Annotated in this window: 112 protein-coding genes, 2 tRNA genes, 3 rRNA genes, 2 pseudogenes and 1 riboswitch (2 of these 120 only partly in view); of the genes and pseudogenes, 32 read left to right on the plus strand and 87 right to left on the minus strand. The window is 36.3% G+C overall.

All coding sequences use genetic code 11. The features are described 5' to 3' along the window. The 7 genes from FGL66_RS06755 to gatC form a co-directional block, all read right to left on the minus strand. On the minus strand, nucleotides 1-363 hold the start of the coding sequence (locus tag FGL66_RS06755) for a zeta toxin family protein (RefSeq protein ID WP_180809086.1). Its footprint begins 396 nt before the window's first position; 363 of the gene's 759 nt are visible here — the first part of the coding sequence; the start codon lies at nucleotides 361-363; its stop codon lies beyond the left edge, outside the window. Beyond that, nucleotides 363-839 carry a type II toxin-antitoxin system antitoxin PezA gene (pezA, locus tag FGL66_RS06760; RefSeq protein ID WP_180809087.1) on the minus strand — a complete coding sequence of 159 codons (477 nt, stop codon included), beginning with the start codon at nucleotides 837-839 and terminating at the stop codon, nucleotides 363-365. Before pezA ends, FGL66_RS06755 begins: the two co-directional genes overlap by 1 nt. Nucleotides 840-1,061: 222 nt before the next feature. After that, on the minus strand, nucleotides 1,062-2,426 hold the full coding sequence (rlmD, locus tag FGL66_RS06765; RefSeq protein ID WP_180810492.1) for a 23S rRNA (uracil(1939)-C(5))-methyltransferase RlmD: 1,365 nt from the start codon (nucleotides 2,424-2,426) through the stop codon (nucleotides 1,062-1,064). A 99-nt stretch (nucleotides 2,427-2,525) separates the two neighbouring features. Then, entirely contained in the window at nucleotides 2,526-3,461 is a 936-nt protein-coding gene (locus tag FGL66_RS06770) for a diacylglycerol kinase (protein ID WP_180809088.1), read from the minus strand. A 195-nt stretch (nucleotides 3,462-3,656) separates the two neighbouring features. Beyond that, nucleotides 3,657-5,084, minus strand: coding sequence for an Asp-tRNA(Asn)/Glu-tRNA(Gln) amidotransferase subunit GatB (gene gatB / locus FGL66_RS06775; RefSeq protein ID WP_180809089.1), 1,428 nt, complete (start codon nucleotides 5,082-5,084; stop codon nucleotides 3,657-3,659). 12 nt (nucleotides 5,085-5,096) lie between these two features. After that, entirely contained in the window at nucleotides 5,097-6,557 is a 1,461-nt protein-coding gene (gatA, locus tag FGL66_RS06780; protein WP_180809090.1) for an Asp-tRNA(Asn)/Glu-tRNA(Gln) amidotransferase subunit GatA, read from the minus strand. A gap of 2 nt (nucleotides 6,558-6,559) precedes the next feature. Beyond that, nucleotides 6,560-6,862 (minus strand): Asp-tRNA(Asn)/Glu-tRNA(Gln) amidotransferase subunit GatC, encoded by a 303-nt coding sequence (gene gatC, locus FGL66_RS06785; RefSeq protein ID WP_180809091.1) that lies wholly within the window; start codon nucleotides 6,860-6,862, stop codon nucleotides 6,560-6,562. A 370-nt stretch (nucleotides 6,863-7,232) separates the two neighbouring features. Here gatC and putP point away from each other — a divergent pair, with 370 nt between their 5' ends. Next, nucleotides 7,233-8,780 (plus strand): sodium/proline symporter PutP, encoded by a 1,548-nt coding sequence (putP, locus tag FGL66_RS06790; protein ID WP_180809092.1) that lies wholly within the window; start codon nucleotides 7,233-7,235, stop codon nucleotides 8,778-8,780. Between the two features lie 63 nt (nucleotides 8,781-8,843). Here the strand turns inward: putP and FGL66_RS06795 are convergent, their stop codons facing one another. The 15 genes from FGL66_RS06795 to FGL66_RS06865 form a co-directional block, all read right to left on the minus strand. Further along, nucleotides 8,844-9,446: a response regulator transcription factor gene (locus FGL66_RS06795; protein WP_180809093.1), complete on the minus strand. Its 603-nt coding sequence runs from the start codon at nucleotides 9,444-9,446 to the stop codon at nucleotides 8,844-8,846. Next, the gene (locus FGL66_RS06800) at nucleotides 9,446-10,315 is read right to left on the minus strand and encodes a sensor histidine kinase (protein ID WP_258007261.1); all 870 of its coding nucleotides are present in this window, start codon (nucleotides 10,313-10,315) and stop codon (nucleotides 9,446-9,448) included. Before FGL66_RS06800 ends, FGL66_RS06795 begins: the two co-directional genes overlap by 1 nt. Nucleotides 10,316-10,554: 239 nt before the next feature. Further along, the gene (locus FGL66_RS06805; protein ID WP_180809095.1) at nucleotides 10,555-11,286 is read right to left on the minus strand and encodes an ABC transporter permease; all 732 of its coding nucleotides are present in this window, start codon (nucleotides 11,284-11,286) and stop codon (nucleotides 10,555-10,557) included. Further along, nucleotides 11,286-12,149, minus strand: coding sequence for an ABC transporter ATP-binding protein (locus FGL66_RS06810; RefSeq protein ID WP_180809096.1), 864 nt, complete (start codon nucleotides 12,147-12,149; stop codon nucleotides 11,286-11,288). Before FGL66_RS06810 ends, FGL66_RS06805 begins: the two co-directional genes overlap by 1 nt. A 393-nt stretch (nucleotides 12,150-12,542) precedes the next feature. After that, the gene (locus tag FGL66_RS06815; protein ID WP_180809097.1) at nucleotides 12,543-13,223 is read right to left on the minus strand and encodes a flavin reductase family protein; all 681 of its coding nucleotides are present in this window, start codon (nucleotides 13,221-13,223) and stop codon (nucleotides 12,543-12,545) included. A gap of 328 nt (nucleotides 13,224-13,551) precedes the next feature. After that, nucleotides 13,552-14,754 carry a CamS family sex pheromone protein gene (locus FGL66_RS06820; protein WP_374757683.1) on the minus strand — a complete coding sequence of 401 codons (1,203 nt, stop codon included), beginning with the start codon at nucleotides 14,752-14,754 and terminating at the stop codon, nucleotides 13,552-13,554. An 11-nt stretch (nucleotides 14,755-14,765) separates the two neighbouring features. After that, the gene (gene ligA / locus FGL66_RS06825) at nucleotides 14,766-16,772 is read right to left on the minus strand and encodes an NAD-dependent DNA ligase LigA (RefSeq protein WP_180809099.1); all 2,007 of its coding nucleotides are present in this window, start codon (nucleotides 16,770-16,772) and stop codon (nucleotides 14,766-14,768) included. Between the two features lie 4 nt (nucleotides 16,773-16,776). Further along, a complete protein-coding gene (gene pcrA, locus FGL66_RS06830) occupies nucleotides 16,777-18,975 on the minus strand; it encodes a DNA helicase PcrA (RefSeq protein WP_180809100.1) in 2,199 nt (732 codons plus the stop codon). After that, nucleotides 18,972-19,664: a heptaprenylglyceryl phosphate synthase gene (gene pcrB / locus FGL66_RS06835; protein WP_180810493.1), complete on the minus strand. Its 693-nt coding sequence runs from the start codon at nucleotides 19,662-19,664 to the stop codon at nucleotides 18,972-18,974. Before pcrB ends, pcrA begins: the two co-directional genes overlap by 4 nt. 167 nt (nucleotides 19,665-19,831) lie before the next feature. Further along, nucleotides 19,832-20,134: a YerC/YecD family TrpR-related protein gene (locus FGL66_RS06840; protein WP_180809101.1), complete on the minus strand. Its 303-nt coding sequence runs from the start codon at nucleotides 20,132-20,134 to the stop codon at nucleotides 19,832-19,834. Between the two features lie 68 nt (nucleotides 20,135-20,202). Continuing rightward, on the minus strand, nucleotides 20,203-21,498 hold the full coding sequence (gene purB, locus FGL66_RS06845) for an adenylosuccinate lyase (protein ID WP_180809102.1): 1,296 nt from the start codon (nucleotides 21,496-21,498) through the stop codon (nucleotides 20,203-20,205). 251 nt (nucleotides 21,499-21,749) lie between these two features. Beyond that, entirely contained in the window at nucleotides 21,750-21,926 is a 177-nt protein-coding gene (locus FGL66_RS06850) for an NETI motif-containing protein (protein ID WP_180809103.1), read from the minus strand. After that, complete coding sequence (locus tag FGL66_RS06855) at nucleotides 21,916-22,485, minus strand: DUF2179 domain-containing protein (protein WP_180809104.1); 570 nt, start codon at nucleotides 22,483-22,485, stop codon at nucleotides 21,916-21,918. Before FGL66_RS06855 ends, FGL66_RS06850 begins: the two co-directional genes overlap by 11 nt. A 59-nt stretch (nucleotides 22,486-22,544) precedes the next feature. Beyond that, nucleotides 22,545-23,375, minus strand: coding sequence for an NAD(+) synthase (gene nadE, locus FGL66_RS06860; protein ID WP_180809105.1), 831 nt, complete (start codon nucleotides 23,373-23,375; stop codon nucleotides 22,545-22,547). Next, nucleotides 23,368-24,837: a nicotinate phosphoribosyltransferase gene (locus FGL66_RS06865; RefSeq protein WP_180809106.1), complete on the minus strand. Its 1,470-nt coding sequence runs from the start codon at nucleotides 24,835-24,837 to the stop codon at nucleotides 23,368-23,370. The genes nadE and FGL66_RS06865 overlap by 8 nt, the downstream gene beginning before the upstream one ends. Nucleotides 24,838-25,108: 271 nt before the next feature. Between FGL66_RS06865 and FGL66_RS06870 the strand changes: the two genes are divergently transcribed. The 3 genes and pseudogenes from FGL66_RS06870 to FGL66_RS06880 form a co-directional block, all read left to right on the plus strand. After that, the gene (locus FGL66_RS06870; protein ID WP_180809107.1) at nucleotides 25,109-26,179 is read left to right on the plus strand and encodes a nitric oxide synthase oxygenase; all 1,071 of its coding nucleotides are present in this window, start codon (nucleotides 25,109-25,111) and stop codon (nucleotides 26,177-26,179) included. Between the two features lie 43 nt (nucleotides 26,180-26,222). Further along, nucleotides 26,223-27,044: a prephenate dehydratase gene (locus FGL66_RS06875; protein WP_180809108.1), complete on the plus strand. Its 822-nt coding sequence runs from the start codon at nucleotides 26,223-26,225 to the stop codon at nucleotides 27,042-27,044. A 223-nt stretch (nucleotides 27,045-27,267) separates the two neighbouring features. After that, nucleotides 27,268-27,375: pseudogene (locus tag FGL66_RS06880) on the plus strand (IS6 family transposase); the annotation flags it as partial. Nucleotides 27,376-27,452: 77 nt separating this feature from the next. On the opposite strand, the gene FGL66_RS06885 reads toward FGL66_RS06880, so the two are convergent. Then, nucleotides 27,453-28,535 (minus strand): glycosyl hydrolase family 28-related protein, encoded by a 1,083-nt coding sequence (locus tag FGL66_RS06885; protein ID WP_180809109.1) that lies wholly within the window; start codon nucleotides 28,533-28,535, stop codon nucleotides 27,453-27,455. 83 nt (nucleotides 28,536-28,618) lie between these two features. On the opposite strand from FGL66_RS06885, the gene FGL66_RS06890 reads away from it, so the two are divergent. The 4 genes from FGL66_RS06890 (at nucleotide 28,619) to FGL66_RS06905 (ending at nucleotide 31,919) form a co-directional block, all read left to right on the plus strand. After that, on the plus strand, nucleotides 28,619-29,170 hold the full coding sequence (locus tag FGL66_RS06890) for a cysteine hydrolase family protein (protein ID WP_180809110.1): 552 nt from the start codon (nucleotides 28,619-28,621) through the stop codon (nucleotides 29,168-29,170). A 58-nt stretch (nucleotides 29,171-29,228) separates the two neighbouring features. Then, nucleotides 29,229-30,155, plus strand: a complete 927-nt coding sequence (locus tag FGL66_RS06895; RefSeq protein ID WP_180809111.1) for a manganese-dependent inorganic pyrophosphatase — start codon at nucleotides 29,229-29,231, stop codon at nucleotides 30,153-30,155. 26 nt (nucleotides 30,156-30,181) lie between these two features. After that, nucleotides 30,182-30,460: a GNAT family N-acetyltransferase gene (locus FGL66_RS06900; protein WP_180809112.1), complete on the plus strand. Its 279-nt coding sequence runs from the start codon at nucleotides 30,182-30,184 to the stop codon at nucleotides 30,458-30,460. Between the two features lie 76 nt (nucleotides 30,461-30,536). Then, nucleotides 30,537-31,919, plus strand: a complete 1,383-nt coding sequence (locus FGL66_RS06905; protein ID WP_180809113.1) for an aldehyde dehydrogenase — start codon at nucleotides 30,537-30,539, stop codon at nucleotides 31,917-31,919. A gap of 132 nt (nucleotides 31,920-32,051) precedes the next feature. Here FGL66_RS06905 and pglS read toward each other — a convergent pair whose 3' ends face one another. Beyond that, nucleotides 32,052-33,092: a 6-phosphogluconolactonase gene (pglS, locus tag FGL66_RS06910; protein WP_180809114.1), complete on the minus strand. Its 1,041-nt coding sequence runs from the start codon at nucleotides 33,090-33,092 to the stop codon at nucleotides 32,052-32,054. Nucleotides 33,093-33,228: 136 nt separating this feature from the next. After that, nucleotides 33,229-33,402, minus strand: a complete 174-nt coding sequence (locus FGL66_RS06915; RefSeq protein WP_180809115.1) for a hypothetical protein — start codon at nucleotides 33,400-33,402, stop codon at nucleotides 33,229-33,231. 166 nt (nucleotides 33,403-33,568) lie between these two features. Here FGL66_RS06915 and FGL66_RS06920 point away from each other — a divergent pair, with 166 nt between their 5' ends. Both FGL66_RS06920 and FGL66_RS06925 read left to right on the plus strand, forming a co-directional pair. Continuing rightward, on the plus strand, nucleotides 33,569-33,958 hold the full coding sequence (locus tag FGL66_RS06920) for a hypothetical protein (RefSeq protein WP_180809116.1): 390 nt from the start codon (nucleotides 33,569-33,571) through the stop codon (nucleotides 33,956-33,958). 374 nt (nucleotides 33,959-34,332) lie between these two features. After that, nucleotides 34,333-35,376 carry a C45 family autoproteolytic acyltransferase/hydrolase gene (locus tag FGL66_RS06925; protein WP_180809117.1) on the plus strand — a complete coding sequence of 348 codons (1,044 nt, stop codon included), beginning with the start codon at nucleotides 34,333-34,335 and terminating at the stop codon, nucleotides 35,374-35,376. A gap of 81 nt (nucleotides 35,377-35,457) precedes the next feature. Here the strand turns inward: FGL66_RS06925 and FGL66_RS06930 are convergent, their stop codons facing one another. The 13 genes from FGL66_RS06930 to FGL66_RS06990 all read right to left on the minus strand — a co-directional run bounded on the left by FGL66_RS06930 (nucleotide 35,458) and on the right by FGL66_RS06990 (nucleotide 46,119). Further along, a complete protein-coding gene (locus FGL66_RS06930; RefSeq protein WP_180809118.1) occupies nucleotides 35,458-36,204 on the minus strand; it encodes a DUF4097 family beta strand repeat-containing protein in 747 nt (248 codons plus the stop codon). A 99-nt stretch (nucleotides 36,205-36,303) separates the two neighbouring features. Then, nucleotides 36,304-36,861 (minus strand): DUF1700 domain-containing protein, encoded by a 558-nt coding sequence (locus FGL66_RS06935; RefSeq protein ID WP_180809119.1) that lies wholly within the window; start codon nucleotides 36,859-36,861, stop codon nucleotides 36,304-36,306. A gap of 245 nt (nucleotides 36,862-37,106) precedes the next feature. Continuing rightward, nucleotides 37,107-38,468 (minus strand): gluconate:H+ symporter, encoded by a 1,362-nt coding sequence (locus FGL66_RS06940; RefSeq protein ID WP_180809120.1) that lies wholly within the window; start codon nucleotides 38,466-38,468, stop codon nucleotides 37,107-37,109. Between the two features lie 10 nt (nucleotides 38,469-38,478). Next, on the minus strand, nucleotides 38,479-40,029 hold the full coding sequence (gene gntK / locus FGL66_RS06945) for a gluconokinase (protein WP_180809121.1): 1,551 nt from the start codon (nucleotides 40,027-40,029) through the stop codon (nucleotides 38,479-38,481). 12 nt (nucleotides 40,030-40,041) lie between these two features. Then, on the minus strand, nucleotides 40,042-40,725 hold the full coding sequence (locus tag FGL66_RS06950) for a GntR family transcriptional regulator (protein ID WP_180809122.1): 684 nt from the start codon (nucleotides 40,723-40,725) through the stop codon (nucleotides 40,042-40,044). A 168-nt stretch (nucleotides 40,726-40,893) separates the two neighbouring features. After that, entirely contained in the window at nucleotides 40,894-41,622 is a 729-nt protein-coding gene (pmtD, locus tag FGL66_RS06955; RefSeq protein WP_180809123.1) for a phenol-soluble modulin export ABC transporter permease subunit PmtD, read from the minus strand. Next, entirely contained in the window at nucleotides 41,615-42,493 is an 879-nt protein-coding gene (gene pmtC, locus FGL66_RS06960) for a phenol-soluble modulin export ABC transporter ATP-binding protein PmtC (RefSeq protein WP_180809124.1), read from the minus strand. Before pmtC ends, pmtD begins: the two co-directional genes overlap by 8 nt. A gap of 12 nt (nucleotides 42,494-42,505) precedes the next feature. Continuing rightward, nucleotides 42,506-43,180 carry a phenol-soluble modulin export ABC transporter permease subunit PmtB gene (gene pmtB / locus FGL66_RS06965; protein ID WP_180809125.1) on the minus strand — a complete coding sequence of 225 codons (675 nt, stop codon included), beginning with the start codon at nucleotides 43,178-43,180 and terminating at the stop codon, nucleotides 42,506-42,508. Next, the gene (locus tag FGL66_RS06970; protein WP_180809126.1) at nucleotides 43,170-43,820 is read right to left on the minus strand and encodes a hypothetical protein; all 651 of its coding nucleotides are present in this window, start codon (nucleotides 43,818-43,820) and stop codon (nucleotides 43,170-43,172) included. The genes pmtB and FGL66_RS06970 overlap by 11 nt, the downstream gene beginning before the upstream one ends. A gap of 18 nt (nucleotides 43,821-43,838) precedes the next feature. After that, on the minus strand, nucleotides 43,839-44,453 hold the full coding sequence (locus tag FGL66_RS06975) for a hypothetical protein (protein WP_180809127.1): 615 nt from the start codon (nucleotides 44,451-44,453) through the stop codon (nucleotides 43,839-43,841). Beyond that, the gene (pmtA, locus tag FGL66_RS06980) at nucleotides 44,416-45,324 is read right to left on the minus strand and encodes a phenol-soluble modulin export ABC transporter ATP-binding protein PmtA (protein ID WP_180809128.1); all 909 of its coding nucleotides are present in this window, start codon (nucleotides 45,322-45,324) and stop codon (nucleotides 44,416-44,418) included. The genes FGL66_RS06975 and pmtA overlap by 38 nt, the downstream gene beginning before the upstream one ends. Next, nucleotides 45,324-45,701 carry a PSM export ABC transporter transcriptional regulator PmtR gene (gene pmtR / locus FGL66_RS06985; protein WP_180809129.1) on the minus strand — a complete coding sequence of 126 codons (378 nt, stop codon included), beginning with the start codon at nucleotides 45,699-45,701 and terminating at the stop codon, nucleotides 45,324-45,326. Before pmtR ends, pmtA begins: the two co-directional genes overlap by 1 nt. 250 nt (nucleotides 45,702-45,951) lie before the next feature. Further along, nucleotides 45,952-46,119 (minus strand): SE1626 family protein, encoded by a 168-nt coding sequence (locus tag FGL66_RS06990; RefSeq protein WP_180809130.1) that lies wholly within the window; start codon nucleotides 46,117-46,119, stop codon nucleotides 45,952-45,954. A 241-nt stretch (nucleotides 46,120-46,360) separates the two neighbouring features. On the opposite strand from FGL66_RS06990, the gene FGL66_RS06995 reads away from it, so the two are divergent. Both FGL66_RS06995 and FGL66_RS07000 read left to right on the plus strand, forming a co-directional pair. Next, nucleotides 46,361-47,650, plus strand: coding sequence for an aminotransferase class I/II-fold pyridoxal phosphate-dependent enzyme (locus FGL66_RS06995; RefSeq protein ID WP_180809131.1), 1,290 nt, complete (start codon nucleotides 46,361-46,363; stop codon nucleotides 47,648-47,650). A gap of 149 nt (nucleotides 47,651-47,799) precedes the next feature. Beyond that, nucleotides 47,800-48,312: a methylated-DNA--[protein]-cysteine S-methyltransferase gene (locus FGL66_RS07000; RefSeq protein WP_180809132.1), complete on the plus strand. Its 513-nt coding sequence runs from the start codon at nucleotides 47,800-47,802 to the stop codon at nucleotides 48,310-48,312. Nucleotides 48,313-48,397: 85 nt separating this feature from the next. Here FGL66_RS07000 and FGL66_RS07005 read toward each other — a convergent pair whose 3' ends face one another. The 3 genes from FGL66_RS07005 to groES all read right to left on the minus strand — a co-directional run bounded on the left by FGL66_RS07005 (nucleotide 48,398) and on the right by groES (nucleotide 51,071). After that, entirely contained in the window at nucleotides 48,398-48,820 is a 423-nt protein-coding gene (locus tag FGL66_RS07005) for a hypothetical protein (protein ID WP_180809133.1), read from the minus strand. A 303-nt stretch (nucleotides 48,821-49,123) separates the two neighbouring features. Next, entirely contained in the window at nucleotides 49,124-50,743 is a 1,620-nt protein-coding gene (gene groL / locus FGL66_RS07010; protein ID WP_180809134.1) for a chaperonin GroEL, read from the minus strand. A 40-nt stretch (nucleotides 50,744-50,783) separates the two neighbouring features. Beyond that, nucleotides 50,784-51,071, minus strand: coding sequence for a co-chaperone GroES (groES, locus tag FGL66_RS07015; RefSeq protein ID WP_180809135.1), 288 nt, complete (start codon nucleotides 51,069-51,071; stop codon nucleotides 50,784-50,786). A 168-nt stretch (nucleotides 51,072-51,239) separates the two neighbouring features. On the opposite strand from groES, the gene mroQ reads away from it, so the two are divergent. Further along, on the plus strand, nucleotides 51,240-51,992 hold the full coding sequence (gene mroQ, locus FGL66_RS07020) for an intramembrane glutamic endopeptidase MroQ (protein ID WP_180809136.1): 753 nt from the start codon (nucleotides 51,240-51,242) through the stop codon (nucleotides 51,990-51,992). A 125-nt stretch (nucleotides 51,993-52,117) separates the two neighbouring features. On the opposite strand, the gene FGL66_RS07025 is transcribed toward mroQ, so the two are convergent. Continuing rightward, complete coding sequence (locus tag FGL66_RS07025) at nucleotides 52,118-53,092, minus strand: SdrH family protein (RefSeq protein ID WP_180809137.1); 975 nt, start codon at nucleotides 53,090-53,092, stop codon at nucleotides 52,118-52,120. A 167-nt stretch (nucleotides 53,093-53,259) separates the two neighbouring features. Here FGL66_RS07025 and FGL66_RS07030 point away from each other — a divergent pair, with 167 nt between their 5' ends. After that, complete coding sequence (locus FGL66_RS07030; protein ID WP_180809138.1) at nucleotides 53,260-54,063, plus strand: carbon-nitrogen family hydrolase; 804 nt, start codon at nucleotides 53,260-53,262, stop codon at nucleotides 54,061-54,063. Nucleotides 54,064-54,366: 303 nt separating this feature from the next. On the opposite strand, the gene FGL66_RS09965 is transcribed toward FGL66_RS07030, so the two are convergent. Continuing rightward, nucleotides 54,367-54,444, minus strand: a complete 78-nt coding sequence (locus FGL66_RS09965) for a delta-lysin family phenol-soluble modulin (RefSeq protein ID WP_142381183.1) — start codon at nucleotides 54,442-54,444, stop codon at nucleotides 54,367-54,369. Between the two features lie 386 nt (nucleotides 54,445-54,830). Between FGL66_RS09965 and FGL66_RS07040 the strand changes: the two genes are divergently transcribed. From FGL66_RS07040 to agrA, 4 genes are read left to right on the plus strand one after another with little or no spacing between them, the layout of a single operon-like run. Beyond that, nucleotides 54,831-55,403, plus strand: a complete 573-nt coding sequence (locus tag FGL66_RS07040; protein ID WP_180809139.1) for an accessory gene regulator AgrB — start codon at nucleotides 54,831-54,833, stop codon at nucleotides 55,401-55,403. Beyond that, nucleotides 55,400-55,537, plus strand: a complete 138-nt coding sequence (gene agrD / locus FGL66_RS07045) for a cyclic lactone autoinducer peptide AgrD (RefSeq protein ID WP_180809140.1) — start codon at nucleotides 55,400-55,402, stop codon at nucleotides 55,535-55,537. The genes FGL66_RS07040 and agrD overlap by 4 nt, the downstream gene beginning before the upstream one ends. A gap of 33 nt (nucleotides 55,538-55,570) precedes the next feature. Continuing rightward, complete coding sequence (gene agrC / locus FGL66_RS07050; RefSeq protein ID WP_180809141.1) at nucleotides 55,571-56,869, plus strand: quorum-sensing sensor histidine kinase AgrC; 1,299 nt, start codon at nucleotides 55,571-55,573, stop codon at nucleotides 56,867-56,869. A gap of 13 nt (nucleotides 56,870-56,882) precedes the next feature. Then, entirely contained in the window at nucleotides 56,883-57,599 is a 717-nt protein-coding gene (agrA, locus tag FGL66_RS07055; RefSeq protein ID WP_180809142.1) for a quorum-sensing response regulator AgrA, read from the plus strand. 121 nt (nucleotides 57,600-57,720) lie between these two features. On the opposite strand, the gene FGL66_RS07060 is transcribed toward agrA, so the two are convergent. The 6 genes from FGL66_RS07060 to FGL66_RS07085 form a co-directional block, all read right to left on the minus strand. Further along, on the minus strand, nucleotides 57,721-58,668 hold the full coding sequence (locus FGL66_RS07060) for a carbohydrate kinase family protein (RefSeq protein ID WP_180809143.1): 948 nt from the start codon (nucleotides 58,666-58,668) through the stop codon (nucleotides 57,721-57,723). Then, on the minus strand, nucleotides 58,661-60,154 hold the full coding sequence (locus tag FGL66_RS07065; protein ID WP_180809144.1) for a sucrose-6-phosphate hydrolase: 1,494 nt from the start codon (nucleotides 60,152-60,154) through the stop codon (nucleotides 58,661-58,663). Before FGL66_RS07065 ends, FGL66_RS07060 begins: the two co-directional genes overlap by 8 nt. Nucleotides 60,155-60,171: 17 nt before the next feature. Next, nucleotides 60,172-61,158 carry a LacI family DNA-binding transcriptional regulator gene (locus FGL66_RS07070; RefSeq protein ID WP_180809145.1) on the minus strand — a complete coding sequence of 329 codons (987 nt, stop codon included), beginning with the start codon at nucleotides 61,156-61,158 and terminating at the stop codon, nucleotides 60,172-60,174. Between the two features lie 146 nt (nucleotides 61,159-61,304). Then, nucleotides 61,305-61,529, minus strand: a complete 225-nt coding sequence (locus tag FGL66_RS07075) for a sulfurtransferase TusA family protein (RefSeq protein ID WP_180809146.1) — start codon at nucleotides 61,527-61,529, stop codon at nucleotides 61,305-61,307. A 26-nt stretch (nucleotides 61,530-61,555) separates the two neighbouring features. Next, nucleotides 61,556-62,638 (minus strand): YeeE/YedE family protein, encoded by a 1,083-nt coding sequence (locus FGL66_RS07080; RefSeq protein ID WP_180809147.1) that lies wholly within the window; start codon nucleotides 62,636-62,638, stop codon nucleotides 61,556-61,558. Between the two features lie 298 nt (nucleotides 62,639-62,936). Then, on the minus strand, nucleotides 62,937-63,584 hold the full coding sequence (locus FGL66_RS07085; protein ID WP_180809148.1) for a redox-sensing transcriptional repressor Rex: 648 nt from the start codon (nucleotides 63,582-63,584) through the stop codon (nucleotides 62,937-62,939). Nucleotides 63,585-63,736: 152 nt separating this feature from the next. Between FGL66_RS07085 and FGL66_RS07090 the strand changes: the two genes are divergently transcribed. After that, nucleotides 63,737-65,692 carry an ABC-F family ATP-binding cassette domain-containing protein gene (locus FGL66_RS07090; protein WP_180809149.1) on the plus strand — a complete coding sequence of 652 codons (1,956 nt, stop codon included), beginning with the start codon at nucleotides 63,737-63,739 and terminating at the stop codon, nucleotides 65,690-65,692. 550 nt (nucleotides 65,693-66,242) lie between these two features. Here FGL66_RS07090 and tsaD read toward each other — a convergent pair. The 4 genes from tsaD to tsaE are packed head-to-tail and all read right to left on the minus strand — an operon-like array spanning nucleotide 66,243 to nucleotide 68,796. Beyond that, complete coding sequence (gene tsaD / locus FGL66_RS07095) at nucleotides 66,243-67,256, minus strand: tRNA (adenosine(37)-N6)-threonylcarbamoyltransferase complex transferase subunit TsaD (RefSeq protein ID WP_180809150.1); 1,014 nt, start codon at nucleotides 67,254-67,256, stop codon at nucleotides 66,243-66,245. Further along, entirely contained in the window at nucleotides 67,249-67,719 is a 471-nt protein-coding gene (gene rimI / locus FGL66_RS07100) for a ribosomal protein S18-alanine N-acetyltransferase (RefSeq protein ID WP_258007263.1), read from the minus strand. The genes tsaD and rimI overlap by 8 nt, the downstream gene beginning before the upstream one ends. Further along, the gene (tsaB, locus tag FGL66_RS07105; RefSeq protein ID WP_180809151.1) at nucleotides 67,698-68,354 is read right to left on the minus strand and encodes a tRNA (adenosine(37)-N6)-threonylcarbamoyltransferase complex dimerization subunit type 1 TsaB; all 657 of its coding nucleotides are present in this window, start codon (nucleotides 68,352-68,354) and stop codon (nucleotides 67,698-67,700) included. The genes rimI and tsaB overlap by 22 nt, the downstream gene beginning before the upstream one ends. Then, nucleotides 68,347-68,796 carry a tRNA (adenosine(37)-N6)-threonylcarbamoyltransferase complex ATPase subunit type 1 TsaE gene (gene tsaE, locus FGL66_RS07110; protein WP_180809152.1) on the minus strand — a complete coding sequence of 150 codons (450 nt, stop codon included), beginning with the start codon at nucleotides 68,794-68,796 and terminating at the stop codon, nucleotides 68,347-68,349. The genes tsaB and tsaE overlap by 8 nt, the downstream gene beginning before the upstream one ends. A gap of 558 nt (nucleotides 68,797-69,354) precedes the next feature. On the opposite strand from tsaE, the gene ilvD reads away from it, so the two are divergent. From ilvD to ilvA, 9 genes are all read left to right on the plus strand, one after another. After that, complete coding sequence (gene ilvD, locus FGL66_RS07115) at nucleotides 69,355-71,043, plus strand: dihydroxy-acid dehydratase (RefSeq protein ID WP_180809153.1); 1,689 nt, start codon at nucleotides 69,355-69,357, stop codon at nucleotides 71,041-71,043. Nucleotides 71,044-71,060: 17 nt separating this feature from the next. Further along, on the plus strand, nucleotides 71,061-72,803 hold the full coding sequence (gene ilvB, locus FGL66_RS07120; RefSeq protein WP_180809154.1) for a biosynthetic-type acetolactate synthase large subunit: 1,743 nt from the start codon (nucleotides 71,061-71,063) through the stop codon (nucleotides 72,801-72,803). Further along, nucleotides 72,800-73,273, plus strand: coding sequence for an acetolactate synthase small subunit (gene ilvN, locus FGL66_RS07125; protein WP_180809155.1), 474 nt, complete (start codon nucleotides 72,800-72,802; stop codon nucleotides 73,271-73,273). The genes ilvB and ilvN overlap by 4 nt, the downstream gene beginning before the upstream one ends. 36 nt (nucleotides 73,274-73,309) lie before the next feature. After that, nucleotides 73,310-74,314: a ketol-acid reductoisomerase gene (ilvC, locus tag FGL66_RS07130; protein ID WP_180809156.1), complete on the plus strand. Its 1,005-nt coding sequence runs from the start codon at nucleotides 73,310-73,312 to the stop codon at nucleotides 74,312-74,314. Nucleotides 74,315-74,475: 161 nt separating this feature from the next. Beyond that, on the plus strand, nucleotides 74,476-76,011 hold the full coding sequence (locus FGL66_RS07135) for a 2-isopropylmalate synthase (protein WP_180809157.1): 1,536 nt from the start codon (nucleotides 74,476-74,478) through the stop codon (nucleotides 76,009-76,011). Continuing rightward, nucleotides 76,008-77,057 (plus strand): 3-isopropylmalate dehydrogenase, encoded by a 1,050-nt coding sequence (gene leuB / locus FGL66_RS07140; RefSeq protein ID WP_180809158.1) that lies wholly within the window; start codon nucleotides 76,008-76,010, stop codon nucleotides 77,055-77,057. The genes FGL66_RS07135 and leuB overlap by 4 nt, the downstream gene beginning before the upstream one ends. Before the next feature lie 3 nt (nucleotides 77,058-77,060). Then, entirely contained in the window at nucleotides 77,061-78,434 is a 1,374-nt protein-coding gene (leuC, locus tag FGL66_RS07145; RefSeq protein ID WP_180809159.1) for a 3-isopropylmalate dehydratase large subunit, read from the plus strand. Then, nucleotides 78,434-79,009, plus strand: a complete 576-nt coding sequence (gene leuD / locus FGL66_RS07150) for a 3-isopropylmalate dehydratase small subunit (RefSeq protein ID WP_180809160.1) — start codon at nucleotides 78,434-78,436, stop codon at nucleotides 79,007-79,009. Before leuC ends, leuD begins: the two co-directional genes overlap by 1 nt. A gap of 12 nt (nucleotides 79,010-79,021) precedes the next feature. After that, complete coding sequence (gene ilvA, locus FGL66_RS07155; protein WP_180809161.1) at nucleotides 79,022-80,290, plus strand: threonine ammonia-lyase IlvA; 1,269 nt, start codon at nucleotides 79,022-79,024, stop codon at nucleotides 80,288-80,290. 304 nt (nucleotides 80,291-80,594) lie between these two features. Here ilvA and rrf read toward each other — a convergent pair. From rrf to FGL66_RS07255, 20 genes are all read right to left on the minus strand, one after another. Next, nucleotides 80,595-80,709 (minus strand): 5S ribosomal RNA (gene rrf / locus FGL66_RS07160). Between the two features lie 73 nt (nucleotides 80,710-80,782). Further along, nucleotides 80,783-83,707 (minus strand): 23S ribosomal RNA (locus tag FGL66_RS07165). Nucleotides 83,708-83,966: 259 nt separating this feature from the next. Next, nucleotides 83,967-85,517 (minus strand): 16S ribosomal RNA (locus FGL66_RS07170). The 16S, 23S and 5S rRNA genes sit together here with 2 tRNA genes alongside, the layout of an rRNA operon. A 135-nt stretch (nucleotides 85,518-85,652) precedes the next feature. Next, nucleotides 85,653-85,726 (minus strand) — tRNA-Gly (locus FGL66_RS07175). A 44-nt stretch (nucleotides 85,727-85,770) separates the two neighbouring features. Continuing rightward, nucleotides 85,771-85,853 (minus strand) — tRNA-Leu (locus tag FGL66_RS07180). Nucleotides 85,854-86,286: 433 nt separating this feature from the next. After that, nucleotides 86,287-88,440 carry a Tex family protein gene (locus FGL66_RS07185; protein ID WP_180809162.1) on the minus strand — a complete coding sequence of 718 codons (2,154 nt, stop codon included), beginning with the start codon at nucleotides 88,438-88,440 and terminating at the stop codon, nucleotides 86,287-86,289. 224 nt (nucleotides 88,441-88,664) lie between these two features. Next, a complete protein-coding gene (gene sigB, locus FGL66_RS07190) occupies nucleotides 88,665-89,435 on the minus strand; it encodes an RNA polymerase sigma factor SigB (protein WP_180809163.1) in 771 nt (256 codons plus the stop codon). After that, on the minus strand, nucleotides 89,407-89,889 hold the full coding sequence (gene rsbW, locus FGL66_RS07195; protein WP_180809164.1) for an anti-sigma B factor RsbW: 483 nt from the start codon (nucleotides 89,887-89,889) through the stop codon (nucleotides 89,407-89,409). The genes sigB and rsbW overlap by 29 nt, the downstream gene beginning before the upstream one ends. A gap of 1 nt (nucleotide 89,890) precedes the next feature. Next, the gene (locus tag FGL66_RS07200) at nucleotides 89,891-90,217 is read right to left on the minus strand and encodes an anti-sigma factor antagonist (RefSeq protein ID WP_180809165.1); all 327 of its coding nucleotides are present in this window, start codon (nucleotides 90,215-90,217) and stop codon (nucleotides 89,891-89,893) included. 76 nt (nucleotides 90,218-90,293) lie between these two features. Continuing rightward, nucleotides 90,294-91,307 (minus strand): SpoIIE family protein phosphatase, encoded by a 1,014-nt coding sequence (locus FGL66_RS07205; protein ID WP_374757658.1) that lies wholly within the window; start codon nucleotides 91,305-91,307, stop codon nucleotides 90,294-90,296. 396 nt (nucleotides 91,308-91,703) lie between these two features. Beyond that, nucleotides 91,704-92,057: a type II toxin-antitoxin system PemK/MazF family toxin gene (locus FGL66_RS07210; RefSeq protein WP_180809167.1), complete on the minus strand. Its 354-nt coding sequence runs from the start codon at nucleotides 92,055-92,057 to the stop codon at nucleotides 91,704-91,706. Further along, nucleotides 92,058-92,228, minus strand: a complete 171-nt coding sequence (gene mazE, locus FGL66_RS07215) for a type II toxin-antitoxin system antitoxin MazE (RefSeq protein WP_180809168.1) — start codon at nucleotides 92,226-92,228, stop codon at nucleotides 92,058-92,060. It lies immediately after the preceding gene. Between the two features lie 89 nt (nucleotides 92,229-92,317). Then, nucleotides 92,318-93,466, minus strand: coding sequence for an alanine racemase (gene alr, locus FGL66_RS07220; RefSeq protein WP_180809169.1), 1,149 nt, complete (start codon nucleotides 93,464-93,466; stop codon nucleotides 92,318-92,320). Nucleotides 93,467-93,511: 45 nt separating this feature from the next. After that, entirely contained in the window at nucleotides 93,512-93,877 is a 366-nt protein-coding gene (gene acpS, locus FGL66_RS07225; RefSeq protein WP_180809170.1) for a holo-ACP synthase, read from the minus strand. Continuing rightward, nucleotides 93,874-94,473: a PH domain-containing protein gene (locus FGL66_RS07230; protein WP_180809171.1), complete on the minus strand. Its 600-nt coding sequence runs from the start codon at nucleotides 94,471-94,473 to the stop codon at nucleotides 93,874-93,876. The genes acpS and FGL66_RS07230 overlap by 4 nt, the downstream gene beginning before the upstream one ends. Further along, nucleotides 94,457-95,968 carry a PH domain-containing protein gene (locus FGL66_RS07235; protein WP_180809172.1) on the minus strand — a complete coding sequence of 504 codons (1,512 nt, stop codon included), beginning with the start codon at nucleotides 95,966-95,968 and terminating at the stop codon, nucleotides 94,457-94,459. Before FGL66_RS07235 ends, FGL66_RS07230 begins: the two co-directional genes overlap by 17 nt. Further along, nucleotides 95,961-96,437: a PH domain-containing protein gene (locus tag FGL66_RS07240; protein ID WP_180809173.1), complete on the minus strand. Its 477-nt coding sequence runs from the start codon at nucleotides 96,435-96,437 to the stop codon at nucleotides 95,961-95,963. The genes FGL66_RS07235 and FGL66_RS07240 overlap by 8 nt, the downstream gene beginning before the upstream one ends. A 127-nt stretch (nucleotides 96,438-96,564) precedes the next feature. Then, nucleotides 96,565-98,046, minus strand: a complete 1,482-nt coding sequence (gene cshA / locus FGL66_RS07245; RefSeq protein ID WP_180809174.1) for a degradosome RNA helicase CshA — start codon at nucleotides 98,044-98,046, stop codon at nucleotides 96,565-96,567. Between the two features lie 210 nt (nucleotides 98,047-98,256). Beyond that, on the minus strand, nucleotides 98,257-99,624 hold the full coding sequence (locus FGL66_RS07250) for a UDP-N-acetylmuramoyl-tripeptide--D-alanyl-D-alanine ligase (RefSeq protein WP_180809175.1): 1,368 nt from the start codon (nucleotides 99,622-99,624) through the stop codon (nucleotides 98,257-98,259). Between the two features lie 12 nt (nucleotides 99,625-99,636). Further along, nucleotides 99,637-100,710, minus strand: coding sequence for a D-alanine--D-alanine ligase (locus FGL66_RS07255; protein ID WP_180809176.1), 1,074 nt, complete (start codon nucleotides 100,708-100,710; stop codon nucleotides 99,637-99,639). 155 nt (nucleotides 100,711-100,865) lie between these two features. Here FGL66_RS07255 and FGL66_RS07260 point away from each other — a divergent pair, with 155 nt between their 5' ends. Beyond that, complete coding sequence (locus FGL66_RS07260) at nucleotides 100,866-102,071, plus strand: FtsW/RodA/SpoVE family cell cycle protein (RefSeq protein WP_180809177.1); 1,206 nt, start codon at nucleotides 100,866-100,868, stop codon at nucleotides 102,069-102,071. Nucleotides 102,072-102,144: 73 nt separating this feature from the next. On the opposite strand, the gene FGL66_RS09800 is transcribed toward FGL66_RS07260, so the two are convergent. From FGL66_RS09800 to csoR, 5 genes are all read right to left on the minus strand, one after another. Then, nucleotides 102,145-102,285, minus strand: coding sequence for an Lmo0850 family protein (locus tag FGL66_RS09800; protein ID WP_258007264.1), 141 nt, complete (start codon nucleotides 102,283-102,285; stop codon nucleotides 102,145-102,147). An 85-nt stretch (nucleotides 102,286-102,370) separates the two neighbouring features. Continuing rightward, nucleotides 102,371-104,551, minus strand: coding sequence for a heavy metal translocating P-type ATPase (locus tag FGL66_RS07265; protein ID WP_258007265.1), 2,181 nt, complete (start codon nucleotides 104,549-104,551; stop codon nucleotides 102,371-102,373). Nucleotides 104,552-104,659: 108 nt separating this feature from the next. Then, entirely contained in the window at nucleotides 104,660-104,863 is a 204-nt protein-coding gene (locus FGL66_RS07270; protein ID WP_180809179.1) for a cation transporter, read from the minus strand. Nucleotide 104,864: 1 nt separating this feature from the next. Further along, on the minus strand, nucleotides 104,865-105,086 hold the full coding sequence (gene csoZ / locus FGL66_RS07275) for a putative copper chaperone CsoZ (protein ID WP_180809180.1): 222 nt from the start codon (nucleotides 105,084-105,086) through the stop codon (nucleotides 104,865-104,867). Between the two features lie 14 nt (nucleotides 105,087-105,100). Continuing rightward, nucleotides 105,101-105,388, minus strand: a complete 288-nt coding sequence (gene csoR / locus FGL66_RS07280; RefSeq protein ID WP_180809181.1) for a copper-sensing transcriptional repressor CsoR — start codon at nucleotides 105,386-105,388, stop codon at nucleotides 105,101-105,103. A 144-nt stretch (nucleotides 105,389-105,532) separates the two neighbouring features. Here csoR and cls point away from each other — a divergent pair, with 144 nt between their 5' ends. Both cls and FGL66_RS07290 read left to right on the plus strand, forming a co-directional pair. Beyond that, a complete protein-coding gene (gene cls / locus FGL66_RS07285; protein ID WP_180809182.1) occupies nucleotides 105,533-107,023 on the plus strand; it encodes a cardiolipin synthase in 1,491 nt (496 codons plus the stop codon). Nucleotides 107,024-107,043: 20 nt separating this feature from the next. Beyond that, the gene (locus tag FGL66_RS07290; protein WP_180809183.1) at nucleotides 107,044-107,685 is read left to right on the plus strand and encodes an HD domain-containing protein; all 642 of its coding nucleotides are present in this window, start codon (nucleotides 107,044-107,046) and stop codon (nucleotides 107,683-107,685) included. A 70-nt stretch (nucleotides 107,686-107,755) separates the two neighbouring features. On the opposite strand, the gene yidC is transcribed toward FGL66_RS07290, so the two are convergent. The 5 genes and pseudogenes from yidC to FGL66_RS09970 all read right to left on the minus strand — a co-directional run bounded on the left by yidC (nucleotide 107,756) and on the right by FGL66_RS09970 (nucleotide 111,727). Next, a complete protein-coding gene (gene yidC / locus FGL66_RS07295; protein ID WP_180809184.1) occupies nucleotides 107,756-108,625 on the minus strand; it encodes a membrane protein insertase YidC in 870 nt (289 codons plus the stop codon). Nucleotides 108,626-108,712: 87 nt separating this feature from the next. After that, nucleotides 108,713-109,351, minus strand: coding sequence for a thiamine phosphate synthase (gene thiE, locus FGL66_RS07300; protein WP_180810495.1), 639 nt, complete (start codon nucleotides 109,349-109,351; stop codon nucleotides 108,713-108,715). Next, nucleotides 109,341-110,143 (minus strand): annotated as a pseudogene (thiM, locus tag FGL66_RS07305) (hydroxyethylthiazole kinase). Before thiM ends, thiE begins: the two are co-directional and overlap by 11 nt. A gap of 1 nt (nucleotide 110,144) precedes the next feature. Beyond that, nucleotides 110,145-110,951, minus strand: coding sequence for a bifunctional hydroxymethylpyrimidine kinase/phosphomethylpyrimidine kinase (gene thiD, locus FGL66_RS07310; protein ID WP_180809185.1), 807 nt, complete (start codon nucleotides 110,949-110,951; stop codon nucleotides 110,145-110,147). Between the two features lie 83 nt (nucleotides 110,952-111,034). Continuing rightward, nucleotides 111,035-111,134: riboswitch (TPP riboswitch) on the minus strand. A 251-nt stretch (nucleotides 111,135-111,385) separates the two neighbouring features. Beyond that, entirely contained in the window at nucleotides 111,386-111,727 is a 342-nt protein-coding gene (locus tag FGL66_RS09970; protein ID WP_180810496.1) for a single-stranded DNA-binding protein, read from the minus strand. A gap of 197 nt (nucleotides 111,728-111,924) precedes the next feature. Here FGL66_RS09970 and FGL66_RS07320 point away from each other — a divergent pair, with 197 nt between their 5' ends. Next, on the plus strand, nucleotides 111,925-112,359 hold the full coding sequence (locus FGL66_RS07320) for a YwpF-like family protein (protein ID WP_180809186.1): 435 nt from the start codon (nucleotides 111,925-111,927) through the stop codon (nucleotides 112,357-112,359). Between the two features lie 183 nt (nucleotides 112,360-112,542). Here FGL66_RS07320 and fabZ read toward each other — a convergent pair whose 3' ends face one another. The 4 genes from fabZ to FGL66_RS07345 all read right to left on the minus strand — a co-directional run. Then, a complete protein-coding gene (fabZ, locus tag FGL66_RS07325) occupies nucleotides 112,543-112,983 on the minus strand; it encodes a 3-hydroxyacyl-ACP dehydratase FabZ (RefSeq protein WP_180809187.1) in 441 nt (146 codons plus the stop codon). A gap of 196 nt (nucleotides 112,984-113,179) precedes the next feature. Further along, on the minus strand, nucleotides 113,180-114,445 hold the full coding sequence (murA, locus tag FGL66_RS07335; protein WP_180809188.1) for a UDP-N-acetylglucosamine 1-carboxyvinyltransferase: 1,266 nt from the start codon (nucleotides 114,443-114,445) through the stop codon (nucleotides 113,180-113,182). A 142-nt stretch (nucleotides 114,446-114,587) separates the two neighbouring features. Beyond that, nucleotides 114,588-114,818, minus strand: coding sequence for a DUF1146 family protein (locus tag FGL66_RS07340; protein ID WP_180809189.1), 231 nt, complete (start codon nucleotides 114,816-114,818; stop codon nucleotides 114,588-114,590). A gap of 171 nt (nucleotides 114,819-114,989) precedes the next feature. Next, on the minus strand, nucleotides 114,990-115,343 hold the 3' portion of the coding sequence (locus FGL66_RS07345) for a F0F1 ATP synthase subunit epsilon (protein WP_180809190.1). It continues 51 nt past the right edge of the window; 354 of the gene's 405 nt are visible here — the last part of the coding sequence; its start codon lies off the right edge, out of view — the gene reads right to left on this strand; its stop codon occupies nucleotides 114,990-114,992.

Genomic DNA, 115,343 nt, shown 5'->3' on the forward strand with positions numbered 1-115,343 from the left:
TGTCGTTCTTAAAGTTCCTTCAATTAACAAATGATAACCTTGTTTACTTAGCGCATCAACAAGATGTTCCACTACTTTTCCTGCAAATCGCTTGGTAGAGTCAAAGCTATCCTTGCCGTATTCTTCTTGTAAAGCTAGATAATTAGGGTGTAAAGAGCGATAGCTATCACCATCTATAATGATGATATTCCCTTGAAACGCTTTCTGCTTGATACGGTGTATTGTTGTTTTACCTGCGCCACTTTGCCCACCAAGTAAAAAGGCTTTTGGGTTAATTGATGGTGTTTTACCACGAGTTAAGGAACGAATGATTCGTTTTAAGGCTAGAGTAAACTCTTCTTGACTAAATACTTCTAACCTCATTAAGCCACCACCTGATGACGAGCAAGCTCTAACATACGTTCGATACCATCTAAATAGCCATTGTAGCGCTCTATTTCATCAAAAGTATCGACAAGATAAATCTTTGTATTGATAAGATCCGACAAGTCATCACTCATCAAAATCCAAGGATTGACCTCATCATCAAAAGCAATTCCTTGACTATCTTGATAGCGATACAATTGAGATAAAATTGCTGCACCACGTTCTTTTATGATTTCTATTTTCAGTGTCAATTGATAATCTTCTACTGGTGTTAACATCTTTTCTTCTCCTACAATGTCAATATAAGACACATTGAATTTCTGACAAATGTGGTCTATAAGCTCTGTTGAAACAGAACTTGTTCCATTTTCATAACGACTCAGACTATTCCTTGAGATACCAACAATTTTTGCAAATTCTGGTTGCGTCAATTCATGGGTTCTTCGTAATGATTTTATATTGTCTCCAATCATCGCTAACGACCTCCTATTAGTTACTTTCATTATAGCATGAAAAAAGGATAACGCACCAAAAATGGTGCGTTATCCTTTTTTAAGATGCTCAGTCTATTTTTAGGATCAGTAATGTTCTCATCTAAAGTCGACTTCTTTGGTATAGCTTTAAGTGTCATTTTTTCTTGTATATAGATGCGTTTGTAGGAACAAAAACAACATCTAGTAAATGAAGAAATTAAGCTATTTCACTCTTTGTATCAACGCAACTGTCTCCACATGAGTCGTATGCGGAAACATATCAACTGGTGTCATTTCAATAAGTTGGTAGTCATCTTCTAACAACTGAATATCTCTTAATTGTGTACTAGGATTGCATGAAACATAAACGATTCGCTCTGGTGCTAATTCTTTCAATGTCTCAATAAATGTTATGTCGCACCCTTTACGCGGTGGATCAACTGTGACAACATCTGGTTGGATGCCTTGACGTTGCCAATCTAAAATAACTTGTTCTGCTGTTCCAGCTACAAATGTTGTATTGGCATATCCATTTCTCAGTGCATTCCGCTTGGCATCCTCAATTGCTTCAGGTACGACTTCAACACCGTAAACATGGTTGGCTTGACTCGCCATAGCTAATGCGATTGTACCGATACCACAATAGGCATCTAATACTATTTCACTACCAGTCAGTTGCGCATAGTTAACCGCAATATTATAAAGTTTTTGAGTTTGTGTCACATTAATTTGATAAAATGATAGATCGCTGATTTCAAAACAAATATCATTCAGTGTATCCTCAATATAATCTTTACCATATAACGTATAAGATGTTGCTCCCATAATGACATTTGTTTTCTCTCTATGACAATTAATTTTAATACTGCTAATTTCAGAAAATGTTTGTGTCAATGATTGAATAATCTCCGATGCATATGGTAATGTTTTGCCGTTAATTACAAAAATAATCATTAAGTCATCCGTATAGTAGCCTTTACGCATTACAATATGCCGTAATAAACCTCGGTGCTGTTGCTCGTTATACGGTTCGATACGATAGTCGTGTATAAGTTTTTTGATATACCGCATCACTTCATTTTGACGATCGTCTTGTATTAAACATGTTTCCATATCAATAATGTCATGACTCCGTTGACGGTAAAACCCCATTTTAATATCATCTTCTTTTGTCTTTCCCACTGGAATTTGTGTTTTATTACGATAGTGCCATGGATCAGCCATGCCAATGGTTTGATGTATCTTTACATCTGTCATTTTTCCTTTACGATGAAAGAGATTAACGACTTGTTCTCGTTTCATATCGAGTTGTGCATGATAGGACAAATGTTGCAACTGACATCCGCCACACTTTTGATAATATTCACATGGTGGCACAGCACGATGTTCGCTTTCTTTTATCACTTCAACAAGTTTACCGAAACCAAACTTTTTATTCACTTTAATCACTTTATAACGTATGATTTCATCTGTTAGTGCTTGCGGGACAAAGATAGGATATCGCTCCCTTTTGATCACGCCGTGTCCCTCATGTGTTAAGTCTACTACACGACCTTCATATATTTGATTTTTTTCAACAACTGCCACGGCAATCACACTCGCATTTCATTAATTTTCTCACATGATAAAGGAGAGACTATGAAATCAACGCATCACTTTTTAGATTTCAGCCTCTCCTTATTTGATTTATACTTCAATATTTGTTGGTTCATCGATTAATAATTCATTGTCGGTATTTGATGGTGAAAAGACTTCAATATGACGTACTAAGTTTAAAAAATTAGCAGGCAATTGACCACCGTATTCACCATCAACATTTAATGGCATTTCTGCTAACGATGAAATATTTACAGTTTGTGCTTTTAAATAATGTACTTTAGGATGTCCAATGTGTTCACCACGAGAGGCAAGCGTCATAATGTGACCCAGCTCTGCTAAATTCGCTTTTTCAACAATGAGTAGTGTAAACATACCATCATCTAGTTTTGCATCTGGTACCAATTTTTCAAAACCTGCCATAGAGTTCGTGAGACCAAGCAAAAACAATGTGATTTCACCTTCGAATACATTGCCATCATACTCAATCCGTACATCAACGGGATGCATTTGTGGCAACATCTCAAAACCTTTAATATAGTACGCAAACGGTCCGACAATTGATTTAAGTTTGCTCGGTGCCTCATAAGATACTTCTGTAATTTTACCTCCGCCCGCCAGATTGATGAAATAGCGATTGTTCATTTTACCGATATCTACTTGTACTGTTTTACCGTCAAGTATCACATCAACTGCTTTAAAAATATCTGTTGGCAAATGTAATGCACGTCCAAAGTCATTCACAGTCCCCATTGGAATAAGTCCCAGCTTCGGTCGATTGGGCTTTTCTGCGATACCGTTGATGACTTCATTAAGTGTCCCATCTCCACCTGCAACAATCAACAAATCGTATTGCTCATGAATTGCACGAGCTGCTTCTTCCGTAGCATCCCCTACTCTCTGAGTTGCATACGCACTTGTCTCATAACCAGCTTGTTCAAATTTCACGAGTACATCTGGCAAAGCACGTTTGAACATCTCTTTCCCTGATGTTGGGTTGTATATAATCCTCGCACGTTTTCTCATTCGTATCCCTCAATTACTTTTTATATACTCAAAGATAATATTAAAACAATATCAAAAGTATTGAAAGCCAAAAACATCAAATTAACGAAAGATTCCTCTATCAACACGAAAAATAGCGTAATGACAGCATACCGTATCTCTTAAATCAAAAAACAATGATAGTGATTGCACACTACCATTGTTTCTGTCTCTGAATTATTGTTTGTCTAACTCTTGTTTTAATAATTTATTGGCAAGTTGTGGGTTAGCTTGACCTTTTGATAGTTTCATAATTTGACCTACTAAGAAGCCCATTGCTTTGCCTTTACCATTTTTATAATCTTCTACCGATTGTGGATTGTTTGCGATAGCTTCTTGAACAAATGCTAATACTGCACCTTCATCAGAAATTTGTACAAGACCTTTATCTTTCATAATTTGTTGTGCATCTCCACCGTTTTTAGCAAGTTCTGGGAAGATTTTTTTAGCAATCTTACTGCTCATTGTTCCATCTTCAATCAATTTAATCATACTTGCTAAGTTTTGTGGTGTGAGTCCTGTATCTTGCAACTCGATTTGATTTTTGTTCAAGTATTCATTAACTCCACCCATTAACCAGTTCGATGTCAACTTAACGTCTGCACCTTCTGCAACGGCTTCCTCAAAAAAGTCCGACATCTCTTTTGTTAGTGTTAGGACGTGTGCATCATATGCTGGTAATCCAAACTGCTCAACGTATTTCGCTTTACGTGCATCTGGCAGTTCTGGTATAGAGGCTCTCACACGGGCTTTCCAATCTTCATCAATATAAAGTGGTACGATGTCTGGTTCTGGGAAATAGCGATAATCATCTGATGCTTCTTTAACACGCATTAAAATTGTTTTACCTGTTGACTCATCGTAACGGCGCGTTTCCTGTAAAATTTCTCCACCATTCAACAACTCTTCTTCTTGTCTTTTAACTTCATACTCTAAGCCTTTACGCACATTGTTGAAAGAGTTTAAGTTTTTTAACTCTGCCTTTGTTCCGAATGCTTCTTGACCTACTGGACGAATGGAAACGTTAGCATCACAACGCAATGAGCCTTCTTCCATCTTACAATCTGAAACACCTGTATATTGAATGATTGATTTTAACTTTTCTAAATAAGCATATGCTTCTTCTGGTGAACGAATATCTGGTTCTGATACGATTTCTACAAGTGGCGTACCTTGACGGTTTAAGTCAACTAAAGAATAGCCATTTTTATGTGTGGATTTACCTGCATCTTCTTCCATGTGTAAACGTGTAATACCGATACGTTTGGTTTCACCATTTACTTCAATATCAATATAACCATGCTCACCGATCGGTTGGTCTAATTGAGAAATTTGATATGCTTTAGGATTGTCTGGATAAAAGTAGTTTTTACGGTCAAATTTAGATTCTGTTGCGATTTCCATATTTAAAGCCATTGCAGCACGCATTGACCAATCTACTGCGCGTTTATTGACTGTTGGTAGTACACCTGGATATGCGAGATCGATAACGCTTGTATTCGTGTTTGGCTCTGCACCGTACGCAACTGGCGCGTTTGAAAACATTTTTGAGTCTGTCTTCAATTCAACGTGGACTTCAAGTCCGATTACTGTTTCAAAATGCATTCTTGCCACTCCTTATAAATTTTGATATTGATCGTGTAGGTTGAACTGCGTCTCGAATTGGTGCGCCACACGATATAGTGTTTTTTCATCAAATGGTTTACCAATAAGTTGTAATCCAATTGGACGACCATTTTCAGCTAATTGACATGGTACCGAAATACCAGGTAAGCCTGCTAAATTCACAGGTGTTGTTAATAAGTCATTGGCATACATTGTTAATGGATCATTGATTTCTGCACCTAAATCAAAGGCAACTGTTGGCGTAGTTGGTCCTAAAATAACATCATAATCTTTAAAAACATTTTCAAAGTCGTTTTTAATTAATGTACGTACTTTTTGTGCTTTTTTGTAGTAAGCATCATAATAACCTGAACTTAATACATAAGTACCAAGGAAGATACGGCGTTTCACCTCTTCACCAAAACCTTCGCTACGTGACATTTTATAGAGTTCTTCCAATGTATTCGCTTCTTTTGAATGATAACCATAACGAATGCCATCAAAGCGTGCTAAGTTAGATGACGCTTCTGCTGATGCAATGACGTAGTATGATGGAATACCTGAAGATGTACGCGGTAAGCTAACTTCTTCAACGATAGCACCGAGTGATTTGAACGTTTCTGCCGCTTTTAATACCGCTGCTTTCACTTCATCATCAATACCCTCACCAATATACTCTTTTGGTAATGCAATTTTCATACCTTTAATATCTTTACCAATATCTGCAGTGAAGTCTTGAGCGACATCTGGTGCGCTTGTTGAGTCCATCGGGTCCTCTCCAGCAATCGCTTCTAATACTAATGCGTTATCCTTAACATTGCGAGTAATAGGTCCGATTTGGTCTAATGATGATGCAAATGCGACTAAACCATAACGTGATACGCGACCATATGTTGGTTTTAAACCGACAACACCACAATATGCAGCAGGTTGACGAATTGAACCTCCTGTATCCGTTCCTAAAGTAAAAGGCACTAAGCCTGCTGCAACTGCTGCCGCCGAGCCACCTGAAGATCCACCCGGTACCGCTTTATGGTCGAATGGGTTGACTGTCTTTTTGAAATAAGATGTTTCTGTTGATCCACCCATCGCAAACTCATCAAGGTTTACTTTTCCGATAAGCACACCGTTTTCAGCATGTAACTTTTTCATAACAGTTGATTCATAGATGGGTACAAAACCTTCTAGCATTTTACTTGCACAAGTTGTTTCTAAGCCTTCTGTAATAATATTATCTTTAATCCCCATTGGAATACCAAACAACTTGCCATCCATTTCACCTTTTGCTTGTAATTCATCAAGCTCAGATGCTTTTTTTAGTGCATTCTCTTTATCTAATGCTAAAAATGATTGAATTGTTGGATCTGTTTCTTCAATTGCTTCATAAATATCTTTTACGATTTCTGAAGGTTTAATTTGATTATCTTTAATCATCTGTTGTAATGTTTCGATTGATTCATAACGGATGCTCATCTTTACGCGTCCTCCTCATTCATAACAGCTGGTACTTTGAATTGACCTGCTTCTACTTCTTTTGCGTTAACTAATGCTTTCTCCTGCGGTAATCCTTTTACTGCAACATCTTCTCGCAAAACATTTTGTAAATCTAAAACATGGTTTGTTGGATTAACATCTTCTGTGTTAACCGAATCAATTTGATGGCAAAAGTTTAAAATACCCGCTAAAGTTTCTTGCATTGCATGTGACTCTTCTGCCGTAACATTTAAACGCGCAAGATTAGCAATATGCTCAACTTGTTCATGTGTTATTTCAGCCATTAAGATATAGCCTCCTTAAAATACTCTTTTATCTTCAAATTGTATCAAACTTTACGTTAAAAATCTAAATAATTTATAAGTCATGTGCTTAAATGATAACAAGTCTTTGAAACTTCAAAAGTTTTATATGACTTCACTCTAAAAACATTTATTTTTTTGAGATATACAGCATACGTCATCACTCAGTATATTTCTCGTTAGTTATTTTGAACATATTAAAGTTTCTATTCTATTTCCAGTAATGGCTATACATTCACCTCTATCATTCTCACAATTTTCGCTTGATATGTAAAAACAAGTCCTTTCCATATCTTCTTGTTACTGTATAATAGTATTATGTAACACAAATAAACTAAAGGGGGAAATACTGATGTTTTCATTAGGCGCAACATTATCAAGTCAAGTTAATCCTGACTGGCAAACATATATTATGATTGCTATCTACTTTATTATTTTGCTAGGTATTGGTTACTATGGCTACAAACAAGCAACAAGCAACTTAAGTGAATATATGCTTGGTGGGCGTGATATCGGTCCATGGGTAACAGCACTATCTGCCGGTGCATCTGACATGAGTGGTTGGATGATTATGGGGTTACCGGGTGAAGTTTACTCAACAGGGCTATCTGCATTATGGCTCGCAATCGGTTTAACGCTCGGTGCATATATCAACTATCTTGTCGTCGCACCAAGACTACGCATTCATACAGAAATTGCGGGTGATGCGATTACATTACCTGACTTTTTTAACAATCGATTAGATGACCGATCAAATGCAATCAAAATCATCTCTGGTTTAATTATCGTTGTCTTTTTCACACTGTACACACATGCAGGACTTGTATCAGGTGGTAAGCTATTCGATAGTGCATTCGGTGTAGATTATCGTGTTGGTTTAGTTCTTATTGCTGCGATTGTTATTTTGTATACATTCTTTGGAGGCTATTTAGCTGTTTCTATTACCGATTTCTTCCAAGGTGTTATCATGCTTATTGCAATGATTATGGTACCTATCGTTGTTTTACTAAAACTTAATGGTTTAGATACATTTAGCACGATTGCAGAGTTAAAACCTACAAACCTTGATTTATTCCGTGGTACAACAGCCATTGGCATCATTTCATTCTTTGCATGGGGACTTGGTTATTTTGGCCAACCTCATATCCTTGTACGTTTTATGTCTATCCGATCTATCAAACTGTTTCCACTTACACGTCGTATCGGAATCTCATGGATGGCAGTAGGATTACTCGGTGCTGTTCTTGTCGGTCTGTTAGGTATCGCTTTCGTCCCAGCACAAGGTGTAGAAATTAAAGACCCTGAAACACTCTTTATTTTAATGGGACAAATTTTATTTCATCCGTTAGTGGGTGGTTTCTTACTCGCAGCCATTTTAGCAGCAATTATGAGTACGATTTCATCACAACTCCTCGTAACATCAAGTTCATTAACAGAAGATTTTTACAAATTAATTCGTGGTAACAAAGCAAATACAGCAGCACATGAAAAAGAGTTTGTTTTAGTGGGACGTCTCTCAGTTATTCTTGTCGCAATTGTTGCAATTGCAATCGCATGGTCACCTAACGACACGATTCTTAATCTTGTTGGTAATGCATGGGCAGGCTTTGGTGCTTCATTCGGACCACTTGTGATTATTTCTCTATATTGGAAAGGTCTATCACGTACAGGTGCGATTGCTGGTATGATTGCCGGTGCATTGACTGTTATTCTATGGATCATCTTTGCACATCCACTCGGTGAAACGTATGCGTTCTTTAATTTATACGAAATTGTACCCGGTTTCTTAGTCAGTCTTATTGTAACTATCGTTGTCTCTAAGATCACTAAAAAGCCTGGTGACTTTGTAGAACGCGACCTCAACGAAGTAAAACGTCAACTTAGTGAAATTAAACATTAATTGTATATTTAAAAAGCCGATTAAATGCCTCTATCACGCATTAATCGGCTTTTCCTATTTATTTTATATCCATCCTTTATCTTTCGCTTTTTGCCATGCCTCAAATCGATTGTTTGCTTCGAGTTTATCCATAATTGTTGATGTATAATTACGCACTGTACCGTCTGATAAAAAAAGTGTTTTTGATATTTCCTTGCTCGATTGCCCTTTACCTATCTCTTTTAAAACAATTTGTTCTTTATCTGTTAATGGATTTTTATCACGCAATATAGATGTCATTAATGATTCACTGTATATTCTCTTTCCTTCCATGACTTGCTTTATCGTTTCAACTAATTCGTCGATTGAACTTTCTTTTAATACATAAGCATCTACATCATTGGCAACAGCAGTTTCAAAGTACCCCGGTCGTTTGAACGTCGTAACAATTATCATTTTTGTAGGGAGATGTGTCTGTTTAACTATCTTAAGTAACTCCAAACCTGTCATTTGTGGCATTTCAACATCAACAATTGCAACATTCGGCTGTAGGTCTTTAATCATATTTAGTGCATCTTTACCATTTGCAACGTCCCCTACAACTTCAACTTCTTCATTTAAATGCATTAATTTTACCATTGCTTGTCTCAACATTTCTTGATCTTCAGCAACGATTACCGAAATCATCAACAATCATCTCCTCTTGGCAGTGTCAATTTTAATTCAAGACCTTCATTCAAATGACTCTGTACATCTAGTCGTCCATCCATCGCTTGGACACGTTGATAAATACTCTGCAAATCCTCACTTTTAGCTTTCTCCATACCTACGCCATTATCTCGTATGATCATAATAAAGCTTTTTTCTTTCTCAATGCACTGCCCTACAACTTTAGTCGCTTGAGCATGTTTAATCACATTGTTAACGGCTTCCCTTAAAATCATTGCCAAACGTGATTGTTTTGTTGGGCTTAATGTTGCAGTACATTCTATATTATAAAACTCTAGAGAAATATTCATACTTTTTAATAATGTTTGAACTGCTTTCACTTCATCTTCAAAAGACTGTAACTGTAAATCATCTACAATCTCACGTACCTTTACTAAAGCTGCTTTAGACAAAGTATTCACAGAAGTCATTTCCATTTTGGCTTGTTCAATATCTTTATCTATAAGCTTTAGTGCTAATTCTGATTTAACACTAAGGCTCGCAAACATATGCCCTAATGTATCATGCAAATCTTGACTGATACGATTGCGTTCTTGTTCCGCAATTAAAATATTGATTTGCTTATTTTGTTGATATATCGTTTTTTTCAACTCATTCTTCTCTACAGTTCTAATATTAGCAAGCATCGTAATTGTCATAATGATTGCCATTGATATACAAATCACAACAAACTCTGAATCGTAGTAATAAATGACAGTGATCACAATAATAAGCATCATAAAATACATAATTGATTCTGCTGATAACATTTTAATTCGAAAAACATAGGGCAGAATATATGCTCCATAAAAGAAAAAGAAAAAATGACCACTATTAAAAAACAACACAAAATATAAAATTCCTAATAAATATATGGTTAAGCAGGTAAACTTTATAATACGATATGATGAAAGGTCGTAATAACACATCATAAAATAACTGATAATAAATAAAAATGTAACACTTATACCCAGCCATAGTGATCCTTTATAATCCCATACAGCCAAATTAATGATAGGGAAAATCAAATAAATTAAGTTTGCTGTCGCAATGGGATTTTCCTTTAACCTTTTCACAATATTGTACATTACACCACTTCCACTTTTTTATGAATCATTAAGGCGCTACTCATAAAAAGTATACTATAAAAAATCAAAATAAAAAGTGAATTAAAGGCTACATGTCCTGTTGTTGTAAATGATAATGCTAATTCTTTTAAATTATATGTTGGTGTTAAATATGAGATCTGCTGTAACCATGTTGGAAACGCTTCTGTCGGAAACCATAATCCGCCTAAAATCGCAAGACTTAAATAAACAATATTCGCAATTGCGCTTGCCGTTTGTAAATCTGAAATCTGTGAAATTAAGATTCCTATGGATAAAAATAGTGTCGCTCCTACCCAAAGTAAGACGCCTGATCCTAACCATTCCATAAGTGACATATGTACACCATTATATAAATTTCCTACTACAAAAAGTACACTGATTGATATGAGAAATAAGCACATCATTTTTATGACTTTACTCATATAATAATAAAATGGTGTAAAAGGGGTTCTAAATAAACTTTTATTCCATCCTATTTCCTTGTCTTCTATCATCTCTAATGGAAATGTCATAATACAAAAACTACTCATACTAAAAACAGCCATACTATACATATATTCCTTATAAAATTTTGTTTCATAACTTTTAGGGGTATCTAAGATTGTAGTAAATAATAGATAAAATACACATGGCAATAGTATGGATAATACTAAATATAATTTTTTACGTGATGTAACGATTAGTTCACTTTTAAAATATTCCAATAGCATCACACATCACTCCTTTGAGTATTCTGTAAAAAAGTATCCATTAATGATATTTTACTAATTTCAATGGTATTTAAATCCACTTCTGTTTTCATCAGTTTTTTAATAAGTTCATTCATATTTTGTGTTGTTATTTTCAACCTATCTCCTACTTCTACAATCTCCACATTGCTTAGTCCTTCAATCCTGTCACGATACATAAGCGGTATATAAATATATGTTATATTTTGTTTATTTCTAATATTGTAAGGCGTATCATCTATTACGCATTTTCCTTTATTAAGAACAATAACACGATCCGCTACTTGCTCGACTTCTTCAATATAATGAGAAGTATATAATATCGTCTTTCCTTCACTTTTCATTTCCTCAACAATTCGCCAAAAATGAGCTCTCATACTTGTATCCATCGCTGCAGTAGGTTCATCTAATATAACAATATCTGGATCACCCATAATCGATAACGCAAAGTCTAATATTCTTAGTTCTCCTCCCGATAGTTTTGAAGTCATTTGTTTCAGTTTTGTTTCATCAAAACGTGTGATTTGTTGAAACTTTTCAAGAGAATACGGATGATCATAAAAAGATTGATACAACGTAAATAACTCTTTAACTTTTAACAAACGAGGAAACGCTGTTTTTTGAAATAAAATACCTACTCTTTGTTTGTTTAATATTGACGCTCTACCTATAATCTGCCCGTCGTCTAATCGTCTATCACCTATTAATAAATCAATCAATGTGGATTTTCCTGCCCCATTTCTACCAATAAGTGCTGTACATACACCTTTATGAATCTGAAATGAAACATGATCAAGAATTTTTTGATTGCCATATGCTTTAGAAACATTTTCAATACTGATCATTTATATCACGTCCTTTCTTCTCTATCTTATGTCATCATACGCGAGTCTATAAGTGCAATCTGTCAATTTTAAAATATGACAAATGTCATAAAAAATAAGACGATCAAATCCTTTTTATGATTTAATCGTCTCATTCTAAAGCCTTCATTATCCAGTTCTCACAAAAGTAACTCGAAGAAAAATTGTTAAAACACATTTCCACTTCAGGCACATACTACTATTTGCATATATTTACTTATATGTTCACATAAAATTGATGCACCTCTCCTAATGTTACAAGTGAACATTTAAAATATCTCATTTACTATAAGCACTAGACCGAATCGTACTTAAAGCTCACTTCCCTTTGTTTTATCATTTTCAGCACAAGGTCAATGAAATGGTATTTTATTGTTACGATTTATTATCGAAATTACGCCCTTCTAGTCCAGCTAATTCTTCTTTCGATGCTGCAGGTGCTTTCATTTCAAAAATTTCATCTACAACTGTGTAATCATAATATCCTAAACGGGCGATGGGTCTTATCGATTTAATATCTAGCTTCCCGTTATCTAAAATCACATGATCTTCAATATGTACTTGTGCAACACGACCGATAACAATATCTACTGTTGACACAGGATCCCCTGTCGGAATTCGGATCGTTTGAACATATTCACATTCAAAGTGTACAGGCGATTCTTTAACACGATAACCTGGCGCTTCAATACATTGTTCTTTCGTTACACCTGCAAACTCAAATTCGTCTTCTTCGGGCGGCAATGCTTTAGCTGATAAGTTCACCGCTTCTCTTAAATCATATGTCGCCATATTCCAAACAAACCAACCTGTTTCTTCTGCATTTTTCACAGTATCTTTGCGTTCATGATCACCTAATACAGACTGATTGGCAGCAAACATGACCATTGGGGGATCCCATGTTAAATTTTGATATTGGCTGTATGGTGCTAAATTATCTACACCTTCTTTAGATTGTGTGGATATCCAACCAATCGGACGTGGTACTGTACTGCTTTTAAACGGATCATATGGCAGACCATGACTTCTAATACCTTGTTTTGGAGAATAATTCATATCACAACACCCCTTCATTATTTTGTATTATTTGCATTTTATAAAACAATAACACTATCGTCTAATATAAAAATACTATCTATTTATAAGTGAAAACTATATAAAAATGCCACTGTTTATTAAAATGGCTGTCCATCTTCTGTGGTGGATAGATCATTAAAAGTACCGCATTTTATTTTTATTATAATTTTATATACATAGAAATAGTTAAGGTGTCTAAACGTACAATCCATTCAAGTTGTGCGCTTTTTATATACCAAAAAAGGTGAGACAGCATATGCCATCCCACCACAAAAGGTGAAGTCACTAATAAACAGTGACACTTGATTTATTGATTATAGATATGTACTTGTGGCTCAGAATCATCTTTCGTTTTAGTAATGAGTGCTCGAGGTTGACTGCCATCTTTAATATGAATCTCATATGTTGGAACATCTTTAAAATCTTTTTCAGCTAATTGCGTCACATATTGTGTAATACCAATCAACTCAGCCTTACCATAATAATCAATAGGTAAGTCTACGACAAGGTTGTCTACCTTTTTACTGATAAATTTAGCTTTACCCACAGCCTGTGTAAAGTTATTAAAGTAGGATTGCAAACTACTATTAAAATCTTGGAAGTTATTATTCAAATTATCATCTAACTCTGCTGCTTCACTTGATGGTAATAGTACGGACTGTGCATCTACCTTTTTCCACTCATTCAATTTAGAGCCTTTTTCTTCAGAGACTGCATAACTCACGAAATGTCCGGGTACAATATCTTCTTCACTAGATTGGATATAAATTGCAAATGTAATTGGAATATCTTTAAGCTGATCATTTTCTCTTAAACGTGACAACATCTCGTCTGCCATTTCTTGACCTTTTTGTTTCACTTCTTTTTTATCAAGCTTTTTACTATATGTCTCACCGTATTGTTCTTTTTGATAATAGTACACACTATTCATCGCAAGACCAATTGTCATTCCTTTAATATCCTTGCCTTTTGTATCACTTGTACCATAAAAATCTTGTTCTAAAATATTAGACAGCAATGCAGGTGAGTTTTTAGCAATTTTTTCTGGATCTTTTTCACCGTGAACAGATGGATTCAATCCTAAATTTTCTGTCGCATTATTTTTTTCTTTTTCTTCATCGCTCATTTTTTCAAGTTCTTTTTTAGTAAATTTAGGTTTTAAGTAAGCACGAATCGTATCTTTATCTAAAAATTGACCATCTTGATATAAATATTTATCTGTTGGAAAAACTTCTTTGCTTATTTTTAACAGACCATCTTCAAAATCTTCACCATTGTAACTGTTCGCCATTTCTTCTTGCACAAGACCTCTTGCTTGACTTTCTTTAAACGGCAAAATTGTACGATAATTTTCACCTTGTACATTTTTATCTGTTGCCATATCTTTGACTTTACTTTGTTTTTTAGAGGTGTTTTGTTCTGTATCTTGCTTGGGTTGTTCATCATCTGTTGGTGCACAGGCTGTCAATAATAGACTCAGCCCTAATACTGCTGCAAATATTCGTTTTATCGCCTGCTTTCTCATACTTCACTCATCTCACTTTGCTTATCTATAAAATCTTGCTCATTCCAAATAGGCGTACCGAGTGTCTCTGCCTTAACTAATTTTGAACCAGCGTCTACTCCCACAATTACAAGGTCTGTTGATCGAGTTACACTATTTGTCACTTTTGCACCTTGTTGTTTTAACCATTGTGATGCTTCTGAGCGCGTCATTTGCTGTAGTTTACCTGTTAACACAATCGTTTTCCCTTGAAAATCCGGGTGTCCTTCTACTTGTGATAATTTTTGTCCAGTAAAAGTCATATTTACACCTTGAGCTGTAAGTTTATCAAGTAATGCACGAATATCTTTATTCGCCATATACGTTACAAATGATTGTGCTAATTTTTCACCAACGTCATGAATGGTTACCAGCTCTTCCTCAGTAACGGCAAGTAAACGTTCCATTGTTTCGTATTTTTCTGCTAACACTTGACTCGCTTTCACTCCAAGATGACGAATACCCAAACCAAATAATAAATGTTCTAGGGAACGTTGTTTTGATGCTTCAATCGCTGAAAGTAAATTTTGTACTTTTTTCTCTCCCATACGCTCTAATGGAAGTAAATCCTCTTGTGTTAAATAAAAAATATCCGCTACATCTCGAATCAATTCATGCTCATATAGCTGTTCAATAATTTTTGTGCCTAAACCATCAATATTCATGGCCTGACGCGATACAAAATGAATCAATCCTTCTACGAGCTGTGCCTGACATTTCGGATTAATACATCGCAATGCCACTTCACCTTCGATGCGTACCAACTCATGATTACAGCTCGGGCAGTGCGTTGGCATATGGTATGTTTTAGTACCTTTTGGACGACGTTCTATCACAACACGTACAACTTCTGGAATAATATCTCCTGCCTTTTTAACCACTACACTGTCACCAATTCGAATATCTTTGTCATGAATCAAATCTTCATTATGTAATGATGCACGTGATACTGTTGTTCCAGCTACACGTACAGGTTCTAATACTGCTGTTGGTGTTACTACTCCTGTACGACCAATACTCAATTCAATATTTTGTAAAGTGGATACCACTTCTTCAGCAGGAAATTTATAGGCGATTGCCCAGCGTGGAGATTTTTGTGTGAATCCCATTTCATCTTGATGATCAATGTCATTCACTTTAATCACAATGCCATCAATATCATATGGCAATTTTTCTCTATGTTCTGTCCAATATGCAATGTAATCTAACACGCCATCAATGGAGGTTACCTCTCGGCGTTCCTGATTCGTTTTAAAACCAAGTGCATCCAACTCATCTAATGCTTCACTTTGGGAAGTTGCTTCTAATTCTGTAAAATCGTTAATGCTATATAGGAAAATATCCAATTTACGTGCAGCTGCTAACTTGGAGTCTAATTGTCGCAATGACCCTGCTGCTGCATTACGTGGATTAGCAAAAGGTTGCTCCTCGTTTTTCTTTTTCATTTCGTTTAAGTGCAAAAATGATGAACGTGGCATAAAAGCTTCTCCACGCACTTCAAATGAAATTGGAGACTTCAATGTTAATGGAATCGCATAAATTGTTTTCAAATTTTCTGTGATGTCTTCGCCTATTGTTCCATCTCCACGTGTTAGGCCTTGCACAAATCGACCATTAACATATTTCAATGATACTGCTAATCCATCTATTTTCAACTCACACATATATGTCACTGCACCAACTGCTTCACGTACACGTTGATCAAAACGACGTAAATCTTCTTCATTAAAAGCATTTCCTAAGCTAAGCATCGGCGTATCATGTTGGACTTTATTGAATGTAGATTGTGCCTGTCCTCCTACACGAACAGTTGGTGAATCTGCTGTTCGCAATTCTGGATGTTTTTCCTCAATATGAATTAATTCCGCTAACAATTGATCATATTCTGCATCTGGGACACTGGGATGATCTTGCACATGATATTCATAATTATATTGATGCAACAATTGATGCAATGTTGCCACTCTTTTGTTAAGCTCCCCCACTACATTACTCCTCCTTTTTCTTTAATGGTGCAAACTGTGCAATTAAACGCTTAGGACCTTCTGATTTAAAGATGATATCCAACTCGATAGAACCGCCCTTTTCATTGACGTTCGATACCATACCTTCTCCCCATGATTTATGAATCACTTTATCTCCTACATTCCAATCTGTATGCGTGGACTGAGAACGCATGGATGTACCTGTTGTTCTCTGACTAAATCTACGTTTTTCAGGACGTCCTTGACGTTGCTTTATGGATACAGCCTCCTGACGTACAGGGCGTTCTAATAGGTCTTCTGGCAGTTCTCCTAAAAAGCGTGAGCGTCTGTTGGATTGAGATTGTCCGAATAACTTACGTGTTGTAGCATGTGTGAGATATAGTATTTCTTCGGCACGCGTAATCGCCACATAACATATACGACGTTCTTCTTCCATTTCGTGATCTTCTCCGCTTTTAATCGCGCGAATATGCGGGAAAATTGTTTCTTCCATACCTACAATAAAAACAACTGGAAACTCCAGACCTTTTGCTGCATGCATTGTCATCAATGTTACCCCTTCTTCAAAGTCAACATCATCAACTTCTGCAACGAGTGAGAGATCAGTTAAAAAGTTAATTAATGATTGTTCTTCAAGCGGTGTATTTTCTTCATAATCACTCGGTACAGACATGAACTCATCAAGGTTTTCTAAACGACTTCTCGCTTCCAAAGTATCTTCATTTTCAAGCATTTGACGATAACCCGATTTGTCTAAAGTTTCATTTACAATATCCGTAATTTCCAAAAATTCTTGCTCTGCCATGAGATGCGTCATCATCTCATAAAATTCTGCCGCTGCTTGTGTTACTTTTTTTGAAAGACCGATAAAATCAACTTCCGCTAGTGCATCAAACATACTGATATTATGACTATTTGCGTAGGCTTTAATTTTCTCAATGGATGATGGACCGATACCTCGTTTAGGTACATTAATGATACGTTCTAAACTTATATCATCTGCACTATTAGCAATTAAACGTATATAGCTTAATAGATCTTTAATCTCTTTACGGTCATAGAACTTCATCCCCCCTACCATGACATAAGGTAAGTTGGACTTCAGCATTGTTTCTTCAAGTACACGTGACTGCGCATTTGTACGATACAAAACAGCAATATCACTTAGTTTCTTACCTAACTTCTGATGTTTTAAGATTTCACGTATAACGTATTGTGCTTCATCTCGTTCATTTTGAGCTTCATAGTAATGAATCTTTTCTCCTTGTGTATTCGCAGTCCATAGTCCTTTAGGTTTTCGCTCTGTATTATGACGAATCACTTCGTTCGCTGCAGTTAAAATTGTCTTAGTCGAACGATAATTTTGTTCTAAGTAAATGGTTTTTGCTGTCGGATAATCCTCTTCGAATGATAAAATATTTTGAATATCTGCACCACGCCATCCGTAAATAGATTGATCAGAATCCCCAACGACACATAAATTTTTAAACTTTTTAGCAATCAAATTGACTAATGTATATTGTGCCTTATTGGTATCTTGGTACTCATCCACATGAATGTATTGAAATTTATTTTGATAATACGCCAAAACTTCAGGTACACGTTCGAACAGTTGAATAGTTGTCATAATTAAATCATCAAAATCAAGTGCTTGATTGCGAATCAGTTGCTTCTGATACCCTTCATATACTTTAGCAGTCATAATTGCTTTAAAATCGTGTGCTTCTTCCATTGCCATTGCCGGTGTTTTGAGTTCGTTTTTTAAATGACTAATTTGCGTTATAAATGAACGTGGTTCGTATTGTTTAGGATCAATATTTTCACGTTTTAGTACATCTTTAATCACTGATTTTTGATCAGTCGGGTCAATAATCGTAAAATTACGCTCTATTCCAATACGATCTACATCACGTCTTAAAATACGTACACACATCGCATGAAATGTAGACATCCAGATGACTTCTGCTGCTTCTCCAACTAATGCTTGGACACGGTCTTTCATTTCTTTGGCTGCCTTATTTGTAAATGTAATTGCCAAAATATTATAAGGAGATACATCTTTTTCGTCTAATAAATATGCGATACGATGTGTCAAAACACGTGTTTTCCCAGAACCTGCGCCTGCCATAATTAAAAGCGGGCCTTCTGTTGTGCGCACCGCTTCACTTTGTTCAGTGTTCATATTTTTCACAAGTGGATTCATTGTGCTTTCTCCTTTATCTTAGTCGTTTTTAATGCTTGTTTAATATCCTCATATATAACATTACCTACAATGATTGTATCTGCAATTGCTGACATTTCTTGTGCGCGAGCCAAAGAGTTAATCCCGCCACCATAAAATAATTGCGTTTCCGTAGTGTACTGTTTTGCTGCAAGTACATCTTCGGGATTACCATACACGCCACTGTATTCAAGATATAAAACGGGCAGATGATATACATCATTTGCCATTTGTGCATACGCCTCGATATCTTCTGTTTGTAAACTTGTTATGGCCCGTGTATATTGACTCACCTTACTCTCTGGGTTTAGAACGACATAACCTTCAAATACAAGTTCATCAAAATTAATCATATGACCATACTGTTTTAATGCACGATGTAATAAACCGTTATGAAAACGAACTTCTGTACTATTTAAAACGGTGGGTACAAAATAAAAATCAAATCCCGGCATAATACTTTCAAGATTTGAAATTTCAAGTGCTAACGGTAATGGATAACGGCGTACTCGACTCATGAGTTGAATCACATTGTCTTCTGTCACATCATCCGTTCCGCCAATCATAATGGCATCTGTATTCGACATACAAATTGCATCTAAATCATGATCAGAAATTGCTTTAGCCGGGTCTAACTTAAAAATATGGCGCCATTGTTTAATATCGTACATCACACGCACTGCTCCTTTAAAAATTCATACAACATATTATAGCATTTTTACAGACCATGTTCTAAATAACATCTTTATAATTCAAAAAGAAAAATCGAACAAAAAATGAGCGATAACATCATCTCGTAATCTCATAGATGTGCGTATCGCTCATACAAATATATCATTTACTTTTTCGTTTCGATATTCATTCTCTCTAAAATCATAGTATAGGCGTCATTTCCCCATTGCAACGAGCGTTTAACACGTGAAATCGTAGCAGTTGATGCTCCCGATTCCTGCTCAATAGTTGCATAAGTGTAGCCTTGCTTAATCATTTTCGCTACTTGCAAACGTTGCGACAATGATTGAATCTCATTAACAGTGCATAAATCATCAAAAAATTCATAGCATTCTTCACGCGTTTCTAAAGTCAGGATCGCGTCAAACAGTTCATCTAATGCCTTTCCACGTAGTTTCTCAATTTGCATGCAAACAACCCCTATATCATTTAATCTCTCTTCATTTTAACGAATGAAGAGAAAAAAGTGTAGTCCTTCTACTCCAAACCTACTCTTTTAAATATTGTATCAACTTGATTAAGGTGATGTCTAGGATCAAAGCATGCATCTAAATCTTCTTTAGATAATTTGTTTGTAATTTTTGAATCTGCTTCCACAAGTTCTCTAAACGGTGTCTTTGTTTGCCATGATGTCATTGCTTTAGGTTGAACTGTATCATAAGCTTCTTCACGAACCATGCCTTTATCGATCAATGCGAGTAGCACACGTTGTGAATAAATCAGTCCAAATGTTTTGTTCATGTTGTCTGCCATATTATCTTCATATATTGTTAAGCGGTCTACAATATTTGTAAATCGGTTCAATGCATAATCTAATGCAATCGTTACATCCGGAAGCATAATGCGTTCTGCTGAAGAATGAGAAATATCACGCTCATGCCATAAAGCAACGTTTTCATACGCAGTTGTGATATATCCACGAATCACGCGTGCAATACCTGTAATATTTTCAGAGCCAATAGGGTTACGCTTATGTGGCATTGCAGATGAACCTTTCTGTCCTTTTGCAAATGCTTCTTCTACTTCACGCGTTTCCGTTTTTTGTAAGTTACGAATTTCGACAGCAAACTTTTCAAGAGAAGTCGCAATTAAACTCAACGTTGCAATGTAATAAGCGTGTCGATCACGTTGTAATGTTTGTGTTGAAATAGGTGCTGTACCGATACCTAAATGTTTGCATACATATGCTTCAATTTCTGGTGGGATATTCGCAAACGTTCCTACTGCACCACTCATTTTGCCAACTTCAATCTCTTCACGAACACGTTTGAATCGTGTGAGGTTACGCTCCATTTCTGCGTACCATAAAGCCATTTTCAAACCAAATGTTGTAGGTTCAGCATGTACACCGTGTGTGCGTCCCATCATCAATGTTGTTTTGTATTTTTTAGCTTTAGCTGCTAATACTTCGATAAAACGTTCTAAATCTTTTTCAATAATATCGTTTGCTTGTTTCACTTGATAGCTTAACGCTGTATCAACGACGTCTGTAGATGTCAAGCCATAGTGCACCCATTTACGCTCTTCACCGAGTGTTTCAGAGACTTGACGTGTAAATGCTACAACATCATGACGCGTCTCTTGTTCAATTTCTTTTGCACGTTCCACATCAACACGTGCATGATCGCGAATTTTCTTGACATCTTCTTTAGGAATATAACCCAGCTCACTCCAAGCTTCACTTGCAAGAATCTCTACTTCTAACCATGCTTCATAGCGATTTTGATCTGTCCAAATACGAGACATTTCTTCCCTTGAATAACGTTCAATCATTAGTGATAAACTCCAATCTTCAATATGATAGTTTTTATTATAACAAATCAACACTCATTCTACATATTCTATTCAATCAAATTTAACGTTCGTAATCAAGTGTTTATACAGTAAAAATAAAAACCCAAAACTCCTTTCAATCTTTTAAAAACGAACTTTGTAATCAGAATTACATTTAAAGTACGTTTTAAATCCAAAAAAACGATGGACTTTATTCAAAGTGCCATCGCCTTTCTATTGAATCGTTTCTATTACTGTTCTATTTTTTGACCCGTAAATATGATCTCTTGTCTCAATACTTCGACTGTACCATCCTGTCGCTCTTTAAAGATAGGTTTTTCGTAGCGCTTAACCGGCATATAGCCTGCTGCTTTCATACGCGCTAAACAGTCCTGTATCGTCTCATTTACTTCTACTTTAAATTTCATCTGTATCATACGCCTTTACTTTTTTACTGCGTACACCTTTGACCCAAAAACCACCATGAATCGTGCGTGGTTCGTACGCAATAACGAACGCTTTCGGATCCAGTTGTTTAATCGTATCCATTAATTTTAATTCATAACGACGTGGTGTTAAAATTTGCATAACAAGCCTTTCGCCATCACGTCCATGTGCACCAAAATGTGTGACACCATATCCTAGTTCACGTAGTTGGCGTGGTAACTCCAATTCAAAATTAACCGTTGTTACATTAACAACAGAATAACCTAAAGCCAGCTTTTCTTCGATTTTCATGCCTACAATAATACCTACCGAAAAGCCCAACGCATAGGCTATGATATTTTGTATCTGATCTAAACTCGACATTACTAAGCCTAATCCAATCACATACACTAAAACCTCAACAAAACTCACAATTGCTGCGACATATCGGTAACCTTTTAATGTCAATATCACACGCATTGTCAGTGCAGTAACATATGCCACATTGATCAAAAATATTGCAACGAGCATCAGCCATGGGTTATCGTTTATCAGACTCATACGCATCCTCTTCCTTAATAAAATATAGCTTATTCTATCAAGTCAGTATACGTTTGTCATTAATATTTTGACTTAGGCCATGTAAAACGTGTATATGCCAATTCACGTTTATGTGCATTTCTAAGGTAATGGCGCTCAATTGTAGCTGCCGCTTCAGCTTCTACAGCTTTACCTTCCAAATAATCGTCAATCGCATTATATGTAACACCTAATGCCGTTTCATCTGGTAATTGTGGCTGATCATCTTCCAAATCCGCTGTAGGTATTTTTTCATAAAGATGTTCTGGTGCACCAAGATACTTTAATAATTGTTTGCCTTGGCGCTTATTCAAACCGAAGAGTGGTGCAATATCTGCCGCACCATCACCGTATTTTGTAAAAAAGCCTGTAATATTTTCAGCTGAGTGATCTGTACCTATCACAATTCCACCCGTATGAGCTGCAATAGCATACTGCACTTTCATACGCTCTCTTGCTTTTTCATTGCCTTTTTGAAAATCTGTCAGCGGAATACCTGCTTCGTTTAGTGATGCTACACTTTGATCTACGGCGGGTTTAATATTCACTGTTATCGTACGGTCTGGTTCAATAAAAGCTAATGCATCCTCTACTTCATCTGCATCACGTTGAACACCATAAGGTAACTTGACCGCAATAAATTCATAGTGATGATCGGTTGTGGCGTTGAGATCATTAACTGCAAGCTGTGCAATTCGTCCTGCTAATGTCGAATCTTGTCCGCCAGAAATACCTAAAACCAATGTTTTTACAAAAGTATGCGCCTTTACATATTCCTTTATAAAGTTTTTCAATATTTCTACTGTCTCACCACTATCAATTGTTGGCTGTACTTTCATTTCTTTTACAATGATGTCTTGGAGCTTAGTCATTGGTTTCCTCCATTTCTTTGACGTTTTCTGCCACTTCAAAAATGCGTTTCTGTTTATTTTCCCAACAAGCTGTACTTAAATCTACGGGGTATTCCTCAGGGTTTAAATAACGCTTATTCTCTTCCCATAATAACTCTAAGTTTTGAACTAAGTAATCTTTAGCTTCTTGTACAGTCGGACATTCATATACACGTCGACCTGCTATAAAAATATCATGATGTAAATCTACTGCTTTAAAATGTTTAATATATTTCATTTTATACGTATGAATCGGATGAAACATTTTCAATTTTGATACTTGTTCTGGCTTTTCGTAATCTAGCGTTATATAGTCTCCCTCTGACTTATTCGTCTTTGTGTTAATAATACGATATACTTTTTTCTTGCCGGGTGTTGTAACTTTTTCTGCATTATTTGATAACTTAATACGATCTACTAATTCACCTGATGCATTTTCAACTGCCACCATTTTATATACCGCTCCTAACGCCGGTTGTTGATATGCAGTTATCAGCTTAGTACCAACGCCCCAAGCATCCACGGCTGCACCTTGTGCTTTCAAACTTGAGATTGTCGCTTCATCTAAATCATTAGACGCTACAATTTTAGCATCTGTAAAACCAGCTGCATCCAACATCTTGCGTGCTTCTTTAGACAAATATGCAATATCCCCAGAATCTAAGCGAATACCTATAAAATTAATTTGATCACCTAATTCTTTAGCAACACGAATCGCATGAGGTACGCCTGATTTCAATGTATGAAACGTATCAACTAAAAATACACAATTTTTATGACGCTCTGCATATTTTTTAAAAGCGGTGTATTCATCGCCATATGTTTGAACAAAAGCATGCGCATGCGTCCCTGAAACTGGAAGATCGAACAACTTACCTGCTCGAACATTACTTGTCGAATCAAAACCACCAATGATTGCTGCACGCGCTCCCCATAATGCCGCATCCATTTCATGCGCACGACGTGTACCAAACTCCATTAATGTATCGTTGGGTGCCACCTGTTTAATCAAACTGGCTTTAGTCGATATAAGTGTTTGGAAATTGATAATATTCAACAATGCTGTTTCAATAAGTTGTGCTTGAATCAATGGGGCTTCAACACGGAGTAATGGCTCATTATTAAAACATAATTCCCCTTCTTGCATGGCACGAATATTACCGGTAAATCGTAAATCCGCAAGATATGCTAAAAAATCATCACGATAGCCTAACGACTTTAAATATGCAATATCACTTTTAGAGAAATGGCAATGCTCGATAAAGTCAATCACTCTACGCAAACCATTGAAAACGGCGTAACCACTTCCAAAGGGCATCTTTCTAAAATATAAATCAAATACTGCTTTACGTTCATGAATACCATCAAACCAATACGACTCTGCCATATTAATTTGATATAAATCGTTGTGCAGCATAAAACTGTCATCATCAAACTGGTACATATTCTACTCCTTTTGTTTACATTTTATTTTGGATATAGATATTCTTATCATATCATAAAAAGTTATGAAAAATAATGAAACGTTAGGAACGCTATGATTGATATATACACCTTATCTATTCGATATAAAACATGACCAAATTGTACACGCATACTTATTGAATAATGACTTTATCGTAGCTTTGACGTTCAAATCGACAAAACGATGACATTTATGAAAACACTATCATTCTAAAAAGAAATTTGCCTATAATAAAAGGGAGGTGGGGAAAATGCTAAAGAAAGCACAAACATTCATAACAGAAATGTATACAGAATTAAAGTTATCCCAAACTGATTGTCAAAAACGACTAACAGAAATTGAAAACGAAATTAAAAAGACAGGCACTTATCGTCACACGACTCAAGAACTGATATATGGCGCACGTGTAGCGTGGCGCAATTCCAATCGTTGCATTGGTAGACTCTTCTGGGAAAGTCTTGTTGTGAAAGATGCACGGGATATTAAAGAAGAAGCCCCTTTTATAGAGGCGATTCATGAGCATATTTCTTTCGCAACGAATAATGGGCGCATCAAACCTTGTATTACTATTTTCGCACCCTCTCATGAAAAAGGACCAAAAATTTTCAATAATCAACTGATTCGTTACGCAGGTTATATCGATAAAGGGGATCCCGCAGAAAGAACTGTTACACAATTAGCTGAGCGATTAGGGTGGCGTGGTGCTGGCACAGATTTTGATGTTTTACCTTTAATTTATCAACTTCCTGGACAACCCATAACCTATCATGAATATCCAAAAGACTTAATTTTAGAAGTTGCGATTAAACACAAACGCTATCCTAAAGTAGCTGACCTCGGTTTGAAATGGTATGCTGTCCCAATCATTTCAAGTATGGATTTAAAAATTGGAGGCATCACATATCCAACTGTACCTTTTAATGGGTGGTATATGGTCAATGAAATTGCTGTCCGAAACTTTACTGATACATACCGCTACAACTTGCTCGAGACACTCGCTGAAGCAATGGATTTCGATACATTACGTAATACATCATTTAATAAAGATCGGGTTCTCATCGAAACAAATGATGCTGTCTATCACTCATTTCGAGAGGCTGGAATATCAATGGTAGATCATCTAACAGCTGCCAAACAATTTGAACAATTTGAACGAACGGAATGTAAACAAGGACGCGAGGTCACAGGGAAATGGTCATGGCTTGCACCACCTTTATCCCCTACATTAACTGCTAATTATCATCATGGCTATCGCAACGACATGCGTGAACCCAACTTTTTTTATAAAGAAAAAACAAATTCTAGCTGTCCTTTTCATTGATATCATGTACAATTAAACGAAATCAAATAGAAGAGGTGACGCTATGTATTTATACTATTTAGGACCACAAGGAACATTTTCATATCTCGCAGCTCAGCAATATTGCAATGATAAGCATGAGCATATCGTATTATCGCCTAAAAATCAGCTACATGAAGTGATGACTGCTCTGATTGATGATACAGATGGTCAGGCAATCGTTCCTATTGAAAATGCAATCGAAGGCACGATTAATATCGTAGCGGATACATTGGTCGAACAACCTTTTACTGTTGTAGGAGAAGTTTTTCTTGACGTTACATTCGGACTATACGTGAAATCGAGCCAATCTCTAGCATCGATTAAAAAAGTATATTCTATCGGTCCAGCGATCAGTCAAACACAAAAATTTATACAGCGTCATCAACTTGCATATGCTTATACTCATAGTACGATATCTGCTCTGGACTATATCAATGATACAACAGCAGCCATTGCACCGCTAGGAAGTGGCGAAATGTACGGCTTCACGCCAATAGCTACGCATATTGAAGATTATCCACATAATCAAACACGCTTTCTAGTATTGCAACATGCTGACACTGTAAAACATCATAGCGGCCGCTCTTGCTTGCTCGTTATTACCCCTCAACAAGACAAACCCGGTCTTTTAGCGAGTATCTTAAATACGTTTGCTTTATTCAATGTAAACTTATCATGGATTGAGTCGCGACCACTAAAGACACAGTTAGGTATGTATCGCTTTTTTGTACAGGCTGTCTGTCCAGACCAACAAGTCTTAGACAAAATCCGTACAATTCTCGAGACTTTAGACTTCAATGTACAATCTCTTGGGCGATTCAACTCACACAGCCCTGATGAGTGAATCAACAATTATGAGTAAAGTTTCTAACTTGATTGTCTTATTTGAGGAAAGGCAATATATCGTATTTTATTGAGCGATTATAGAAAACACTAAAATATACTAGGAATATTGGATGCGTCATATATTTAGAAACTTAAAGTAATATTTATATAAATGCGTTATTGTGTTGTATATGACGCTTGGTTCTGTTGCAAAGTTAACTTTGTATTATCATTTAACAAATATGAACTATTTCAAATATGGACAAATTAATCAAGACATCATCACCGCAGCTGTTAGCGACTACCTAAGGCATACACTCAGTTATCGTGGTATATCTGAAATATTAAGAGCATACTACTACGTTAAATCATTCATCATATTTTCTATCTTTCTTTGCAACAGACCTTCATTTTCTATAACCATCTCTTATTGCACATATTTCTGATGAATTGTTGGCATATTTTGACTCTGATCTACAATAATATGATCAATAGCAGTAAGTTGAATCGGTGCACAATTTTGTTGAAAATGATTATTAAGAATCTCAATATGGTGGTGTGGTGCCTCTGGATGACTACGAAAATGTAAAGTATCTTTATCTCCAATATGAGTAAATATATTATCGATAACGTACAACCCTTTTCCACCTTGCTTAATGTGATGTCGACCATCAAATGTAACTGCATTTTTCCCTTGATACACACCTAAATATCGAATACCGCCTCGACAATTTAGAAAAATATTGTTATGAATCATCATATTTTTCACTTTAAGCGGTGTCAACGCATAATCTTGCATCCCATTAAATACATTGTGTTGTATAACAACGTTCTCATAATAATAATCTACACGACTAGCATGTGACCCAATAGCACGGTTCCATGCATTCATCTTTCCTTCATGAGAGTTGCCAAAATAACAATGCTCAATCACTGCATTTTTGGTAATTGTACCATCATTGCGTCCAAATTTAGGAAACGCTCCTTTAACAAATAAGTCTAATTGGATTGCTTCTGAGAATGAACGATCACCCTTTATATCATAAAAGCCAAGGAAGTCACATTCATGAATATAAAGTCCATCTACTCCACATGCATCAATACCGTGCCCACCGATCACATTTTTAATCGTTACGTCATACACTTCGATTTCTCGTGCATGCCCTAAACACATCGCTGTATTATTATAGGGGTATACATTGCCATTCATATCAAACGTCCCGCCTTGAATATGAATATTTCCATTACCTTCATATCCTTTATAACGCTTTAAGCTTGATCCATTTTTTAGCAATGCATCTCGTCCAGTGCGCAATAATGTTGCCTCGTCATCAAGAATAAGTGTCGTTTCATTATAAATTTTCAAAGCCTTTGTAATATGATATGTTCCTGCTGGTATGTATACTGTAACTGGTCCTCGTTTCGCTTGGTTCAAGGCGCGTTGAATACCTATTGTATCTTTTAGCATATTACCTGTCGTTGCACCAAAATCTCTCACATTAATGTTCAATGATGTAGACGCCTCCTTAATAATCGTTATACTATACTTATATAATCGCTTCTTAAATCAATATACCCTTTAGGAGGAAGTTTATGACAAATAAAGCATTGTTAATTGTAGATTATTCATACGACTTTATTGCAGACGATGGCAAGCTCACGTGTGGCGTAGCGGGTCAACATATCGAACCTTTTATCGCCCAACGTATTCGAGACTATGCCGAGACAGAAACACCTATTTTTTTCTTAATGGATTTACACTTTGAAGAAGATCCCTATCACCCTGAAACACAACTTTTTCCACCACATAATATTAACGGTACAGCAGGTCGCCAATTATACGGTGAAATTCAAAGCATTTATAAACAACTACAAGATCACCCTTTTGTACATTTTATTGATAAACGTCGCTATGATTCTTTTTATGGTACACCTCTTGATAGTTTACTGCGAGAGCGTCATATCGATACACTTGAGATTGTGGGTGTTTGTACAGATATTTGTGTACTCCATACAGCAATCAGTGCCTACAATTTAGGGTATCACTTGATTATCCCTAAACAAGGCGTAGCTTCATTTAATCCTGTTGGTCACGATTGGGCGCTATCACACTTTCAAAACAGTTTAGGCGCAGAGGTAGAATAAACCATTTGCTCCATGATAAAATGGCATTAAGAAATGTTATATTAAGGAGATTAAAACAATGACAACTTATATTTTTGGTCATCAAAACCCAGACACAGACGCAATTTCATCTGCTATTATTATGGCAGACTTCGAACAACAAAATGGTAATGATGCTGCTAAAGCCTATCGCTTAGGCGATGTCAGCCCAGAAACACAATATGCTTTAGATTATTTCAACGTAGCAGCACCTACTTTATTAGCAGATGATTTAACAGATCAAGAGGTTATCCTAGTTGATCACAATGAATTCCAACAAAGTGCGGCTACTATTGATAAAGCGGTAATTAAGCATGTTATTGATCACCATCGTATCGCTAACTTTGAAACAGCAAGTCCTTTATATTACCGTGCAGAACCTGTCGGCTGTACAGCTACTATTTTGTATAAGATGTATAAAGAACAAAACTTTGAAATCCGTCCTGAAATTGCAGGTTTAATGATTTCAGCAATTATTTCAGACAGCTTATTGTTCAAATCACCAACATGTACCACTCAAGATGTTGAGGCTGCAAAAGCATTAGCGACTATTGCCAATGTCAATTTAGACGAATACGGTCTGAATATGCTCAAAGCCGGTGCATCCACAGCAGACAAATCAGAAGAAGCTCTGTTAGATGCAGATGCTAAATCTTTCAGTATGGGAGATTATACAGTACGCATTGGACAAGTCAATACAGTAGATATAGACGAAGTGTTTGCAAGACAAGAAGCACTTGAGCATGCTATGAACAAAGCAAGTGTTGAAAATGGATATGATATTTTCGTTCTTGCCATTACAGATATTATCAACAGCGACTCTAAAATTTTAGTGGTTGGTGCCGAAAAAGAGCGTATTGCTTCTGCATTTAATACAACACTCGATCATAATGCTGCCTTTCTATCAGGTGTCGTTTCACGTAAAAAGCAAATCGTTCCACCGATTACTTCAGAACTCACAAAATAATTTTAATACAAAGGTTGTGATGAAGCATGACATACGATATTCATGAAACCAAAAATGCATTTTATATCGGAGACAATGCCGACGCACCATTAGCCGAAATAACTTTTAATTATCATGACGAACAAACAATTGATGTTAATCATACATTTGTCGATCCTTCACTCCGTGGCGGTGGCGTAGCTAAGCAATTGTTTGATTGTGTGATTGATAAAGCACAGCAAGAAAACTTGAAGATCATTCCTTCTTGCAGCTATGTGCGTAAACAGTTTGAAAAGAATGCTTCCCTTGCTGCATATAAGGCGTAATATCCTTCTAGGCTGAGTTACCATCCCGTAGCTCAGCCTTTTTCTCCTATTCTTAATTATAGAAAGGGTTGTTATAATGACTGACTTTACACAACATGTACAACAATCTAAAGACTATTTTAATACACATGAGACGAAATCATTAAAATTTCGTAAAAAACAGTTAAAGTGCCTTGCTAAAAGTATCAAACAACACGAAAAAGCATTATTATCGGCGTTAGCTATTGATCTTGGTAAAAATAATGTTGAAGCTTATGCCACTGAGATTGGCTATACACTCAGCAGTATTAAACTTGCTCAGAAATCACTCCATAAATGGGCAAAGACACGCTCTGTTGACACACCATTGTGGCTCTTTCCTACAAAAAGTTTTATTATGAAAGAGCCTTTAGGGACAGTCTTAATTATCGGCCCATATAACTATCCTTTCCAATTAGTATTTGAACCATTAATTGGTGCATTGGCTGCTGGAAATACGGCCGTTATTAAACCATCAGAACTCACACCACATGTCGCTGATGTTATTGAGAATATTATTACATCTACTTTTGATCCACAGTATGTATCAGTTGTTCAAGGCGACGCAAGTGTAATTCAAGCACTTTTAAAAGAACCTTTTGACCACATTTTCTTTACTGGTAGCCAAAAAGTAGGAAAAATTGTCTATAAAGCAGCAGCTGAACATTTAACACCTGTAACGTTAGAGTTAGGTGGTAAATCTCCTGTCATTGTCGATCAAACTGCCAATCTTAAAGTAGCGAGCGAACGGATATGCTTTGGTAAATTCTTGAATGCGGGTCAAACATGTGTCGCACCAGATTATGTTCTTATCGATAAAAAGGTAAAAGCCGATTTTATTGCAGCGTTACGAAACACATTGATAGAGTTTTATAGTGCTACTCCATTAAGCAGTGAAGATTTAGGCGTCATTGTAAATGATTCGCATTTTGATCGTTTAGCACAATTAATGGATGCTGAACGTAAACATTGTGTTATAGGGGGAGAACGCAATACGGAGCAACGAAAAATTGCACCAAGTATTTATGACGCTATCACATTAGATTCGCCACTCATGCAAGATGAATTATTCGGTCCACTCTTACCTATTATGACGTATGAAACACTTGATGATGCAATTTCTACGATACATTCTTATGATAAACCATTAGCCTTATATTTATTTAGTGAAGATGAAAATGTTACAAATCGTATATTAACTGAATTATCGTTTGGTGGGGGTGCGATTAATGATACTGTACTACACCTTGCAAACCCACGTTTACCTTTCGGAGGTATAGGTGGTTCGGGTATAGGACAATATCACGGTAAATACTCCTTTAATTTATTTTCACATGACAAGTCATATATATTTAAAACCACTAAGTTAGAAACAGGTTTACTCTTTCCACCTTATAAAGGCAAACTTAATTACCTAAAGCAAATTTTAAAAAAAGGCTAGCTTATGCTTATATCGTTAAGACACTCAAAATGCTTACACATATGCAGATGTCAAACAGATTGAGCATATCCATATTTTATTTATAAAAACAGCTGATCTTCAACTTTAGGTTGAGTATCAGCTGTTTTTTAATCATGCTAAAAATTTCACGCAAACACCTTCAGCAGCTTGATGTGTTTCATCTACTAAATGCAACGTCCCGTTCTCTTTATCACGCTTAAATACGGTTACTTTAGAATCTCCCTGCTCATGTGCAACAACAAGGTAATCGTCTGACGATGTAATATTAAAATCACGTGGAAAAGCATCGCCGCTCGATACAATATCTACTTGTTCTAATCTTGCACCATCATCTAGTACTTTAAAAATCGCAATACTATCATGACCTCTATTAGAAATATATAAATAACGCTGATCATGAGATAAATGTACAGCAGCCAATTTAGTCGGTTGTAAGAAATCTTCAGGAATTGTCAAATGGCGTTCTAGTTCAGTAAAGCGCCCATCTTCATAACGCATCACAACGACAGTATTCGATAACTCGTTTACAACATACGCATAGTGTCCTGTCTTATGATATGTGATATGTCTAGGTCCATCACCCGGCTGCAATTGCGTACGATGCGCGACATCCAAACCTTTGTTGCCATAATGATAGGTAACAAGTAAATCTGCACCTAAATCTACTGCGACGACATATTTTTGCTCTGGCGTAACATCTAAATAATGAACATGTGAAGATTCTTGTCTTGCTACATTAGGTCCGGGTGTATATTCATGATACACTTCTTCAATTAATCGACTCACTTGATGATTTTCATGATCTAATTGATAAATGCGTGCGACACCATCACCATATACTGCTTCAAAAACATACGCTCCATCTGGGGATACCGCTACATAACAACCAGAACCTTTTATGGATTCAAGACATTCTCCTGTTGAAGTTAGGCTTCCATCTTCATGGATTTTAAAAGTTGCTAATCCTGCACGTTCACTATTTTTGGTAACAGCAACTAACGTATCTTGAAATTGACTTAAATATGTAGAAGCATTGACTTCATAGCCTGTTTCTATTGCTTCAATGCGTCCTACTTGTTCATCTAATTCAAAACGATAAATACCCTTACCGTCTTTTTTAGTATAAGATCCAATATAACCCTTTGTTAACATATAATTCCCTCCATCAGCTTATGTTCTTTCTCATAAAAATAGTTCTAATCATGCCGTAACTTTAAAAAGGTGCCACATCTTTTATATAATGAAAAGGACTGTCGTAGAATGATCACTCTACTTCAGCCCCTTTTTCTTATCCAACGTTTGATTCGATATCTGCAACAATTTCTTTTGTTTTGCTTTCAATCTCTTCAAAATCTTTTTTGAAGACATAAGCAAGAACTGCGGCACCCGCACCTACTGCTAATGTTGTAAAAAATGTTAACGCAAATACAAACTTAAATAATCCTTTAATAAAGTTCCACATCTGTTTTCACCTCTATTAATAAAATGTATACACAATCATCATAGCATATAATCTATGTATCATTAAAGAAATACCCTAAATCCTATAAAACAAATCAAAAAATATTCAATTATTCAAATTAATATGTTACATTATGAATAACAAATTTAAGAAAGAGGTAAGTTGCATGCCATACATTTCATTACTCAATTGTTGGAAAAACCATGACATTGAGGGTGTAGAAAATATGGTCGATGATCATGTCGCAGCATTTTACATTAATGAGGTGGGTACGCCTGTCCCACTTACAAAAGCTATTCTCATTGATATGCTTCGTAAGCGAATGAAACAAATGGAATCTCGTGAACATCTACAATGGAACTTTGAAATCATTCATCGCGCACATATTTATGATAAGCAGATGGTCCTTTTTTACACCTACTCTTCTGAAAGTCCCAACTACCAAGAAACTGAAAAAACAATGATTGCTATCGCTTTTAGTGCAAGAACATCTCACAATATCAGTCCCATCAAATCCATTTATATTACTCCTAATGTAAAAAACTTTCATCATTAATTTTAGATATAAGACGTTAATAAATATGCATTATTCATGTTTCTTTTTATACATCATATTATCCGTACTTTCTATATTATTATGAATAGATTTTAATGTAGTAATTGCTGTATAAGCTCTAAAAATCTTGAAGTGATAACAAAATTCATATTCTGTATCAAAGGATTACATATTATATATCATTACGATGTGAAGTTTCGGTAAAGCCAATTTTTTATTTTAACATACACATTTTGAACCATATTTATCGTCCCCTGTCTTAGTCTATTAATGTTACACTTATTATAGTCATGCAACTGCTATAAAACCATTAACCTCACATTACAACATCATGACAAATTATGTACGTTAGTTTGCAGAGAGGACGTCGTATTATGCAAAATGTGAATTCAGATATTTTGACTTTTAGAGGAAACCATTATGATTACGGTGTTTCAGTAGGAAATTGGCTAAAACAAACTGAAATGCTTAAAAATAGAGAAAAAGAGTGGCGTAAGCGTGTACCTCGATTTGATATAGATATTCGTGAAACCTATCACATCTTTCAAACCTTTGCACCTCGTATATGGGACGAGATACGTGGTTTACAAGATGTCTTAAATATACCAACTCGACAAGCGATATTAAACTTTGCACACTATCGTTTTACTAGCCTTCCTGATAGTGGATGTAGCGTTTTTATTGGGGATGGTTATTTAGTACGCAATTATGACTATCATCCTGCGACATATGATGCACGCTACCAACTCTATCAACCGACAGATGGAGGATATGCACAGATCGGCCCTATGTCTCGTACAACTGGCAGAATGGACGGTATGAATGAATATGGTCTTGTCATGGCATATAACTTTATGCATCGAAAAAAACCAGCAAACGGGTTTGTATGTTATATGATTGGTCGTCTTATATTAGAATATTGTCAAAACGTAGATGAGGCAATTGCATTACTCAAACAATTACCACATCGCAGTTCATTTAGCTATATTGTTTTAGATGCCACTGGTGCACATGCTATTGTAGAGGTTACACCACGTGGATTAGATGTTCGTTATAATCATACATGCACCAATCATTTTGAATTATTAACACATGAGAATCGTAATTATACAAAAGAGTCCATAGCGCGTTTAGCCCGTATTGAACGTCAAATCCCTAAACAAACTGCTCAACGCTTTGACGTATTTCATTATTTCAATAACCCTCAATATGAAATATATAGTAAGCTGTTCAACAGTTGGAGTGGTACTATTCACACAACAATGTATGATCCTAAAACTTTAACTGCTTGGATCGCATTGGGAGAAAATCAGTCTCCTGTCGCATTTGATTTTCAATCGTGGTTAGAAGGTCATCCCATCGATCAAAAAAAATTGAAAGGTCAACTCGATACCGACATTCAATTTGCAACGAAATAATATGGACCCTTCAAATATAAGAAGCGTAGAATAGCACATCATTTGAGTCGTTAAGATTGCTATTCCACGCTTCTTGTTTATTTATTCTATTATAATATCTCCGTTATTCGTGTAAAGTTCAATTTGATGGGTTCCACGACCATTGATGCCTTGATGTAGTTCTGGATTAATCAATTGAGCTTCTCCCTTTGTCGGATTCAGCTTAAAATGAACGTCTTTAGGTGTATTTTGAAAAGACATATGAATATCGCCCTTATCTACAATGCCTTTTAAATCACAATGAGGGGTCATCATTGATAAAGTGATATCTCCTTTTCCTACTTTAAAAATACTTTTTCGTACGGTCGTCTGATCTGCTTGAATTAAACCCTTGTTTACACTAATATCACTATCGAACAACTGACTATTCTTAATCTTAATAAAAGTTTCATACCCTTTAACTTGAGTATGTTTAAAGTGACTATTACGCATCGCCACTTGCCCGTTCATATCATTCTCTATAACAACATGATCTAATGTTATCCCTTCGACATCTACATTTGCAACTTGCGTGCGTACATTCAAATTTTTCAATTGATTTTTAGGGATAGTAATCTCTAATTGGCTTTTAACTGTATTAAATGGATTTAAGTTTAACATTTTTCGCTTTGAGCTATTACGTTCTACTATTTGTAATGTATGTCCTTGCTTCGTTACATCTAGCCCATCTTTCCCAGTATAATCGACATGAAAATCCGAACCCGATTTAAAGGTGACATCCGTCAAGTCTGTATTAACGACCATCTGTTGCACTTCACCTTTGTTATATGTTTTATGAAGCGTAGTCAAATATGCTCCTCTTTTTTCAAGACCAAACCATACCAGCGTACCAAGGACAAAAAAAATGAGAAAACAACTCATACCAAAAATAAATAGTTTTTTCATCATTTACATCGTTCCTTTTTTGATAAAGTTCATATTCCACTTCAAATAGCGAATAAGCCAGTTCCGAATGCCTATAAGCAACTTCACTACAACTACCAAAAACATTGTACCTAAACCAAAATATGCAAAACTAAATAAGTAGTTGCTCACTGAAAAATGATGGAGACCTGCCCATATATTCCATATGAAGACAATTAATGGGGATAAAATCATACCGAGTGACGCAAATGCAAAAGCCAAAATAAATGGCGATACAATCACAAGAGGAATGAGCACAAAACAAAATGTCACGATGCTTACACCAATTGTTGCAATAACAGCACGCACAATATGAGAAACATCAGGTTTGGTTTCAGCATTATTCAGGGCATATTGCGCATATTTTTGTTTAGCAATTTGTTTAGGGGTATCCAAACTGTGTACAATCTCACTATCAGCATAGCCTTTAAGTCCTTCTTCATAAAAGTAATTTTCATAACTATTCATAATATCATCAATTTTATGACCTGGTAATTTATGCAGTTGATACTCAAGTTCATTTAAAAAAGTAATCTTGTCCACAGTACCCCCCCTATTATTAATTTAAATATTCTTTTTAATTATACGTATTTTTATCTGAAAACAAAATATATTCCTCTTATTTGTATCTTAAATATCATATTCTTAATTTTTTTGTAATGTCTTATATCTTTATGAGTTATATATTAAAAACAAAAATGAGATAACAAAACCTTCATCATTAAAAGGTTTTATTATCTCATCTACAACCACAACATCCCTATCTATTTACACATTAAATTTCAGTCTTAAACAATTAAACTCAAAGCATAAACAAAAATCAAACCACTCACTGAAATAATTGTTTCTACCATAGACCAAGTTAAGAATGTCTCTTTTATTGTCAAACCAAAATATTCTTTAAACATCCAAAAGCCTGCATCGTTGACATGCGAACAAAAGACACTTCCCGCTCCAATAGCCAAAACAACAAGCGCAAGATTGACATCAGCTGCCTGTAACAATGGTAAAACAATACCTGTTGTAGAAATTGCAGCTACCGTTGCAGAACCTAATGCAAGACGAAGTACTGCTGCTACAAGCCATGCAAGGAGTAATGGTGATATATTAACATCCGTAAATAATTGCTCTATACTATCTCCTACACCACCGTCAATAAGAATTTGTTTAAATGCACCGCCTCCACCAATGATCAATAGCATCATACCAATTGGATAGATAGCTTGTGTTAATGTTTCCATCACATCTTTCATTGCATAACCACGCATTAAGCCCATACTAAAAATCGCAAACAATACTGCTATCATCATTGCTGTTCCAGCTGTTCCAATAAAGTAAATAAAACTTTCAAAATGGTTTGTCGCACCGTCTGTATGACCTGTAACTAATTGCCATACTGTCGCAAAAAGCATTAATAATACAGGTAATAATGCTGTAAACGTACTCAATCCAAAACTTGGCAATTGGTCTGCTTTGAATGTTTTTGTAGCACCTAATGATGAAATATCTCCTTCACGTTCAAAGGCTGTTGACGATAGTTTAGGCGCAATTTTAACAAACAGTGGTCCCGCAACTAATGTCACAGGAATGGCAACAATAAAGCCATATAATAAGACTTCTCCTATATGTGCATTTAGTTCGCTTGCAATGACAACCGGACCCGGATGAGGTGGTAAAAAACCATGTGTCACTGATAAAGCTGTCACCATAGGTAAACCAATCTTCAATTGAGACATATTCATACGCTTAGCAATTGTAAATACAAGAGGAATAAGCAATACAAGTCCCACCTCAAAGAAAAGTGCAATACCAATAATAAATGAAGCAATTACCATTGCCCACTGTACATAACGTACACCTAACTTTTGAATAAGCGTGTCTGCAATTTGTGTTGCACCACCACCATCTGCTAACAACTTACCAAGCATAGCACCTAGACCAAAAATTAAAGCAATATGACCTAATGTTCCTCCCATTCCACTTTCAATTGTCTTAATAATAGTATCAAAAGGCATCCCTAATAAAATACCTGTCACAATAGCAGTAATGATTAATGATACAAAAGTATTTAACTTACATGCCATAATCAATATTAATAATAATAAAATACCTAAAACAACACTTATAATCGGCCAAAACTCTCCTAACATATCAATCCCTCTATTCTTTTACGTTATAATGTGTGCGTTGAAACTGTGCAAGTGATGCATAAGATGTCTTTAACACTCGACTGATTTGAATAAATATTGATGAAAGTTCTTGGTATTGTTGCACATGATCTGAGTTCGGTTGATGCGTATACGTTTTACCAACCCAGCGTTCAATAACCTCGTAATCATCCGATAAACCTATCGCACGACATCCAATCGCACATGCGCCTAAGCACGAACTCTCATATGCTTCAGGAACCTCTACTATGCAATCAAAAATATCAGCCATCATTTGACGCCATAATTCACTTTTTGAAAAACCACCTGTCGCCTTAATCGTATCGGGCATCTCTCCCATCACTTCTACTAATGCTAAATAAACCGTATACAGATTAAATAATACGCCTTCGAGTACCGCGCGAATCATATGCTCTTTCTGATGTGCAAGTGTTAAACCAATAAATGAACCACGTGCATCAGATGTCCATAATGGCGCACGTTCTCCTGCTAGATACGGATGAAATAATAATCCTTGAGCGCCCGGTGGGACTTTCTCAGCAATACGTGTTAACACATCATAACTTTCTATTCCTAATCGCTTCGCTGTTTCGACTTCACTAGCGAGTAGTTCATCACGTAGCCACCTTAAAACGACACCACCATTATTTACTGGTCCGCCGATGACATAATGTTGATCATCTAAGACATAACAGAAAATACGTCCTTTGTCGTCTGTCAATGGGCGATCAACAACTGTCCGTATTGCTCCAGATGTTCCTATTGTCACAGCTACTTCTCCGGTATGATAACTATTAACACCCAGATTTGACAACACACCATCACTCGCACCAATAACGATAGGTGTATCTTTACTAATGGCCATCTCTTGTGCATACTGTGTAGCAATAGATGAACATATATGCTGTGTTGAAACAAGTTTTGGCAAGTGATCAGTTGTGATACCTAGTAATGTTAAAACATCTTTATCCCAATCACGCGTGTGTAGGTTGTATAAGCCCGTAGCAGAAGCGATCGATTCATCCATTAACCATTCACCTGTTAAGCGATGTAGAACATAAGATTTAATGTCTACAAAACGTTCTGCTTTATTAAATAATTGCGGGTTTTCTTGTTTGAGCCACCATATTTTAGATAATGGAGACATCGCATGTATAGGTGTACCCGTTCGTTTATAAATTGCTTGTCCATCGTATTGTTGCTTAAGTGTTTCTGCTGCAAAACGCGCACGATTATCTGCCCATGTGATACTATTTGTCAATAATTGATGATGTTGATCCATTAAGATCAAACTATGCATTTGTGCGCTGAAAGCTAAAAACATCACTTGTTCTTCCTGAACATTATGGTGTACCATAACATCTTTAACTGTTTTAATCACGGCCGCTAATATGACATCGGGATCTTCTTCTGATGTATCAATTGTGGGTGTCAATAGCGGATATTCCTGTTGCGCTTTATCTAATACTGTGCCATCTTCTTTGTATAACACTGCTTTTGTACTTGTTGTTCCTATATCGATACCTATCATGTATTTTGTCATATCATCTTCTCCTTACATTTGATCCGACCAAAATGCACCAATATCATTGTTCAAATCACTAAAGTTCAAACGAAATGCTTCGTACATTAAGTGACGATTTTGTTGTTCTACTGCTTCAACAAACTTTTGATGATTAATAATAATGCGCTTAAAATCTTCAATATCTTCTATCATACGTCTACGCATTCCAATATAGACAAGACTTAACATTAACGGTTTCATTTGCATCCACAAATGCGTCAAGTAGCTGTGTTCACAAGCATTAACCATTAACTCATGAAACTGAATATCATGCTCTGTAAAACTAACTGGGTCTTTAAATTTCACACTGACTTTCATCATTTCTAATGCTTGATACATGTTATGAATAATATCTGACAAATCTTTTCGTTGTATCACTTTGGTAAATGCGAACGCTTCAATCATAAGTCGAATGTCTGTCATCTCTTGTTGTTTCTCACGATCAAAAGGTAACACTTCTGCACCCATACGTTCCAATTGTATTAACCGGTCTTGGCTTAAAATCTTAAAAGCATCTCTCACAGGTGACCTGCTTACATTAAACTGCTTTGCAATTTGGTTTTCAGTAATGACTCTCTCATCTAAATATTCACCGTTCATCATATTCAAACGTAAACAAGCAGCGATCCATTCACCTTTAGACATTTGCTGTGCCCACTGTTTCGGAAATTCCATTTTCCTCACCTCAACTTGTATACAAGTATTCTAAAACAAAACCATACAAATGTAAACGTTTTCTATTTGGCATTTTATATTTCAATAAAAAATATAAGCCGTCAGATGATGTGTATTTTAAGAGACTCTTTAATCTCTCGTTATACACATTACCTAACGGCTTACGTACTAAATATCTTTTTTTATAATCAAAATTGCATTCGCAATGGTTAAAACAATGATAGACATCGCATTAATAAACCATTGCCAGTTTGAAAATGTCATATCAGTATCAAGGGTTTTATCGCTTAAATAACTAATTGGAATATACTTCAATGATTTTTGAATATCATCACCGATTTCAGGAATTAACGGAATAAACGGTGTCACAACCGGTAACATTAATAATAATAAAATACCGAGTGTAAAAACAAGCGATGGCTTTTGAATAATTAAGTTAATTAAAAATAAAAGTAAGCCATACACTAAAAATAAGATCAAATAAAATATAAGTAATTCACCAATATACTTTGTTTTAAAGTCTGTTCCGTCTGTTGTCCACTGTACAACATAAGTCATTAATAGTACGATGCCCGTTGTAAATAGTGCAATGAATAGAATAGAACAGAATTTTGCAATGAAATAACCGATACGATTGCGTACGTTGTTTAAATAAAGTTGGATTGTTCCTTGGCCACTATCTCTTGTGATCGTTTTAATAACAAAGAGCAATCCTACCATAGAGAAAAACCATTTTGATACAGTTAATATTTGATCCCCTTCAATAGGCGTATCATTCTGTACAAGAATAACAGCAATAATAGCAATCGGTAACGCACCTAATAAAATAGCAAGATATGTCAGAGGACTTCTTAAAATACTAATAATGTCATATTTGATAAGTTGTAAGCTACTCATTTTGGTCACCTCGCTGATTAATATTAAAGTACGTATCTCTTAACGATACCTTTCGTGATTCAATATATTTCGGATATACCTCACATTGTGCTAATGCTTTCAACAAACGTTGATAGTTGCTTTGAGCATCTAATACCAGTTCTCCAGAAGCTTTGTGCGTCTGTACAACTTTAAAATCATCTGTTAAACATTGAAGTGCTGTGTCAAAGTCTTCAGGTGTAATATATAAAATCGTTTGATCCGTTGGTTGTTCTCCCTTCATATCAATATCTCTTACAAATTTGCCATCACGCAAAAATACTGCGCGATCACATATCAATTCGATGTCTTCTAATTTATGACTTGAAATCAAAATTTTCATATCCAGCTCTTTAACAAGTCTTTCAATTGTTTTAAGTACATCGATTGAGCCGTCTGGATCCATACCATTCGTCGGTTCGTCTAAAATTAAATATTTAGGTTTATTCATAAGAGAGACCGCAATCGCCAACTTTTGTTTCATCCCCATTGAATACTTTTTGACTTTCTTTTTAATATAAGATTCCATTCCAAACGCTTGGATAATACGTTCAGTATATGCTTTATCAAACCCTTTACCTAGCACTTGAGCGAATAATTTTAAATTATATAATCCTGATTTATTGTCATAAAGCTTGGGATGTTCAATCAAATAACCTATCGTTTCATTTTTAGGTACGCTCACTTTCCCAGAATAATTAATAATATTACCATTCATCATTTTCATTAATGTTGTTTTTCCAACACCATTTTTACCAATAAGCCCTACAATACTGCTTTCCCCAAAAGAAAAATCTATTTGATCAATCACCGTATGATGACCATAACGTTTTGTAATTTGTTTTAGCTTCAAATTGACACCCTCCTATACATCGTTGCTGCGTCTGATTTGATAGAGATACGTTCCTATCGCAGCTATAATACTTACAACAAAGTAATATAACGCTAAATTATATGTCATAAAATAATCTGAGTTATCATAAAATATAATCCCTAGACTAACGCCGCTCAAACCTATAACCAATGGTATGAGTAATTGTACAAAAATAATAAATACAATAATATTTGCTGTTTTCTCTCGTCTTTGTTCACTAAATCTTGGAAATGAAAAAACAATTGATAATGCATTAGATGCTAAAAATACCCATAATATATCAAATGAAATATTGTTAACTGAAACAAATGATGTTTTTATATCAAATGCCCACAATACTAATGCGCCCATTAACGTCATCATTATGATTGTTATATAATGTGCATGAATCAGTTGGTGTTTGGATACGGGTAAACTTTGATAGAATATATGTGATTCTTCATGTCCGAAACGGCGAAACAAACGAAATGCATGTGCCGAATCAATGACTGCGATTACGTTGATGATTAACAATAATGGAGATAACCATATGAAGTGCTCAGTTTTCAAACTATGGAACACTGGTAAGAATAACAAAATGACAAGATAAAGTACAATCGTCCATAATCTTAAATACACATTTCTTTTGATAAGTTGATATATTGTAATCCCCTCCTTACTTTGCATCTTTTTTAAACGCAATCGTCAATGAGAATATTAGTGATAAAATGTATAATATTACGAAAATCATCACGCTATAATACATTGTTGTTTTTGCCATCTTGATCCCTACTTCAAGAGATGTAACTTGTGATGTCGCACCTATGCTTATACTTACAATCATGGGTAAAAATAAATATGTCGTAACAAGCAATACATAGTAAGGTATTTTAATCAAAGGTTGTTCACTTGTATATGGAAAGAAAACACTTTGTGTCATCAAGTTGTAGCAAACAATAAATTGAATCATGAACTGACTCATACTGACAATATCTGCATGCTCTGACAGAAAGAAAAAGAGGATTAATGGTACAATGGTCCACACTAATAACAAAATATGAAAAACTTGATGTACTATAAACGCTTGAACGCGTGTTATGGGTAAACTTGCAAAAAAATAATGTCCTGACTTGCCTAATGCATGGTATGTTAAGAAAGCATGACCAATGTATCCCATACATATCAAAGCATATATGCCTAAAAAGAAATTTTGTAAATCGTAGTATTCTGAGAAACAAGTCACGAACAAACTCATCATAATCGCACTGCCAATGACATACAATGTTTTTTGTCGTATTCGTATGTTACGCCTCAATAGCCACCACATCAATATAGCGCCTCTTTCCTATAACTTAATTTGGTTGTGTCTTAATCGCCGATAACGTATGACTGATTTAGTACTAAAAGCAATACATGATACGCCAAAAAGCACACCCGAAATAATATCGAACACAATAAAGTGCTCAGTATTCGTTAATATTCCTATATAACTTATATCAATAAACAAAAGCGTAAAAGTAATCGTGTAAAGAATCCCTTTATTGTGCCGTTCTTCTAAAAGTGTTTTCACACAAAAAGTTGCAATAAGCAGTGTCATACTTATATGAATTAGTGTAATATTTGCATATTGTTGAATTGGAAAAAATATTAAAACGATCGTCATACCTACACATTGGATCAAACATATCAATATAATCAATACATTAAAGCTATCCAGTAAGCACCGATCACTGTTAGGCAAACTTCTAAAAGTAATATATGTCTTATTTCTATTCAGATAATCAATACAAAATACCGGTAATATGCTTAATACACCCATAGTCATTATCAAATAATGTGCGATGACTAATGGACTCACATACCAAAACATGATCCCCATAAAAGGTATAAACAAAATTAAAAACCATTTATCAAATGGAGAATCATTTAATGTTAATGTTCTCTGCAGTACTTTTATCATCTGATATGCCCCCTTTGTCACGTTCATAGGCAACCATAATCTCTTCAATTGACATCGGCGAGATTGTTACCCGCTGACCAAACAACTCGTAAAACGTATTGGCATGTTGCGTCATACCACTATATACACCATTAGACTCTTGATAATGAACTAATAGCCTGCGTAACTCTTCATCTAAGTCTTCGCAATCCCCTCGAACCAGTCGATGTTGCTCCAAAAGCACTTCTTTAGATTCTTGAAAAACAATACGACCATCCTGCAGATATACAATATAATCTGCAATGCGTTCTAAATCCGAGATGATATGCGTTGAAAAAAATACTGATTTTTGTTCATCGAGCAACTCTTCTTGAATAATCTCTAATACTTCGTTACGAACAACGGGATCTAATCCAGCTGTAGGTTCATCAAAAATAAAAAGCTCAGCATGGTGACTCAACGCAATCGCTAGTGAAAGCTTCATCTTCATACCAGTGGAAAATGAACGGATCTTTTTCTTATAAGGCAGACGAAAACGCTCTAAATATGTCATAAAGACATCATGATCCCATTGCTCATAAAACGGACCAATCAGTTTTTCAGCCTTTTTGATTGTCCAACGTTCATTTAAATACAACTCTGAATATACAAAACCGATTTTATTTTTAATACCAACTGGATCGTCATTCATGTGTTGACCCAAAATTTTAATCTCGCCAGATAATGCTTGTAATAAACCCATAATCATTCGAATCGTTGTTGTTTTCCCTGAACCATTTGCACCAATAAAACCTGTCACATAACCTTTAGGCACATTAAAATGAACATCGTCCAATACAAAGTCTTTCTTTTTATATCCGACATGGGTTAACTCAATCGCTTTATTTTCCATTACAATTCCTCCTCATATAGCATGGCTATAATCTCTTGAAGTTCGGACAATGGCATCTCGATTGTTTTGGCTTCTCTTGTCACTAACTGTGCCAACTCTTCTATAACAATAAACTGTTTCTCTTTGAGTATCGCTGTATCTTGCTCTTTAACATATGTTCCTTTGCCTCTAATAGATGTTAAATAGCCATCTTTTTCTAAGTCTTCATATGCACGTTTCGTTGTAATGACACTCACGCCTAAATCTTTAGCAAGCTCTCTCATAGAAGGTAAATGTGTTCCTGCCGGTAATACACCACGCAGTATTTGCTCCTTCACTTGTTGCTTAATCTGTTCATAAATCGGCGAAGCACTATTACTTCGCAATAAAATTTTCATAACCAACCCCCTCACCAACTGTATATATTTAATATAAACACTATATACAAATTTGTAAAGAGCCATTTTCAAAAGTACAGCAAATAAATACGATATCTTACCTATAAAAATAAGATAAATCATTATCAAACATTGTAATAAAAGCTTTTACAATGCTATTATCTCCTTACAACCTCATCCTATAAATATATTCACGCAAATAATAAAAGCACACACTGTATATAACAAACATATACAGTGTGTGCTTTTATTATTTTTTTCTATCATTATGACGACTAATAAACGCACATATCATAAATAAAATAGTAGCTACAAATAATTTAACTGCTGATGCTTCTTGATCTTGAAATTGAAAAACAATACCTATGACAAAAATCATTGTTGCTAGACCTACAAAAATTTTTGTTAAATGTTTCAATATATTCACCCCATTTATATCTAACTCTATTAATGACTTATAGCACAAACAACTATGATAATAAACCTGTAAATTTCAATGATGATTAGTATTCATTTCAGCTATATATACTTTATTAAAATATTATAATTATTTTCTTATACAATATTTTCGCTTTTTTACACAAGGTTTCTTTAACTTTCATAGAATTCACGGTATGATAGAAATATATTCTGAAATTTAGAAACGAGGTTGGATTTTTATGAACCCTTTAGCGCTCAATCTAAACGAACAATTAAATGAACACAATGCTATTTTGCTCGATATGATGTCAGACTTAGGTAAAAATATGTACTATCCCAAAGGCATTTTAACACAATCAGCCGAGGCAAAAGCAACAGATTACAACGCAACGATTGGAATGGCAACAAACCGAAACGGTATGATGTATGCAGACACACTATACACGATGTTTAATGACTTAGCACCGAATGAAATTTTTGCGTATGCGCCGCCTCAAGGTCTTGAAAAATTACGTGATTTATGGCTTGAAAAAGTATTAAAAGATAATCCAGATTTAACAGCTGACAAAGTGACACGTCCTATTGTAACCAATGCACTTACACACGGACTATCATTAATTGGTGATTTATTCGTTAATACCGGTGATACAGTATTACTTCCTAGTCATACATGGGGTAACTATAACCTTATTTATGGTGTACGCCATCAAGCAGATATCCAAAACTATCCTATTTTTGACGATAATGGTCATTATGATACATCAGGACTTGTCAAAACTTTAAACACAATAGAACAAGACAAAGTCATCTTAGTACTTAATTATCCAAACAATCCAACAGGTTATACACCAACAAAAGAAGAAGTTGCAACAATTGTCGATGCTATTGATACACTTGGTCAACGTGGTGTTAACGTCATTACAGTTGTCGATGATGCTTATTATGGATTGTTTTACGAAGATGTTTATACTCAATCTATTTTCACTGCACTGACAAACTTAAATAATGAACGTGTGTTACCTATTCGTTTAGACGGTGCAACAAAGGAATTTTTTGCATGGGGGCTACGTGTTGGTTTTATTACGTTTGGTTTGTCAGATCGTGTTGCTAAAGATGTGATTGAAGCAAAAACAAAAGGTATGATCCGTAGTAATAATTCAAATGGTTCAACCCCTTCTCAATCAGCGATTCAATATGTACTCGAGCATCCAGAACAATTCTCTAAAGATATCCAAGAGAATGTTGATACTTTACAAGCTCGTTACGATGTTACAAAAGCATGGGTTTACAAGGAGGAATTTGCATCATTATGGCAACCCTATGCTTTTAACTCAGGTTACTTTATGGCATTACGTGTTAAAGGTGTAGACGCTGAAACATTGCGTAAATACTTAATAGATCAATATGCCATTGGTATCGTCGCACTTAATAGTACAGATATTCGTATCGCATTCAGCTGTATCGAAAAAGAAGATATTCCACATGTCTTTAATTGTATTGCAAAAGCGATTCAAGCACTGCAATCATAAAATATTCACAAACAATGAGATAATGAAAAGCAAAAAACAACTTTATATCATTTTAGAGGATGATTTTTGATTAAATTAAATCGTTTGCTTTTCATCTGTCTTACTCTTTATTTCTGAGTGATTCATTACAACAGAGGAGTTTGAACAAGATGACTTACTATTATCAACATATCCGTACCCCTTTAGGCCTATTAACCGCTATAGTTAATGATGATGCACTTGTCAGCCTATCTTTTACGGATTCTAAAGATTATTACACCTCATGGCATAAACTTGAGCAACATAGTCAACTTGTACAAATATCTACACACCCTATTATCAACCAAATTGCTCTTGAACTCGAAGCCTATTTTCACGGCTATTGTTCAAAATTTAAGACACCCATCGACTATGTTATCGGTACCCCTTTTCAACAGCGCGTGTGGAAGGCTTTACAGACATTATCTTATGGTGAGTGTGTAACATACGGAGACATCGCAGTTGCAATTGGAAAACCAAAAAGTGTTCGTGCTGTTGCATCCGCTATTGGACAAAACCCGCTTTCGATTATTATTCCTTGCCATCGTGTCCTTCGAAAAGACGGACAACTCGGTGGCTTCAATAGTGGTTTAAATCGAAAAATGCGACTTCTTGCATTAGAAAGACAATATTATTCATCATAAAAGGTGTAAGCCCTCTTTTAAGTTCAATTAAATGATGGGCTTACGCCTTATTTTGAGTACACATTACTTCTTCATCATAACCCTTTTATAATATAAATGATTTTAAAGCCCTTAGTTCACTCAAAAATATATTCAACTGCTTTGGAGTCACATTAATTTTTATAGCTAACCCTGACTCTGTTGCAACTTGGGAGTAATTGATACCTGAATCAAAATTAATATACATACAGAAAAATCGATGCTCCACCTTAATAATTGTAAAGGATAACTCTGGCTCAATAAAATATAACTCTTGAATAGGGGTTTCACTTTCAGATAATACTAGATGATGTAGCTCATTATCAAAAAGAACACATTTACTATATTGCGTATGATGATCGTATGTTACCTTAACATCAAAATAAAATAGAGATGCTTCATTTTCATTCCTCACCACTTCTGTTAAAAATAAAGTTAATGATATATTGTTATAATGATAATGCATATCTTTTAAAGTAATATTTTTCATCATCATCCTCCTTCTCATCCATTATTATAAAATCTTCGTCCATTCAACTTAACATTATGATTCAAATCATTTATTTTATTGTGACAAAATAGGGTTACTTTTACTACTATTAGATTATTGTTGATATAAAAAAGACGCTTTCCAAAAGTTGAGTCAACTTATGGAAAACGCCTCAAAAGAATTATTTTAAATGTCCTTTTTGTTCATCTGAATTGAAGGGCATTTTTATTTTTTGAATTTTTATGTCATTATTATGTCATTTCGAATTATAAAATAGCGTCAAATCAATGTTTGCAAGCTATTTTACATCATGCCTGGCATACCGCCCATTGGTGGTACATCATTTCCTTTTTCTTCTGGTAAGCTTGCTACAACAGCTTCTGTCGTTAAGAACATTGCAGCAACACTTGCTGCGTGTTGTAAAGCTGAACGTGTCACTTTTGTAGGGTCTACAATACCTGCTTCAAGCATGTTCACCCATTCATCTGTTGCTGCATTATAACCAACACCCGGTTCTGCATTTTTCATTTGTTCTACAATAACAGAACCTTCTAAGCCTGCATTTTCAGCAATTTGGCGTACCGGCGCTTGTAATGCTTTTAATACAATATTCACACCTGTTTCAATATCTCCAGTCGCCTCAATAGCTTCAACTTCTTTGAAAACATTCATTAATGCTGTACCACCACCAGCAACAATACCTTCTTCTACGGCAGCACGTGTTGAGTTTAGAGCATCTTCAATACGCAATTTACGTTCTTTTAATTCTGTTTCTGATGCTGCACCAACCTTGATCACTGCAACACCTCCTGCTAATTTAGCAAGACGCTCTTGTAATTTTTCACGATCAAAATCTGACTCTGTTTCTTCAATTTGTGCTTTGAGTTGGTTTACACGTGCATCAATATTTGTTGGGTCACCATTGCCATCTACAACTGTTGTATTATCTTTGGTTACTTCTACTTTGCTTGCTGTTCCTAACATATCGATAGAAGTTTCTTTAAGCTCTAAACCTAAATCTTCTGTGATGACTTGCGCTCCTGTTAAAATGGCTAGATCTTCTAACATTGCTTTACGACGATCACCAAATCCAGGTGCTTTAACAGCAACTGCAGTAAACGTGCCACGCATACGATTTAATACAAGATTTGTTAATGCATCTCCCTCTACCTCATCAGCTACAATTAAGATAGGACGGTTAGATTGTACGACTTGTTCTAATAACGGTAAGATATCTTGGAATGATGTTATTTTTTTATCTGTAATTAATATATATGGATTTTCTAATTCTGCAATCATTTTATCAGAATCTGTTACCATATACGGTGATTGGTAACCTCGGTCGAATTGCATACCTTCTACAACATCTAACTCTGTATTGAAGCCATTCGACTCTTCTATTGAAATCACACCATCATTACCGACTTTTTCCATCGCTTCTGAAATATAGCGACCGACTTCTTCGTCAGCTGCTGAAATCGCACCGACTTGTGCAATTTCTTCTTTATTTTCTACCTTTTGAGAAATATCATGTAATGCTTGCACTGCCACTGCTACCGCTTTATCAATCCCTTGACGGATACCTACAGGGTTAGCACCGCTTGTTACGTTTTTAAGACCTTCTTGAATGATTGCTTGTGCTAAAACGGTTGCTGTTGTTGTTCCATCTCCAGCAATTTCATTTGTTTTATTTGCAACTTCTTGAACGAGCTTGGCTCCCATATTCTCATATGGATCTTCCAACTCAATCTCTTTTGCAATTGTGACACCATCATTTGTAATCAACGGTGCAGAAAATTCTTTATCTAGTACAACATTACGCCCTTTTGGACCAATCGTTACTTTTACAGCATTTGCTAATTGGTCAACACCACGTAACATGGCTTGACGTGCATCTTCTGAAAATTTAAGTTCTTTAGCCATTATGCTATTCCCTCCATTTAATTCATTTATCGCTTTTCTTTTATGCTTCAACAATTGCTAAAACGTCTTCAGCCTCTAATATTAAATACTTCTTGTCGTTGCGTTTAACTTCAGTGCCTGCGTATTGTTGGAATACAACGCGGTCACCTACTTGTACTTCCGGTACTATGCGCTCACCATTTTCTAATAAGCGTCCCGGTCCTACTGCAACAACTTCACCTTCGTTTGACTTTTCTTTAGCTGAATCTGTCAGAACAATACCACTTTTTGTCGTTTGTTCTTGCTCTTTTTTTTCTATTACGATACGGCTTCCTAATGGTTTTAACATTGATAATGCCTCCTTATGTTGACCATATATTTAGCACTCGTATCTTCTAAGTGCTAATCTATTCTTAATAATAATCAAAGTTGGTCAAAAATTCAAGCTTAATGCTTTTATATTTGTTTGACGCTAAAGAATCTATTAAAATAAGCAAGGAATGAAAGGAGAGTTGAAATGAATCGAATTATTATTTCATTTTTAACAGTGAGTGTATATATTGTTGCACTATTTTCACCCAATATTGCCCTTGCCGTTGGATGGCTGGACGCTTCATCAATGCATGAACAACTACAACGTGTGACTTATATCCAAGTGGCTGCTTATATCATAGCTGCTATTATTATTTCATTGCTACATTTGAGTATTAAAAATAAATACGCTTTTGAATACCAATTGAAAGAGCCTAAACGTTATATTGTGATATGGATCTTAGCAGGTCTTGTCACTGTATTTATTGCTCAAATTATAACAAACTTAATTAGCACTTTTTTATTGGGAGTCAGCCCTGCAAGCGAAAATACAATGCGTATTATGAAAATTGCACGTCAGATGCCTATATTAATTTTGCTGGTTGCGATTGTCGGACCTTTTCTTGAAGAATTCGTCTTTAGAAAAGTCTTATTTGGTGAATTATACAATGCTATAAAAGGAAAAGTCGCTACAAAATTCATCATTGCCACTACAATAAGTTCTTCTATTTTTGCTGTTGCACATGCTGATTTATCGCATTTTCTAACTTATTTTGTGATGGGCGTTATTTTTTCAGCATTTTATATTTATACCAAACGACTCAGCATTGCAATAGGTATCCATATGACTCAAAATGCGCTCGTTGCACTTATTCAATTTTCAATTCCTGAAGATGTAATAGAAAAAGCATTAGAGCAGGCACAATTTATTTTGTTAAATCTTATACATCTTTTGTAAAACCTTTAAGAAGAAGCGGGACAGCAAGCTCGTGTTTGTCAAAAGCTTTCCTAGTCCCGCCCTGATAAGTGTAATGAAATTAATAACCTAACGTCTCCTATATGCATAAGACCGGTACATCATAGCTATTTTCTGCGCCATATGATATAAGTCAGTATTGCAAATAATGTCCCCATACCCACGATATACCATAACCAATGATTACTCGTAGAAGCGGTTTCGGTAGATTCCTCTTTTTTTACTTTCGTTTTAGACACTAGGGTACGTGTTTGTTCAATATTTCTCTTTTTATCTTCTTGTTGCCCTGAAATAACCGCTTTTTCTGAAGGGCGCTGTAAATCTGGCATTCCCCCTACCTCTCCGGCGATCAAGCCTAACACTTGCTTATCTAAATTTTTATAATAATCACGCGTTACAAGTGGTTGAAATTGTTGAAATCGAAAATAATCTGAGCGTTGTTGTATTTGATTCAGAAAATGATTATTTTCAAAACTATTTTTCTGTTCGAGTTTTTTTATATGATCCGGCAAAAGTGTGGTTCTACTATCATAATCTAAATTTTCGAATCGTTCGGATACTATGGGATTATACTTAAAACTCCCACTAATATGAGCTGCATAAGATGGTGTTCGCGTTTCAGTTGTTTCGATATTTGACTCCATTTGTAGAGTATCTTTATCGTTATGGTATACAGGATCACTATCCCCATTGTTTTGATTGCCCGTTTCTGTATCTTTTTTGTCTTTCGGATATTCTATCGTACTATCAGGAATCGTTTCGACGACCTCTCCCTCATCTTTATTACTATCGCTATCTGTCTCTTCTTTATCAGAAGCTGTATTTTCTTCTTTTGTGCCACTCTCTTGAGATATATCATCAGCAACTGGATGATCTTGTTGCTTCTCTTCCTGATTCTTATCATTATGCTCAAGTGTATGATTTGTAGGAGCTGGTGCTTGTAATTTAGCGTCATTTGTATTGTTAGCGAATATCTCTTTATTTCCTATGCAACAACTTGAGATAACGAGTATCGTTACAGCAATTGCTGTTCTTATACAACACCTTATTTTAGCCTGATCCATCATTAAAAATTGCTGCATGATGTCGACCTCCTTTTCAATGATTTCTATCACAGTATAATCAAATTCTAAATATATTACTACCTATCCTTTTCATATTATTTAGTATAGATATAAAGTTTTTTGTAAATTATTTGATTATTTAGTAAACTTGTATTAATACTTAATCCTAATGAGGAGGCTTTGATATGAAGGTTCAAGTCTTACAATTTTACGTCACACCTGCTAATACAAAGAAAAACGAGCAGAAAATCACAGAACTTTTTGCACAAACAATCCACGATGATACCGATATTGTTGTCCTTCCTGAAATGTGGAACAACGGTTATGCATTAACGGTATTACAAGAAAAATCTGACCATTCGTTATCGCAGGCTTATCCTTTCATTCGACAGTTAGCACAGCAATACAATGTTGATATTATTGCCGGGTCAGTATCTAATCATCAAGACGGTTCACTTTATAACACCGCTTTTAACGTTCTACATGATGGCACGTTAAATGATTATTATCATAAAATTCATCTTGTTCCCATGTTAGATGAACCACAGTTTTTAGATGCAGGTGATCAAGTTCCTGATACATTTACATTATCAAATGGAACGTTAGCTTCACAAATTATTTGTTATGATTTACGCTTTCCAGAAATCAGTCGTTACCCTGCCGCTAAAGGAGCAGAGATTCTTTTCTATGTAGCACAGTGGCCTGATACTCGACAAGCACATTGGCGTAAACTTTTGCAAGCACGTGCAATTGAAAATAATGCATATATCGTAGCTGCAAATGGTTGTGGCTTTGATGGTCAAACGACATATGCAGGTCACTCCATGATTATTAATCCAAATGGAGATATTATTGCTGAAGCACAAGAAGATGAGGCAACATTAACGGCTGTTTTAGACATGCACATGGTTACCGAACAACGTAAAGCTATTCCTGTGTTCGACAACATGAGACCCGAAGTATATCGTTATCACTTTAATAAAAAATAGAATAGTTTCATCTTCTCTTTAACCCTCAAAACTTATCACACCACTTTGATATAGAGAATTAGGATTGAAAAATATAAGCTGACAAAAAAACAGACAAGCTTGGGAGTGGGCTTGTCTGTTTTGATTTAATATTAAGGGAATGTTAATGGATCTAATAATCTCACAGTTTCAACTTATATAATTGGGGAAGTTTGAATTATGAAAATTTAGTGAATTAACCGATTATTAAGTTATATACTTAATAGCTACCAATACAGTTTTTGAATGTTTGAGAGATAAACATTCAAGCTATTTTCGTACGACTTATTTAGTAAATTTTTTAACTGTTTCTGCAATAAGTTTAACAAATTCTACGATAGTGCCTACGATATCTGCTACCATTTCGGCCACCTCCTACATTAGATTTTGTTCCAAGTTTAAAATAGATTGTTACTTAATGTGTATACTGAGCGAAAAATACAGCAATAAGCGTTAATCTTCTTTAGCATATTGTTCTACATTTTGAACCTTTGTGGCCTATGCTCAACGATAAAGCAATCCATAAACGATATGCTAAAGTGATTACACTTTTATTAGACCACGAAATATAAATCTCATGTTAATTATTGCGTACTTTATTGTTTTAAGTTCTTAAATGTTATACTTTTATGTTAAAATTATTATACAATTCATTTTTCCAACACTTAGGCACAAAATACGAACAGTTAGGCAAAAAAAGCAATTCCTTGTGCGTTATCCTTTATAATGTGACATAAGGAGGAGAAGTTGTGCAAATCATTGATAAAAGTATTGAGACGCTAGCGCGTCGAATACAGCGACACCAAAATTTAGACCATATTGACTTTTTAAAAGTACGATTAGGTATGCAAATTGTGGCTATTAATTTTTTTAAAACAATTGTAACTTATGGTTGTGCACTCCTCTTAAACACATTTTTATACACACTAACTGTTCATGTAAGTTATCTATTGGTGCGCCGTAACGCTCATGGCGCTCACGCCAAGTCTTCATTGATGTGCCATATTCAAAACATTATATTCTTTGTTTTAGCCCCTTGGATCATTGCATATTACAACATATCTTTTGTTTATATGTTACCCTTATCCATAGTGGGATGGTTCATCGTAATGATTTACGCCCCTGCCGCGACAAAAAAACAACCTATTAAACCTCACCGGAGACGTGGCTTAAAAATCAAATCAATTGTATTAACAAGCATTGTGATTGCTATTTCTCTATTTATGCCAACACCTTACCAACAATTGATAAGTTTTGGGGTTATTATGCAAGCAGTAACACTATTACCTATATTTTTCCCTAAGGAGGAAGATAATCGATGAATATTTTAGATGCTATTGTAACTTTCTTCACTAATCTATTTAAAGCTATTGGTAACTTTGGATGGTATAGAACTTGCACAGGTTACTTTGACGAGCCAGAAATTCCTCGTGAACTGTTAGATTTAGATCAGTAAGTCTAAATTAAATTTAGAAAGTGTGTATAAAAATTGGAAATTATATATATCGTTGTTTTGACGTTATTTCAAGTTTTTGTATTATTTACAGTGACGAATTTAATTTTAGTTGACAAACCAAAGTACACACGAAGGGATTACCTCTCTATCATTATAGGGATTGTAGTCCCTTCTACCGTTTTGTTTCTCTATTTTGGAAATGCAACTCTATTTTTTTTGATTCTATGTTTTTTTATCTTTTTTTATAAAAAGAAACGTATGATCGGTATTATTAGTATTTTAATGAGTGTTCTTATTTTAATTTTAAGTGATTTTCTCGCCACTTTACTACACGGTTATCTTTCCTCTCGTAATATTAACTTTTATTTAAATCAGGCAATTTACGTTTTTATTTTTGTTGTTGGATGTTTTTTATTCGCTATTTTATTTCGCTATCTCATGCGTTTATTAAAGTTTTCTTGGCTTTATGTTAATAAGTTATATCTTTTCCTATTAGCAACGATGCTTACCGTCTTCTTTATTCTTATCGATATTTTCAAACCAACAAAGATACACTCGATCGAAGACATGAAAGCGATTGCACTCGTTGTGATTGTTTACTTTATTGCTTTTGCCATACTTGTTATTATGATTTCTATTACTGCTTCAAGAGAAATAACATACCGTCGAAATAAGCAAGAAATTGAAGACTATTATAAATATACATTACAAATCGAACAAATTAATAATCGTATGAGGAAATTTCGCCATGATTATATTAATATTTTGTCATCTATGTCTGAATATTTAAGAGAAGATGATTTAGAAGGGTTAAAATCTTATTACTATACACATATCAGCCCTTTAAAAGACAATTTTGAACATAACTCATTAAAATTAAATGGCGTCGAGAAACTAAGACTACGTGAAATAAAAGGTGTAATGACAACTAAAATTTTACAAGCTCAAGAAAATGACATCGAAGTCAGTGTAGAAGTTGCAGATGAAATTACACATATTAATATGCCTCTTATTGATTTAAGTCGTGTACTTGGTATTATTATGGACAATGCTATTGAAGCGTCTTTAACAATAGATGATCCTATGATACAGATTGCTTTTATTAAAACTGATACGTCTGTCTTAATTATCATTATGAATAAAGCACCCGATAACTTACCGAAATTGCATACACTATTTCAAGAAGGCTTTTCAACAAAAGGTCAAAATCGTGGGTTAGGACTCTCAACATTAAAAGAAATCACGGACAACACAGATAATGCTTTATTAGACACAACAATTAATAATCATTATTTTATTCAGAAGTTAGAAATTATGAATGATAACACATAGGAAGTGATATAGTATGAAAATCTTAATTTGCGAAGATGATCCAAAACAACGCAAGCGCATGGAAGATATTATTAATAATTATATTATGATTGAAGAAAAACCTATGGAAATTGAAGTTTCAACTGATGATCCATATGTACTATTAGAAGCTTCAAAAAATATGGCTGATGTGGGATGCTATTTTTTAGATATCCAGTTAGAATCTGATATTAATGGCATTAAAGTGGGGAGTGAGATTCGAAAACATGACCCTATTGGTAATATCATTTATGTTACCAGTCATAGTGAACTGACATACCTGACTTTTGTTTATAAAGTCGCAGCAATGGATTTTATTTTTAAAGACGATCCCTCCGAATTACAAACTCGAATTATTGATTGCTTAGAAACTGCTTTAAAACGCTTGGACTTACTTACAAAAGATAGCAATATAGAAACATTAGAACTCAAGCGTGGCAGTAATTCTGAGTATGTAAATTATGATGATGTTATGTTTTTTGAGTCTTCTCCAAAATCTCATCGGCTTATCGCACATTTAGATAATCGCCAAATTGAGTTTTATGGTAATTTAAAAGAAATGGCTCAAATTGATGATCGCTTTTTCCGTTGTCACAATAGTTTTGTACTGAATCGTAAAAATATTTCCCATATTGATGCTAAAGAACGTATTGTTTACTTTAAAAATAATGAGTTCTGTTACGTATCTGTACGTAATATTAAAAAAATATAACCCTATCAGTAAGCGCGTTTGAAAACCTCTACACTTCAAGTTTCCAAACGCGCTTTTAATCTCCTACTGTCAAAGCTTCATATACAACTTTTCTCTACATAGATCAAAACTTTGATGCCTCTTATAATTCTTCGTATGTTGGCAAACTGGTCAAAGCACCATACTTTTGAACGACATGCCCTGCCACTTTGTTTGCAAAACTTAAAATCTCTTCTCCATGCACTTTTAAAGTTTCTAATGGCTGTGTTTCATGACGCATAAGTTGGGCAATAACTGCACCAATAAAAGCATCGCCTGCTCCTGTTGTATCAATAGCAACTACTGGCTGAGGTTGCGCTGAAAATATCGTTCCATCTTGTAAAATTAGACGTGCCCCTTTACTTCCTTCCGTATAGATTACTGCTTTAACATGACCTTGAAATAATGATTGAATCGCTTCAGCTTCATCTGAAATTTGGGTGATAAATTCAAGTTCTTCGTCAGAGATTTTTACAATATCTGCTTGTTTAATAAAAGTTTGGATTGTTTGCTGATACAGCTCATGATCATCCCATAATGGCAACCGTACATTGGGATCAAATACAACTGTTGCCCCTTCTCGACGTGCTTTTTCAATTAAAGCCTCATGTGCTGCCTTCATTGGACTTTCCACAAGTGCAACAGAACAAAAATGAATGATATCATCCGATGAGATAGGGATTGTTTGAATATGCTCAGGGTCGTATAACATATCTGCACTGGGTTTGCGATAAAATGAAAAATCACGCTCACCATCAGCTGTTAAACTTACAAAAGCTAGTGCAGTGTTTGCAGAGGAGGTACGCTGAATAAACTGACTGTTTACTTCTATCTGTTCAAGTGTTTCAACTATACGATCTCCAAATGCATCTTCTCCAAGTTGCGTAATCAGATGACTGTGACCTGCAAGTTTTTGAACTGCTGCTGCAACATTACAAGGAGCACCGCCAACCTGTGGCTCAAAGCCATTGACCTCTTTCAATAATCGGTCTCTATCTTTAGGTATAAAATCAATTAATGCCTCTCCTATGGCATAAAACGCCTTATTCATCTGCATTACCTCCTTGAATATCATATTTAGTCATTTGCAAATACACTTGACCAGAGTCTGTGGATACTTTAATCTTATTGGCATTTTTTTGAGGGAAGATACGTGATGATAAGACACGTTCACCTTCATTACAAAATATTTCAATACTAGATGTATCTATAAATATACGTAATTGACGCAATGGTGTATGTAATACCGTTTGACGTGAAGTCCCTTCAACTGGAGAGGGTAGAGCTCCACTATCAAAGCGATCTAATATCAACTTTTGTGTCTCAGTTTCATAACGAATCACTGTCGCTTCATTCTTAGAAGCACGTAAATGAAACTCTATGGCTGATGCTTCATTGTCTAAAATATCAATAACTAACTCGTATTGTTGCCCTTCATACGGATGTAATTGTTTTAAAAACTTATTCGCATAACCCAGTGCTGTTTCTTTATTCATACGTAATTGACGTAAATGCATATGTGGTTTTTGTTTTAGAATATCATTTTCTATCACTAATGTTCTTGGAAGTGTTAAACAGTGTGCCCATCCTTCTTTATCGGTAGGATATTCTGTATCTGGTAACCCCATCCATCCTATCATTACACGTCGTCCCACTTCATCAGTTAATGTTTGTGGTGCATAAAAGTCAAAGCCATTATCAAGCTCAATAAAGTCACCATGTGTCATTTCAAGCGTGTCAAAATTAAGTTCACCGATAATATAACCACTTTGAAAAATATTTTTGTAACGCGCTCCTTCTGATGCAATACCTTGTGGTGAAAATACAAGAACATCTTTACCATTAAGTTGAAAGTAGTCCGGACACTCCCACATATAGCCAAAGTTTGTTAATGCCGTTTGAATTTCACCTTTAAAATGCCATGGACCTTCTGGACGCGTTGCTTCATATAACACTGCACAACCCGTTTCATCTGTTCTTTGTGCACCAATGAGCGCATACAATTTTCCTTCTTTTATAAATACTTTCGGATCCCTAAAATGTTGGGTATATCCTATTGGCGGTTCTGCAATGGCAGGAGGCAATAATTTTTCCACTTGACCGTTATCTTTGACTTTTACAACAATTTGACTACTTTTTCTCTCCCAATTTTGATCACGATGATTTCCCGTATACATATAATAAAGTACACCCTCAAATTCAAAAGCACTTCCACTATACACGCCATGGCTATCATGTTGTGTATCCGGTTCTAAAACAACCCCTTCATGTTTATAATTGACAAGATTACGGCTTGTATAATGATCCCAATATTTTAGACCATGCACTGCCCCCAAAGGAAACCATTGATGCGAAATATGATATTGTCCATTAAAATAAATCAATCCATTCGGGTCATTTAATAATCCTGTTGAGGGCTGTATGTGATATTGTTGACGATAAGATGACGCTTGTACTTTTTCTGTTAATTCTTTTATTTCTGCTTGCGTTGCATCTTCAAGTTTGCGATAACGCATTTCACGAGACCATTGTGTCATATATTTATCCTCCTCAGTTAATTGGTAACGGTTCCATTGTTATAAGATAAAAAATGCTCTCTTGTAGATAACACTTCTAAGATATGTGTATCCTTATCATCAGAATCTATAATTTGCTTAAACAATTGTAAAACTGCTAACTCACCTGCTCGTTCATACTGATAATAAATTGTATGTATCTTTGGATAAACCACTTCTGTAATAGGGTCTCCACCAAATCCAGCAATAAATGGCATAAAGTCAGGTTTTTGCTGCATCAAAACATGATACAATGCCAATGCAATAGTATCTGTTGCTCCAATATATGCATAGTTCACACTTGTTGGCAAATGATGTTGAATCCTTTGTAAAGCAACATTATAATCAAAGGCTGCCTCATAAGTGGTTATATGGATACCATTTTGTGTTAAATGCTCGTAAAGTCCTTGATAACGCAAGTGTCCTACTGCTTCATCTGTCTCTGAAACACCTGCGTAGTATACATGTTGGTAGCCATTTCTCATAATATGCTGTGCCATATAGCGACCTGCCTGATCGTCATCATGATAAATCGCACTTAGTTTTTGATGTGTTTGTCCAATTAAAACAACGGGCATAGACATTGAATCAATAATCGTCATATGTTCATCTGTAATACGTGTCGCCATAAATAATATGCCATCTACTTTGCTGCGTTGAAATGAGCGTAAAGCCTCAAGTTCTTGGGTCGTGTCGCGTTCTGTTAAGGTTAATAACATTTGATAATGCTGTAATTCACACGTCTTTTTAATTCCATAAACTGTGCGTGCCACGGCATGTGAATGCATACGTGGAATAATTACCCCAATCATTTTCGTCTGTTGGGCTCTCAAACTTTGGGCAAATTGATTAGGGGCGTAACTATATGTATCAATGACTTCTCGAATCTTTCGTTGTGTTTTAGGGCTAACAGAACCATTATTTAAATAGCGCGATACCGTACTTTTCGATACACCCGCTAGTTCAGCAATATCCTTAATGTTCATATTTTCACCTCACTATATCACTAGCTATTCTAACATAAACCCGCTTAAAAATTAGCCTAAACAATTATTATTTTTACATTTTAAAAGCTGAGATACCCCTATATACATGAGTATCTCAGCGCAAATAAATTATTATTTTACAATAACTATGCCTTTTGAACTGTAATGGTCCAAGATGCATCCCCTAATTGTTCAAAGTTCGTAACAGGATAATTGTTTTCAGCTGCCCAATTTGGAATAGCTTCTGTTGCTTGCGTGCAGTCAAAATCAATTTTCAGTTCATCTCCAACTGCAAGTGTTTCCATCTTTTTCTGTGCTTCTATGAGAGGAAATGGACATACCATTCCAACTGTACCTAATTCATAAACCATATATAACGACTCCTTTTTATTCATGATTAAATATTTACTGATTGTGGATGTGAAGTATTCGCTTGTTGACGTGCTGCTCTCAAAGGTTTCACAAATAAGAAATAACTCATAAACCATGTCCCTAATATCATAGACGCTAAAGCAATCCATCCCTGCCATGAAAGGGCTGCGGTAGCAACAAGTCCATTACCTATTGAGCAACCTCCTGCTACGGCTGCACCAAATCCCATGCAAATACCACCTATCGCACTGTTGCGAATCGTTTTAATATCCGGTAAACGCCACTTGAACTCATGTGACCCTTTTGCTGCAATATATGACCCTGCAAAAATACCTAGAACTAAAAAGACGCCCCAGTCTAGTACCCCTGTATTACCTGTTGTTAAAAATTGAATAATATGTGCAGACGGTGTCGTAATGCCTAAACCACCGTCACGACCTGTTGCACTACTCATAGGCCATGCAATCATTGCAATAATTCCAACTGCTATTGCTGCAGTAAAAGGATGATAGCGTTTTTCAAACAATATATGGCGAAAACCTGTATAACGCTGTTTAAGCTTAGGTATTGCAATTGTTGGTTTCGGTTTGCGTAATGTTTTTACAACAAAAAATGCTGTAATCACAATGAGCACAATCAGCCATAACCAACTCGGTATGCCTGTCGATGCCGACATATCTGCCTCTGCTACCGTTATACTTGTTAGACGCTCATTCAATGGTGCTAAAATACCAAATTTTGTTATGGCTGCAAAAAGTGCGTAAAAGAAAAGTGCAATCCAACTTCCAATCAATCCTTCTCCCGCTCGATAATAAGTCCCTGTTGCACAACCACCAGCTAAAATAATACCAATACCAAAAATAAATGAGCCAATTACAGTTCCTATAATAGGAAAAGTCCCATTATCAATTGTAATTATACCTAAACTTTGTAATGTAAAGATGCCAACAGCTTGTATAGCAATTGCGATTAACAGCGCATAAAACATTTTATTATTTTTCTGTACATACATATCGCGAAAACCACCTGTTAAACAAAAGCGTGTACGTTGCATCACAAATCCAAGTAATACCCCTACAAATAACCCACTCAATATTGTCCAAATCACTTTATAACCTCCTCTATATCCGACTAACTTTATACGAATTATAGATAATAATATCACAGAATGCAAGCATCATTTTTTCTTTATGCATATGAACAATGAGATACAGTATTAAAATACAGAGATATTAAGAAAGTTTACATCATTTGCTCTATATTTAAGTTCAAAAAAACACCAAAACTCCTTTTTAAGAATTTTGGTGTTCTAGGCGATGATATATGTAAAAGATACTCAACGATACACTAGCCTCTTATGCAATAAATTACTTTAATCTTTTGTGCCTCAATATTGACTTATAAAATTATTTTACAGCGCTACTATAATTTTTCATAAAAAAGAGTAATGATTGCAACTCTACACCTAAGTCAATTTGATGGACTTGTACAGATTGTGGTGCTTGTACGCGTTTAGGTGTAAAATTAAGAATCCCTTTAATACCAGCGCTAACCAATTGGTCTGTAACTGTTTGAGCAGCATCTTCTGGTGTTGCAATAATTACAACTTCCAACTTTTGTTTTTTTATTGTTTCTTTCAATGTATCCATAGATTTAACAGTGACATTACCGATTGTTTCTCCAATAATGTCCGGTCTTATATCAAATGCTTCAGTTATTGTCATATCATCATGTATTGAGAAGTTATAAGTGATAAGTGCGTGTCCCAAATTTCCGACACCTACAATGCCAATGCGGATTTCTTCGGCATCGCTTAATTCTGATTTGAAGAAGTCTAGAAGGTTGTCAATGTTGTAGCCATATCCTTTTTTACCAAGTTCACCAAAATACGAAAAATCTCGACGAATCGTAGCAGAGTCAATGTTTAAACCTTCACTAATGGACTTAGAATTGACTCGATCCTCACCTTTCGCTTTTAGTGTATTAACGAAACGATAATATAAAGGCAGGCGTTTTAGCGTCGCTCTGGGTATTTTAACAGTTTCTTTCGCCATTTTACAATCCTCCAAAAATAATTCTGATACTTGTGATGTGATTCACAGTGTAGATTTTTATTATAACCGACTTTTATATAGAAAGAAACATTAATAGTTTAATAGCAAAATTCTTTATTGTACAATGTAAAATAATGAGAGGAGTATGATCCATGATATTAATGCAGTTAAATCAAATCTCAAAATCTTTTGACGGCGAAACTATTTTTCAAGGGGTCAACGTCGAAATAAAAACAGGAGAACGTATCGGCATTGTTGGTCGTAATGGCGCTGGCAAATCAACACTTATGAAAATCATTGCAGGTGTCGAGAGTTATGAAGATGGACATATTGCTAAAGTTAAAAATTTAAAGATGGGTTACTTAACACAGCAGATGACTTTGAATACAAACAATACCGTATTTGAAGAAATGATACAGCCATTTGAACACCTCCAAATACTTGGAGACAAAATGAAACAAGAAACAGACTGGCTTGCTCAACATGCTGATCTTTATGAAACAACGACATATCAAGAACATATTAAGCGTTACGAAAGTTTATCCAATGACTTTGAAAAACAAGGGGGGTATGACTACGAACGAAAAATTAAAACCGTCCTTAATGGCTTAAATTTCACTGAAGATGACTACGAACGTCCCATAGATGACTTTAGTGGTGGTCAGAAAACACGCTTATCACTTGCTCAGATGCTATTACGAGAACCCGATTTATTATTACTTGATGAGCCGACAAATCACCTTGACATGGAGACAACAGCATGGCTAGAGGATTATCTTAAATTTTTCAACGGTGCCATTGTTATTATTTCCCACGACCGTTACTTCTTAGATAAAATCGTCACACAAATATATGATGTCTCTCTAGGTGAAGTTAAACATTATATCGGTAATTATGGTCGGTTTATTACATTGCGTGATCAATATTATCAAAAACGTATGGCAGAGTACGAACGTCAGCAAGATGAAATTAAAAGATTGGAAACTTTTGTTGAAAAAAATATCACACGTGCTTCAACAAGTGGTATGGCAAAAAGTCGGCGCAAAGTTTTAGAAAAAATGACACGTATTGAAAAACCGATGCTAGATGCGAGAAGTGCAGATATTCGTTTTGATTTTGACCGAAATACCGGCCATGATGTTATGCAAATCCACCAGCTTGAAATAGGTTATGATACTCCAATTACCGCTCCTATCAATATGGAGATTACAAAGAGAGATCATATCGCTATTATTGGGCCGAATGGCATTGGCAAATCCACTTTTATTAAAACTTTGGCAGAACATTTGCCAGCACTTAGCGGACATATCACACACGGCGCTAACTTAAAAATAGGTTATTATGATCAAAAACAAGCTGAATTTCGTTCTAATAAAACAATCTTAAACTATGTATGGGATCAGTATCGCCATATACCAGAGAAAGATATTCGTGCAGTGTTAGGTCGTTTTTTATTCACACAAGATGACGTTCAAAAAATCATTAATGACTTATCAGGCGGTGAAAAAGCGCGTCTTCAACTTGCATTGCTTATGCTTGAACGCAATAATGTATTAATTTTAGATGAACCGACAAACCATCTCGATATTGATTCTAAAGAAATGTTAGAACAAGCACTCCACAATTTTGCCGGCACTTTGATTTTTGTATCACACGATCGCTACTTTATTAATGAATTGGCAAATAAAATATTTGATTTGGACCAAGACGGTGGACGTATTTATCTTGGAGATTACCAATATTATTTGGAAAAACTTGAACAACAACAGGCGCTTCAGACGCATGCTGATACACAACATACGAACAGCTCTGATAGCAAAGCTCAAAATCATATATCACCACAAGAAACGACATATGAAGATTTAAAAACACTGCGTCGTGAAAAGCGAAAAATGATGCGTCAAATCGAAGAATATGAAGCACTTATTGACACATATGAAACACGCATTGACGAAATTGATACTGCAATGACCGATCCCAAAATAATCGATGACTATGCACAAATTCAAGCACTTGCAGAAGAACGAACAGCAGTCGAACAGCAGTTAGAGCAAACAATGATAAAATGGGAAGAATTACAAAATTCGGTTCATACATTAGACGAATAACTTCAAAAGGAGCGGTGATATATTACACCCTCCTTTTTTTATATAGTAAATCTACTGACAAAATTATACACATCAAAAATGGCTTATTTACAACTATCCACAAAGTTATCCCACTTATCCACAGGAATACTTTTGATTTCCCCTTCTTTTATCCACATTAACGCTGATCTTTATCCAAAAGTTATCCCCGTTTTGTTAACAACTTGTGCATAAGTACATACGTTCTCTCTTGACTACTACTATATTGTAAATACTTATTTATTCAGCACACATCTCCTAAAAAAGCAGAATGAAAATCAGTTTAGACACGTTTAATTGTCTCTTCTGCTTTTTCATTCTGCTCGCTTTTAATACACAAATGAGGACTAATAAAAAGATTCTTATAGCACGACTTCAGGATGGATGATTAGAAGTAAAAATAGATGACAACATACTTTTTTCTTCTGTCACCTGCTACCATTTATAGATGTTAACGCACTTATTAAGGATAGCTTTCCTACATTCCAGCCCATTGGTATCATTTTAAATATTCAATTATTACAGTGTTTGCTTATGATTCTAACATCATACTACTATTTCCATTCAATGATAAATCAGCAGTAATTCCTTTTTGATAAATATAATATGCTGCTGCACCAATCATTGCAGCATTATCGGTACATAGCTGTGGTGCTGGTATTGATAATGTAATATGATGCGCTTGTACTGCCTTATCAAGTTCAGCTCTTAATCCCTTATTACTTGCTACACCACCAGCTACAATCAGTTGATCAACTTCATATTCTTGACATGCTCGCATGGCTTTTCCTACTAATACTTCAACAACACTCTCTTGAAAACTTGCCGCTACATTTTCAGGAATTGGACTTTCTCCTTTTTGTTTTAAATTATGCAATTTATTAATCACGGCACTTTTTAAGCCACTAAAGCTGAAATCAAAACTATCCGATTCTAGCCAAACACGTGGGAAGTGATATGTATCTTCACCTTTTGCTGCCAATTGATCAATTTGTGGACCTCCTGGATAAGGCAATCCAATTGTACGTGCTACTTTATCGTAAGCCTCACCAACTGCATCATCGCGTGTTTCACCGATCACTTCAAAATCCATATGTCCTCGCATATAAACTAACTCGGTATGTCCACCAGAAACAATTAAGGCAACAAGCGGAAATGTCATTCCTGATTGTAGTTGATTGGCGTAAATATGACCTGCAATATGATGTACTGGAATTAACGGTTTATCATGTGCATATGCTAATGCTTTTGCTGCATTTACACCCACCAGTAAGGCACCAATTAATCCTGGGCCTTGTGTTACAGCTACTGCATCGATATCCTCCATCGTCACTTGTGCAGTTGACAACGCATCCTCAAACATTAATGTTATATTTTCTACGTGATGACGACTGGCAACTTCTGGCACAACACCGCCAAAGCGCTTATGACTTTCAATCTGACTTAAAACGCTATTACTCAATATCGTCTGACCATTTTCAATCACACTCACACTCGTTTCATCACAGCTTGTCTCCACAGCTAGTATCAATGTTTTTTTAGTCATTTAAACTCACCCACATTACACATGCATCCTCTCCATCACCGTAATAATTTTTACGTTTACCTCCGTAATCAAATCCGAGTTTTTGATAAACGTGTTGTGCGACTTTATTTTCTACACGTACTTCTAAACTCATCATCGTTGCGACTGTTGACGCAAAATTTTTAGCGTAATTTAGTAATAATTGTCCTAGGCCATAACCTCGGTATCGTGGATCAATGGCAACTGTTGTCACTTGTGCTTGATCTACAACAATCCATAAACCAATATAACCAATCACCTGTTCCTCATAAGTCAAAACGAAATAATGTGCAAAATTATTTTGTTCTAATTCATGATAAAACGCATCAATTGTCCATGAACTATGTTGAAAGCTGATGCGTTCTAAATCAAAGACAGCAGGTACATCCTCTTTAGTCATGCGACGAATATTGAGTTGTTTGCTCAATTTTGCTGCTTCAACCAATTTTGCTCTGCCTCCGATAACTTCAAATATTGTGGGACAAAACGATGTACATTTTGAGGTTCTCCTCGATGCTGCCACATTACTTCAGCACGTGGTAGCACTGGGTCAACATCAAATTCTTGAAGTGTTTCTTTAAAATGCTGTACATCTTGCCCAATAAATAAAACTTTTTTATACATAGCTATATGTGATATTAACGTTTCTAATAAAATATACTGATCTTCTATAATTTGTTCTAATATACCGTTGTTCCATCTATAAACACCCGCATATACATAACCTCGTCGTGCATTAATAATTGGAACAAGTATATTTTCACAATGTGTTATAGTCGCAGCTAGTGCTTTCAGCGATGATACACCGTAGAGATGCGTCTTTAACGTATAAGCCAATGTTTTTGCAACGGTTACACCGATGCGTAGCCCCGTATAAGACCCCGGGCCTTGCGCAACAACAATATCAGTTAAATCTTGAGGGGTTATACTTGCTGTTTCCAATAATTTTTGAATATGTGGCATGAGTTGAACAGAATGATTTTGTTTAATCATCGAACTGTAACTTACAATAACCTGTTCTTCTTTCATAAGGGCGACAGATAACGGTTGATTTGCACTGTCAATTAGCAAACTATACATGCTCAAGAGCCTCCTTAATCGCTTGATAATGTTCACCTTGCGCTTCAATCTGCAATATTCGCTCCGATTCATTTACACTTTCTATTGTTATTTTAAGAAATGATTGTGGTAAAAATTCCGAAATGAATTGACTCCATTCAATGACAGTCACTGCCTGATCATTGAAATATTCATCAAAGCCTAAGTCTTCTTCCGAGTCTTCTAAACGATAGCAGTCCATATGATGAAATTTTAAAGTACGACCTCTATAAGACTTAATAATATTAAATGTCGGTGAATTAATTGTACGCTTAACCCCTAATGCACGACCTAAAAATTGACTAAACGTTGTCTTTCCTGCCCCAAGGTCTCCATCCAATAATAAAACATCTTGCGCTTGAAGATATTTTGCCAAATGTTGAGCAAAATCTTCCATCTCTGCTAAGTTGTTAATTTTTTTCATATTTTGTACTCCTGACTCAAATTTCTTATCTATTGTATCAAATTTTAATAGACTTTACTCGTTCAAGAAAATGACAACAACATTTTAACATCATTCTTAGTAATTAGCTTCATTCTCAAAGTACTTATATTACTTTTATCTTCTTATGTTTTCTATATCTAATCCCATATTTCTATTACGCCTCTATTATAGTTAAACGACTTAAATTATTTTCAGAAAATTTATAATTTATTATTGACTTCTGGAATCAAATGCGTTAGATTTAGTTTATCAATTTTTTAGACAATTCTTTCATTTCAAAAATTGAGAGATTTTTTATATTCCATTCAACATATTTACAAAGGAGCGTATTAATGATGATGGCTAAACATTCACAACCTCACCAACAATTTAATATTGTCATTTTATTATTACGCACAGGACTGGAGCTTTAGTAGGCAACTTTTACTAAACCGCTTAAGTCCTATTTCTAGTTGAATGGGACTTACAAAGATACGTCCCAATTCATTTGGGGCGTATCTTTTTTATTTTCTGCAAACATTCAAGGAGGCATTTAACATGAGAAGTGACATGATCAAAAAAGGAGATCACCAAGCACCCGCAAGAAGTTTATTACACGCAACAGGACAAATTAAATCGCCCACGGATATGAATAAACCTTTTATCGCGATTTGCAATTCATATATCGATATCGTTCCAGGACATGTCCACCTACGCGAACTCGGTGATATCGCGAAAGAAGCTATTCGCGAAGCAGGAGGCGTACCCTTTGAGTTCAATACTATTGGCGTCGATGACGGTATCGCAATGGGACATATCGGTATGCGTTACTCACTCCCAAGCCGTGAGATTATTGCAGACGCAGCTGAAACTGTCATTAATGCACATTGGTTTGACGGTGTCTTCTATATCCCAAACTGTGATAAAATCACGCCCGGTATGATGCTCGCAGCAATGCGCACTAATGTACCTGCTATCTTTTGTTCAGGTGGTCCGATGAAAGCAGGATTATCTTCTCAAGGTAAAGCACTTACCCTCTCCTCTATGTTTGAAGCGGTTGGTGCATTTAAAGAAGGTAAAATGACAAAAGAGACCTTTTTAGAAATGGAACAAAATGCCTGTCCAACTTGTGGTTCCTGCTCAGGTATGTTTACAGCTAACTCTATGAACTGCCTCATGGAAGTACTGGGCCTAGCTCTACCTTATAATGGAACAGCTCTAGCTATTAGTGAACAACGACGTGAAATGATTAAACAAGCTGCAAAACAACTCGTTTACAATGTTAAACATGATATTAAACCACGAGATATAGTTACGAAAGAAGCCATTGATGATGCCTTTGCACTCGATATGGCAATGGGTGGTTCAACAAATACCGTTTTACATACATTAGCTATTGCACAAGAAGCAGGAATCGATTATGACTTATCACGTATTAACGATATCGCTAAGAAAACACCTTACTTATCTAAAATTGCACCGAGTTCCTCTTATTCCATGGAAGATGTGCATTTAGCAGGTGGTGTCCCTGCCATTATTAATGAATTGATGAAAAAAGAAGGCGTCTTACACCCTGATCGTATTACTGTAACGGGACAGTCTTTACGTGAAAACAATGAAGGTAAAGAAATCATAAATGATCAAGTCATTCGTAAACTCGATCACCCTTATGACAAAGAAGGCGGACTTTCAATCTTATATGGCAATATCGCGCCTAACGGGGCAGTGATCAAAGTAGGAGGTGTCGATCCTTCGATTAAGACTTTTAAAGGTAAAGCCATTTGTTTTGATAGTCATGATGAAGCGGTTGCAGCTATTGACGATCATACTGTCAAAGCAGGACATGTCGTGGTTATCCGCTATGAAGGACCTAAAGGCGGTCCTGGAATGCCAGAAATGTTAGCTCCCACTTCTTCAATCGTTGGACGTGGCTTAGGTAAAGACGTAGCACTTATTACAGATGGCCGCTTCTCAGGGGCAACACGCGGCATCGCAGTTGGACATATTTCTCCTGAAGCAGCTTCAGGAGGTCCAATCGGCTTAATTGAAAACGGAGATGATATTACCATTGATCTCACCAATCGTACATTAGAACTACATGTAGATGATGAAACACTCCATGCACGTAAAGCCAATCAAAGACCTTTCAAGGCAAAAGTTAAAACAGGTTACTTAGCACGCTACACAGCACTTGTTACAAGCGCAAATACGGGTGGCGTTATGAAAGTACCCGATGCATTACTATAACATTGGAGGTAGCTATTATGGTAAAACAAGAAAAAGTATTGGATACAGCAAGTCATGATACAACTTATACAGAACAAACTTTAAAATCTGGATCACAATTATTGCTCGATGCATTAATCGAAGCGCAAGTTGACTATATTTTTGGATATCCCGGCGGTGCTGTCCTTCCCCTCTATGACACACTCTATGATGATAACGGTCCAAAGCATATTTTATACAGACACGAACAGGGGGCAACACATGCCGCTGAAGGTTATGCCCGTGTAAGTGGTAAAACAGGTGTCGTTATCGTAACAAGTGGTCCCGGAGCAACAAACGCTATCACCGGTATTGCTGATGCATATAGCGATTCTCTCCCTCTTGTTATTATTACAGGACAAGTTGCTTCAGCAGGTATTGGTAAAGACGCCTTCCAAGAAGCCGATATTTTATCAATGACAACACCGATTACAAAGCATAATTATCAGATTCGTAACGTCAAAGATATCCCAAAAGTAGTAAAAGAAGCATTTCATGTTGCGAATTCTGGTCGTAAAGGACCTGTGGTTATTGACTTCCCAAAAGATATGGGTGTTTTATCAACAGACGCAGTACATGACACGACTGTTTACACACCCGGCTATCAAGTCAACACTACGCCACATGTTGATGAAATAAAAACACTACACCATTATTTAGCAAACGCAAAAAAACCGCTTGTTCTTGCAGGTGCTGGTATCAATTTTGCTCGTGCCAACAGTGAACTCGTAACATGGATAGAGCGCTATCAAATACCTGTCGTTACAACATTACATGGGCTAGGTGCCGTTCCTCATGACCATCCACTTTTTCTCGGTATGGGAGGCATGCATGGTTCATATGCAAGTAATATGGCATTAACAGAGTGTGATTTATTAATTAACTTCGGTTCAAGGTTCGATGATCGTCTCGCGAGTAAACCAGACGCATTTGCACCTCATGCAACAATTGTTCATATCGATATTGATCCTTCTGAAATCAATAAAGTCATTAACACTGATCTAGGCATTGTTGCAGATGTAAAGGAAGTGCTAGAACAGCTCTTATTACTCGAAACACATTCTACTCATCATGAACCTTGGTTAAATGAAGTAGAACAATATCGTACCCAACATCCACTCAGCTACCAGCCTACTGACAATCCACTGTACAGTAAGCCACAACAGGCTATTGAATACATTGGACATTTAACTCATGGTGATGCGCTTGTTGCAACAGATGTAGGTCAACATCAAATGTGGGTCGCACAATTCTATCCATTTAAAACACATGGTCAACTGATTACAAGTGGTGGACTCGGTACGATGGGATTTGGTATTCCTGCTGCAATTGGTGCAAAGTTTGCGCAACCAGATGCCACAGTAGTTGCTTTTGTCGGTGACGGTGGTTTCCAAATGACCAATCAAGAAATGGCACTGCTCAATGAATATAAACTCGACGTTAAAATTGTCCTAATTAATAACGGTACACTGGGCATGGTTAAACAATGGCAAGATAAGTTTTTTGATCAACGTTTCTCACATTCTGTTTTTAATGGACAGCCTGATTTTCTAAAAATGGCTGAATCATACGGGGTTAAAGGCTTTTTAATAGACCATGCAAATGATTTAGAAACACAACTTACAGCAGCATTCAACTACGATGGTCCTGCATTGATTGATATTCGTATCTCCCCTGTTGAAGCTGTACTACCAATGGTACCAAGTGGTAAAGCAAATCACGAAATGGAGGGCTTACAATGAAACGTACTTTTAAGCTAACGGTATTCGACAAAGCTGGAACATTAAACAGGCTAACAAGTACATTTGTTAGACGTCAATTTAATATCATTAATTTAACGGTGACACAAACATTAGAACCCGGTATTTCCGATATTACATTTGTAGCTGAAGTCTCTGATAACCAATCTGTTAATACCATTATTCAACAATTAAAAAAACAAGTGAATACACTCACTGTCGAAGATGTAACAGATACAAATATTTTTAACAGGGCTTTATTACTCATTAAAGTAAAAAAAACTGACACCCTCGAATCATTAAACCAAGCTTTACAACCTTATGATGCGCTAGTGTCTCTATTAAAGGAAGACAATGCATATTATTATTTACAAGCATGTGGTCCCCAAGACACCTTAGATACACTGATTGACAACCTATCATCATTTGGTATTGAACAAGTATCTCGTACAGGTTCAGCCAGCATTTCCTAACAAAATAATTATTCAATTAAATGGAGGCTTTTAATTATGACAAAAGTATATTATGACAATTCAGTAGAACATGACGCATTACAAGGAAAAAAAGTAGCAATTGTAGGATACGGTTCACAAGGACACGCACACGCACAAAACTTAAAAGATAACGGTTATGATGTTATCGTCGGTATTCGTCCCGGTCGTTCATTTGACCAAGCTAAAGAAGATGGCTTTGAGGTTTATCCCGTTAACGAAGCAGTTAAACAAGCTGACGTTGTAATGGTGCTTTTACCTGACGAAATTCAAGGTGACGTTTATCGCAACGATATCGCACCAAACTTAGAAGCTGGTAATGCCCTAGCCTTTGCACATGGTTTTAATATTCACTTTAACGTTATTCAACCTCCTAGTGATGTCGATGTATTCTTAGTAGCACCTAAAGGACCAGGGCATCTTGTAAGACGTACATTTGTAGAAGGATCTGCCGTTCCTGCACTCTTCGCCGTTGAACAAGACGCAACTGGTGAAGCGAGAGATCTCGCATTAAGCTATGCAAAAGGTATCGGAGCTACACGTGCTGGTGTACTTGAAACCTCTTATAAAGAAGAAACAGAAACAGATTTATTTGGTGAACAAGCTGTATTATGTGGTGGGGTCACACGCCTCATTCAAAGTGGGTTTGAAGTTTTAACAGAAGCTGGCTACCAACCAGAAATTGCTTATTTTGAAGTTTTACATGAAATGAAGTTAATCGTTGACTTAATGTATGAAGGTGGCTTAGAAAATATGCGCTACTCCATCTCAAATACAGCAGAATTTGGTGACTATGTATCTGGTCCTCGTGTGATTACTGATGAAACCAAAAACAATATGAGAGCTGTGTTATCAGATATTCAAAATGGTCAATTTAGCGATCGCTTCATCAAAGACAATCAAAATGGGTTTAAAGATTTTAAAGATATGCGTGCAGCACAAGAAGGTCATCAAATTACAGAAGTTGGTAAACAGCTACGTGAAATGATGCCATTTATTAAATCTAAAAGCATTCAAAAATAGTAAGACATCAACAGTAATAACGTACATCAATTCACTGAGAAGATCAGTATGAAACGACTGGGTTGAAAGTATATTTATTTCAAATTTTCAGCCCTAGTCACATTGATGTCTCTGTCATTTAATATCTTCAATTAATATTTTATTTAAAGGGGTTGTTAACAATGTCTAGCCATATTCAAATTTTTGATACTACACTACGAGATGGTGAACAAACACCGGGGGTCAGCTTTTCTTTTGACGAACGCTTAAAAATTGCTATGACTTTGGAGGAATGGGGTGTGGATGTGATAGAAGCTGGATTTCCGGCATCTAGTGAAGGAAGTTTTGCCTCTGTTCAAGCCATTTCACAACATTTAAAACATTCAACAGTAACAGGACTTGCACGGTGCTTAACATCTGATATTGATGCAGTATATGAAGCAACAAAAGATGCTGTTTCACCTTCTATTCATGTTTTTATTGCTACAAGTCCTATCCATTTATCTTCAAAACTTAATATGACAGAAGAACAGGTATTAGATGCCATAGATAAACATGTACGTTATGCCAAAGCACGTTTTGATGTTGTACAATTTTCACCAGAAGATGCGACACGTACGCCTTTACCTTTTCTCGTTCAAAGTGTTCAAACTGCTGTAAATGCTGGAGCAACTGTTATTAATATTCCTGATACAGTAGGTTATACTTATCCAAGTGAATATGGCAAAATTTTCAAAACACTCCTCGATAAAGTGCAATCAACAGAGCCAATCACATATAGTGCGCATTGTCATGATGATCTGGGTCTTGCTGTTGCTAATAGCATGGCAGCTATTGAAAATGGTGCAACACGTATTGAAGGTACGGTCAATGGTATCGGAGAACGTGCTGGTAACACTGCATTGGAAGAAGTCGCACTTGGTCTATATGTCCGTCAAGATCATTATCAAATACAAACTAACATTAAACTTAATAGAACTAAATATACATCAGATTTAGTCGCACGTTATGCAGGTATTCGTGTCCCTCGTAATAAAGCGATTGTTGGCAAAAATGCTTTCAGTCACGAATCAGGTATTCATCAAGATGGTTTCTTAAAAAATCCTGAAACATACGAAATTATGACCCCTCAACTCGTCGGCATACATAGCACAGAACTCCCTCTTGGTAAACTATCTGGAAAACATGCATTCCAAGAGAAACTTACACAACTTGGTTATTCAATAGAAGCCGACGAGCAAAAAGTATTGTTTAAAGCTTTCAAAGATATTGCTGATAAGAAAAAACATATCACAGATAAAGATATTCATGCATTGATTCAAGGTACTACACACGAAAAACAATCCACCTATCATCTTGTTTCATTGCAATTACAATTTGTTTCCAACGGACTTCAAAGTGCTGTTGTCGTACTTGAAGATAAAGAGGGTCATATTTACCAAGATAGTAGTATTGGCACTGGTTCTATTTTAGCCATCTACAACGCTATTGATCGTATTCTGGATTGTCAACCTGAATTAATCGACTATCGTATTGATGCTGTTACAGAAGGACGAGATGCTCAAGCAGAAGTCCATGTTTCATTACAACTAGATCACCAACGCGTTACGGGTGTTGGATTTGATCATGATATTTTATACGCTTCATGTAAAGCCTATGTTGAAGCAGCTTCTCAATTCGTATCACAACAACAAAATGAAGAAGGTGCATTATCATGACCTTTCGTATTGTTGCACTTCCCGGTGATGGCATCGGTCCAGAAATTATGACAGGAACACTCTATATACTCGAATTATTATCTGAAAAGTTCGACTTCTCTTACGATATAGATATTCATATGATGGGAGGATGTGCCATTGATACCTATGGGACACCCCTTCCTAATGAAACATTAACAGCCTGTCAAAATGCCGATGCAATATTACTCGCAGCTATTGGCGGTCCTCAGTGGCAAGACCCACAAAACCGTCCCGAACAAGGTTTACTCCAGTTACGTCAAGCACTCAAACTATTCGCTAATATTCGACCGACACGTGTCAGCCCTTATACCGTTAATTTATCACCACTTAAACCAGAAATTGTTGCACAAACAGATTTTATTATTGTCCGCGAACTAACAGGAGGTATTTATTTTGGAGCGCCACGTCATTGGGATGACATGAAAGCTCTAGACTCATTGACGTATACAGTCGAAGAAATTGAACGCCTTGCGCACGTTGGTTTTCAACTTGCACAACAGCGCCGTCACAAGCTCACATCCGTAGATAAAGAAAATGTATTAGCTTCTAGTAAACTTTGGCGTCATACAGTGAATAAGATTGCACAACATTATCCAGATGTTAAGGTCGAACACTTGCTTGTTGATGCATGTAGTATGCACTTACTTAAACGTCCAACTGACTTTGATGTCATCATTACCGAAAATTTATTTGGTGATATTTTAAGTGACGAAGCGTCTATGCTACCGGGTTCTTTAGGTTTATCCCCTTCCTCAAGTTTTGGAGATTCAGGACCCGCACTCTATGAACCTATTCATGGCTCCGCACCTGATATCGCTGGTCAAAATTGTGCTAATCCATTTGGCATGTTACTTTCACTTGCGATGTGCTTACGCAATTCTGCAAAACGTAACGATATGGCGACTTGGCTTGAACAAACGATTGATACACTTATTGCTGAACATATAACAACAGCTGACCTAGGTGGACATGCAACAACATCTACCATTTTTGATACTATTGCAGCTCGTATTAAGGAGGTATAAATCATGGGACAAACACTATTTGATAAAATTTGGAACCAACATACAATTACAGGTCAACCTGGCGAACCTCAATTATTATATATTGATTTACATCTTATTCATGAAGTCACTTCACCTCAAGCCTTTGAAGGTTTACGACTCCAAAATAGAAAGCTGCGAAGACCTGACTTAACATTCGGAACATTGGATCACAACGTACCGACTATTGATATATTTAATATTCGAGATGATATTGCAAATAAACAGATCGAAGCACTACAACAAAACTGCAAGGCATTTGATGTCACACTGTTTGATATGGGTTCGGATGAACAAGGTATTGTACATATGGTGGGTCCTGAAATGGGATTAACGCAACCCGGTAAAACTGTTGTTTGTGGTGACTCACATACTGCCACTCATGGTGCTTTTGGTGCAATCGCTTTTGGTATTGGGACAAGTGAAGTGGAACATGTTTTTGCAACACAAACACTTTGGCAAACAAAACCTAAAAATTTAAAAGTTGTTGTTTCTGGAAAGCTCCCTTATGGTGTCTACGCTAAAGATATTATTTTACACCTTATCAATCAGTACGGCGTTGACTTTGGAACAGGTTATGCTATTGAGTTTGCAGGTGATACGATACAATCCCTTTCTATGGAAGGACGTATGACAATATGTAATATGGCGATTGAGGCTGGAGCAAAGTATGGTTTGATACAACCTGATGACACAACATATCAATATCTCGAAGGTCGACGCTATGCCCATCATATTGCTAATAAAAAAATGGCATGGCAAGCACTATATAGTGACACTGATGCTCAGTTTGACAAAGTTATTACATTAGATGTAACACATTTAGAACCTCAAGTTACATGGGGAACAAGTCCAGAGATGGGTGTGAATTACAGTAGTCCATTTCCAAGTATCCATAATACAAATGATGCCCGTGCTTATGACTATATGGGATTACAGCCTGGACAAACTGCGTCTGATATTCCATTAGGCTATGTTTTTATCGGTTCATGTACCAATGCGCGCATCTCCGACTTGATTGAAGCGAGTCAATTTGTCAAAGGACGACATGTTCATCCTAATATTACTGCAATCGTAGTACCAGGATCTCGACAAGTCAAAAAACAAGCAGAAAAACTCGGTCTAGATCAAATTTTTAAAGAAGCGGGTTTTGAATGGCGTGAACCCGGTTGTAGTATGTGTCTCGGTATGAATCCAGATCAAGTGCCAGCAGGTGTTCATTGTGCTTCAACGAGCAATCGCAACTTTGAAGGTCGACAAGGGAAAGGGGCCAGAACACATCTTGTCTCTCCTGCAATGGCGGCGGCAGCAGCAATACATGGACATTTTGTCGATGTAAGAAAGGTGGTAAATACATAATGGAGATTAAACCGATTACACATTTCACAGGTAAAGTCGTTTCATTATTTCATGACAATATTGATACAGACCAAATCATTCCCAAAGTGCACCTCAAACGTATTTCAAAACTGGGGTTTGGTCCGTTTTTATTCGACGAATGGCGTTACTTAGAAGATGGTACAGATAATCCAGACTTTCCTCTAAACCATCCTTCTGCTCAAGGTGCTTCCATTTTAGTAACAGGTGAAAACTTTGGTTGTGGTTCAAGTCGTGAACACGCTGCATGGGCTCTTAAAGATTATGGCTTCCAAGTGATTATAGCTGGAAGCTTTAGTGATATTTTTTATATGAATTGTACAAAAAATGCTTTACTTCCTATCCAACTAGATCGAAAAATACGTGAACATTTGGCAACACAAACAGAAATTACAATTCATTTACCTGAGCAACAAATTCAAACATCAACACATACTTTTCCATTTCATATTGATGAGACATGGAAGCATAAACTCATAAATGGCTTAGACGACATTGCATTAACCTTGCAATACGAATCAAAGATTACAGCATACGAAAAACAAAACAACAAATAAGGAGTGAACAAGATGACTGTTCAAACACAAACTGTTCATGCAAAAGATGTAGATGAAGCCTTTTTACGAATTCAACAAACCGTTAAACAAACACCATTAGAAAAGGATCACTATTTATCATTAAAATACAATTGTAACGTCTACTTAAAACGAGAAGATTTGCAGTGGGTGCGCTCTTTTAAACTCCGTGGTGCTTATCATGCAATCTCTGTTTTACCTCCAGAGCAACAATCTAAAGGAATTACATGTGCAAGTGCGGGTAACCATGCACAAGGTGTTGCTTTTACTGCTCGAAAATTAAATTTAAAAGCCGTTATTTTTATGCCAGTCACCACACCAAGTCAAAAAATCAATCAGGTTCAATTTTTTGGTGATACTAATGTTGAAATCAAACTTGTAGGCGATACATTTGATGATTGCCTACAAGAAGCACTTCAATATACAGATAAGCATCATATGACATTCATTGATCCATTTAATAATGTACATACAATTGCAGGTCAAGGTACGCTAGCAAAAGAAATTTTACAATCAGCTGAGCAAGCGCAACTTTCTTTCGACTATCTATTTGGTGCTATTGGCGGTGGCGGTTTAATGTCAGGTGTCGCCACTTATTTTGCAGAGTATTCACCGCATACAAAATTGATAGGTGTCGAACCATTAGGTGCTAGTAGTATGTACGCTGCTGTTCAACAACAGCAAGTCGTTACATTGCCGAATATCGATAAATTTGTCGACGGTGCATCTGTTGCCAGAGTGGGTGATATTACATTTAATATATGTCGAAAACACCTCCACCATTATGTACAAGTAGATGAAGGTGCTGTTTGTTCAACTATCTTAGATATGTACTCAAAACAAGCCATTGTTGCAGAACCTGCAGGCGCATTAAGTGTTAGTGCCTTAGAACAGTATAAAGACGAAATTCAAGGGAAAAATGTAGTTTGTATCATTAGTGGTGGCAATAACGATATTAATCGTATGAAAGAAATTGAAGAGCGTTCTCTACTCTTTGAAGAGATGAAACATTACTTTATCTTAAATTTTCCACAACGTCCAGGAGCATTGCGACAATTTGTTAATGATGTACTGGGTCCTTATGATGATATTACTAAATTTGAATACTTGAAAAAAGCGTCGCAAAATACAGGAACAGTCATTATTGGGATTCAGCTCCAAAATCATCAAGATCTTAAACAACTTCTTGCCAATGTCGATGCCTTTGATCCTAAAAATATTTATATCAACAAAAATAAAATGTTATATTCCTTGTTAATTTAAAATAACCGGACGACTTTTAATTTTTAATCTGAAAGTCGTCCGGTTATTTACTTTAACCTTTTTCTATAACTTGTACTAGCTATTACGATATTATTCGTGCTTTGAAGTTATCAATATTTTGATCGCCAATACAACATACGTTTTATTTAATTATTGATACCTTTAATTTGGGCTTAAGGCACTTGAAAGTATAGAGACAATGCGCTTTTTGTATACTAAAAAAAGTGAGACAGCATATGCCATCCCACCACGAAAGGTGAAGAATCAAAAAAAGAGAGGTCACAATGACCTCCCTCAAAATAAAACCTGGCACCGTCCTACTCTTGCGGAACGTAAGTCCGACTACCATCGGCGCTAAAGAGCTTAACTACTGTGTTCGGCATGGGAACAGGTGTGACCTCTTTGCCATAGGCACCAGATAAAAGAATGTTATACATTCAAAACTAGATTGTAAGTATAAAAGTTTCACAAGAGAAACCGAAAGAATAAAAATTGATTAAGTCTTCGATCGATTAGTATTCGTCAGCTCCACGTATCACTACGCTTCCACCTCGAACCTATTGACCTCATCATCTTTGAGGGATCTTATAACCGAAGTTGGGAAATCTCATCTCGAGGGGGGCTTCATGCTTAGATGCTTTCAGCACTTATCCCGTCCATACATAGCTACCCAGCTATGCCGCTGGCGCGACAACTGGTACACCAGAGGTATGTCCATCCCGGTCCTCTCGTACTAAGGACAGCGCCTCTCAAATTTCCTACGCCCACGACGGATAGGGACCGAACTGTCTCACGACGTTCTGAACCCAGCTCGCGTACCGCTTTAATGGGCGAACAGCCCAACCCTTGGGACCGACTACAGCCCCAGGATGCGATGAGCCGACATCGAGGTGCCAAACCTCCCCGTCGATGTGAACTCTTGGGGGAGATAAGCCTGTTATCCCCGGGGTAGCTTTTATCCGTTGAGCGATGGCCCTTCCATGCGGAACCACCGGATCACTAAGTCCGTCTTTCGACCCTGCTCGACTTGTAGGTCTCGCAGTCAAGCTCCCTTATGCCTTTACACTCTATGAATGATTTCCAACCATTCTGAGGGAACCTTTGAGCGCCTCCGTTACACTTTAGGAGGCGACCGCCCCAGTCAAACTGCCCGCCTGACACTGTCTCCCAGCACGATAAGTGCTGCGGGTTAGAAATCCAATACAATTAGGGTAGTATCCCACCAATGCCTCCACGTAAGCTAGCGCTCACGCTTCTAAGGCTCCTACCTATCCTGTACAAACTGTACCGAATTTCAATATCAGGCTACAGTAAAGCTCCACGGGGTCTTTCCGTCCTGTCGCGGGTAACCGGCATCTTCACCGGTACTATGATTTCACCGAGTCTCTCGTTGAGACAGTGCCCAAATCGTTACGCCTTTCGTGCGGGTCGGAACTTACCCGACAAGGAATTTCGCTACCTTAGGACCGTTATAGTTACGGCCGCCGTTTACTGGGGCTTCGATTCGTAGCTTCGCAGAAGCTAACCACTCCTCTTAACCTTCCAGCACCGGGCAGGCGTCAGCCCCTATACGTCACCTTACGGTTTAGCAGAGACCTGTGTTTTTGATAAACAGTCGCTTGGGCCTATTCACTGCGGCTCTTCAGAGCGTGAACCCTAAAGAGCACCCCTTCTCCCGAAGTTACGGGGTCATTTTGCCGAGTTCCTTAACGAGAGTTCGCTCGCTCACCTTAGAATTCTCATCTTGACTACCTGTGTCGGTTTGCGGTACGGGCACCTACTTTCTAGCTAGAGGCTTTTCTCGGCAGTGTGAAATCAACGACTCGAGAAAACGTGTTTTCTCTCCCCATCACAGCTCAGTCTTTATGAGTGCCGGATTTGCCTAACACTCAACCTCACTGCTTGGACGTGCACTCCAACAGCACGCTTCGCCTATCCTACTGCGTCCCCCCATCGCTTAAAACGAAATTAGGTGGTACAGGAATATCAACCTGTTATCCATCGCCTACGCCTGTCGGCCTCAGCTTAGGACCCGACTAACCCAGAGCGGACGAGCCTTCCTCTGGAAACCTTAGTCAATCGGTGGACGGGATTCTCACCCGTCTTTCGCTACTCACACCGGCATTCTCACTTCTAAGCGCTCCACATGTCCTTGCGATCATGCTTCAACGCCCTTAGAACGCTCTCCTACCATTGTCCAAAGGACAATCCACAGCTTCGGTAATATGTTTAGCCCCGGTACATTTTCGGCGCAGTGTCACTCGACTAGTGAGCTATTACGCACTCTTTAAATGATGGCTGCTTCTAAGCCAACATCCTAGTTGTCTGGGCAACGCCACATCCTTTTCCACTTAACATATATTTTGGGACCTTAGCTGGTGGTCTGGGCTGTTTCCCTTTCGAATATGGACCTTATCACCCACATTCTGACTCCCAAGTTAAATTATTTGGCATTCGGAGTTTGTCTGAATTCGGTAACCCGAGAGGGGCCCCTCGTCCAAACAGTGCTCTACCTCCAATAATCATCACTTGAGGCTAGCCCTAAAGCTATTTCGGAGAGAACCAGCTATCTCCAAGTTCGATTGGAATTTCTCCGCTACCCTCAGTTCATCCGCTCACTTTTCAACGTAAGTCGGTTCGGTCCTCCATTCAGTGTTACCTGAACTTCAACCTGACCAAGGGTAGATCACCTGGTTTCGGGTCTACGACCAAATACTCATTCGCCCTATTCAGACTCGCTTTCGCTGCGGCTCCACATTTTCTGCTTAACCTTGCATCAGATCGTAACTCGCCGGTTCATTCTACAAAAGGCACGCCATCACCCATTAACGGGCTCTGACTACTTGTAAGCACACGGTTTCAAGTTCTCTTTCACTCCCCTTCCGGGGTACTTTTCACCTTTCCCTCACGGTACTGGTTCACTATCGGTCACTAGAGAGTATTTAGCCTTAGGAGATGGTCCTCCCAGATTCCGACGGAATTTCACGTGCTCCGTCGTACTCAGGATCCACTCAAGAGTGTCTATGTTTTCGACTACAGGATTATTACCTTCTTTGATTAACCTTTCCAGGTTATTCGTCTAACATAGCCATTTGTAACTCCGTATAGAGTGTCCTACAACCCCAACAAGCAAGCTTGTTGGTTTGGGCTTTTCCCGTTTCGCTCGCCGCTACTCAGGGAATCGATTTTTCTTTCTCTTCCTCCGGGTACTAAGATGTTTCAGTTCTCCGGGTCTACCTTCTCACATGCTATGTATTCACATGTGGATAACACGACATAACTCGTGCTGGGTTCCCCCATTCGGAAATCTCTGGATCAAAGCTTACTTACAGCTCCCCAAAGCATATCGTCGTTAGTAACGTCCTTCATCGGCTTCTAGTGCCAAGGTATTCACCGTGCGCCCTTAATAACTTAATCTTATTGTGATATTGCCAAGTCTAACGACTTGTCAATCACCAGTTATTAATTATGTGAGTCGTCTATTGACGACTAGCGATCATTTAGTTTCAAGCTTTCGCTATTCACTCGGTTTTGCTTGGTAAAATCATTTATACTTACTTATCTAGTTTTCAATGTACAATATTGAATCCTCAAATATGAGCATTCAAAACTGAATACAATATGTCACGTTAATCCGCTATCATCATCTGAGATGATGTTCCGTATATATCCTTAGAAAGGAGGTGATCCAGCCGCACCTTCCGATACGGCTACCTTGTTACGACTTCACCCCAATCATTTGTCCCACCTTCGACGGCTAGCTCCAAAAGGTTACTCCACCGGCTTCGGGTGTTACAAACTCTCGTGGTGTGACGGGCGGTGTGTACAAGACCCGGGAACGTATTCACCGTAGCATGCTGATCTACGATTACTAGCGATTCCAGCTTCATGTAGTCGAGTTGCAGACTACAATCCGAACTGAGAACATCTTTATGGGATTTGCTTGACCTCGCGGTTTCGCTGCCCTTTGTAATGTCCATTGTAGCACGTGTGTAGCCCAAATCATAAGGGGCATGATGATTTGACGTCATCCCCACCTTCCTCCGGTTTGTCACCGGCAGTCAACTTAGAGTGCCCAACTTAATGATGGCAACTAAGCTTAAGGGTTGCGCTCGTTGCGGGACTTAACCCAACATCTCACGACACGAGCTGACGACAACCATGCACCACCTGTCACTTTGTCCTCCGAAGAGGAAAACACTATCTCTAGTGCGGTCAAAGGATGTCAAGATTTGGTAAGGTTCTTCGCGTTGCTTCGAATTAAACCACATGCTCCACCGCTTGTGCGGGTCCCCGTCAATTCCTTTGAGTTTCAGTCTTGCGACCGTACTCCCCAGGCGGAGTGCTTAATGCGTTAGCTGCAGCACTAAGGGGCGGAAACCCCCTAACACTTAGCACTCATCGTTTACGGCGTGGACTACCAGGGTATCTAATCCTGTTTGATCCCCACGCTTTCGCACATCAGCGTCAGTTGCAGACCAGAAAGCCGCCTTCGCCACTGGTGTTCCTCCATATCTCTGCGCATTTCACCGCTACACATGGAATTCCACTTTCCTCTTCTGCACTCAAGTTTTCCAGTTTCCAATGACCCTCCACGGTTGAGCCGTGGGCTTTCACATCAGACTTAAAAAACCGCCTACGCGCGCTTTACGCCCAATAATTCCGGATAACGCTTGCCACCTACGTATTACCGCGGCTGCTGGCACGTAGTTAGCCGTGGCTTTCTGATTAGGTACCGTCAAGACGTGCACAGTTACTTACACGTTTGTTCTTCCCTAATAACAGAGCTTTACGATCCGAAGACCTTCATCACTCACGCGGCGTTGCTCCGTCAGGCTTTCGCCCATTGCGGAAGATTCCCTACTGCTGCCTCCCGTAGGAGTCTGGACCGTGTCTCAGTTCCAGTGTGGCCGATCACCCTCTCAGGTCGGCTACGTATCGTCGCCTTGGTGAGCCGTTACCTCACCAACTAGCTAATACGGCGCGGGTCCATCTATAAGTGACAGCAAGACCGTCTTTCACTGTTGAACCATGCGGTTCAACATGTTATCCGGCATTAGCCCCGGTTTCCCGGAGTTATTCCAGTCTTATAGGTAGGTTACCCACGTGTTACTCACCCGTCCGCCGCTAACGTCAGAGGTGCAAGCACCTCATCTGTTCGCTCGACTTGCATGTATTAGGCACGCCGCCAGCGTTCATCCTGAGCCAGGATCAAACTCTCCATAAAAGAAGTAAGCTTGATATAGCTCGTTTGATTGTTTAAGTCAATCACTCTCGAAAGTACTATCGTTAGTACTCAATTTATCGGAATTAACGTTGACATATTGTCATTCAGTTTTCAATGTTCATTTTGTATTAATTATGGAGCGGGTGATGGGAATCGAACCCACAACATCAGCTTGGAAGGCTGAGGTTTTGCCATTAAACTACACCCGCATTATTTATTATTTTATATAATATTAAACGTTTCAAAAAGTTGATGCGGCCGAGAGGACTTGAACCTCCACGGGATCTCTCCCACTAGGCCCTCAACCTAGCGCGTCTGCCATTCCGCCACGACCGCTCGGTAATTTCGAGACAACTCACTTTATTAGAACGAGATTTATTATATCGAAACGTTTATTTGTTGTCAACAATTTTTTAACATTAATTTAATTTTTGTAATCAGTTATTAACATTCATTTCAACAACGTATCTAAATATATCATGTTGCTTTTCATATGTCAACAAATTATTTCGTCGCTTCTGTTTTTATTAGCGACTTTTGCTATTATAAAAGTGCTCGGTCAAAATGTCAACTAGAAATCATCACTTTTATAAAATGTTTTAGCGTACATTTTAGGGACTGTATTAAACACTCTCTTTTATTACACTTTTTACATCTATTTTTTCAAAGCTTATCTGTAATTCTTTAACAATGAAAAAGCATTACTGAGATGGGACATCGTAATACCTATACTCTGTCCCTTTTCCCAGTTCATTTAGCTTTCATAGATTTATGATTGATATGGATCGATCATTGTCAAAGATACTTTTTCTTTTTCACTATCTACACTTTCAATCCATACATCTACAATATCTCCTACATTTACCTTATCCATTGGATGTTTTACAAACTGTTTAGATATTTTGGATATATGTACCAAACCGTCTTGTTTGACACCAATATCAACAAACGCACCAAAATCCACAACATTTCTCACCGTTCCACTCAACTTCATTCCTTTAGTCAAATCTGTGATAGATAAAATATCTGATTTCAGTTGAGGTGTTTCATAGTCTTCTCTCGGATCACGGTTCGGTGCGATTAAAGATTTAATAATATCTTCCAATGTAGGAACGCCAACATTTAATTGCTCTGCATATGTCTGCAAATTCAGTTTTGCGAGTACTTGTTTAGCTTGTGTAGTCCCAATGTCTTGACGTGTTAATCCAACCGCCTTTAACAATTCATATGTTGCTTGATAACTTTCAGGATGAATTGCTGTATTGTCAAGTGGATCCACACCATCTACAATACGCAAAAAACCTATACATTGTTCAAATGTTTTTTCGCCTAGACGTTTCACCTTTTTAATTTGTTGATGTTTCGTAAATATACCATTTTCTTCACGATAATCCACAATATTATTCGCAATTTGCTTTGATAAACCTGCAACATGTTGAAGTAACGTACTTGATGCTGTATTGATATCCACTCCAACTTGGTTTACCGCCGTTTCAACAACAAAGTTCAGTGCTTCTGATAATGCTTTTTGATTCACGTCGTGCTGATATTGACCCACGCCAATGGATTTAGGATCAATTTTGACCAGTTCACTTAATGGGTCTTGAATTCGACGTCCAATAGATACTGCACTTCGCTCTTCAACTTGAAAATCCGGAAATTCTTGGCGTGCAATTTCAGACGCTGAATATACGGACGCACCCGCCTCATTGACAATGACATACTGTACATGTAAATCATGCTGTCGAATCATATCAGCTACAAACTGCTCTGTTTCACGACTTGCTGTACCATTACCTATCGCAACCAAGTCGATATCATATTCCTTTACTATCTCTAAAAATATTCGCTTTGCTTCTTCAACTTTGGCTGCTGGTGGATGTGGGTATATAACATTTTTATTCAGGAACATACCATACGGATTGACAACAGCTAATTTACACCCTGTACGAAATGCTGGATCTATCCCTAAAATTTGCTTACCTTTCAGTGGAGATTGTAACAATAAGTTTTTTAAGTTTTCACTAAATACGTGAATTGCCTGTGTTTCTGCCCTCTCTGTTAAATCACCACGCAACTCTCTTTCAATAGACGGAAAAATTAAGCGCTTCATTGCATCATCAATCGCTGCTTTGACAATTTGTGAAGATGCTCCGTCACCCTTAACTTCTACGCGTTGTACTAACTGTGAAAGTTTATCTTTATCTGCTTCAATTTTCACAGATAAAACTTTTTCATTTTCACCACGATTCATTGCTAAAATACGATGATTCGCAATTTTTTTGATCGGTTCACTATAATCATAGTACATCGTGAAGATCCCTTTTTCATCTTCTCCATTTTTCTTTTGTTTTGTAACAAGTAGACCCGTATGCCATACTTCACGTAAAATTTGTTTACGATATTTAGGATCATCTGCTATTTTTTCAGCAATAATATCTTTTGCGCCTTGAATCGCATCATCATAGGTTTGTACTTCATCATTTATATATGCTTCCACTTTTTCTTTAAGCGATACGTCAGATTGTTGCTTTAAAATCCATGTTGCTAATGATGCAAGCCCTTTACGTTTCGCTTCAGTGGCGCGTGTTTTTTTCTTTTGTTTATACGGACGATAAAGATCCTCAATACGTTGCAATTTAGTTTGGGCTAAAATATCTGCCTTTAATTGTTCTGTTAACATTCCCTGTTGTGCGATTGCCTGTATAATTTCCTCTTTACGCTTTTGTAAATGCACCATATACGCATAGCGATCATTTATTTTTTTTATTGCTACTTCATCCAATCCTCCTGTTGCTTCTTTTCGATAACGTGCAATAAATGGTATTGTATTTTTTTCTTCTAACAATTTTAAAACTGATTTGATTTGTTTCACTGAAAATTGATATTCATTATGTATAGACTGAATAAGTGTGTCTGTCATTTTCCTTACTGCTCCTTTTTTTCAATTCAGTTATTCAACTTAATATATACACTCCATTTTAACATGACAATTATTAAAAAACTTTAATCGATTCCGTAGTATGTATGATTCGAGACGTTCATTGTTTTACTAATTAACAAATAAGCACAACACTTTTCATAACAAAAGTGCTATGCAAAGTCATTGTGCTTAATTTAATCTCTCTATCCGACAGCCTTCTGTTTTTACTCTTTCGCTGCCTCTTGCAACTTTTTAATAGCCGTTCGTTGCAATCGTGATACGTGCATTTGACTTAAACCTATACGTTCTCCTGTCTCTTTTTGGCTTAGTCCTTCAATAAATGTGCATTGGATAATTTCTTGTTCTCGCTCTGATAGTATCGGTAAAATACGTTCTAAAATAATACGTTTTTCAGTCAAGTCATAGTTATCATCTTGTGCCCCCATAATATCAAGCAATGTTACAGTAGAGCCATCTTTATCTGCTTCGATTGAATGATCTACACTGAGCGCATTATAACTCTGCCCCATTTCCATTGCTTCTAACACTTCTTCGTCTGACACTTCTAAATATTCTGCAATTTCTCTTATGGAGGGAGAACGTTCCAATTCATTTGTCAACGTATCTATCGCTTTCTTAATACGTGGACCAATTTCTTTAATTCTTCTAGGTACATGTACACTCCAAGTTTTGTCTCTTAAATAACGTTTTATCTCACCGATAACTGTCGGTACTAAAAAAGCTTCAAATTTCCGATCAAATGATAAATCAAAACGATTAATTGCGCCAATTAACCCCACCATTCCTACTTGAACTAAATCTTCGTGATGGGACTGCCCTTTTGAATATTTATAAGCAAGAGATTCTATTAGTTTTTCATAATGCTTAACAAGTTGTTCTTGTGCTTCTTTGTCTCGATTTTTTTGGTGTGCTAAAATCCATTCATTAATCTGTTCTGCTGAAACATTATTCACTGGTTTCGATGCTTTCGTCATGGTTTCGCACCTGCTCTTTTTTTATATACTTAATCATACTAATCGTCACACCAGCATCTTTGCTTACAGTTACTTCATCCATTAATGCTTCAATCAAAAATAAACCGAGTCCGCCTTCACGTAAAAAATCAATATTTTCATTTTGTTGATAAGGACCTAATTGTTGTTTGGCTTCTTGATAATTAAAGCTAGCCCCTTGATCAGAAACAACAACTTTAACATATGTTTCTGCCAATTCAAATACAACTGTAATGTACCCTTTTTCTTCTTGGTTTTTATATGCGTGTTTTACAGCATTAGTGACCGCTTCACTCACCGCAATTTTAGCATCTTCAATATCATTATATGAGGCATTAGCACGATTAAAGACGCCAGATAATGTCAATCGAATTAAACTTACATATTCTGGCGAAGCAGGCAAACGCATTTCAATAACATCTTGTTCATACGGCATGTTATTCGACCTCCGTTCCTTGATTCACATGCATTAAATCATCAAGACCTGTAATATCAAATAAACGCTTAATACGATCATTTACTCCTAAAATATACAACGCTTTATCGTGCTGATTTAAAGCTTTTAATGTACCTACAAATAAACCTAAACCTGTTGAATCCATATATGTTAAATTTGTAAGATTCACATGAATATCATGCGTTCCTTCTTGACGAATTGGTAATAGTACCGCTTCTAACTCTGGTACTGTGGCAACATCTAGCTCTCCTGCAACAGTAATTTCGTAATATTGATCGTACTCCTGTGTTTCTATATTAAGGTTCATTGTTTATACACTCCTAGAATTAATCTCTACGCTCCATTTTACCCTATTTTACATCTTATAATCTTTTATGGTGTATTTAATCTACCCGTTTGATAATTAATATCGTCAAATCATCACGCTTACTTTTTTGTTGTAGATGGAGCAATGTTTCATACAACATTTGTACAATATCTTGTGGATGTAAGTCTTTATATTTAAGAATGAAGTTAAGCAAGTAATCTTTGTTAATAAAATTCCCTGCTTCATCTCGTATTTCTGTCACCCCATCTGTAAAAATAATAATCATGTCATTACGTTCTATTTTTATTTCTTGCTGTTGATAGCGCGTAGTAGGACTTACACCTAAGACACGTCCTCTAACTGTAATCTCTTCAAAAGTATCTGACGCTGCTCTAAAAATGTAACCCGGCTCATGACCAGCGGAACTACAATACAGTACATGATTCAAATCTTCATACAAACCATAAAACATCGTCACAAACATATTTTGATTAACATTCTTTTCAACTACTCGATTGAGGCGTTTCAATCCATCATTAGGCAATTGTGAATGTCCATAAGAATCCATACCAAATTTAATCATACTCATTGCTAATGCTGCTGGTATACCTTTGCCGATAACATCTGCAACTGCAAAGCTCATCGTTCCATCTTTATGATCGATTAAGTTGAAATAATCACCACTCACACGTTGTGCAGCTACGGATATCACACCGATTTGAATACTATCAAATTGGGGAATATCTGCTTTAAGCATGGTTTGTTGTAAACGTGCTGCTAAATCCATCTCTTTATCGTGCACTTCCATACGATCTACTAATCGTTTATAATCCGAATAATTATAGCCAAAGCTTTGAATCACTGCTTCCAGTACATCTAAGCTCTGAGCAATCTCGTGTTGTGTGTATTGTCCCTGTTCTAAATATGTTTTATGTCTATGTACGATTGCTTCTGGTGTAATACTCTCTTCTGGTAAGTTACTGGCAAATGTACGCGCTTGTTCTAACACACGTTCTTTATCTTCATGTTGTAAAAAGCGTTCGATCAATTCAAAATAATAATTTCTTTTTGATTGCGCCAATATTAGCACTCCTTCTTTCGAGCTTTAGTCTCATTATTCTCTTTGAATATTTATTATTACCAAAGATACACACGTAACAGAAACTTCACACTTGAAACATAACACCATTCAACAATGCTAGCAATATGAAGAAATGAGACAAAATTTTAATCACTAAATTTTATAAATTCACGTAATTAGAAAATGGTATATCTTGACCTTTATCACTGTTAATTAGTATATATATTTAAATATTTTAATCATACGATCTATAACTCAAGCCATATTAAAAGCTGGAAACAATAATATTTCCCAGCTTTAATATCTCTCTTGTATATTGTACTTGTTCATAGTCGATTGCATATCCTCTTCTCATACAATGCAATATATTAACACGACTTGAATGATACCTTTACATTGTTTAACCTACTTTGACGCATTAACATGAAGACCTAAACTAATACCTAAAGCATTGTTCACTTCTTTCATCTTGTCGTCTGATAAAAAAGTAAGTTTTTCTTTTAGCCTTTTTTTATCAACCGTTCTGATTTGTTCTAACAGAATAACAGAGTCTTTATCAAGTTTGTATTTGTTTTTATCTATCTCTACATGGGTCGGAATTTTAGCTTTATTAATCCTCCCTGTAATCGCTGCTACAATAACTGTTGGACTATATTTATTACCAGTATCATTTTGAATGATAACGACAGGTCTTACTCCCCCTTGCTCAGATCCCTTAACTGGCGACAAATCTGCTAGAAACACATCACCACGCTTCATTTAGTCATCCTGTTTATCTGATAATAAGTGTGATTCATTACAATCGCACGCTTCACATTCGACTGAATAGGCTTCTGTTGCTAGGGAGAGATTCAAATCTGCCATTTGGGCATAACCTTCCTTCAGTGACTGCTCTAAATTTTTAAACTTTGTTTGATTGAATACTGACATTCTAAGACCCTCCACATCAATTCAATACACTTTAAAAATCGCTTTTAATCACTCATAATCATAACAAAAATGATTTCAAACCACCATAACTATTTTAACAATTCATTGAAAACATCTACATGGTTTTCCGTTTTATAAACACGTGGTATACGACGTCCCAAATTACATAGCACCTCATAATTAATGGTTTGTTGCTGTATAGCAATCGCTTCTAATGATTGAGGGTTATGCGCCTTATTGTCTAGTATAACTACACGATCCCCTTGTTTAATATGAGATGGGACACGTACCACTGTCTGATCCATGCTAATTCGACCCACAACTTCACATTGGTTTCCATCGATACTTACACTTGCTCCCTGCATTACTCGCAAGTAGCCATCTGCATAACCAATAGGCAATAAAGCAATATGCATACGTTCCGAAGCTGTAAATGTTTCTCCATAACCGATTTTTTCTCCTGCCTCCAACTGTTTCACTTGCATAACTGTCGTTTCTACTCGTGCAGTTGGTTTTAAACGTGCGGTACCTTTAGATTCAATAAACTCGCTTGGATAATAGCCATATAATGCAATACCTGGTCGAAAAGCATTACATATCTCTGGATCAAAACGTAATGTACCGGCAGAGTTCTGAATATGAATGTATGCTGGTCTATCAGCACTTTCAATCAAAGATTCAAAACGTTGATATTGCTGTTGTGCAGAATCATTTTCTTCATCTGCTGATGCAAAGTGTGAAAAAGTCCCTTCAAATATAAGCTGTTCGTGTTGATTAATGGTATGAATGATCGCCTGATACGTCTCACTATCTTTAATACCTAGACGGTTCATACCTGTATCTAACTTAATATGAAGCCACAATGACTTAGTACTTTCTTCATCAATATGCTCAATAGCAGCATCCAACCACTCTTTAGAAGGGACAGCAACAGCAACACGATGCTGTATCGCTTTATTAATAGCCTCTGGAGGAATACTTGATAATATTAATATTTTCTCTTTAATTCCATGCATGCGTAGTTCAATAGCCTCATCAAGTGTAGCGACACAGAAAAAAGTTACACCTAACTTTGAAAGGTGGTTCGCAACACCTACACTTCCTAATCCGTATGAATTTGCTTTAACAACTGCCATCATTGTTTTATTCGGATGACATTTTGTGAGTGCATAAAAATTTTCAGTAATAGCATCTAAATCTACTGTTAATGTTGTATTGCGATAATATTTTTCTGACAAATCCTTGTCACCTTCCTCATGCTCAATATCTATTATACTTCTTTGTTATTTTTTGTTTTCTTGCTGTTCAATGATGACTTGACTCATCGCATAATGCATCGTATGTGTAATAGATACATGTACAATAAACCCTTCAAATATAATATAAGGTTTTCCATTTTCATCATTATCACAATGTATTTCTTTAAACGCAATCTCCTTACCAATCCCTGTACCTAGTGCTTTGCTAAAAGCTTCTTTCACAGCAAAACGTCCTGCTAAAAATTCAAGTTGTCTTTGTGGATGTGTAAACATATGATATTGCTGCTTTTCACCCTCACTTAATATACGTGCAATAAATTTAGGCTGGTGCTCCACAAGTTGTCGGATACGTGATATTTCAACTAGATCTATCCCTACTCCGTATATCATACTTTTTCACCTTCATTGTTTGATTGCGTGTCTTCTATTTTATCATATTTTTCTTCTGGTATGGATGACACGCTATGCTGTACTTCTTGACTTATTGTCCTGCGTTCTGGTTGTCCTATATCATCAAGGATTCTCTTTTGAATGATGCGTTTAATCTTTAATGCTTCTTTTTTGGGAATAAGCTGGATTTGGGCATTGCCTCCTGCTGTTGAAACTGTTAATGTTGCTAAGCCATACTTACGCATAATAAATCCTTCATCAATATCAATGTTTTGGATACGGAACAAAGGAATTTTTAGTTCTTTTACAAAAATAAAACCTTTCCGTACAACAACACCTTGTTCTGAGTAGTTATACCTAAAAATGTGATAAGCATAGGCTGGTTTAAGCCATACAAAGATGATCAAAAAAAGTATAAGTACTACTAAAAGCCCTGCCGCTATCCACCACATGATGGTTTGAAATGGTACAAAAAAGCTAACAATTAAATGCAAAACGGCTAAAATTCCTATAATAACAGAAATAATCAGTGACACTATACGCATTACTTTAGGGGCTTGTTCTGCCATTCTCCTATAATTACCATCTGTCATCATACGTGCCACCTCCTATATACCATGCTTGTAGTGCATCAACATCACAGCGTTCTACAAATTTTAAGCCCACATCCATATATAGTGATCCCTTTGCCAATTTATAACTAAAATGGCTTAAATCAGACCGAGTCATCAGCGGATGTGCATGACGCTCCCATCCCAAAACCTTATCATGTTTAAAATATGTCGTTCGAAAACCTGTGTATGTCACACGTCGGATCGCCATTTCATCTTCACTATAAGCCCATCCCGATTTTTTTACTGCAATCATACTATTTAGACTCATATATATAATAATCGGTGCTACTCCAAACCATAACCATGGCCAATAATAGTAATGTACAACACTCGCAATAATGATTAAAATAAGCGATAACACCCAAAAACGTCTATGAAACCCTCTCCAAGGTAAACCTAATTTCACATTATGAAATTTCATTGATGGCACAATATCAGTAAGGAGTTGCCTAGCTTCTTGACGTCGAATAAACGGTAAAATCATTACACGTCCATCAGCAAAATCATTGTCCAAATCTATGGACATATCACTTGTAATCACAAAATCATATGCAGTATAACCGAATAATGTTCTTAAAAAGCTTCTATGTTCTATGACTGCTTGAATACGCTGAATCGGTACGGTTACTTTTTGAACTTTAAATAAACCATAGCGAATTGTTAAATATTCGCCTTGTCGGTTTAAAGTATAGTTAAAGTAACGTATCATCGTAATAATCGTTCCAACAACGTAAGATATCATAACAATCACGGCGACAATTGACACAACAAAAACAGATGTACCATGCAAGCGTGTTTCGAATTGATCATAGAGTTGATTCCACGGCAAATGTTCAGATAAGGCTGTTAACAGCGGGCTTAACGTTGCAAAAGTTACAAAGATAGCCCCACTTGTCATCGCCATCAACAATAAATTTTGTGTAGAAAGACGATACAACAACTCTTCTTTATGTATATTTAAAGTATCACTTCCAGACTCTAAACTGTCTGCGCTTATATGACCTTCTCCTACATTATCCGTATTATGAATATCGCTTTTTCTTTTTTCTATCTCTTTTTGAATATTATCGCTTTGGGCTTTAGTTACAGTTTCAAGCGCAATACCGTCACTCGGCGTTTGAATTTGTAGACGAACGCCCCCTACAATCTGATGAATCATGTTTTGTGATGTATCCATCGATTGTATACGTGAAATATTCAACTCTTTTCGTTCAAGATTAAATAATCCAGAGGTCACAACAAAATGGTCATTTTCAATCCAATAACGTGTTTTGTACGTTTTAATCATATCTCCTATAAATGTAATAAGAAAAAAAACAAATAAAATGCCCGGAAAAATATAGTTACTCACATCTTGATAATCAAAGTCTTTCATCACAAATAATACAAAAATAAAAATCGGAACAATATTAGATTTAATCGCTCTAAAAATGCTCATAACATATGATATAGGATGGAGCTTTTGCGGATTATACATCGCTGTCCTCCTCCTTTAAATAGGATAGACAATATTGTTCAATCCGTACAACATCTGTTTTATGTAATAGCGGTAATACGACTTCATGCCCTGCAGTAACAAGCGTCAATCGTTGCAATTTATGACGTCGCATTAACGGACCATTTTTCCATTGTACATATTGTAAACGTTCTATTTTTAAAGCTTCGTATTTGCGAAACCAAAAACGCGCTTGTACTTCTAACACATTTTCTGTTAAGCGATAACGATGATAACGATAGTTGAAATAGGGTTTCAATAGACAATAAATACATAAAAGAATAATGACCGCAATCAATATGTATAAATATGAAGACCAACCTACATACTTAAATATGAGGGTAATTGCTAAAATAAGCGGTAGCGTAATGGCTATCCATACAAGACCGTAATAACGCCTATAATAATGCTTAGCCGTTTCTGGACTTCTTTCGAGTACGCCTTTCATCATCTATACCTCCTATTTTATTTTTGAGTATATTATAACATAAACATTTTCCTCCAACTTTTGTATTCAACCTTTGTGAAAAATGAAAAAGGCTCGACAATATATACTGTCCAAGCCTTTAACACAACTTTTATTTTTGATGATCTGCAAATGTACGCCCTTTTTTCACTTTGCCTTCACGTTTATTTTTGAAATTTCCTTTTTTATTAAAGTTTTGTTTGCGATTATTTTTACTATGACGTTTATGATTTGAGCCTTTACGATTACCACCTTTATGACCACGATTTTTACGTGCCAATGGTTTTTCAAAAGTCAGTTGTACTTCCACGTCATCATTCGACTCTACAAGTTCTTGCAATAATGATGTCACAAGATCAGCTGCATCATATGTTTCAAGCAATTGCTTAGCTATATGTTCAACACGCGGTTCTTTATCAACTGACATCCAATTTTCAACTTTGTTTTTAATCTCGTCTTCACGTGCTTGTAAAACTTCTTTGCGGTGTGGTGGACGTAATGCACGCATTTGACGACGGTTCGTTTGTTCAATTTGACGAATATAGTCCATCTCAATTGGATTAACAAACGTTACAGCAATACCATGCTTACCTGCACGCCCCGTACGACCAATACGATGTGTATAGCTTTCAGTATCTTGCGGAATATCAAAATTATATACATGACTTACACCTGAAATATCTAAGCCGCGTGCTGCAACATCCGTTGCTACTAAAATATCAATCTGATCATTCTTGAATTTTTTCAATACTTCTAAACGCTTCGCTTGTGTGATATCACCATGAAGCCCTTCAGCTTTATATCCTTTCGATAACAATGCACTTGTTAATTCATCTACACGGCGTTTCGTACGTCCAAATACAATTGCAAGCTCTGGTTGATGTACATCCAAGAAATTAGTAAAGGTATCAAACTTCTCTAACTCTTTAACAATGGTATAAAATTCATCAATTTGCGGGTCTGAAATTTCGTTGTTCATCGTCTTAATAATCTTTGGTGACTTCATAAAGTTTTGTACAAGTTCTTGAATTGCTTTAGGCATCGTTGCTGAAAATAACATTGTTTGACGATTATCAGATGGTAATTTATCCATAATATAACGCATGTCGTCAATAAAGCCCATATTCATCATTTCATCTGCTTCATCTAATATTAAGGTTTCAATATCTTGTGTTTTTAACGTACGGCGATTTAAATGATCGATAACACGTCCCGGTGTTCCAACAACAATCTGCGGTCCACGTTTTAATGATTTAATTTGACGATCAATAGGCATACCACCAAAAACAGTTACAACTTGTACTTTTTGACCACGGCTAAATTCACGTAACTGCTCTGCCACTTGCATTGCGAGTTCACGTGTCGGTGCTAAAATCAACGCATGTACACCTTGTTTACCGATGACTTTTTCAATTAATGGGATACCAAATGCGCCTGTTTTCCCTGTCCCTGTTTGCGCCTGTCCCAATATATCAATATTTTGGAGTGCATATGGGATACTATCTTTTTGAATAGGGGTTGGTTCTGTGAATCCCATTGACTCAAGGGTTTCAGCTGTACGTTCTGAAACACCTAATTCTGTAAATTTTTGCAAAGTAATTCTCCTTTTTATTTCAAAATTCTCATATAATACTGTCAAATAATTTTAATCTAACTTCTACATATTACCACCTAAGCATTAATATCGCAATAAATGGGAATATGTAAGTCATATTGACCCACTAAAAATGTAACTTCAATACAAAAACCTTAATGTGTATCTTCCAGCTTACACATTAAGGTTAACTTCAATCATGCATTTATACTATTTTACAAGTGCTTCTACTACTGCTTCTAACTTCATGCCACGTGATCCCTTAACTAATACGATATCATCAGGTTGAAATAATGCTGTTAACTTCTGAATAAGTTCAGTTTTAGAGACAAAATGTTGTGCTTCGTCCACATGATTTTTACCTTCTTCATATAATGCGTAAGAAGCTTCTCCATATGTAAAGAGCATATTAATCTGTTTATTTTCTAAGTATGCCCCTACGTTTGCATGTAGCTGTTCAGATTGTGGACCTAACTCTAAAACATCACCGAATACAAGTATCTTTCTTCCCACCATTTGTGTCATCGTATCAATGGCTGCTCTCATACTTGTAGGGCTTGCATTGTAAGCATCGTTAATAACTGTTGCCCCATTTTGAGCGATAAATTGTTGCATACGCATTTCTGTGAGTGCTAACTGATCAAGTTGTTGTTGAATGACTTGTTGACAGACACCTAACTTTTCAGCAATACAAATTGCAATAGCTGCATTTCTCATATTGTGTGTACCTATTACAGGAATATGATAGCGCTGTGTCGTTCCATTATGGTTGAGAGAAAATGTAATGCCAGTTGCATCATGAGCGTGTATCTCACAATGCATATCATTTTGTAAACCTGTTCCAATACTTATCGTGTTGCGTGTATCCAATGTATCAACAAGTGCAGTTAATAAAGGTTCATCTCCATCATATAACAGCACACCGTCTTTTTTTAATCCGGATACAATTTCAAATTTTGCACGTGCAATCCCTTCTCGAGAACCTAAATCTTGCATATGTGATTCACCGATATTTGTAATAACAGCAAAATCCGGTTGCGCAATACGAGATAACAATTCAATTTCACCAAATCCCGACATCCCCATCTCTAAAATAGAAATTTGTGTTTCGGGAGATAACTGCAAAATAGTGAGTGGCATACCTATCTCATTATTATAATTTCCTTGTGTTTTTTTGACATTGTAGTTCGCTGAAAGTGTATTCTCTAACATATCTTTCGTTGTTGTTTTACCATTAGAACCTGTCACCGCGATAACTGTTGGATCTATATATCTGATATACGCTTTTGCAAGTTCCTGTAATGCAATCAATGTATCTTCTACCCAGATGATCGGTTTATCTTTTGGCGGTTCAATATCACTGTCTTTTTGAAAGAAGGTTGCAGCGGCACCATCTTGTAATGCCTGTGCGCTAAAGCGATGACCGTCTACGTTTTCTCCTTTAAAAGGGATAAAAAGTTGCCCTGCTTCGATATGACGCGAATCAATTGTAACACCTTGAATCATCACATCTAAAAAACGTGTTTCTACTTCACACGAAATCCAGTCTGTCAATTGCTTTAAACTAATATTTATCATAAGTTCTCAACCTCAGTCATCGATGCGGTATTTATTCAGTTGTTTTTCTGCATGACGTTCTTTTGCCAATTCAATTAATTTTGTAATCAACTCTGAATAAGATACCCCCATATTTTCCCATAATTTCGGATACATGCTGTACGCTGTAAAGCCCGGCATCGCATTCGTTTCATTAATAAAAATCTGTTGATCTTCCGTAACAAAAAAGTCCGCTCGTAATAAACCTGCACAATCCGTTGCCTTAAATGCTTCGATCGCCATATTGCGTAATGTCATTTGTACTTCTTCATCCAACTCTGCCGGAATACTCAACTTAACTTTGCCATCTTTATATTTTGATTTATAGTCATAAAACGCAACATCTTTAATCACTTCTCCGGGCCATGTTGTCTCAGGGTAGTCGTTGCCAAGTACAGCCACCTCAACTTCACGTGCAGTGACTCCTTGTTCAATTACAAGTTTACGATCAAATTGAAAAGCCTCTTCAATACCACGAATGAGTGCTGCTTCATCTTCACATTTACTGATTCCTACACTTGAACCTAAATTGGCAGGCTTAACAAATACAGGAAACTCTAACTTATCTTGAACAAGTTTTAAAATATTGTGCTGATATTTTTCATATTCACTGCGTAAAAAGCTAACATAAGGTAACTGTGGTAACCCTCTATGTGCAAAAAGTTGTTTCATTACCAACTTATCCATAGAACTTGCTGCAGCTAACACACCATTTCCCACGTAAGGAATATCAAGCACTTCGAATAATCCTTGAATCGTCCCATCTTCACCATTTGGGCCGTGTAATAACGGGAAGACCGCATCATAACTGCCACCTTGGCTACTCTTTGTTAACAATGTTGAAATATGTCCCGCTTCAACATCTTTTAATCTCAACGTTTCGATATTTGTGATTTCTTCAGTAATATGCTCTTGTTTTTTCCATTGACCATCGTTTGTAATATAAATAATATCAATATGATATTGTGCTTTATCAATTGCATTTAATACATTTTGCGCTGTTAAAATCGAAACGTCATGTTCGGCACTTTTCCCACCATATATGATACATAAAGCTTCTTTCGACATAGTTCCGCCTCCAAATGATTTTCTAAACTCCATATTACCATGTCGAATGTTTATTATGCATTTAATTTCCTACAATATTAGCAATTTAATTACAAGTTTTGTAAAATCGGTATATAATACAGATTAGAGAAATTTTTAGTATAAAGGAGATTAGCATGGCTTCTTCTCGTCAACACACACAAAAGTCTTTTTTTAAACGCTTGGATTGGACATTAATCAGCTTAGTCACCCTTCTATGCATCATCAGTGTGATTACCATTCATTCTGCAATGGGCGGCGGGCAGTATAGCATGGACTTTGGTGTACGTCAGATTTTTTATTACATTTTAGGTGCGATCATTGCTTTTATTATTATGTTGCTTTCACCCAAAAAAATACGTAAATATGTTAATGGCGTTTACTTATTCTTTGTCCTACTGCTTTTCGGACTGATTATCTTACCTGAGTCTAGCTTTACGCCCATTATTAATGGTGCAAAAAGCTGGTATCGCATTGGTCCAATCAGTATTCAACCCTCTGAATTCATGAAAATTGTTCTCATACTCGCAGTATCAAAAGTTGTTGCACAGCATAACCGTTTTGTATTTAATAAATCTCTCGAAACAGATTTTATGCTTTTAGTCAAAATTTTCGCAGTTACAATTGTACCGATGGGTTTGATCTTATTACAAAATGACTTAGGGACAACACTTGTTTTTATGGCAATTATTGCTGGCATCGTCATTGTAAGTGGTGTGTCTTGGAAAATTTTAGCCCCCTTATTCGGTACGATCATTGTGTTAGGCAGCGGGCTAATTTTATCTATTATTTACAAACCAAGCTTAATTGAAAACATCTCTGGTATTAAAACTTATCAGTTAGGTCGTATTAACTCTTGGCTTGACCCTTACACGTATAGTTCCGGTGATGGCTTTCATTTAACAGAATCAATGAAAGCGATCGGTTCCGGTCAATTAGTTGGTAAAGGTCTGAACAATGGTGAAGTTTATATCCCTGAAAACCATACTGACTTTATCTTTTCTGTGATTGGTGAAGAGTTTGGTTTCGTTGGTGCAGTCATTGTATTAGTGATATTTTTATTGCTCTTGTTACATTTGATTCGACTGGCTGTTATATCTGAGGACTTGTTCAATAAGTCATTCATTATCGGTTATACAAGTTTATTACTTTTCCATATCGTTCAAAATATCGGTATGACTATTCAACTCCTCCCTATCACAGGTATCCCTCTTCCATTTATTAGCTACGGTGGGAGTTCGTTATGGAGCTTGATGGCAGGACTCGGTGTCATTCTAAGTATTCATTACTATACACCTAAAAAATACAATACACATTCATTGCAATCACGTATATCCAAATAAGTATCCATAAAAAATCCCCACTAATGAAATCGAATATCATTAGTGGGGATTGCTTATTCTCATATTAAAAATATTACTTCAGTTTTTCAGGAGGAGTGGTCGTATTGGGCAGTGATCTCATGATATCCAATCGCGATTTTGTCTTTTTAACTTTAACCCCAATTGATGATAACATCTTCACCACACTGTAAAACTTATCATTTGGTTTTGCCATATTATCACCCCGATTATCAATCCACTCTCTTTATCTTACCTTACTTTGAATGTTGATACTATATTATTTTTAAATAAATTGAAGTTTATTTAGAAATATGTTTAAGTCGTAAAGCATTCAATACAACAGAAACCGAACTAAATGCCATAGCTGTACCAGCTAGCCAAGGTGCTAAAAATCCCATTGCTGCAAAAGGTATGCCCAACATATTGTAACAGAATGCAAAAAATAGATTTTGTTTAATATTGCGTATAGTAAGACGGCTTAATTGTAATGTCTCAATAATATGTTGGAGATTGCCATTTACTAATGCAATATCAGCAGATTCTAGTGCGATATCAGTACCTGAACCCATCGCAATACCAATATCACTCTTCATTAAAGCGGGGGCATCATTTAAACCATCTCCAACCATCATGACATACCGTCCTTCTTGTTGTAATTGTGCAATAACAGATGCCTTTTCATTTGGTTTCACCCCCGCAACAACCCGTGTTAAACCTAGCGTTTTGCCTATTGCTTGGGCTGTTTTTTCACTATCTCCACTGAGCATAATGAGATCATATTGCTTAGCAAGTTGCGCTAACACTGATGGCGCTTCTTGTTTGGGTTCATCTCGAACACCTAATATGATGGCGAGCATACCATCCATGCTCATTGCAATCACTGTCGCACCTGAAGCTTCAAGCATTTGAACTTTTTTCATTTCCTCTTCATTGATTATTGTATATTGTTTAACAAATGCGATAGAACCTACAACAATCTGATGACCTTCAACTTTTCCAAGAATACCATTACCCGTATGTGTCTGATAATCATCCACAGGTAATATTTCTAACGCATCAAAATAAGTCACAATCGCTTTAGAAATAGGATGCTCAGACTGAAATTCTAAACTTTTCATATAACTTTTAGACTGGATATTCACATTAAAATCATACATTTTTATCACTTCAGGGTTACCCATTGTCAAAGTTCCTGTTTTATCAAAGACAATTGTATCTACACGGTGTGCTTGTTCCAGTGATTCAGCTGTTTTGAATAATACGCCAGATTCTGCAGCACGTCCTGAACCTACCATGATTGATGTCGGTGTTGCTAAACCCAATGCACATGGACAAGCAATAACAATCACTGCAATAAATGTTTCTAGTGCCTGTGATAAATGATACGGTGTAATAAAAAAGTACCATACTATAAAAGTAATCACAGCAATCCCTACAACTACCGGTACAAATATATTAGACACTTTATCTGCCAAACGTTGTATTTGGGGTTTTTCTCCCTGGGCTTCTTCAACAACTTTAATAATTTGGTTGAGTACAAGATCTTCTCCTGTATGTGTGACACGTACCTTTATAAAGTTTTGTTGATTAATCGTACTACCAATTACCGTATCTCCCACTTTTTTATCGACTGGTAAACTTTCACCAGTCAACATAGACTCATCAACAGTTGACCACCCTTCAATCACTTCTCCATCTAAAGGAATTTGTGCCCCACTACGTACACGTACAATATCACCTACACGTACATCTTCAATTGATATATGACATATTTGTCCTGCTCGCTCAACCTCTGCATCATGAACTTGTAATGCTGCTAGTTTTTCAATAGCATCACTTGCATGACCTTTTGCACGCTTTTCAAAATACTTACCTAACAAAATTAACGTAATCAATACTGCACTCGTTTCAAAATAAAGTGGCACATGTCCTACTGTATGTGTATGTGAAAACATCAAATAAATGCTATAAAAATATGCAGCAGATGTGCCCATCGCTACAAGCACATCCATATTAGCACTTTTATTGCTTAAAGACTGATATGCCCCCCTATAAAATTGCCATCCTAATAAAAATTGAATAGGTGTTGCTAAAATAAATTGGAACCATGGATTCAATAAAAGATCAGGGACTGATATAAAACTTAAAAACGAAAAATGAGCAAACATCGTATACAACAATGGTAATGATAAAATCAACGAAACGATAAACTTATACTTTTGATGTTTTAACTCATTTTTTTTACGTGCTTGTGTTTCTTTTTTTGTTTCAATTGGCAATGCTTCAAAGCCAATTTTAGCAATGCGCTCAAAAATAGTATCTAAGCTAATTTGACTTTTGTCATATATGACTGTTCCCTTTTCCATAACGAGATTAACATGAATAGACGCTACACCTGCTTCTCTCTTCAAAGTACGCTCAATACGTGCAGCACATGCAGCACATGTCATCCCCGAGATTTTAAATGTTTCTTTACGCATCATCAACACTCCAATACCTACATAGGGTATATTAAATTTGCAATAAAAGGAGTGAAATACAATCTAAGTCTCACAGAGATTATTGTCATTCCACTCCCACATCATTCATTACTTCACATCATAACCTGCGTCATATATACGCTGCTTAACATCTGTTAAAGCGACATCATTTGCTACTTCAACCTCTACTTTATCTTCAGATGGAAATGCTTCAACAGTGATCACATCTTCATTTTCTTTTACTGCTGTTTCAACTGCTGCTTTACAATGATTACAGCTCATCCCTTCTACTGCAATAACATGTTTAGTCATACTATTCCTCTCCTTTATAGGCATTTAACACAGGAAAACCTGCATCATAAATTTCTTTTTCAAGTGTATTCAAATTAGCTGGTGTATCATACTGAAGCGTCACAGTTTGCTTTGGCAGATCAATAGAAACTGCTTCTACACCAATCATCGACGTTAATCGTGACACAAGCTCTGACTCTTGTACATCACTTTTTAATCGGTCTATAACTACTACGGCTTTCATTGTATATCGTTCTCCTAATCTTTCATGAGTTTTTGAAAAGTAACCAGTAGCTCGTCCATTGCTTCTTGCTCATTTCCAGACTCTACTTTATGCATAATACAACCCTTCATATGATGTTCTAACAACTTAGTAGCTACACCATTTAATGCTGAACGTGTTGCACGTATTTGCGTCAAAACATCATCGCAATAAACATCTTCATCAATCATTCGGTTAATCGCCCTGACTTGACCTTCAATACGATTCAAACGTGATTGCAAGTTGCGTTTTATAACTTGTGAATGGTTTGCGTGTTCTATCATCGTACATCCCTCATATCTTTAATCAACATCTCTTCACCGACTATAATATACCCTATATAGGTATGTGTCAAATATAAAAATTTTTCATCTCATTGATAAAAAAGTGTTACAATATCACAAAGATAACGAACAGGAGGACATGAAGTGAGCGAAATACTTTATTCATTTTTTATTGAAGGCAATGCTATTGCCAATTATATTTTTATCAGCTTATTTCTTTTAAACCTAACTTTTGTATTTACCATTATTTTTATGGAGCGACGGAGTGCTAGCTCGATTTGGGCATGGATTCTCGTCTTAGGGCTTTTACCGATTTTAGGGTTTATACTTTACTTATTATTTGGTCGTCAAATTCAACGAAAATCTTTATTTCAGCTAGATGAGAAAGACCGTATCGGCTTAGAACTACTCGTGAACGAACAGCTAGAAGCACTTAAAAGCGGTACATTTGCACCTCAAAACCCGCATATGCAATATTATAAACATATGATTCAAATGTTACTTTATAACAATGCCGCATTCTACACTAATCATAATGAAATAGAGTTATTAACGGATGGTTACGCTAAATTCAAACAATTAAAAGCTGATATTCGACAAGCACAACACTACATACATATTCAGTATTATATTTTTCGCAATGACATGCTCGGTAAAGAAATACTCGAACTTTTAGAACAAAAGTTAGATGAAGGACTAGAAGTCAAAATGCTTTATGATGATATGGGGTCTCGTACATTAACTTTAAAAGACTTTAAGTTATTTAAAGAAAAAGGCGGACAAGTAGAAGCTTTTTTTCCATCTAAGCTTCCACTCATTAATCTCCGTATGAATAACCGTAATCATCGTAAAATCGTAGTTATTGATGGTAAAATTGGTTATGTTGGTGGTTTCAATGTTGGTAAAGAATATCTCGGTTTATCTAAAAAGTTTGGCTATTGGCGTGATACGCATCTACGTATTCGAGGAGAAGCGGTGAGTGCCTTACAATTACGCTTTATCCTAGATTGGAATTCCCATGCACACCGTAATAATATCCACTATGATGACAAATATTTTCCAAATAACCAAATCGAAACACCGCATAATATCGGTGTTCAAATTGCTTCAAGTGGCCCCGATGAATCGTGGGAACAGATTAAATATGGTTATCTTAAAATGATTTCAATGGCACAAAAAACAATTTATATCCAAACGCCTTACTTTATCCCTGACGAAGCCTTTATGGATGCCTTAAAAATTGCAGCACTCGGTGGTGTGGAAGTCAATATTATGATTCCAAATAAACCCGATCATCCTTTCGTTTACTGGGCAACTTATAAAAATGTTGCAAGTCTTATCGAAGCAGGTGCACGTGTTTATCTTTATGATAATGGCTTCTTACACGCTAAAACGTTGACCATAGATGATGAAATCACAAGTGTTGGTACAACAAATATGGATAATCGTAGCTTCACACTCAACTTTGAAGTCAACGCTTTTGTATATAATGAAACATTGGCACAGCAAGTTAAAGATAGCTTTGAGCAAGACTTAAAAGTATGCTCTGAATTAACACAAGAACGCTATGACCAACGTGGCTTATGGATTAAATTTAAAGAATCAATAAGCCAGCTACTCACCCCAATATTATAAATACATTAAGGAGTGTTAAAATGCACCCACATATTAAAGCAGCTTATGATTATATGAAATTATCACATGCTGAAGATACTACTGGACATGATATCGCTCATGTTAAGCGCGTGCATCACCTCGCCAAAAATCTTGCGCAATCTTATCCTGATGCTAATGCATATGTTATTGAAATGGCTGCCCTTTTGCATGATACTGTAGATGATAAGCTCGTTGATTCTAAAACAGCTTATACGTCACTTCAATCTTTTATGGACGCATGCCCTGTCTCAAATAAAGAGCAACACGCCATTCTTTATATTATTGACAACATAAGCTTTCGAAAATCAAAACAAGTTGGAAAACTACAAACACTCGAAGCGCAAATCGTCCAAGACGCAGACCGTTTAGATGCAATCGGTGCAATCGGCATCGCACGTACATTTCAATATTCAGGTCATTTTAACGAACCTATGTGGACAGATGATGTGGCACCTGATGAGCTCCAAAAAGAAGTTACGCATTTATCTCCTTCTGCAATTAAACACTTTTATGAAAAATTATTGACTTTAAAAAACTTGATGAATACACCAGAGGCTCAACGTATTGCAACACAGCGCCATCAATTTATGAAGACATTTCTCCAGCAATTTTTTGATGAGTGGAATAGTACTGATATATAAGATTCTAAATTATCTCTCATATACTTTCATAAAAAAGACGCCGATTAAACGGCGTCTTTTTATGAACTTACTATTTCTTTTTCTTCTTTTTAGAAACAACTTGTGTGTTTTTACCTGATTTGCTATTTTGTTTCTTTTTTTCTTCAATTTTTTTTATAAGTGGTCCTACCTCTTCTTGTGCTTTCTTACTGTACACAACATTTGCAATGTACGTTTGAACAACAAGGAAAGCTGCTGATACGGACCAATATAAACCTAATGCCGCAGCAGATGTAAATGAGATCCAAATAATCATGATTGGTGAGATGATCATCATCATATATCCCATTTGACGCTGTTCTTGTGGCATATTTGTTAATGACACATATGCTTGGAAGAAATAAAGCACACCGGCAATAATAGTAATCCAAATATCTGGCTTATCTAATTGGAACCATAAGAAGTCAGAATACTTTGTAATACCACCACCTGATGGATATCTCAAGACAAAGTATAGTCCCATAATAATTGGCATTTGAAGAATTAATGGTAAACATCCCATCATACTTGCCATTGGGTTCATACCATACTTTTTATAAACTTGCATCATTTCTTGGTTGGCAGCCATTTTATCTTCTTGTGTACGTGCTCTCTTCACTTTTTCTTGAACTGCCGTAATATCTGGTTTTGCAATTTTCATCTTTTCACGCATCATATGCATGTTTTTATAGTTAGATAACATAAAAGGTAACAATACGATACGCACAACTAATACGATAATAATAATAGCTAGACCATAGTTATTATCTAGTTGATGACCCAACCAATGAATTAACTTATCCATTGGTGCAACAAACGTATTGAAAAAGAAACCGTCTCTGTTTTCAGGTTTGCTATAATCACACCCAGCTAATAACACAGTGATACCTAAAAGCATCGTTAATAGCGCTTTGTTCTTCATTTTTCCACCTCAATAGTATTATTCACATAAGTGTCATTTTATCATATAACATAGTAAGGTGGAAACATTTCCTAATAAAAAGTATATTTATTTAAAAGACTGTAAATATCGTGACACAGAGTTTTCAATATTTTCACTTTGTGTAATTGAAGAAATCGTAGCAATACCATCTGCTCCATTATTGATAAGTGAAGCTACATTTTCTTCAGTAATACCACCAATCGCTACTATTGGAATCACTTCATCATAGCGTCGCATTCGACGTATCATTTCAATACCTCCTGCTTGTTTGGCATCACTTTTCGATTGTGTTTTATATACTGGACCTACACCAATATAATCAACATGTGTTAAATCAGATTGATCATATTCTTTAAAATCACTTACACTCAGTCCAATAATTTTGTCTTTTGCACGTTCATAAAATTGGGATATTGCTTTATCATCTTGTCCAACGTGAATACCGTCTGCATTAATATCTAACGCTAAGTCAACATCATCATTTACAATAAACGGCACGTTGTATTTTTGACATAACTTCTGCAATGTAATCGCCTTTTCCTTCTTAGCTGCACCTGTTAATGCTGAAGTTCCCTTTTCACGGAATTGAAACATTGTAATTCCTGCTTTTAAAGCTTCCTCTAAAATCTCATCCAATGTCCCTTTTTTGACATCTTGCGTACCTGCTATAAAATAAACACGCAATTGTTTGCGATCAAATCCCATCATGACTCACTTCTCTCTTTTTTATCTCTTGCTGATAGCTTACCGCTGTCATCTGATTTAAAGTATCAAGTAAGGCTATCATAAAAGTTCCGGGTAAATCTGCACCTTCTCTTAACTCAGCCTGTTCAGCAGAAATGTTGTAATAAGATACCGCTTGAATCAATTTATCCAATGAAGGCTTTTTTCTTTCAATAAGAAGCTAGCAATGATTCCCCCCAATAAACAACCTGCTCCTGTAATTTTTGTCAGTAATGTACTGCCGTTCTCTAACAGTACCGTTTGCCCCTCTTGTACAACCACATCTGTCTCGCCTGTCATTACGATAGCTGCACCAAACTTGCGATGGGCTCGTTCCGCAATATGATATGCAACACCAGTAACAGTGTTATCTGTTCCTTTCATCGTAGCTGTATCATCTATCAGTGCTAAAATTTCTGATGCATTTCCCTTAATAACAGTAACTGGAACTTCTTGTAAGAAGCGACGACAAAATGCTTTGCGAAATTGAGAAGCACCTACCGCAACAGGATCTAATACAATAGGTACACCTAAATCATTAGCTATGCGTGCTATTTCTATCATATCTTCTGCACGTTGCTTTGTAATCGTACCAATATTAATAAGCAAACTTTGCGCAACTCTAAAAAAATCTCTGGCTTCTTCAGGGGCTTCACTCATTGCTGGACTAACCCCTAGGCTTAATAAACCATTAGCTGTAAAATTTTTAACAACATCATTTGTATAACAAACGACAAGTGGTTGTACTTCACGTACTTTTGATACATAATCCATCTTAATCCCATCCTTTTAAAGTTTGATATGCAAAATGATTCACTGGGCCACGCCCTTGACCAATTTCTGGTGTATGTTTAATTGCTAAAGAAATAAAAGATTTAGCTTTAGCAACCGCATCATAAACTGAGCGTCCTTTAGCTAGTTCTGCTGTAATTACTGCTGAAAAGGTACAACCTGTGCCATGAGTATGTTCAGTAGAGTAACGCTCACTTTGAAATACATACCGTCCTTTACGTGTAAATAAATAATCAGTTGCGTCACCTTCTAAATGACCGCCTTTAATGACAACACCTTTTGCACCAATATCATTAATAAAAAATTTTCCAGCTTTATCTATTTGGGCTACGCTATCAAGCTTAATGCCTACTATTTCTTCTACTTCAGGTACATTAGGAGTTGCAACGTCAGCGTAAGGAAGTAAAGTTTCTTTTAATCTTTGTCGCACTTCGTTTTCCATCAAAGTATCCCCACTTTTAGCAACCATAACAGGATCTATAACATAAGGGATATCTACTTTTTTTAAATAGTTTTCAATTAATATCATCATATCTGGTGTTGGAATCATACCCGTTTTTAAAGCATGGGGTGATTCATCGTTAAAAACACTTTCTAACTGTTCTTCTAGCCAATCAGGGTTAAGGTTGTGAATATGTTGTACACCTAACGAATTTTGTGCAACGATACTCGTCACAGCTGCCATACCATAGACACCACAAGCATGAAATGATTTTAAGTCTGCCATTACACCTGCACCACCTGATGGATCTGTGCCTGCAATAGTTAGAGCAATTTTAGGTTTTTGCATTCTTTTTCCCTCCAAATAGTTGAATTCAACAATAATTAAGACTACTTGGAGGCGTCTCTATATAAACAGTCGTTTATCTACACCCTATACGTTGTCTACTTCCCTCCGTTGGTATCATCCAAATCAGGTTCCAAGGGTTTGAATGTTATTCATCTCAGCCATCTGGCGCCCCTAGTAGTCATATCTATTATTTTCTTTAATTTAGCAAATTAAGTATTAAAATTCAAATAAACACGCGCTGTATAAATATGTATAAGGACGAGTCCACGCCTTACGCATTGTGCAACTCGTCCACTTTTGTGTACAGAAATAGTCTTATTATTAAGAAGTGATTAAAAGATAGGTTTTAGAGATTGAATTTAAGAGAGTGGTTAAAATTTTAGTAATAATCAACATGATATAAGCTATGAGGGGGAGTCAAGGCTTATACAAAACTAAACAATAATAGGCTCTGGGGGAATTATTATACTACTTTCGTCTTTGTTAACAGACTCAACAACAATTTCAGTTATAAATCTTTTTTGATCATTATACTGAAAACGGCGTGTCGTAACGTATCCTTCGATGCATATCGTATCGCCTTTTTTGACGTACTGATCAACTTGTATCGCAACAGGACCAAATGCTTTACAATTCAAATAGTCATAGATTGGGCGATCATCCTTACTCCTAAAACTTCGCTCAACAGCAAGAGAAAAAGCAATAAAGTGGCTACCGGGCTTCTCATAATACTTAGGTTCTTGGGAGACTGTACCACGTGCTTTGAACTGATTAATATTTTCTCACCTCCTGCCATTATCATAATTGTTTATCCCTTTGAAACGCAATGTAGCAAAGTTTATTTTGTTCACATATCCTTACATATACATTTCAACTTTTTATGCTTAGGCTAAGAAATCCCTTTCTATTTAAGTTATAATTAAAGTATAATCTTAAAAAACGTAAAAATTTAAACTTTAGGGATGGTGGTTACATGAAAACATTTAAGGCAGTTCGTTTTCAAATTGTATCCAATAATAGTAGTGTGACAGAGTATGAACTCGTAGATGGCGTTATTATTAATAAAGAAAATCGTGGGACAGGTTGGCTATTAGAAATTGTTATATCTGATATTCATAGAGAACAGATGGAATATTATAAAAAGCATCGTACAATGCTCAACATTCGTGTCGTGATTACCCGCCCATCTAATGACCCTGCCTTATTCGATGCTACGATTAAACATATTACACCACTACAAGATAAAATCTCTGTCATCTTTGAATGTCATATTTATACGTTACGTCAAGTGTATGCAGAGAGCTTGTTAGAACAACTCGTCGAAGAAGGTTTACAAGGGGAAGAACTCACTAAAACTTTTAATCGTATGATGCAATCTAAACCTCGTTTAAAAGATGAACGTCAATAAAAAGACTATACCTAAAAAGGGAGCGAGACAGAAAGCTCATTTTTGCTAAGCGCTTTCGTAGCCTCGCCCCAAAAGGGTTATTAGTCAAAATGTATTTTCACCTCAGAAATCCGCTACCATTTATAGATTTTGACTCACTGATTTAGAACAGTTCGCCTATGTTCTAACCCCTCTTCTCATTATTTACTGTGGTGATTGTAAAGCGAATGTTAGTTCACAACTACAAGCAATTTGCCCGTTAACCGTTGCTTTAGCTGTCCCTTTGCCAATGGGTCCTTTAATTTTAGTGATTTCAACTTCTAAACGTAATGTATCTCCGGGAACAACTTGTTTTTTAAATCGACATTTATCAATACCTGCAAAAAGCGCTAACTTCCCTTTATTTTCTTCGCTATTTAACATAGCTACTGCTCCAGTCTGTGCCAATGCTTCTGTAATCAAAACACCTGGCATCACCGCATAATCAGGAAAATGTCCTTGAAAGAATGGTTCGTTACCTGAGACTTGCTTGATACCTACACAACGCTGTCCTGGCTCATATTCCACAACCTTATCAATAAGTAAAAAAGGTTGTCGATGGGGGATAATCTCTTTAATTTCGTTATAGTTAAAAATAGTTTCCACGTTATTCTAACCTCCAATAGTTTCTGCTACATATTGCCAAAAATCTGGTTGGAGTATTTTTAATATATTGTCATGATTCATCATCAAACCAATCATTAAACCTACACCAAAAATAATTATACTCAATATTATAAAAACACATAATTTCAAACTTGTTGATGCTTTAATCATATCACGACTTATAAACCGCTTCATCTTAATCATTACGGCGTTCAATATTTGCGCCCAATGCTTTCAATTTGCCGTGAAAGTCGACATAGCCACGATCTAAATGTTTTAACTCTGTAACTATCGTTTCGCCTTCTGCCACTAATCCAGCTAGTATGAGTGCTGCAGCTGCACGTAAATCTGTCGCCTTCACTTGTGCACCTTGCAATTCACTTTTACCTTCAATTTTTGCACTACGACCCTCTACTGAAATATTGGCATTCATTCGCTTAAACTCAGCAACATGCATAAAACGATTTTCAAAAACCGTCTCAGTCACAATTTTATGACCTTCTGCTGTCAACAACAATGCCATCATCTGAGATTGCATATCTGTTGGAAAACCGGGATGTGGTAATGTCTTTACATCGACAGGCTGTAACTGTTCTGGTGCTGTCACTCGAATACTATCTTCTTCATATTCAAGTTCGACACCCATTTCTTCTAGTTTATAAACAAGGCTTGTCATATGTTCTTTAATCGCACCTTTAACACGCACATCTCCTCGTGTTATCGCTGCAGCAATCATTAATGTTCCTGCGACAATGCGATCAGGAATTATAGCATGTTGTACACCTTTTAATGCGGGGACACCATCAATAACAATTGTATCGGTTCCTGCTCCTTGTACATCGCCACCCATTTCATTAATATAGTTAGCTAGATCTACAATTTCAGGTTCTCTTGCTACGTTTTCAAGAACTGTTCGTCCTTTAGCGAGTGCTGCAGCCATCATAATATTTTGCGTTGCACCAACACTTGGAAAATCTAAATGAATATCACATCCTACAAGCCCATTCGGTGCTGTTGCATGAATAAATCCTGCTTCTTGATGAATTTCTGCACCTAACGCTTCAAATCCTTTGAGATGTTGTTCAATCGGTCGAGAACCAATAGCACAACCACCCGGTAGCGCTACTTTTGCCACGCCTAATCGTGCAAGTAATGGCCCCATCACCAAAATACTTGCACGCATTTTGCTTACATATTCATATGGTGCTTCTTCGCTTAAACGTTGTGTTGCGTCAACTGTTACAGTCTGTGTCCCTTCGTCATATGTAACATCTGCATTTAATACGCGTAATACATTATTAATCGTTTCCACATCACTTAATGGGGGGACGTTACTGAGTTCACTTTTACCTTCACTTGCTAATAAAGAAGCTGTAATAATTGGAAGAACTGCATTTTTAGCGCCTTCAACAGTGACTTCCCCCTTTAATACTTGACCACCACGTACTATAATTTTGTCCATCTTCAAAAATCCTCCACTATCTCTTTCACTTTTCTTGATTTAAGACATCCATTTCTGTTGCTTTATTAACTCATCACTCATTTTTATTATAAATAAGGTGTGCGATTACTCATAAAAGCACGTACAATCCTCTATTATAATCCTAAAATAAATATTTAATTTGTGTTGAAAATTGTAGTAAATCTATTACAAAATTACTAACACCTGCTCCAATAACAATTGCCAAAAAAATAATTACAACTTGTACTTGAACAGGGTGACCTTTTTTAAAAAAATAATCAAGTCTTATTGCATTCAAAGCCCAAAACGATACACAAATACAGAGTACATGCATAATGATATGTGCAACTGCAAATTGTCCTAAATATTCCATCTCATAATATTGCTCCTTACATACATATCTCACTTAATTTTACATGATTTTTGAGTCAATTCATAATTTTAGTGCTTATATCTCTATACATTAAACTAAAATAATATGTGATTCATCTATTAATACCTTATAAAAAGGCTTAGCGACATGACATCACTAAGCCTTTTATAATTATCTATATTTAGCAACTTCGATACGATTTTCTGCACGTTTCAATGCACGTTCAGCACGTTTCATATCCGTATCATCTCTATCTCCTTCAAGATAAAATGTTGCGCGCTGTTTTGCTGATTTCGCACGTTCTAAATCAATATCCTCAGCTGATTCAGCTGATTGAACTAAAATATTGATTTTTTCACGTCGAATCTCAGCAAATCCTTCAGTTACAGCAATATAATCAGATTTGCCATCACGTGTCACCTTTACATGACCAATTTTTAATGGCGCAACCGTTGGAATGTGACCATGCATCACACCCATTTCGCCTGCTGTTGTTTGTAAGACAACAATTTCAACATTGTCTTC

It is taken from the genome of Staphylococcus sp. 17KM0847 (assembly GCF_013463155.1).
GTDB lineage: Bacteria > Bacillota > Bacilli > Staphylococcales > Staphylococcaceae > Staphylococcus.

Coding starts and splice junctions, on each gene's coding strand:
- pezA (WP_180809087.1), bottom strand. CDS start 839: ATGATTGGAGACAATATAAAATCATTACGAAGAACCCATGAATTGACG.
- FGL66_RS06770 (WP_180809088.1), bottom strand. CDS start 3,461: ATGAGAAAACGTGCGAGGATTATATACAACCCAACATCAGGGAAAGAG.
- gatB (WP_180809089.1), bottom strand. CDS start 5,084: ATGCATTTTGAAACAGTAATCGGACTTGAAGTCCACGTTGAATTGAAG.
- gatA (WP_180809090.1), bottom strand. CDS start 6,557: ATGAGCATCCGTTATGAATCAATCGAAACATTACAACAGATGATTAAA.
- gatC (WP_180809091.1), bottom strand. CDS start 6,862: ATGGCTGAAATAACACATGAACAAGTTGAGCATATTGCTAATCTTGCG.
- putP (WP_180809092.1), top strand. CDS start 7,233: ATGTTTTCATTAGGCGCAACATTATCAAGTCAAGTTAATCCTGACTGG.
- FGL66_RS06795 (WP_180809093.1), bottom strand. CDS start 9,446: ATGATTTCGGTAATCGTTGCTGAAGATCAAGAAATGTTGAGACAAGCA.
- FGL66_RS06805 (WP_180809095.1), bottom strand. CDS start 11,286: ATGCTATTGGAATATTTTAAAAGTGAACTAATCGTTACATCACGTAAA.
- FGL66_RS06810 (WP_180809096.1), bottom strand. CDS start 12,149: ATGATCAGTATTGAAAATGTTTCTAAAGCATATGGCAATCAAAAAATT.
- FGL66_RS06815 (WP_180809097.1), bottom strand. CDS start 13,223: ATGAATTATTCTCCAAAACAAGGTATTAGAAGTCATGGTCTGCCATAT.
- pcrA (WP_180809100.1), bottom strand. CDS start 18,975: ATGAATCCACTTGTGAAAAATATGAACACTGAACAAAGTGAAGCGGTG.
- pcrB (WP_180810493.1), bottom strand. CDS start 19,664: ATGTACGATATTAAACAATGGCGCCATATTTTTAAGTTAGACCCGGCT.
- FGL66_RS06840 (WP_180809101.1), bottom strand. CDS start 20,134: ATGCAAATTGAGAAACTACGTGGAAAGGCATTAGATGAACTGTTTGAC.
- purB (WP_180809102.1), bottom strand. CDS start 21,498: ATGATTGAACGTTATTCAAGGGAAGAAATGTCTCGTATTTGGACAGAT.
- FGL66_RS06850 (WP_180809103.1), bottom strand. CDS start 21,926: ATGAAATTTAAAGTAGAAGTAAATGAGACGATACAGGACTGTTTAGCG.
- FGL66_RS06855 (WP_180809104.1), bottom strand. CDS start 22,485: ATGAGTCTGATAAACGATAACCCATGGCTGATGCTCGTTGCAATATTT.
- nadE (WP_180809105.1), bottom strand. CDS start 23,375: ATGACTAAGCTCCAAGACATCATTGTAAAAGAAATGAAAGTACAGCCA.
- FGL66_RS06865 (WP_180809106.1), bottom strand. CDS start 24,837: ATGTACCAGTTTGATGATGACAGTTTTATGCTGCACAACGATTTATAT.
- FGL66_RS06870 (WP_180809107.1), top strand. CDS start 25,109: ATGCTAAAGAAAGCACAAACATTCATAACAGAAATGTATACAGAATTA.
- FGL66_RS06875 (WP_180809108.1), top strand. CDS start 26,223: ATGTATTTATACTATTTAGGACCACAAGGAACATTTTCATATCTCGCA.
- FGL66_RS06890 (WP_180809110.1), top strand. CDS start 28,619: ATGACAAATAAAGCATTGTTAATTGTAGATTATTCATACGACTTTATT.
- FGL66_RS06895 (WP_180809111.1), top strand. CDS start 29,229: ATGACAACTTATATTTTTGGTCATCAAAACCCAGACACAGACGCAATT.
- FGL66_RS06900 (WP_180809112.1), top strand. CDS start 30,182: ATGACATACGATATTCATGAAACCAAAAATGCATTTTATATCGGAGAC.
- FGL66_RS06905 (WP_180809113.1), top strand. CDS start 30,537: ATGACTGACTTTACACAACATGTACAACAATCTAAAGACTATTTTAAT.
- pglS (WP_180809114.1), bottom strand. CDS start 33,092: ATGTTAACAAAGGGTTATATTGGATCTTATACTAAAAAAGACGGTAAG.
- FGL66_RS06915 (WP_180809115.1), bottom strand. CDS start 33,402: ATGTGGAACTTTATTAAAGGATTATTTAAGTTTGTATTTGCGTTAACA.
- FGL66_RS06920 (WP_180809116.1), top strand. CDS start 33,569: ATGCCATACATTTCATTACTCAATTGTTGGAAAAACCATGACATTGAG.
- FGL66_RS06925 (WP_180809117.1), top strand. CDS start 34,333: ATGCAAAATGTGAATTCAGATATTTTGACTTTTAGAGGAAACCATTAT.
- FGL66_RS06940 (WP_180809120.1), bottom strand. CDS start 38,468: ATGTTAGGAGAGTTTTGGCCGATTATAAGTGTTGTTTTAGGTATTTTA.
- gntK (WP_180809121.1), bottom strand. CDS start 40,029: ATGACAAAATACATGATAGGTATCGATATAGGAACAACAAGTACAAAA.
- FGL66_RS06950 (WP_180809122.1), bottom strand. CDS start 40,725: ATGGAATTTCCGAAACAGTGGGCACAGCAAATGTCTAAAGGTGAATGG.
- pmtD (WP_180809123.1), bottom strand. CDS start 41,622: ATGAGTAGCTTACAACTTATCAAATATGACATTATTAGTATTTTAAGA.
- pmtB (WP_180809125.1), bottom strand. CDS start 43,180: ATGCAAAGTAAGGAGGGGATTACAATATATCAACTTATCAAAAGAAAT.
- FGL66_RS06970 (WP_180809126.1), bottom strand. CDS start 43,820: ATGTGGTGGCTATTGAGGCGTAACATACGAATACGACAAAAAACATTG.
- FGL66_RS06975 (WP_180809127.1), bottom strand. CDS start 44,453: ATGATAAAAGTACTGCAGAGAACATTAACATTAAATGATTCTCCATTT.
- pmtA (WP_180809128.1), bottom strand. CDS start 45,324: ATGGAAAATAAAGCGATTGAGTTAACCCATGTCGGATATAAAAAGAAA.
- pmtR (WP_180809129.1), bottom strand. CDS start 45,701: ATGAAAATTTTATTGCGAAGTAATAGTGCTTCGCCGATTTATGAACAG.
- FGL66_RS06995 (WP_180809131.1), top strand. CDS start 46,361: ATGAACCCTTTAGCGCTCAATCTAAACGAACAATTAAATGAACACAAT.
- FGL66_RS07000 (WP_180809132.1), top strand. CDS start 47,800: ATGACTTACTATTATCAACATATCCGTACCCCTTTAGGCCTATTAACC.
- FGL66_RS07005 (WP_180809133.1), bottom strand. CDS start 48,820: ATGAAAAATATTACTTTAAAAGATATGCATTATCATTATAACAATATA.
- groL (WP_180809134.1), bottom strand. CDS start 50,743: ATGGCTAAAGAACTTAAATTTTCAGAAGATGCACGTCAAGCCATGTTA.
- groES (WP_180809135.1), bottom strand. CDS start 51,071: ATGTTAAAACCATTAGGAAGCCGTATCGTAATAGAAAAAAAAGAGCAA.
- mroQ (WP_180809136.1), top strand. CDS start 51,240: ATGAATCGAATTATTATTTCATTTTTAACAGTGAGTGTATATATTGTT.
- FGL66_RS07025 (WP_180809137.1), bottom strand. CDS start 53,092: ATGCAGCAATTTTTAATGATGGATCAGGCTAAAATAAGGTGTTGTATA.
- FGL66_RS07030 (WP_180809138.1), top strand. CDS start 53,260: ATGAAGGTTCAAGTCTTACAATTTTACGTCACACCTGCTAATACAAAG.
- FGL66_RS09965 (WP_142381183.1), bottom strand. CDS start 54,444: ATGGTAGCAGATATCGTAGGCACTATCGTAGAATTTGTTAAACTTATT.
- agrD (WP_180809140.1), top strand. CDS start 55,400: ATGAATATTTTAGATGCTATTGTAACTTTCTTCACTAATCTATTTAAA.
- agrA (WP_180809142.1), top strand. CDS start 56,883: ATGAAAATCTTAATTTGCGAAGATGATCCAAAACAACGCAAGCGCATG.
- FGL66_RS07060 (WP_180809143.1), bottom strand. CDS start 58,668: ATGAATAAGGCGTTTTATGCCATAGGAGAGGCATTAATTGATTTTATA.
- FGL66_RS07065 (WP_180809144.1), bottom strand. CDS start 60,154: ATGACACAATGGTCTCGTGAAATGCGTTATCGCAAACTTGAAGATGCA.
- FGL66_RS07070 (WP_180809145.1), bottom strand. CDS start 61,158: ATGAACATTAAGGATATTGCTGAACTAGCGGGTGTATCGAAAAGTACG.
- FGL66_RS07075 (WP_180809146.1), bottom strand. CDS start 61,529: ATGGTTTATGAATTAGGTACAGTTGGAATGGTATGTCCATTTCCTCTC.
- FGL66_RS07085 (WP_180809148.1), bottom strand. CDS start 63,584: ATGGCGAAAGAAACTGTTAAAATACCCAGAGCGACGCTAAAACGCCTG.
- FGL66_RS07090 (WP_180809149.1), top strand. CDS start 63,737: ATGATATTAATGCAGTTAAATCAAATCTCAAAATCTTTTGACGGCGAA.
- tsaD (WP_180809150.1), bottom strand. CDS start 67,256: ATGACTAAAAAAACATTGATACTAGCTGTGGAGACAAGCTGTGATGAA.
- tsaB (WP_180809151.1), bottom strand. CDS start 68,354: ATGTATAGTTTGCTAATTGACAGTGCAAATCAACCGTTATCTGTCGCC.
- tsaE (WP_180809152.1), bottom strand. CDS start 68,796: ATGAAAAAAATTAACAACTTAGCAGAGATGGAAGATTTTGCTCAACAT.
- ilvD (WP_180809153.1), top strand. CDS start 69,355: ATGAGAAGTGACATGATCAAAAAAGGAGATCACCAAGCACCCGCAAGA.
- ilvB (WP_180809154.1), top strand. CDS start 71,061: ATGGTAAAACAAGAAAAAGTATTGGATACAGCAAGTCATGATACAACT.
- ilvN (WP_180809155.1), top strand. CDS start 72,800: ATGAAACGTACTTTTAAGCTAACGGTATTCGACAAAGCTGGAACATTA.
- ilvC (WP_180809156.1), top strand. CDS start 73,310: ATGACAAAAGTATATTATGACAATTCAGTAGAACATGACGCATTACAA.
- FGL66_RS07135 (WP_180809157.1), top strand. CDS start 74,476: ATGTCTAGCCATATTCAAATTTTTGATACTACACTACGAGATGGTGAA.
- leuB (WP_180809158.1), top strand. CDS start 76,008: ATGACCTTTCGTATTGTTGCACTTCCCGGTGATGGCATCGGTCCAGAA.
- leuC (WP_180809159.1), top strand. CDS start 77,061: ATGGGACAAACACTATTTGATAAAATTTGGAACCAACATACAATTACA.
- leuD (WP_180809160.1), top strand. CDS start 78,434: ATGGAGATTAAACCGATTACACATTTCACAGGTAAAGTCGTTTCATTA.
- ilvA (WP_180809161.1), top strand. CDS start 79,022: ATGACTGTTCAAACACAAACTGTTCATGCAAAAGATGTAGATGAAGCC.
- FGL66_RS07185 (WP_180809162.1), bottom strand. CDS start 88,440: ATGACAGACACACTTATTCAGTCTATACATAATGAATATCAATTTTCA.
- sigB (WP_180809163.1), bottom strand. CDS start 89,435: ATGACGAAAGCATCGAAACCAGTGAATAATGTTTCAGCAGAACAGATT.
- rsbW (WP_180809164.1), bottom strand. CDS start 89,889: ATGCCGTATGAACAAGATGTTATTGAAATGCGTTTGCCTGCTTCGCCA.
- FGL66_RS07200 (WP_180809165.1), bottom strand. CDS start 90,217: ATGAACCTTAATATAGAAACACAGGAGTACGATCAATATTACGAAATT.
- FGL66_RS07210 (WP_180809167.1), bottom strand. CDS start 92,057: ATGAAGCGTGGTGATGTGTTTCTAGCAGATTTGTCGCCAGTTAAGGGA.
- mazE (WP_180809168.1), bottom strand. CDS start 92,228: ATGTCAGTATTCAATCAAACAAAGTTTAAAAATTTAGAGCAGTCACTG.
- acpS (WP_180809170.1), bottom strand. CDS start 93,877: ATGATATACGGAGTAGGGATAGATCTAGTTGAAATATCACGTATCCGA.
- FGL66_RS07230 (WP_180809171.1), bottom strand. CDS start 94,473: ATGATGACAGATGGTAATTATAGGAGAATGGCAGAACAAGCCCCTAAA.
- FGL66_RS07235 (WP_180809172.1), bottom strand. CDS start 95,968: ATGTATAATCCGCAAAAGCTCCATCCTATATCATATGTTATGAGCATT.
- FGL66_RS07240 (WP_180809173.1), bottom strand. CDS start 96,437: ATGATGAAAGGCGTACTCGAAAGAAGTCCAGAAACGGCTAAGCATTAT.
- FGL66_RS07250 (WP_180809175.1), bottom strand. CDS start 99,624: ATGATAAATATTAGTTTAAAGCAATTGACAGACTGGATTTCGTGTGAA.
- FGL66_RS07255 (WP_180809176.1), bottom strand. CDS start 100,710: ATGTCGAAAGAAGCTTTATGTATCATATATGGTGGGAAAAGTGCCGAA.
- FGL66_RS07260 (WP_180809177.1), top strand. CDS start 100,866: ATGGCTTCTTCTCGTCAACACACACAAAAGTCTTTTTTTAAACGCTTG.
- FGL66_RS09800 (WP_258007264.1), bottom strand. CDS start 102,285: ATGGCAAAACCAAATGATAAGTTTTACAGTGTGGTGAAGATGTTATCA.
- FGL66_RS07265 (WP_258007265.1), bottom strand. CDS start 104,551: ATGCGTAAAGAAACATTTAAAATCTCGGGGATGACATGTGCTGCATGT.
- FGL66_RS07270 (WP_180809179.1), bottom strand. CDS start 104,863: ATGACTAAACATGTTATTGCAGTAGAAGGGATGAGCTGTAATCATTGT.
- csoZ (WP_180809180.1), bottom strand. CDS start 105,086: ATGAAAGCCGTAGTAGTTATAGACCGATTAAAAAGTGATGTACAAGAG.
- csoR (WP_180809181.1), bottom strand. CDS start 105,388: ATGATAGAACACGCAAACCATTCACAAGTTATAAAACGCAACTTGCAA.
- FGL66_RS07290 (WP_180809183.1), top strand. CDS start 107,044: ATGCACCCACATATTAAAGCAGCTTATGATTATATGAAATTATCACAT.
- yidC (WP_180809184.1), bottom strand. CDS start 108,625: ATGAAGAACAAAGCGCTATTAACGATGCTTTTAGGTATCACTGTGTTA.
- thiE (WP_180810495.1), bottom strand. CDS start 109,351: ATGGGATTTGATCGCAAACAATTGCGTGTTTATTTTATAGCAGGTACG.
- thiD (WP_180809185.1), bottom strand. CDS start 110,951: ATGCAAAAACCTAAAATTGCTCTAACTATTGCAGGCACAGATCCATCA.
- FGL66_RS07320 (WP_180809186.1), top strand. CDS start 111,925: ATGAAAACATTTAAGGCAGTTCGTTTTCAAATTGTATCCAATAATAGT.
- murA (WP_180809188.1), bottom strand. CDS start 114,445: ATGGACAAAATTATAGTACGTGGTGGTCAAGTATTAAAGGGGGAAGTC.
- FGL66_RS07340 (WP_180809189.1), bottom strand. CDS start 114,818: ATGGAATATTTAGGACAATTTGCAGTTGCACATATCATTATGCATGTA.